The sequence below is a fragment of the Nocardia sp. JCM 38205 genome, assembly GCF_058222935.1.
Window position 1 is genome coordinate 112,638 of record NZ_JBYHFL010000007.1, and the last position, 115,343, is coordinate 227,980.

The window sequence follows — 115,343 nt, forward strand, 5'->3', positions numbered from 1 at the left end:
TCCGGCATCGGGTGGATGAACTCGTGGTCGAGGCAGACACGGTCACCGGCGTACGCGGCAGCGTGCTCGAACCGACCGACCTCGAGCGCGGCAAGGCTTCCTCGCGAACCGCTGTGGGCGACTTCGATTTCCGTGCGAAGGCGGTGGTCGTGACCTCCGGCGGTATCGGCCACAACCATGATCTGATCCGCAAGAACTGGCCCGCCGACCGGCTCGGACCGTGCCCGAAGACGATGATCTCCGGAGTGCCCGCGCATGTGGACGGCCGCATGCTCGGCATCAGCGAGGCCGCGGGCGGCGCCATCGTCAACCGCGACCGGATGTGGCATTACACCGAGGGCATCATCAACTGGGATCCCATCTGGCCCGATCACGCCATCCGGATCATCCCCGGCCCGTCCTCGCTGTGGTTCGATGCCAATGGAAAACGCCTGCCCGCACCGTGTTTCCCCGGTTTCGACACCAACACCACCATGAAGGCGATCCTGGCCACCGGACACGACTACTCCTGGTTCGTGCTCACCCAGTCGATCATCGAAAAGGAGTTCGCGCTCTCCGGTTCGGAGCAGAATCCCGATATCACCGGCAAGGACATGAAGCTCACGCTCAAGAGCCGGGTCGCGAAGGGCGCGCCCGGCCCGGTGGAGGCCTTCAAGCAGCATGGGGTCGATTTCGTCGTCGCGGATACCCTCCGCGAACTCGTCGATGGCATGAACAAGATCGCGCGTGGCCCGCAACTCGACCACGACGATCTCGAACGCCAGATCGTGGCCCGCGACCGCGAAGTCGCCAACAAATACTCCAAAGACGCTCAGATGATGGCGATCACCAACGCCCGCCAGTACTTCGGTGACAAGGCGGGCCGGGTCGCCAAACCGCATCGCATCCTCGACCCGGCGGCGGGTCCGCTCATCGCGGTCCGCCTGAACATCCTCACCCGCAAGACCCTCGGCGGCTTGCAGACCGACCTGAAATCGCGGGTCATGCGGCCCGACGGCAACCCGCTACCCGGCCTCTACGCCGCCGGTGAGGTCGCCGGGTTCGGCGGCGGCGGGGTGCACGGCTACAACGCGCTCGAAGGCACATTCCTGGGCGGCTGCATCTTCTCCGGGCGAGCGGCGGGGCGGGCGATCGCTTCCACGTTAGGCTGATCGATGCTGGGCCGCCGACGGTTCGCGTCAGCTGATGATCGGCGGGGCACCGGATGCGGCGTTCCGACGGGTGCTGCCGTGGTTTGCCGGTGCGCACCCAGTCGCTACTGCCTGCGAGCGGGATCGTCAGCGGCTACGCCCGAGGACGTGGCGCAACGCCGATTCGAGATCGGGCGTCCGGAAGGGATGCTCGGCGTGCAGCAAGCGCTGCGGCGCGACACGCTGACTCGCCGTGGCCAGTTCGTGTGCGCCCTCGCGGCCGAGCAATAGGGCAGGCCCGAACTCGGGGGCCGGTATCGGCGTGGGCCTGCGCATTACCCGGCCCAGTGTGCGGGTGAACTCCGCATTGCGCACCGGATGCGGGGCGACCGCGTTCACCGGTCCGCGCAGTTCACCATCCCAGAGCGCGCGGTGATAGATGTCGAGGAGATCGTCGATGCCGATCCACGACATCCATTGGCGCCCATCGCCGATCCGCCCGCCGAGGCCGCTGGCGAATAGCGGCCGCAGCAACCGGAGGGTGCCGCCGCGCGGGGACAGCACGATGCCGGTGCGCACGTGCACGACGCGCGTTGTCGCGGTGGCAGCCGCGGCGGCGGCCGCTTCCCAGTCGGTGACGACGTCGGCCAGGAAACCGTCGCCGCGCGAGCTGTTTTCGGTCAGGTCCTCGTCGCCGCGGTCATTGCCGTAGTAGCCGATCGCGGAGGCGCAGATGAACGCGGGCACGCCGCTGTCGGCGCTGAGTTCGGCCAGCGCGCGGGTGGGCCCGATTCGGCTGTCCCGGATCGAGCGTTTGTGCTCCTCAGTGAATCGCCCCGCAATCGATGCACCCGCCAGATGGATGACGGCGTCCACTCCGGTGAGCAGGTCCTTGTCCGGGCGATCCGGGTCCCACCGGCGTTCACCAGGGTGGCGCGGTTCGCGGCGCACCAGCCGGACGACCGTGTGCCCGCCCGAGCTGAGAAAAGCCGTCAGCGCGGAACCGATCAGCCCCGAGGAACCGGTCACCGCGATCGTCGACGGACCGAGCCCGTTGGCCTCCGCCCGTTCGTGCGCGGCCAGATCATGGGTCAGCTGGCGGTATCTGTAGGCGAACATGGGCCGCAGCGCAGCGGCGGGCAGCCGGGTGTCGACGCGGTCGATCACGCGGGTGTGGGTGGCATCGACTTCCTCGAATTCATGGACATGCCGCCAGGTCAACGCCGTGGCCAGGGGAACCGAGGCCAGTCCGGCGCGCGAGAGCCGGTCGGCGAACCGACACGGCGGATCGTAGGCCTCGGGTTCGTGCTCGGCCACCCATCGAAGCCCGCCCGGCAGGGCGAGCACCGCGCGTCCGTCGGCGAGCGAGCCCGCTTCCTGAACCAGGGTCACCGGCTGCCACGGCGGAGCCAGCCGGGCAAACGCGCCCGGCCGCCCGAACCAGGCGAAAACGTCGGATCGAGGGACCGCGACCACAGCCGAACACTCGATGCTCATACCTCGAATCTACGCACCCGATCCGAGTAATGCATCGTTCATGCATCGAATCGGTGTGTCCTGCGCTTGGCGCCGATCAAACCCATGTCGATCACCTCGGCATCAGTGCACACCGAATCATTCGATTCCGGTGGTGCGAAGCAGGCCCAAGTGCCGAGGCAGACGTGGCAGGGAAGGTGGAGTAGACGACAGCGGTCTGGTCGGCCTCAGGCGCTAGCAGGGCATCGCAGTCGAGTTCCAGGGCGCCGAGGTCGGGGTGCGCGAGCGTGACGGTGCGGCTGCGCAGTTGCCCGGCGCGTGCGGCCCGCCACAGTTCATCGAAGCGCGAACTGCCCGTGCGCGGTTCGGTGAGCAGCCGGGCCAGACCGGGATCGTCCGGGTATGTCGCGTGCACAGTGCGCAGGCAACCCACGCAGTCGACCGCATCGGCGGCCTCGGCGTCGGCTCGTCTCCTGCCAGCTGCCCGCCGACCCCGACGTGGCTATGACGACACTGCGAGAGTGCTTGTCGCAGGGGTTATTCCGGGTCGCGATGATCGGTGCGAGGGTGCGCATGTCGCCTGAACACACTCTGCTGTTCGAGCGCCTGTGAACGCGCTCATCGAGAGCTCGCCCGACATCCGGTTGTGTTTCGACACCTCTCCGGAGACCACTGTCGATGCTCTGCGTCGCTGGATCCAACCGCGCTGCGCGCACCCGGCAGTGTCGCCGAAAGCTGGGGCGCCGGATGGCTGTGCCGATCTACTCCGCATCGATCGGTTCGGTCACGAGTCCGGTGAGCCTGCGTAGCAGGTCGACGAGCTGGGCCCGCTCGTCCGATGTGAATGTCTCGTAGGCGCGGGCCTGACGCTCCCGCAGCCGTTTTCGCAGTGACGCCACGCGCTCGGCCCCCGCGTCGGTCAGCGAGATCAGGACGCGCCGCTCGTCCTCGGCGGACCGGCGGCGTACCACGATCCCCTTGGCCTCCAATTGCTGCAGCATTCGGGTCGCGGTGGGAACGCTGACATCCGCGCTGGTCGCGAGTCGCCCGACCGGGAGATCGGGCTCGTCCATCAGCGGCTCGAGCAGTGCCACCTGCGGTAAGGAGAGGCCACCGAACTGTTGGGCACCCGCCGACCGTGCGCGGCGTATCGCGACGAACAGAGCGTCGACCGTCTGCGCGATCTGCTCCGCATCCACTTCGCCGACGGTTGGCGTCGGCGGGGTATTGCGTCCTTGTGCCATGCGGATTAGCCTAACAGCACAATATTTAGCAACCTAAATGTTAGTAGGCTCAAGGATGACAGTCCCCGCTCGGATCGATGTCCACCAGCACCTCATCCCGCCGTCGTACCGGGAGGTGATGGACCGGCGCGGGGCGTCCGCCGGCGGCTGGCCCACACCGGCCTGGAACGCGGACCGCGCGATCGCGATGATGGACCGCCGGTCCATCGCGACAGGGATGCTGTCGGTCAGTTCTCCCGGCACTCACTTCGGCGATGACGCCGAAGCCCGTGGCGTCGCCCGCGGCGTCAACGAGTTCGCCGCGGAGCTGACGAAGGACCGGCCCGACCGCTTCGGCCATTTCGCGAGCCTTCCGCTCCCCGATGTCGACGGCGCGATCGCCGAGGCCGCATACGCGCTCGACGAGTTGCATGCCGACGGGGTGGTGCTGATGTCGAATGCCCATGGCCGCTACCTCGGCGACAAGCAGTTCGAGCCACTCTGGGCCGAACTCGACGCGCGTGCCGCTGTGGTTTTCATCCATCCGACCACGCCCCCGATTCCCTTGCTGGACGGTATGCCCGGACCGCTGCTCGACTTCCCGTTCGACACCACCCGCACCGCGGTGCATATGACGCTCAACGGCGTGATGAGCCGTCATACCCGGATCAAGGTGATCCTGTCCCACGCGGGCGGCTTCCTCCCGTTCGCGGCATGGCGCTTCACCGGTGGCGCGCAGTTCAACGCCGGAACCACGCCCGCGGGTATCCTCGCCGATCTGCAGCGTTTCTACTTCGACACCGCGTTGTCCACCACGCCGACGGCCCTGCCGTCACTGCTGGCCTTCGCGGCTCCAGGACACATCCTGTACGGCAGCGATTTCCCCTTCGCCCCAGAGGAATCCGGCGGAATGCTCGACGCGATGCTCGACAGCTATGCCGGCTTCGGTCCCGGACAGCTCGACGCGATCAATCGCGGCAGCGCCGAAGTCCTCTTTTCACGCCTGGCGGGATCGTGACCACCTGGCCGGACCGCCTTCTGAAGCGTCACCGGCGGCGGTCACCCATGCGCTGAACCTCAGGCGCCGAGCTCGAGGGTGATGGCGGTGAAACCGGTGTCCTCCTCGGGATGCCGGCCGATCTCGCGGAAGCCGAGATGGGCGTAGAAGGCGCGGGCGGAGGAATTGAGCTCGAAGACGTCGAGGGTCACCTTGCCGTGCAGGTGTAGCGCGTGCTCGACCAGGCGCCTTCCGATGCCCAGTTTCTGGACCTCTGGGTCGACGAAGAGGCCGCCGATCTCGGAGCCGAGCATGCCGAGCAGTCCGACGACGCCGTGGGGCGGGACTTCGGCGACCCAGTTATCGGCGTGGACGAGATAGATCTCCCGAAGCTTGCGCTCGCGCTCGCCGGTTCCTTCGCCCTCGATGAAGGGGTGAGCGATTCGGCTGGCTCGGCTCCAGAGACTCACCACGGTGTCCTCGTCTTCGGGACGGTAGGGGCGGATCGTCACCGGAGTCGGTGCGGAAGGGCGAGCGGCGGGATCGGTATCGGGAGTCGTCACGAGTGTCAACCGTGCGTCACGGGCTGCTGTCTTGGCAATCGATTTTCGCCGCCGCGCGGACGGTGGCCGGGCAGGTGCCGCGCTCCTTCGGGGGTCGGCTGGGTGTGGACGGGCCATCGATGTCGCCGCATGCTGCGAGCGGAGCACTTGCGTGTCACCGTGAGTATCACCTACCGTAGCGGCGTCAGGGGTTCATGAAAACACGAGCACATGGGGGCAATAGCCGAATGGTCGTGAACAGCCTTTCGGGGCAGAGGCCTTCGCTCGGCGGGCTGGGGTTATCGGCGGCGTGCCGGCGCGAATGCCACCACTCCGAACGACATCGGCCGTCGACGGCGGCATTCAGCCGGTACTGAGCGGCGACCAACTCACACACCATCCACCGGCATCCGATTCGGTGGCCATCCCGCGCGAACGCGTATCCGTTGCGTTCGCGGCAGCCGGCCCGACGGCTCGCGGCCGATGCGCGCGATGGCTCGAGGGCGTTTCATCGACGTCCGAGTAAGCGCCACTCTCGTAGACAGGGGCACCCATAGGTCGGCCGAATGTCAACCGCTCTCGCCCATGGGCGCCGCTCTTCGCGTACCGATCGGCAGTGATGCAGCGCATATCGTCTCGGACGGACGACCAGTTCGAGCATCCGTGCGGCCATTGTTCGGGTGTTCCGTAACACGTTGAACAGCAAGGTAACTCGACCTATTGCCAAGGGGTTCAGGGCGCCGGCCGGCGCCGGATGATAATGCGCATCCGCTATCGCAGTGGGTCCGATTACATCGCGATCCCGAGCCTGGGAATTGTCTCGGCTCCTATGCAACTCTGGTACGGCAGTACCAATAATTCGCTGCGGGTGCTTCGGGCCGACGACGATTCGAATGCGCTGCGTGCGTGATGCTTTCGGGAGGAAATTCGTGGTTGAGTTGTCCGTGAAGCGCGGTGCGGTACGCGAAGTGGGGCGCCTCGCCCGATGGTTGCCGTACTACGGGACCCGTGGTTACCGGGACTTCCGCCGTACCGGGTCGAAGCAGCAGGTCGCGGTTAATCTGCGGGATTTCCTGCTTCGCATGGGGCCCATGTACACCAAGGCGGGCCAGATCCTGGGGACCCAGACCGGGCTCTTCGACGCCGACGCCATCGCCGAGTTCCGGGACCTGTTCGCCGATATGCCCGCGATGCCGGCCTGGGAATCGGAACAGGTGCTGCACGACAAGGCGCACCCCGATCTGCTGACCCGCCTGACGTCGTTCGAGCCGGTCGCCCCTCGCGGCCGGCACAGTGGCGCAGGTTCATCAGGGCCGACTCGACACCGGCGAGAAGGTCGCCCTCAAGATCGTGAAAACCGGTGTGCGGGAGCGTCTTGCCGCGAGCACCGCGGCGACCTCGGCGATGCTCACGACATTGCAGAAGCTGGTTCCGGCCGCACGCTCCTACGATGCGCTGAGTCACTTCGCCGAACTGCGCCCGTTCCTGGTCGATCAGTGCGATATGCGCCTGGAAGCGCAGCGACAGGAGCAGGTGGGGCAGAACTTCGCCGCGCATCCGTTCGTCCGGGTGCCCCGGGTGTACCCGCAGCTGTGCTCGGAAGACGTTCTGGTGATGGAGTTCATCGACGCCGTACCCGGCACCGAGTTCGCCACCTGCGAATTCCCCAAGGGTGAGCTCGCCCGCCGGATGCAGGACACCTTCTACACCATGGCCTTCTTCCACGGCCTGTTCCACGTCGACCCGCATCCGGGCAACATGATGCTCACCCACGACGGCGAGATCATCATGCTCGACTACGGGTTGGTCGGAACGCTGTCCGAGGACGGTAAGTGGGCGCTGGCCTCCTTCTACTACGGCTGCATCCAGAAGCAATGGGATCGCGCCGTCGACCGGTTCATCGAAGCGTTCACGGTGGCACCGGAATCCGGCTCCACCTTCCCCGCCCGCAAGCGGCAGGACCTGATCGGGGTGCTGAGGTACCACTTCGAGGAGAAGGCCGAAGCCTGGTCGACGATGGGCTTCTTCGACGACGCCACCAAGGTACTTCGTGCCGCGGGCTGGCGTCTGACCACTGATTTCACTCTGCTCGGGCTGGTGTTCCTCACCGGAGAAGGATTGGTCAGCGCCGTCGATCCGGAGATCGACATCTGGTCCAACGCCCGCCGGTTCACCGACCGCTTCTCCCCGTTCATGAGCGAGGACCTCGAGGAGCTGTTCGATACCCGGATCGCGGGGCATATGCCCAAGTCGATGGCGATCAAGAACGATGCCGACCGCGCGTTGATCGCGCAGACGCATATGGACCGCTACGTACTGCCCAGCGAGTACCCGCTGATCGTGGAATCCGCCGAGGGCGCCACCATCACCGACATCGACGGCAACACCTACATCGACCTGGCCAGCGGCTTCGGCCCGCACATCCTCGGATACCGGCCGAAGGTGGTCGTCGAGGCCGTCACCGCCGCGATGGAGAAGGGCGCCGTCAACGCGATCGGCAACACCGCCGAAGTGGATCTCGCCCAATTGATCAGCGCGGCGTTCGGCGGCGACAAGGGGGTGGTGTTCACCAACTCCGGTACCGAATCGGTGCTGACCGCGTCCCGGATCGCCCGCGCCGCCACCCGCAAGGACCGGATCGCCAAGTTCGAGGGCCACTACCACGGCTGGTCCGACCAGGGCATGGTGTCGTCGTGGTTCCGCTACAGCGGCACCGCGACCGAACCACAGCCGATCAGCAATTCGGCAGGCGCGCAACGTCAGGTCGTGGAGAACACCCTGGTCTTGCAGTACGGCTCGCCGATCTCGATCGAGCGGATCCGCCGCAACGCCGATTCCCTTGCCGCCGTGCTGATCGAACCGATGCCGTCGATGGCCGTCGACTACGACATCGAATTCCTCCAGGCTCTGCGACAGGTGTGCGACGAGTGCGGCGTCATGTTGATCTTCGATGAAGTGGTCAGCGGATTCCGGGTGACCTATGGCGGCGTGCAGACGCTGACCGGCGTCGAACCGGACCTCACCTGCCTCGGCAAGATCGTCGGCGGTGGTTTGCCCGGCGGCGCCGTCGTCGGGCATCCGCGGGCGATATGGTCGGCCCGGACCACGAATGATCCGTTCGAGGACTGGGCGACGCGCGCCTTCTGCGGCGGCACCACCAGCGGCAACTCGGTCTCCTCGGCGGCCGGTGCCGCGGTGCTGCGGCACCTGCGGGACAACCCGGCCATCTACACCGAGCTCGACGCCCGCACCGACTACCTGCGCAACGGACTCCAGGAGGTCGCCGAGCGCGAAGGCGTTCCTGCCCGGGTGAGCGGAAAGCACACCCTGTTCAGCATCGGCTTCGACTATTCCAAGCCCGCGCTACCGCGCGACCAGACGGCGGGCAGCCATGTGAAGGCCACGCTGGCGCTGGCGTACTACATGCGGTTGAACAACGTGTACCTACCGGAGTTGCACACGATCCTGCTCAACAACGCGCACACCTACAGCGATCTCGACACCGTCGTTGACGCCTTCGGCACCAGCATCGGTGAGATGAAGCGACACAACTTCTTCGTGTACTGACGATCGCCAGATCCCGCCGTGGTGCGGGCCGGGCAGACATGACCTCCGCTGCTCGGGCCCGCACCACGACGCATCCCCGCACCAGACAGACGAAGGCGATACAACGATGAGAACCGGTCTCGACGATCAGGCCGCCGCCACGGTCGATCCAGGCGCTCACCAGCGCGGCACAGCGGCCGCATGGGCACGGATGTGCTATCGATTCCGATGGCCGCTGGCGGCCGTGTGGTTGTTGATCGCCGTGGTGGGCGGGATCCAGTTCGATCGCATGGACGAACATCTCCGGTTACCCGACTATTCGATCACCGGTTCGGAATCCTCCCGCACCGCGGAGGTGCTCGGCGAACGATTCCCGCGCCTCGGCGCCGAACAGGCCGCGATCGTCGTCACCGCTGCCGACGCAGGTTCAACGGTCACGGCGGTGCGCGCGATCACCACCGCCTTACAGGACATCGACGGCCTCGGCGAAATCGTCGATCCCACAACACCACAGGCCGGCCAGGAGCTCATCGCCGACGACCGGCGGACCGCGATGATCCTGATCCCGTTGCGCGGCACGGTGGCCGCGCGCGATGACACCACCGACCGGATCGAAGCCGCGCTGCAACACATCGAGATGAGCGAGGGGACCTCCGCCGAGCTGACCGGCGAGACTCCGCTGAACAAGGCACTCGCCGATGTGGAACGGCGTGACCAAGTCCGCGCCGAGATCGTCGGAATGACGCTGGCCCTGATACTTCTGCTGTGGGGGCTGAAATCGGTCCTCGGCACTGTGGTGGCGATCGCCTCGGCGGCGCTCGGGGTGGCCGCGAGCAGTATCGGTATCGCGGGAATCTCGGGGATAGCCGAAACCTCCCAATTCGCGCTCGTCGTGGCCACCATCATCGGCCTGGCGGTGGGGGTGGACTACGCGCTGTTCATGATCAGCCGTTTCCGCGAACACCTTCCCGGGCCGGGGGACGGGAAACCGAGCCGGGAGCAGGTGATCGCCGCGTTGAGCGTCTGCATGAAGACCTCGGGGCATACGGTGATCGTCTCCGGCGTCATCGTCATGGTGTCGTTGTGTTCGATCCTGATCATCGACGGCCCGGTGTTCCGCGATATCGCCGTCGCCGCGGCGCTGGTGGTGCTGTGCTCGCTGCTCGCCGCGATCACGGGATTGCCTGCTCTGCTGGCGCTGTCGGCGTCGCGGCTGCGGATCGCCACCCCGCGCGATGGTGGTGAACGCGACGGCCGGTGGTACCGGTGGGTGGCTTTCGTCCAGCGACGGCCGGTGCTGCTCGGCATCCCGGCGGCGATCCTGCTCGTCGTATCGGCGATCCCGGCCGCGGGCATGCGGCTCGGGCTCGACCTCGGCATCCCGACCCTGGCCGATACCCCCGCCGGCGCGGGCTATGCCGCGGCAGCGCAGGCCTTCGGCGGCTCCGCGGTGGCTCCGATCTACGTCACGGCCTGTGCCGATGGCGGCCGTCCGCTGCACGCCGATCAGGTGGCCGCGATTCGCACCCACTTCGCGGATGTGCGGCACACCGCCGGGGTGTCTTCTGCCGCATCGGTATTCGATGCTCCCATCGGCTCGGCGGCCGACGCCGGGCTCGGGGGCCTGGCGGGTACTCCGGTGGGCGCTGCCGTCAACGGGGTGCTCGTCGACAACGTGGCATCGCCGAACTGCCTGCTCGGTGTGGTGCAGTCCGCGCATGCGGTGGATGCACCGGAGACGATCGAACTCGTGGAGACCCTGCGCACGGACGGCGGCCGGCTGTCGCGGCTCGGCGTCACGGTGGGTGTCGGTGGGATGGCTGCCCTGTACCACGACATCGCCGCCGAAACGGGCCGGATGTTTCCCGCCGTCGTCCTGCTGGTGCTCGCCGTCTCCCTGATCTATCTGGTCGTGACGCTGCGCAGCGTGGTGATCCCGATCAAGGCGATCATCCTGAACGCCCTGGCCACGGCGGCCTCGCTCGGTGCCACGGTCGCGGTGTTCCAGTACGGGTACGGAGAAACCCTGCTCGGATTCGACAGCGTCGGCACGATCCAGGCGTTCCTGCCCGTGGCCATGTTCGCGGTGCTGTTCGGGTTGTCCATGGATTACGAGGTCTTCATGGTGCAGCGGGTCCGCGAGGAGTACCTGAGCTGCGGTGACAACCGGGAAGCCGTCCGGCGCGCGATGGCGGCCACCGCACCCCAGATCACCGCCGCCGGCCTGATCATGATCGCCGTCTTCGGCTCGCTCACCGTGGCGGATGTGCTGGAGCTCAAGCAGATCGGCTTCGGCCTGGCCATCGCCATCGACATCACCGTCATGCGGCTGATCCTCGTGCCCGTTCTGATGTCGGTCGCCGATTCGTGGAACTGGTGGCTGCCGTTCCAGAAACGATCGCCCGAGAATTCCGAAAACCCCCAGCCGTTACCGAAAGTCACAGATAGTGTTGCGGTGTAACCAGTCGATGTGAGGGGAGCTTCCGGTGCGGGTCATGGTGTTGGGCGGGGCGGGCGAAGTCGGGCGGGCAGCGGCACGAGTCCTCGCCACCGAGCCGGAGGTCGAACAGCTGGTGGTGGCGGACCTGTCGGAGGAGCGGGCCCACCTGGTGGCCGCCGAACTGGGTGACCGCTGTGCCGCGCGATCCATCGACGTCACCGACCACCCTGGTCTGGTCGCCGCGATCCGCGACTGCGACATCGTGGTGAACACGGTCGGGCCCTACTTCCGGTTCGGTCCCGGTGTGCTGCGCGCCGCCATCGAAGCGCGGCGCGACTACATCGACGTCTGCGACGACCCCGCGCCGACCATGACCATGCTGGAGATGAACGCCGAGGCCGAGGCCGCCGGAATCACCGCGGTTCTCGGCGTGGGCGCCAGCCCCGGGCTGGCGAATCTGCTTGCCGTGCAGAGTATCCGCGGCCTGGATCGGGCCGAATCGGTGGTGACCGGCTGGAATCTGGCCATGGCGCAGCCGCAGACGCGGTCCTGGCGGCCCAGCGCCGCGATCACCCACGGGATCGAACAGATCAGCAACACCATCCCGGTGATCCGTGCGGGCCGGCAGGTGTGGGAGAAACCGCTGCACAAGACCGGCATCGATTACCCGGGGCTCGGGGCGGCAGCGGGGTGGACCTTCGGGCATCCGGAGCCGGTGACGCTCGCCCGCACCTACCCCGGTCTGCGCGAGAGCGTCAACGTCGCGCTTGCGCCCCGTCACGTGGTCGCTGTGCTGCATCTGCTGGGCAGGGGAGTGACCCGAAAGGTCCTGCAACGGTCCCACGCGGCCGCCATCGCGGCCGTCGCCGAGAATCTGATGCCTTCGGGCTCGGTCGGCGCGCTCGCCGATTCCGATCTGCCGCCCTTGTTCGCCCTTGCCCGCGGCTACAAGAACGGCGAACCGGCGACGGTCGCCTGCGCGCTGGGGCAGGTACCCGGGCTGACGATGGCCGAAGTGACCGGAATCCCGCTGGCCGTTGGCGCCTTGATGCGCCCGCACCGGCCCGGCGTCCATCCACCGGAAGCGGTGTTCACCCCCGGCGAGTTCTTCACCCGGCTCGCCCCGCACTGCCTCGGCCGGCCCAACCCGGACTCGCTCACCGTCACCACCGCCAGCTACGCCTCCGACGAAGCCAACTCTGTTGCACTGCACCGCGGATCGCTGATCACAGCGTTGCTCGCCGCGGGCCGCTAGCCGGTCGCTTTCGGTCGCCCAGGCCCTGCCGACCGGCCACGCTCATCGGCCGAGTGCGGCCGCAGCAGCCCGCCCCGGCCGCGCGCCCGGGAGAAGAGGTTCCGCCGGGAGCCCGCACGCTGCGGGCGCACCAGGCGCAGCGGATGGCTTCGAGCGGCACGGCTGGGTCGGCCGGGAAGTCCTGCCGCCTATACCTCGCGGCGCGGTCGCGGATCCGGCGACGGTGGGGGTGCATCGCTCCCGGCGCTCGACGGCTGGATTCACCGAGGTGTCGCCACGTGGACCGCTCGAAGAGCGGTAGCCAGATGTGTACCGATCGACCGGCGCGTCCATGATTCCCAACGCTGAGAACGTGTCATCGCTGGTCGTTGCGGGATCTGCGTAGCCTGAAACGAGTGCGGACCGCCCGATGGGTGCGGCCCGGATTCCTGTGGTGCGCGAGGGGGGACTTGAACCCCCACGTCCGTGGACACCAGAACCTAAATCTGGCGCGTCTGCCAATTTCGCCACTCGCGCTGATGGTACGACCGTGCAAACTCTACCGGTCTCGGGGCGGATCGCGAAGCGTTGGATGGGTGTGGCGTACTCGTGAGTAACCCGACCAGCGATTATAACGATTGGATAACGGGCAATATGAGGGGGACTCATGTTTCGTCAACGGAAACAGTGGGGGGACCTGCGGGTTCAAACATGAGGAGGGGTCATGTTTCTGAAAGTTCTGGTACTTCCGTGCCGAAATACTGAATGGTAGCCGGGTGGCGGCGGAGCAAACGTGAGGGTTCCCTCATGATTTTGTGCGATCCTCGCCTTATCAGGGCCAGTTGGGTGAGGAGTGCGCGCACGAGGACGTGCGGCATCCCCGGACGGCACGTCGCCACGAGAAGGAAGTCGAAGCGTCTTGACGATCAACGAGAGCACCACGGCCGGGACCGGATTTCGCGCACACACGAGTAGGGGCGAAGCCGACGGAACGCGATCGCCCTTGCTGGATCGTCTGCTGAACGGGGCGCCGTACGCGCTGGCGTTCGGCGGTCAGGGGGCCCGGTGGCTGGGCGAGCTCGAGGAGATCGGCCGCGACGCGGCGCTGGAACCGGAGCTCACCGCGCTGGTGAACGAGGCCGCGGCGCTGCTAGAGCCCGTTGCCGCGCAGTTGCTGGTGGTCCGGCCGATGGGCTTCGACCCGATCGGCTGGATGCTGGAAGACGAGCTGGTAGACGCCGATCAGGGCGAGACCTCCGCGGCGCCGTCGGAGCGGGTACTGCGTTCGGCGACGGTGTCGATGCCGGGTGTGATGCTGAGCCAGCTGGCCGCGCTGCGCGCGCTCCGGTTGCAGGGGCTCGACCCGGCCGAGCACGCGCCGGTCGCGATCGTCGGGCATTCGCAGGGCAGACTGGCCGCCTCGGCGGTGGAAGCCGGCGGCGCCCGCGACGCCGAACTGCTCGCCATCGCCCAATTGATCGGCGCCGCAGCCGGACTGGTGGCCCGCCGGCGCGGGCTGATGCCGGTGGGGCAGCGTTCGCCGATGGTGGCGGTATCCAATGTCGATCCCGATGAGCTGCGCGCGGTCGTGGCCGAGGTGTCCGAGGGCGTGGATCCCGCGGCCGCCGCGGTGGTCTCGATCCGCAACGGTCGCAGGCGCGCGGTGCTGTCGGGCACGCCGGCGCAGCTGAAGCGGGTGCGGCTGCGGTGCGAGCAGATCCACGCCGAGCAGACCCGCGAGCGCGAGGCGAAGGTGCGTGGCGGTGCGGTGTTCGCGCCGGTCTTCGAGGACGTCGACGTCGACGTCGCATTCCACCACCCGGCGCTGGCCGACACCGTCGACCTGGTCGCCGGCTGGGCGGGTCAGTGCGGTCTCGACACCGAACTGGCCGGCTCGCTGGCCAAGGAGATCCTCGTCGACCCGATCGACTGGGTCGCGACCGTGGACGCCGTGGTCGCCGATGGCGCGGAATGGATTCTGGACCTCGGCCCCGGCGATCTGCTGTCCCGGGTGACCGGCGGTTCGTTGAAGGGCACCGGCGTCGGCATCGTCGCCGTTGCGACTCGCGCGGGCCAGCGCAGCCTGCTGACTCCGGGCGCGGCTCCCGAGGTGGCGCAGCCGTGGTCGGCGTACGCGCCGAAGCCGGTGCGGCTGCCCAATGGCCGGATCGTGGTCGAGACCGCGTTCACCCGGTTGACCGGCCGTTCGCCGATCCTGCTCGCGGGCATGACGCCGACCACGGTGGACGCCAAGATCGTCGCCGCCGCCGCCAATGCCGGACACTGGGCCGAGCTGGCCGGTGGTGGTCAGGTCACCGAGCAGATCTTCACCGACCGGGTCGCCGAGCTGAAGACGCTGCTGCACCCGGGCCGCTCGGTGCAGTTCAACTCGCTGTTCCTGGATCCGTACCTGTGGAAGCTCCAGCTCGGTGGAAAGCGGCTGGTGCAGAAGGCTCGCGCGGCGGGCGCTCCGTTCGACGGCGTGGTGGTCACCGCCGGCATCCCGGAGCTCGAGGAAGCCGTCGCGCTGGTCGAGGAACTGACCGAGGCCGGGATCACCCACGTGGCGTTCAAGCCGGGCACCGTGGCGCAGATTCGCGCGGTGCTCCGGATCGCCGACGAGATCCCCGGCTACCCGGTGATCATGCACATCGAGGGCGGTCGCGCGGGCGGGCACCACTCCTGGGAAGACCTGGACGACCTGCTGCTCGAGACCTACGCCGAACTGCGTGCCCGGGACAACGTGGTGGTCTGCGTCGGCGGCGGCATCGGCACCCCGGAGCGGGCCACCGAATACCTCACCGGCACCTGGTCGCAGCCGCACGGCTACCCGGTGATGCCGCTGGACGGCGTGCTCGTCGGCACCGCGGCCATGGCGACCCTGGAGGCCACCACGGCCCCCGAGGTCAAGCAGATGCTGGTCGACACCCCCGGCACCCCGGACTGGGTGGGCGCGGGCACCGCCAGCGGCGGCATGGCCTCCGGCCGCAGCCAGCTCGGCGCCGACATCCATGAGATCGACAATGCCGCCTCACGCACCGGCCGCCTGCTCGACGAGGTCGCCGGTGACGCCGAGGCCGTGGCCGCGCGCCGCGAGGAGATCATCGCCGCGCTCGACGCCACCGCCAAGCCGTACTTCGGCGACCTGGCCACCATGACCTACGCCGAATGGCTGGAGCGCTACGTCGAACTCGCCGTCGGCCTGGACCGGCGCAAGGACTTCGACTGCGGCAGCGACCTCGGCGAGGCCATCCTCGACGCCACCCGCTCGGTCTGGCTGGACATCACCTGGCGCGACCGTTTCGCGGAAATGCTGCGCCGCACCGAATCCCGGCTCAACCCCGCCGACCGCGGCGAGATCCCGACGCTGTTCACCGACGAGGATCTGGAGCGCCCGGTCGCGGCCCTGTGCGAGCTGCGCAAGCAGTACCCGGCCGTCGCCGAGACCCTGCTGCACCCGGCCGACGTGCCGTTCTTCATCTCGCTGTGCAAGACCCCCGGCAAGCCGGTGAACTTCGTGCCCGTCGTCGACGCCGACGTGCGGCGCTGGTGGCGGTCGGATTCGCTGTGGCAGGCCCATGATCCGCGCTACTCCGCCGATCAGGTGTGCATCATCCCCGGCACGGTGGCCGTCGCGGGCATCACCCGGGTCGACGAGCCGGTGGGCGAACTGCTCGACCGCTTCGAACAGGACACCGCGTATTCGCTGGTCCGCGCCGGCGTCGTCCCGGCCCCGGTGGACGCGCGCCGCACCGCGTCGGTGACCTCCGGCCCGATCGACGTGGTGCTGGCCGCCCCGGACGTCGAATGGTCCGGGCGCACCACCGTCAACCCGGTACACCGGCTCGGCGATCTCGGTGACTGGACCGTCGACGGACAAGGCGCGGTGCACCCGCCGACCGGCGCCACGCTGGTCGAGACCACCGGTCCGGTGGCCGAGAACAGCTACGTCGAGCTCACCGTCCCGCTGTACGCGGGCAATGTGGTGCGCATCCGGATCACCGTGCCGGTCTCGGTGTACAACGGCGGCGCGCCGGTCGTCACCGCCGATGACGCCGACGCCGCCATGTCCGCGCTGCTCGCGGTCGCCGCGGGCCAGGCGCTGCCCGAGGTGAAGGGCCGCGTCGCCCACGTCAACCTGGCCTGGACCCCCGATCTCATCGCCGACCACGCCGGCGTCACCGGATCCGGGCTGCCGGCCGATCTCAGCACGCTCGGCCGCACCGTGCCCGATGTCCTGGTCGGCGCCTGCTGGCCCGCGGTCTTCGCGGTGCTCGGCGCGACCCGCACCGATACCGCGGACTCGGTGATCGAGGGCATGCTCGACCTGGTGCACCTCGATCACCAGATCGAGCTGCTGCGCGAACTGCCAGGCGACACCAGCATTCTGGTGGTGCGCGCGGAATCGACGTCGGTGCTCGACACCGATATGGGCCGCGTGGTCGAGGTGCGGGTCACCGTCGGCGAGATGCGCGATCAGGGCCTCGACGTGGTGCCGCTGGCCGAGCTGACCGAGCGGTTCGCCATCCGGGGCCGCAACGGCTCCGGCGAGCTGTCGGATCCGCCGCGCGCGGCGGGCACGCTGTCCGAACAGGCCACCGACACCCCGCGGCGCCGCCGCCGTGACGTCACCATCGTCGCGCCGCGCACCATGGCCGCGTTCGCCGCAGTCTCCGGCGATCACAACCCCATCCACACCAGCGAGGCCGCCGCCAAACTGGCCGGCCTCGGCAGCCCGATCGTGCACGGGATGTGGCTGTCGGCCGCCGCCCAGCACGCGGTGTCGGCAGTCGATCCGCAGAGTTCGGTGCCCGCACGCACGCTGACCGCCTGGACCACCCGGTTCCTGGGCATGGTTCGCCCCGGCGCGGAGATCGACGTGCGCGTCGAGCGGGTGGCGGTGGATCAGGGCAGCGAGATCGTCGAGGTGTCCTGCCGCACCGGCGGCGACCTGGTGATGACGGCGACCGGCCGCACCGCCGCCCCCAAGACCGTCTACGCCTTCCCCGGCCAGGGCATCCAGCGCAAGGGCATGGGCCTGGACGCGCGCTCGCGGTCCAAGGCCGCCAAGGAGATCTGGGATCGGGCCGACAAGCACACCCGCGCCGCGCTCGGCTTCTCCATCCTGGCCGTGGTGCGGGACAACCCGACCTACCTGAAGGCACGCGGCGTCGAGCACCGGCACCCCGACGGCGTGCTGCACCTGACCCAGTTCACCCAGGTCGCGATGGCCACCCTCGGGGTGGCGCAGGTGGCCGAGCTGCGTGAGGCCGGCGCCTTCGTCGAGGGCGCCTACCTGGCCGGGCATTCGGTCGGTGAGTACAACGCGCTCGCCGCGGTGGCCGGAGTGCTGCCGTTGGAGGCCGTGCTCGAGGTGGTGTTCCAGCGCGGTTCGGCCATGCACGAGCTGGTGCCGCGTGATGCCAAGGGCCGCAGCGATTACCGGATGGCCGCGATCCGGCCCTCGCAGTTCGGGCTGCCGGACGACGAGGTCGTCGGGTTCGTCTCGGACATGTCCGAGCAGACGGGTGAGTTCCTCGAGGTCGTCAACCTGAACCTGCGTGGCTCGCAGTACGCGATCGCGGGCACGGTGGCCGGGCTCGAGCACCTCGAGGCCGAAATCGACCGTCGCCGCGCCGAATTCGGCGGCAAGCGCGCGTTCATCCTGGTGCCTGGCATCGACGTCCCGTTCCACTCCACGGTGCTGCGCGAGGGTGTGCCCGAGTTCCGGCACAAGCTCGAACAGCTGCTGCCGGAGAACCTGCATCCGGAGGTGCTGGTCGGGCGCTACATCCCGAACCTGGTGCCCAAGCCGTTCTCGCTGGAGCGCGAATTCATCGCCGAGATCGCCGATCTGGTGCCCTCGGAGCCGCTGGCCGCGGTGCTGGCCGACTTCGACTCCTGGTCGCAGCGGCCGACCGAACTGTGCCGCGTGGTGCTGATCGAGCTGCTGGCCTGGCAGTTCGCCAGCCCGGTGCGCTGGATCGAGACCCAGGACCTGCTGTTCACCGATACCGCGCACGGCGGGCTCGGAGTGGAGCGGTTCGTGGAGATCGGCCTCGGCGCGACGCCGACGGTGGCGAACCTGGCGAGCCAGACCCTGAAGCTGCCGGCCTTCGGTACCACCACCGTCGAGGTGCTCAATATCGAGCGCGAGGCCGGCATCGTGTACTCCACCGACACCGATCCGGCACCGGTCGACGAGCCCGAAGAGGCACCGGCCGAAACCGCCTCCGCCGCACCGGCACCCGCCGCGGCGCCGACTCCGGCCGCCGCACCGGCCGCCTCGGGTGGACCGCGCCCGGACGACATCGCCTTCACCGCCGCCGACGCCACCCGCGTGCTGATCGCACTGTGGACCAAGCTGCGCATCGACCAGATCGGTCCGGTCGACACCATCGAAGGCCTGTGCGACGGCGTGTCCTCCCGGCGCAACCAGCTGCTGGTCGACCTCGGCGCTGAGCTCTCGCTCGGTGCCATCGACGGTGCCGCGGACGCCGATATGGGCGCACTGTCGGCCACCGTCGACCGGCTCGCCCGCACCTACAAGCCGTTCGGCTCGGTGCTGTCGGACGCCATCGGCGATCACCTGCGCAAGGTGTTCGGCCCCTCCGGTAAGCGGCCGGCGGCCATCGCCGAACGGGTCAAGAAGGTCTGGGAACTCGGTGACGGGTGGGCCAGCCACGTCACCGCCGAGGTCTCGCTCGGCACCCGCGAGGGCGCCAGCGTGCGCGGCGGCGATCTCGGCGGATTGGTCTCCGGCGCGCTGTCCGACGCCGCCTCGGTGGACGCCGCCATCGACGCCGCCGTGCAGGCCGTCGCCGCGCGCCGCGGCATCTCGGTGGCGCTCCCCGCGACCGGCGGTGGCGGCGGCGCGACGGTGGACGCCGCCGCGCTCGGCGAGTTCACCGAGCAGATCACCGGCCGCGACGGTGTGCTGGCCTCGGCCGCGCGCCTGGTGCTCGAGCAGCTCGGCCTCAGCGAGGAGATCTCCGCGCCGGAGGCCACCGAGGACGGCCTTGTCGATCTGGTGTCGGCCGAGCTGGGTTCGGATTGGCCGCGCCTGGTCGCCCCCGCGTTCGATGCCCGCAAGGCGGTGCTGATCGACGACCGCTGGGCCACCGCGCGCGAGGATCTGGCCCGGCTGTGGCTGGCCGAGGACTCCGAGACCGCCAAGCAGCCGGTGGACGGTTTCGCCGGCGCCGGGGAAGCCGTTGCCGCCCAGGCGAAGTGGTGGCGTCAGCGGGCCATGCACGAAGCGCGTTCGGTGCTGGCCGGCCACTACGAGCGGATCGCGACGGCCGCGCTGAGCACGGAGGAGCCGGGCCTGTGGTCGGCCGACGTCGCCGTGGTCACCGGTGCGAGCAAGGGCTCCATCGCCGCCGCGGTCACCGGGCGCCTGCTCGGTGGCGGCGCGACGGTCGTGGTCACCACCTCCGGCCTGGACGACAACCGGCTCGCCTTCTACCGCGAGCTCTACCGCGCCAACGCCCGCAACGGCGCCGCCCTGTGGGTGGTGCCTGCGAACATGGCCTCCTACACCGATATCGACGCGCTGATCGAATGGGTCGGCACCGAGCAGGTGCAGACCGCGGGCGGCGCCAAGATCAAGGTGAAGGACGCGCTCACCCCGACGCTGCTGTTCCCGTTCGCGGCCCCGCGCGTGGCGGGCGATCTCTCCGATGCCGGCGCCCGCGCCGAAATGGAGATGCGGGTGCTGCTGTGGTCGGTGGAGCGGTTGATCGGCGGGCTGTCCAAGCTCGGCGCCGACCACGATGTGGACGCGAAACTGCATGTGGTGCTTCCGGGTTCGCCCAACCGCGGTCTGTTCGGCGGCGACGGCGCCTATGGCGAGGCCAAGGCCGCGCTGGACGCGGTGGTCGCCAAGTGGCGGGCGGAGAAGTCGTGGTCGAGCCGGGTCACCCTGGTGCACGCGCTGATCGGCTGGGTCCGCGGCACCGGCCTGATGGGCCACAACGACCCGATGGTCGAGGCGGTCGAGAAGGCGGGCGTGCAGACCTGGTCTACCGCCGAGATGGCCGACGAGCTGCTCAAATGGGCCACGTCCCGGGCGCGCGCGGTCACCGCGGACGGTCCGCAGCAGATCGACCTGACCGGCGGTCTCGCCCGCGCCAAGCTCGACCTGCCCGCGCTGGCCAAGCAGGCCGCGGAAGCCGAGCAGGCCGTCGCGGACGACGCGGAAGCCGAGCAGGCGCAGCTGATTCCGGCGCTGCCCGCACCGCCGACGCTGACCTCCGCGCTTCCGGTGCCCGAATGGGGACAGGTGACGGCTGATCTCACCGATATGGTCGTGATCGTCGGCGCCGGTGAGCTCGGACCGTACGGTTCCGCGCGCACCCGCTTCGAGATGGAGGTCTCCGACGAGCTGTCGGCGGCGGGCGTGCTGGAGCTGGCCTGGACCACCGGCATGGTGACCTGGGAGAACGAGCCCAAGCCCGGCTGGTACGACACCGAAACCGGTGACTACGTGCCCGAATCCGAGCTGGCCGAGAAGTATCACGACGCCGTGGTCGAGCGCTGCGGCATCCGCCGCTACGAAGACGACGGCGCCATGATCGACAACACCAGCCCGCTGATGACCTCGGTGTTCCTCGATCAGGACCTGTCGTTCACCGTCGGCAGCGAGGCCGAGGCCCGAGCCTTCCACGCCGCCGACCCCGAGCACACGGTGATCACCCCCGTCGCCGAATCGGGCGACTGGACGGTGACCCGCAAGGCGGGCACCGAGATCCGGGTGCCGCGCAAGGCCAAGCTCTCGCGCACCGTCGGCGGCCAGATCCCCACCGGCTGGGATCCGACCGTCTGGGGCATCTCCGCCGATATGGCGTCCTCGGTGGACCGGGTGGCGCTGTGGAACATCGCCTGCACCGTCGATGCGTTCGTCGGCTCCGGGTTCAGCCCGGCCGAGCTGATGAGCTGGGTGCACCCGAGCCTGGTGGCCAACACCCAGGGCACCGGCATGGGTGGCATGTCCTCGATGCGCTCGCTCTACGTCGACAACCTGCTCGGCGAGCCGCGCCCGAACGACATCCTGCAAGAGGCGCTGCCGAACGTGGCGCTGGCACATGTGGTGCAGTCCTACGTCGGCAGCTATGGCGCGATGGTGCACCCGGTGGCGGCGTGCGCGACCGCGGCGGTGTCGGTGGAGGAAGGCGTCGACAAGATCAAGCTCGGTAAGGCCGAGGTGGTCGTGGCCGGCGGCTTCGACGATCTCGGTATCGAGGGCATCGTCGGCTTCGGCGACATGTCGGCCACCGCGGATTCGGCGGCCATGAGCGCCAAGGGCATCAGCGACCGCTACTTCTCCCGCGCCAACGACCGCCGCCGCGGCGGCTTCGTGGAATCGCAGGGCGGTGGCACGGTGCTGCTGGCGCGCGGCGACATCGCGGTCGAACTCGGCCTTCCGGTGCTCGGCGTGGTGGCCTACGCGCAGTCCTTCGCCGACGGCGTGCACACCTCCATCCCGGCGCCGGGACTCGGTGCGCTCGGCGCGGGCCGGGGCGGGCGGGAATCCCGGTTCGCCGCCGAACTGCGCAAGCTCGGCGTCGGCGCGGACGACATCGCGGTGATCTCCAAGCACGACACCTCCACCGCGGCCAACGATCCGAACGAATCGGAACTGCACGAACGCCTCGCCGAGGCGATCGGCCGCTCCGACGGCGCACCGCTGTTCGTCATCTCGCAGAAGAGCCTGACCGGGCACGCCAAGGGCGGCGCGGCCGCGTTCCAGCTGATCGGCCTGTGCCAGGTGCTGGAAAACGGTGTGGTGCCGCCGAACCGGAGCCTGGACTGCGTCGACGAGAAGATGCGCGAATACCCGCACCTGGTGTGGGTGCGCGAGGCGCTGCGCTTCGGCGAGCGTTTCCCGCTGAAGGCGGGTCTGGTGACCTCGCTCGGCTTCGGGCACGTGTCCGGGCTGCTCGCGGTGGTGCATCCGGAGGCGTTCATCCAGGCGATCGACCCGGACCAGCGCGAGGACTACCAGCGCCGGGCACAGCAGCGTCAGCTCGCCGGACGTCAGCGCTTCGTGGAGGCCATGTGCGGTGGCGCCCCGCTCTACGAGCGGCCGGCCGACCGTCGGCTCGGCGGCGACGGCACTCCCGCGACGCAGGTGCGCGGGCTCGAAGCGGGCGTGCTGCTCTCGGGTGAGGCCAGGCTCGGCGCGGACGGTGTGTACCGGATCGGTGGACGTGGTTGTGAGACCGGGCAACTCGTCGACGGTTCCGGCACCGCGGGGCGCGCCACGCCGTAGGCTGCGCCACTGTGACCATCCTCGGAATCGGCTTGGACCTGGTAACCATCTCCGAGTTCGCCGAACAGCTGCAACGGTCCGGGACGACCATGCTCAGGGAGAGCTTCACCGCCGGTGAGCGGCGCTACTGCCAGAGCAAAGGCACCGACCCGGCCCGCAGCTACGCGGCGCGATGGGCGGCGAAGGAGGCGGTGCTCAAAGCCTGGGCATCGTCTCGCTTCGCGCGCCGCCCGCAGATCGGGGACAACCCGTATCCGCTGATCGAGGTGGTCAACGACGCCTGGGGCAGGCCGAGCATCAAGCTGCACGGCCTGGCCGCGGAATTCCTGCCCCGGGCGCGGGTGCACCTGTCGCTGACCCATGACGGCGATACCGCCGCGGCGATGGTGGTGCTGGAGGATCCGGGTGAACTGGCCGACCTGATCGAGGGCCGGGTGCCCGAGAGCTGATCGCTACGAGGCGATCGACGACGCTGGTGCGCGGTCGCCGGGCTCAGGTCTTGCTGGCCGTGCGCGATTCCTTCTCGGCGACCAGCAGATAGGCCACCATCAGCCGCTTGAGTTCGGCGACGGCGTCGGCGTGGCTCTGCTCGTCCTGCACCGAGAAATTCAGCATCGAATACACCACGTGCACCAGGACCTCGGCCATCATCGTGCGCCGGGCTCGCGGCGTGCGCGGGGTCAGCGGGCGCAGCATCTGCGAGACGACCTCGGCGAACTCCTTCTCGTGGATCGCGCCGGTGGCCCGGGTGGACGGCGTGGACTGCATCGCCAGCCACACCTCGCGCCGCGACGGGTCGGTCATCCACAGCCTGGCCATGTGATCGACGAACTGGTTCATATGGCGCAACCAGTCCAGTGACGGCACCTCGCCGTGGAAGTCGGCCAGCTCCTGGGAAACCGCGACCAGGTCTTGCCGATTCAACTCGCAGACGATGACGTACTTGTTGGCGAAGAACTGATACAGCGTGCCGATCGGCACCTCGGCCCGCGCCGCCACCTCTTCGCAGGTGAACGATTCGAACCCGACCTCGACCAGCAGTTCGCGCGAGGCCTGCAACAGCGCGTCGAACTTGCGTTTGCTGCGTTCCTGGGTGGGCCGCTTGCGCGGCATCAGCTCCTGCGGATCGTCCTGGAGATCCAACGCAGGGTCCAGGCGTCGTTTCGACCTGGTCTCCGTGCGCGTTTCCACACGTCCAGGCTAGCGGTAGCGCGCGGTCCGCGGCACACGGCCGCTACTCCCGGTACCTGAAACTGTCATTTATCACCACCCATCCGCATCGGCCGTGGTATCGAACACATACCAAGGGCACGTGCCTTCGGCGGGTGTTCAGGGCAGGGATCCAGGGGAAATGCAGGGAAATCTCTCCAGGCTCATGGGTTTCGATGCGTCCGTGAGCCGGTAGCGGCACAGGGAAGGCGTGAACTGTGGTAGCTCGGTCCGAACAGGCTCGATCCGTGATCACTCTCGGCGTGTCCACCGAACGTGGTGCGGTACACGCGGTGGCCCTCGGCGCGGAGGGTGCGAAATTGTCCGAACGGGTGCTGCTGCACCGGGTGGCCACCACCGAGGGTGACGGGAAGGCCGAGCTGGCCGAGACGGTGGCACGCGCGCTGGACCGGATCGCGGCCGAGATCGGCGCCACCGGTGAGATCGACGGGGTGGCGGTGGCCTACCGGGACGCCGCCGAGCGTCGCGCGATCGTCACCAGGCTGGCCTCGGGGCCGTGGCGCAGCGCCTCGCTGGTATCCACCAAGTCGGCGCATCTTAGCGTCGCGGGGGCGATGACCTGGCTCAACGAATTCGACAACGTGCTGATCTGCGAGGTGGTGCCCGGCTATCAGGCCTTCACCCTTGTCGATCCCGGCCGCAGCCGGGTACTGGCGGCCACCGGCCATTCGGGTGCCGCGGTCACCATGGAGACCATGCGGTCGGCGGTCACGGTGGCCCGCGATCAGCTCGATGCCGCCGAGGTCCGCCCCGACGCGGTGGTGCTGATCGGTTCGAGCGCCGACCAGCCCGCCGTCACCGGTGCCGTCGCCGGATTCGGTGCGCCCGTGCTCCCGTCCATGATCGCCGCTTCCGCGCCCGCCATCGGCGCCGCGCTGTTCGCCATGGACGATCTGATCGACACGGTGGTTCCGATCGAACAGGTGCGCCGCCAGCGCGGTGGCGGGGTCGCGCTGGTGGCCGCCGCCGGTGTGCTGGCCAGTGGCCTCGCCGGCGGCGGGGTGTATCTGCTGGCCCAGCAGAGCCGGCACTCCGGGCCCTCCGCCACCGACGCGATGTCAGCGGCGAACTCGCATACCGTCGACGCCGACAGCAGCGAATCCGGCCGCCCCGGCACCGGGGCGCACCCGCCGCACGCACCGGCCCGTGCGCCGGAACCCATGGGATTCCAGCCGGGTTCGGCGACGTCGGTCCCGGAAACCGAGAGTCTGCACACCACTCCGCGCCCGCAGTACGCTGCCGGCCACCGGAATTCGTGGCCCGGCGTCGATCGGGGCATCCCGCTGGTGCCAGCGGAACCGGAAACCGCGCCCGCCGCGTGGGATCCGAGCCGCAATTCGGTGGTGCCGGCGCCGCAGGTGAAGGTCGGCGAACCGCACGGTTTCCTGTTTCCCGGCGAGTCGCCGCCACCGCCTGCCTTCACCGCCGAGTCCTACGCCTGGTGGACCGAGCATGTGCGCATGCTGGCCCAGTGGGCCGCCGAGCAGGTGCTGCCGAGCTGATCGGCGGCCGCGTGGATCAGTTCATGGTGCGGCGCCGCAACAGCACGCGCGCCGCGAGATAGCCGGCCAGCGCGATCGCCGCGCACCAGCCGATCGCCAGCACCGCGCTATCGCCGATCGGGGTGCCCATGAGCAGCCCACGCATCGTCTCGATCACCGGCGTCACCGGCTGATGTTCGGCGAACGGATGCAGCCAGGTCGGCATCGACTCGGTCGGCACGAAAGCGCTGCTCACGTACGGCAGGAACATGAACACGAAGGTGAAACCATTGGCGGCCTCGGGGTTGCGGGCCAGCAAGCCGAGCGCCGCCGCGACCCAGGACAGGGCGAGGACGAACATCGCGATCACCGCGATGGCGCCCAGCCAGCGCAGCGGATCGGTGGTGGGCCGGAAGCCCAGCGCCACCGCGACACCGATAACGATGCCCGTGGTGATCAGATTGCGGATCACGCTCTCGGCGACATGCCCGGTGAGCACCGCCGACCGGGCGATGTCCATCGTGCGGAACCGGTCGATGATGCCGTTGTGCATATCGGTGGCCAGCGCCGGCGCCGTCATCGCGGCGCCGAAACCGGCGCACAGCAAGATGATCCCGGGGACCACGTAGTCGATGTAGGCGCCCGGACCCACATCCATCGCGCCACCGAAGACGTAGACGAACATCAGCAGGATCATCACCGGCAGCGCGATCGTCATGATCATGGTGTCGGGACTGCGCAGGGTGTGGCGGATATTGCGGTCCAGCATGGTGCCGGAATCGACGGCGGCGCGCGCGGTGCGCGCGGCGGGGGACAGGGTGGTCATCGTCATCTCGTTTCGGGGTGCGGTGTCAGGCTGCGGTGTCGGCGGAGGTGGGGTGGCCGGTCAGGGCGAAGAACACGTCGTCGAGATCCGGCAGGTGCACGGTCAGCTGGTCGACGGCGATATCGAGCTCGTCGAAGCGGTTCAACAGCCGCTTCACATCGCCGGCATTGCCGTCGGAGGGCACCTGCAAGGTGAGTTGCTCGGTATCGGCGAGGACGCGATCGCCCGCGGGCACCACTCGTGTATCGATCGCCCGGGCGGCGGCCGACAGCAGAGCACTGTCGGCGAAGCGCAGCCTGATGTGGCCGCCGGGGGCCAGCTGCTTGAGTTCCTCGGGCGTCCCGTCGGCGACCAGCTTGCCACCGTCGAGCACGGCCACCCGGTCGGCGAGCTGGTTGGCTTCCTCTAGGTATTGCGTGGTCAGGAAGACCGTGGTGCCGTCGTTGGCCAGCTCCTGGATCACCTGCCACAGATCGCGCCGGCTGCGCGGGTCGAGACCGGTGGTCGGTTCATCGAGGAACAGGATGCGTGGTCTGCTCATCAGGCTCATGGCCAGATCGAGGCGGCGGCGCATACCGCCGGAGTAGGTGCCCGCCCGACGGCTCGCGGCCTCGGTCAGATCGAACCGCTCGAGCAATTCGGCGGTGCGGCGGCGTGTTTCGGCACGGCCCAGGTGCAGCAGTTTGCCGGTGAGGTGCAGGTTCTCCACCCCGGTCAGCACCTCGTCCACGGCCGAGTACTGGCCGGTGACGCCGATGAGCCTGCGCACGATCGCGGGCTCGTCGACGACGTCGTGGCCGAACACCAGGGCCCGGCCCTGGTCCGGCGTGCTCAGCGTGGCGAGGATGCGCACCATCGTCGTCTTGCCCGCACCGTTGGGTCCGAGCAGCGAGAAAACTGTTCCGGCAGCGATGTTCAGGTCGATGCCGTCGAGCACCACGCGCTCTCCGAATGACTTGCCCAAGTGGGCGAGGGTGAGCGCGGGTGGGCGAGAGGAACTCATCAGGATCTCCGATCCAAAACTGTTTATAACCTATACTGCGTTTATAGAGTAAACAGTTTATGGGCGCAAGGGAAGGCGGTCGCGGACACGGATAGAGTCGACGCGAGCAAAGGAGGATGGCAGACGATGACGTCCGGTACCGGCGAGCTACCGAAGGCGGTAGCGCTGATGTGGGGGCTCGAACAGCCGGGCGGTCGCGGCCCCAAACGCGGGCTCAGCCTCGAGCAGATCATCGAGGCCGCCATCGCGATCGGTGATGCCGAGGGATTCGCGGCGCTGTCGATGAACCGCGTCGCCCGCGAACTCGGGTTCACGGCGATGTCGCTGTACCGCTATGTGGACAGCAAGGCGACCCTGATGGAGATGATGCTCGATCACGTCATCGGGCTGCCGCCGGAGATCGAGCCCGGCACCTCCTGGCGCGCCGGCCTGGCGCAGTGGGCGCGCAGCGAATACGAGGTGCTGGGCAGGCATCCCTGGGCGCTGGACATTTCGTTCGGCGGCTCACCGCCGCTCGGCCCGAACAATATGGCCTGGCTCGAGGCCGGACTCGGCACCTTGCGCGAGGTGCCGGTGCCCGACGCGGTCAAGCTCCAGCTCGTGATGAACCTGTCGCTGTATGTGATCGGGCGCCGCCGCGCGGCCCGCGATATCGCCCCGAGCCTCGAGTCCGAGGCCGACTTCACCGAACCGCTGCGGCAGCTACTCGATCCGCAGCAGTTCCCGGCGCTGCTGTCCGCGCTGAGCAACCGCGCCTTCGACGACGACGACATCGATTGGGAGCAAGGCGATTTCGAGTTCGGCATGGAGCGGCTGCTCGACGGCTACGAATGCTTCCTCAACGCCTACGGCAGCTGATCACACCGACAGCTCACCTCACACCGACAGATCGCGGCGCAGCTTCGCCACATGGCCGGTGGCGCGCACGTTGTACTGGGCCACCTCGATCTTGCCTTCCTCGTCGACGAGGAAGGTCGAGCGGATCACGCCGGTGACCTTCTTGCCGTACATCGTCTTCTCGCCGAAGGCGCCCCATGCGGTGAGCACACTGCGCTCGGGATCCGACAGCAGCGGGAAGTTCAGGCCCTCGTTGTCGCGGAACTTCGCCAGCTTGGCCGGCTTGTCGGGGGAGATGCCGATGACATCTATGCCGGCACCGGACAGCTCGCCGAGGTTGTCGCGGAAATCGCAGGCCTGCTTGGTGCAGCCGGGGGTGCTCGCGGCCGGGTAGAAGTACACGATCACCTTGCGGCCGCGGTAGTCGGCGAGGGAGACGTCCTTGCCGTCGGCGTCGGGCAGGGTGAAATCGGGGGCGGGATCGCCGGGGGAGAGACGGTTGTCGGTCATCACCGAACCGTAACCGAAGGCGCCGACAGCGAGCGCGGATACACTCGTCGGCGAGCCCTGGACCGGCCCGCGCACGACGGCCGGGCCCGGGAGCCCGCGAACCCGGCAATTGTCTACAGGAGGCGCCAAGTGGCAAGGGATACCGAGCGGATCGAGCAGGAGATCGAGGCCGCGCGGACGCGACTGGCCAGCACGCTGGACGAGATCGCGGTGCGGGCCGATCCGCAGCGGATCGCCGACGACACCAAGCAGCTGGTGGTGGCCAAGGTCAACGAGCCCAAGGTGAAGTACACCCTCATCGGTGCCGGGGTGCTGCTCGCCGGACTGGTGCTGGTCAAGATCTTCCGCTGAGCGCGGGGCCCGCGAACAGACGAACACCCGGTCGGCAGCAGCCGCACCGGGTGTTCGTCTGTGTGGAGAGTGTCAGACCGTCGGGCACGCGAATCCGTCACCATCCGGATCCAGGTGCGGGCCGAAACCGGGTTCGCCACGGAAGATCGGCGCCCGGCCCGCGGCCTTGACGTCCTCGCAGTTGGCGAAGGCGCCACCGGCCGAGCCGGTCTGCGAGGTTCCGGCCGAGCCGGTGGCTGCCGAACCGGTGTCGACGGCGGACGAACCGGTGCCTGCGGAACCGGAGGGGGCGGGGACGGCCAGCGCGGTGGGCGCCGCGAGGAGGGTCAGTCCCGCGGCGGCGACGCTGACGGTGAGCCGGCGAACGTTCATGTATTCCTCTATGTTCTGCTGCGGTGGAATTGGCGCTCTGAGTCCGAACGCCGCATCCACTGTTGTGACGACCCACGCACTTGTCAACCGGATGACTCCCGGATGCCGGTGGCGAGCGGGGGATCCGCGGCGCGGACCAGGGGCGGGACACGCGCGCGGGGGTGTTCGGTGAATTCCGGTGAAACGGCCGGTTGTGATAGGGATTCAGCTGTGTCCGTTGTATGCCTACCGCCGCGCGCGATCATCGCGCGCCCGGTGTGCGGGCGATTGAGCTAAACCGGGAGAGAGCAGTTGGTGCGGATCAGCGAGGGCTCGGCGGTCGCTACGGCGGCCGCCGATTCGGTGCCGGAGGCCGCGAAACCGGCCGACTACCGCCTGGATCTGGACGGCCTGCGCGGGGTGGCGATCGCTCTGGTGGTCGCGTTCCACGTCTGGTTCGGCAAGGTCTCCGGCGGCGTCGACGTCTTCCTGGTGCTGTCGGGCTTCTTCTTCACCGGCATGCTGCTGCGCCGCGCCGAGGCCGACGGCGGGATCGGCCTGTGGCAGACCTTCCGCCGGACCGCCCGCCGCCTGCTGCCCGCGCTGTTCGTGGTGCTCGCGCTGGTCGTGGTGATGACGGTGGCCGAGCATCCCTACACCCAGTGGGCGGATATGTCGGGCCAGACGGTGGCCTCGGCGCTGTATTACCAGAACTGGTACCTGGCCAATGCCGCCGCCGACTATCTGGCGGCCGATCCGTCGGTGAGCCCGCTGCAGCATCTGTGGTCGATGGCGGTGCAGGGGCAGTTCTATATCGCGATCACCCTGTTGCTGGCCGCGGTGGCGTGGGGGTGCCGTCGGGCCGGGCGCCGCGAAGCGATCCGTCCGGCGGTAGCGGCGCTTGCGGTGGTGCTCGGTATCGCCTCGTTCGTCTACGCGGCGCTGCGTTCGACCACGTATCAGGAATGGATCTACTACGACAGCGCCGCCCGGGCCTGGGAGCTGCTGGTCGGCGCCCTGCTCGCGGTGGTCGTGCCGTTTCTACGGGTGCCGGCGCGGTGGTGGGCGAAGGCGGGGTTGTCGGTGCTCGCGGCGGCGGGCCTGCTGGCAGTGCTGACCTGCGGAATCCTTTTCGACGGTGCGCGCCAGTTCCCCGGGCCCGCTGCCCTGTTCCCGGTGGGTGCGGCGGTCGCGTTGATCCTCGCGGGTGTGCGCACCGAAGCGGGCTGGACGCCAGCGGTGTCCCGGTTGCTGGCCACCCGCCCGATGGTCGAGCTCGGAGCCGTGGCCTATGCCCTGTACCTGTGGCACTGGCCGCTGCTCATCTACTACTTGATCCGCGCCGACACCACCGAGGTCACCCTGGGCGCCGGGGTGCTGATCATCGGTTTGTCGCTGGTGCTCGCGGTGCTGACGAATCGGTTGATCGAGGAACCGCTGCGGCTGCGTTCGGGCGCTGCGATCACCTCGCCGGTGTGGTTGCGCCGCGGTGCCGCGGTCGCGGTCACCGTCGTCGCCGCGCTGGTGCTCGGGGTCTCGGGGTTCTGGCAGGGCGTGCTGATCACCAATCCGGCACGGCCGATCGGCGCGCTCGATCCGGTGGTGTACCCGGGTGCTGAGGCCCTGCTGGCCGGCGCCACGGTCCCGCCCGCCCGGGTGCGGCCCTCGGTCCTGGAAGCGCCGGGCGATGTGCCCGCCTCCACCATCGACGGCTGTATCTCGGACTGGTTCACCACCGAGATCACCACCTGCACCTACGGTGATCCGGCCGGAACGCGCACCATGGCCGTCGTCGGCAACTCCCATGCCGAACATTGGCTGCCCGCGCTGGACGCGCTGGGGCACGCGCACGGGGTGAAGGTGGTCGTGCTGCTCAAGATGGGCTGCCCGCTCAATATCCGCGAGGACGCCAAATATCGGGGCCTCGATATCCCGGACTGCCGCGATTGGTCGCGCGCGGTGATCGACCGGCTCGGCGCCGAGCGCCCGGATTGGGTGTTCACCACCGCGACCGAACCGCAGTGGCCGATCGGCGGGGATCGCACGCCGGACGAGTTCGTCGAGGTGTGGTCGGCGATGGCCGAGCGACAGTTGAATGTGCTCGCCATCCGTGACACGCCGTGGTTGCGCAATGAGAAGGGCACCCGGTACCGCGCGGTCGATTGCCTTGCCGCCGGCGGTAACGCCGAGAGCTGCGGTATCGCGCGCAGTGAGGCGCTCTCACCGGTGAACCCCGCCGTCGAGCCCGCCGCCGCGTTCCCGAACGTCCACCTGCTCGATCTGAGCGATGCGGTGTGCGGTCCCGAGGTGTGCCGGGTGGTCATCGGGAATGTGCTCGTCTATCACGACGAGCACCACATGACGGCCAGCTACGTCCGCACCATCGCCCCGGAGCTGGAACGCCAGATCGGCGCGACCACCGGCTGGTGGTGAGCCCCTCGCGGCCGCGGTTGGTGTCTATGTCAACCATCTGTGGCTAGCATCGTGGGGTGGTGCGATGGCTGAGCGACGAGGAACAGGCCACCTGGCAGGCCTACATCCTGCTGCGTCAGCGGATGGACGCGGCGATCACCGCGGGCTTGGCGGCCGACGGGCTCTCGATGCCCGATTACGAGCTGCTGGTCCCGCTCTCGGCGGCGCCGGACGGCTGTCTGCGCGCCAAGGAGCTGGCGGCACGCGTGTGCTGGGAGAAGAGCAGGCTGTCCAAGCATCTGGCGCGCATGGCCGCGCGTGGGCTGGTCGATCGTGAGCCGGTGGCCGGGGACGCCCGTGGTGTGCTGATCCGGTTGACGCCGCAGGGGCGTGCGCTGCTCGAGCGCGCCGCGCCGCGCCATGTGGCGCTCGTGCGGGAGATGTTCATCGACGGCATCACCGAGGCGGAGGCGCGAGCGCTGCGGACGTTGTCGGCGCGGGTCGTCGAGCGATCCGAACGAGGGGGCGCGGAACCTGCGGTGGACGGCGAGGCCGAAGCCGTCTGAGCTCACGACCAGGGCGTGATCGGCGGTTTGACCCAGAGCAGTTTCTCGTCCAGATGTGCGCGGGCGGCGGCCGGATGGTCCGGATTGCGCGCGGCCCAGGCGTCTTTCTCGTCGAGCAACCGCGCTACCGATTCCCAGGTCTCGCCGGTGCTGGGCGGATTGGTCTGTGCGGCGCGGGCCAGTTTGCGCCGGAGCGCTGCGGGCATCGCCAGTAATTCGGTGCCGGAGATACCGCGTTCCCAGATGAATCCGGCCAGGCGCCGCGCCTTCTCGGCGCGGCTCCTGGCCGCTGCGTCGGAGTGGGCGTAATCGGCCATGGCGCAGTGTACGTCGGGCCGGTAGACGCCGGATTCGGGTCAGTACGCGCTGTTGACGTTGTCCATCGAGCCGTAGCGGTGCGCCGCGTAGTTGCAGGCGGCCACGATGTTGGACACCGGGTTCCAGATGTCGAACGGGGTGCCTTCGACGTGGTAGGCGGCGAAGGTGGGGTCGATCACCTGGAGCAGGCCCTTGGACGGGATGCCCGCAGCGGCGTTGGAGTCCCACAGGTTGATCGCCTGCGGGTTACCGGTGGATTCGCGCATGATGTTGCGCATGATGCCGTCGTAGGAGCCGGGGATGCCCTTGGCCGCCATGATGTCGAGCGCCTGGCGGATCCAGCCGTCGAGGTTGTCCGGGTAGACCGGCGGCGCGGGGGCGGGAGCGGGAGCGGGAATCGGCTCAGGGGCGGGCGCAGGCGCGGGGGCGGGAGCCGGGGCGGGAATGGCCTCGGCGACGGGCTGATCGGCAGGCTTGTCGGCGACCGGCTCGGCCTGTGCCGGCTGCTGCTCGGAGACCATCGCGATGCGCTCCGGAACGCTGTCATCGGCGACCGAGACCGCGGAGGATGCGGCGACGGCGACGATTCCGGCCGCGGCTACGGCGAAGGCGAAACCCTCGCGCAGCGAGCGGCGGGGAATGGTGGGAAGGCGTCGGTCAGGCATGCGAAATCGGTTCCTTGATCGTGTCAGGTGTCGATCCGGCCGCGTCTGGGCAGCACGGATCCACGGCGGCGGCTCTCTGCGCGCACGCCGGAACAGGGCTGTGTGCTGTTGTGGGGTTTGGTTGTGTGACGAGAACACTCAGCGGTTCCCGATCACCGACGCGTGGCTCTCATGCGGTCCCGGGACCTCGTGTCCCGATCCGCCGCGTCGCGCGGAACTCCACTCGGGTGGAGCGTCGGCCCTTGCTTCGACCTGATTGCAGAATGGTCACGGAAGGTTAACGGAAGGTGAACGAATCGCTAATCGGAGGCGATGTTGACCTTGAAACCCTCGAGTGAACTGCCTCGATCCCTGAGCTGTGCAGGGGGTTTGCTGTTAAACCTCTTGTGCTTCAGTTCACAGAAGTTTTCAACTTCTGGTCTGTTTTTCGGCCCGGAAAGTGACATTTCCGTGACCTTCCCGGTGTATTAGTGCGTGAGCGCGGACACTTCCCGGAAACGAGAAAGGCCCCGGCGTCGTGTGCCGCCGGGGCCTTCTTGTTACTGTGCGCCATCAGGGACTCGAACCCCGAACCCGCTGATTAAGAGTCAGCTGCTCTGCCAATTGAGCTAATGGCGCGTGCTCCGTGTTTCGGTGCGGGACAGACATTAACAGGCCATGGCGCAGAAAGTGAAATCGATACCTCGCGTGCGGGTGTGGCCTTCGTCGCGTCGCCCGTAACGGCCGCGCGTTCGAGGCGTATCTAACCCTGGAGACTCGCCGCGACGAGCCGGTCGTCACGTTGGGAACCGCCTGCCGGACTGGCAGAATGGCAGAACGTGGTCTCGACCGGTCCCGCCCGGCGCGGTGGGTTGAGCTCGGTGGGTAGTCGGTGGGATCCGAAGCCGTCGGTGCGGGCTGTTGCACCGGGACTTGAAACGGGGTTGAGATGCGCATTGGTCGAGGTCGACATCGGTCGACGTGGAAACTCGCAGGACCGCTGGTCCTGCTCGCTGTCGTGGCGTTGGCATTGCCGTCGTGCTCGTCGTCGAAGGCGACGGACGCGTCGGTCCCGATCGATCGCAACCCCATCACCGAGTTGATCAAGCCGAAACTACTGGCGCCGGTCAAGGATGGCGATGTGGGTGTGTCGCCGGCCGCGCCGATGACGTTCCAGGTCGAGGACGGCAAGTTCACGAACGTGTCGTTGCTCACGCCAGAGCGGGAGCCGGTCAGCGGCACGCTCGCCGCCGACGGCCGTTCGTGGGCCACCACCGAGCCGCTCGGTTACGGGCGGACCTACCAGCTCGTCGCGGAGGCGGTCGGGCTCGGTGGCGCGACCACCAGCACGATGAGCTTCACCACCACCTCGCCCGATAACAAGACCAAGCCCTACCTCATCCCGGGCGAGGGTGAGGTCGTCGGCATCGGCCAGCCGGTGGCGATCCAGTTCGACGAGAACATCCCGAACCGCAAGGCCGCCCAGGAGGCCATCAAGATCACCACCGAGCCCGCGGTCGAGGGCGCGTTCTACTGGGTGAACAATCGCGAAGTCCGTTGGCGGCCGGAGCATTTCTGGGCGCCGGGCACCAAGGTCACCATCGACGTCAACGTCTACGGCAAGGATCTCGGCGACGGTCTCTACGGCGCCGATGACATCCACTCCTACTTCACCATCGGCGATGCGGTGATCTTCACCGCCGACGACGCCACCAAGCAGGTGACGGTCGAGAAGAACGGTGAGGTGATCCGGACCATGCCGACGTCGATGGGTAAGGACAGCACGCCCACCGATAACGGCATCTACATCGTGGCCGACAAGCATCGCGAGATCATCATGGACTCCTCGACCTACGGTGTGTCGGTGAACTCGCCCGACGGGTACCGCACCCCGGTCGATTTCGCGACCCGGATCTCCTACAGCGGCATCTTCTTCCATTCGGCGCCGTGGTCGGTGGGGCAGCAGGGCTATTCGAACACCAGCCACGGCTGCCTGAATCTGAGCCCGGAGAATGCCCGCTGGGTGTTCGAGAACGCCAAGCGCGGCGATATCACCATCGTCAAGAACACCGTCGGCGGCACGCTGTCGGGGGTGGACGGCCTCGGTGACTGGAACATCCCGTGGTCGGAGTGGAAGGCGGGCAACGCCGACGTCGGCTGATCCGACCAGAGAACGCACGAGCGGGCGCCGGTGATCCGGCGCCCGCTCGTTTCGTTTGAGGGTGCGATCAGGGCAGCATGTCGCAGCCCAGGTGGGCGTTGCCCGCCATCGCGGCGGCGCTGCCGGTGGCCGCGCACAGCAGTTTCTCGCCGCCGAGCAGCAGCCGGTCGAGGTTGGGCAGCCCGGCCGAGCCGGTGCCCGAGGATCCGGTGGTGGCCAGGCCACCCGCCGAGCCGCTGCTGGCCGAACCGGAATCGGGCATGTCCGGCAGGCCGACCGCCGCCGCGGCGGTTCCGGCGGATCCGGTGACGAGGGTGGCGCCGATGAAGGCTGCGATTACCGCGGAACGCATCAGGAGAGGTTGTCTTTCTCGTCGAACGGGCGCGCCACGGTGGCTGCCCTCAGCGCAGTCTACGGACCGGCAACGAGATCCACCACACATTCGGATCATGATCGTTTCACACGTCACATCCGCAGGTCGGCGCATGCGTCGGCCCCCGGCTCGCGGGCGAACCGGGGGCCTGCGAGGCCGGCTAGGGCACCGGCGTCAGGGTCTTCTCCTCGGCTGCGGATTGCCGGCCCAGCAACGAGTGGGAGCGGCTGTAGGCGAAGTAGACGACCGTGCCGAGGCCCATCCAGATCACGAACCGCAACCAGGTCTCGATGGACAGATTCAGCATCAGCCACAGGCAGGCCAGCGCTGCCAGGATCGGCAGCACCGGCACGAACGGCACCCGGAACCCGCGCGGCAGATCCGGTCGGGTGCGCCGCAGGATCAGCACACCCACCGACACCAGCACGAACGCGACGAGGGTGCCGATATTGACCATCTCCTCGAGGGTGCCGAAGTCGACGAACCCGGCCAGCAGCGCGCAGACCACGCCGACGAGGACGGTCAGCCGCACCGGGGTGCCCTTGCTGCCGGTCTGGGCGAGGCCGCGCGGGAGCAGGCCGTCGCGCGACATCGCGAACAACACCCTGGTCTGGCCCAGATACATCACCATGACCACCGTCGAGAGCCCGGCGAGCGCGCCGATGGCGATGATGTTCTTCACCCAGGTGGCGCCATTGAGGGCGAAAGCCGTTGCCAGGGTGGCGTTCCCGTCGGCGAGCTGGGTGTAGGAGACCATGCCGGTGAGCACCAGCGACACCGCGACGTAGAGCACGGTCACGATGGCCAGCGAGCCGAAGATGCCACGGGGGACGTCGCGTTGCGGGTTGCGGGTTTCCTCGGCGGTGGTGGCGACGACGTCGAACCCGATGAAGGCGAAGAACACCAGGCTCGCCGCGGCCAGGAGGCCGTACCAGCCGTAGCTGGTGCCGCCGGAACCGGTGAGGAAGGCGAACAGCGACTGGCGCACACCCTCGGCCTTCTCCGAGGGCTCCGACGGCGGCACGTAGGGCGTCAGGTTGGACGGCTTGAAGTAGGTCGCGCCGACCACCAGGACCAGGGCGATCACGCCGAGCTTGATCGCGACGGCGATCGCCGAGACCCGCGACGACAATTTCGTGCCGGTGGCCAGCAATACGCCGACGATCGCGATGATCACCACCGCGCCCCAGTCGAAGTTCACCGATCCGATCTGGACGACCGGTGCGCTGGAACCGAGCACTTCGCCGAGATACTGCGACCAGCCCTTCGCCACCACCGATACCGCAAGGGCGAATTCCAGGATCAGATCCCAGCCGATGATCCACGCGATGACCTCGCCGAAGGTCGCGTAGGCGTAGGTGTAGGCGCTGCCTGCCACCGGCACCGTCGAGGCGAATTCGGCGTAGCACAGTGCGGTCAGCCCGCACGCGATCGCCGCGAAGACGAACGCCAGCGAGACCGAGGGCCCGGCCACCGTGCCCGCCGTGCGTGCGGTGAGGGTGAAGATGCCCGCCCCGATGACGACCGCGACACCGAAGATGGTGAGGTCCTTGGCCGTCAGGTCCTTGCGCAGTTTCGAATCCGGTTCATCGGTATCCCGGATCGACTGTTCCACCGATTTGGTGCGGAACATTCCGCTCGCGATCGCCATTGCAGGTCTCCTCTCTGAAACTCCGCCGGCGCCGTCAGAGTGACCGCGGGATGGCGTCGAGGCGGCGTTCGGCGAACCGATTGGCGGCCTCGCCGGTACCGATGCCGTCGGATTTCGCGGCGGCGATGATGTCGCGGCAGCGGTCGAAGATGCCCGCCACCTCGAATTCGACTTCGGCCGCGGCGGCGGCCCGCAGCTCGCCCGCCACCTGGATGAGCCCGCCGGCGTTGGCGACGAAATCGGGCACCCAGGTGATGCCGCGTTCGGTGAGCAGCCGTTCCACGCCTGGATCGGCCAGCTGGTTGTTGGCGGCGCCGCAGATGAGCTTCGCCTCGATATCGGCGGCGCTGGTGCTGGTCAGGGTGGCGCCGAGGGCGCAGGGCGCGTAGACGTCGACGGGTGCGGTCGATACCGCCCCGAGCAATCGCACCGAGGGGTGCTGTTCGGCCACCCGCTGCATGGCCGCCTCGTTCACGTCCGCCACGCAGACCTCCGCGCCGTCGGCGAGCAGCAGCGCGATGAGTTCGCGCCCGACCTTGCCCGCGCCCTCGACGCCGACCGTGCGGCCAGCGAGGGTCGGTGCGCCCCAGACCGATTCGGCGCCGGCGCGCATCGAGTGGAAGACGCCGAGGGCGGTCAGCCGGGCGCTGTCGCCGGAGCCGCCCGCGGCGACGCTGCGGCCGGTGACGTGCCGGGTGTGCCTGCCGATGACATCGAGATCGTCGGTATCGGTGCCGACATCGCCGGCGGTGATGTAGCGCCCGCCGAGAGTGTCGACGAACCGGGCGTAGGCGGCGAGCAGCTGCTCGCTCTTGTCGGTGGCCGGATCACCGATGATGACGGCTTTGCCGCCGCCCAGATGCACTCCGGCGGCCGCCGCCTTGTAGGTCATGCCCCAGGACAGCCGCAGCACGTCCAGCAATGCCGCGGATTCGTCGGCGTACGGGTAGAAGCGGGTGCCGCCGAGGGCGGGGCCGAGCGCGGTCGAATGGATCGCGATGATGGCTTTCAGGCCCGTCTTGTCGTCCTCGCAGAACACCACCTGTTCATGCCGCCGGGCGCTGAGCTCGTGCGAGCGGCCGAAGACTCCTGCCTCGGTGTGCAGAACTGTCACTGTCGATTCCTTTCCTGGGCGCCGAGCAGCCGTGCCGGTGGGCGGGCGGCTGCCGCGGCTGGATTGTTCGCCGCTGGTGTGCGGCGGATTTCTGTTGTCGCTCTGCGATGTGCGGCGTCGGCTGGCGCACGCGGGCGTGTGTGCCCGAGTCGATGCGTCGGCGCCGCTGCGCCGTCCGGATGGGTCGCCGGTCCGCGTTGTGTGGCAGGCCGGCTCGCGATCAGTGCTCGATGCCGAGTTCGCGCAATCCGGCCCAATACCGCTCGACATTGCCGAGCTTCACGTCCTCGTAGCCCCGCACCACATCGGGCAGTTCGGCGGCTTTCGTGGCGATGTCGTACGACTCGCTGGTGAGCTCGTCGGCCAGGCGGCGCACCATGTCGGTGTAGTGGGCGAGCAGTTCGCGTTCGATCTTGCGGACGTGGGCGTAGCCGAACGGATCGAACCTGGTGCCGCGCAGCACCTTGCCCTTGGCCAGAACCTTCAGCACCCCATGCGATTTCGGGCCGAAGCCGACCTTCTTGCGCCGGCCCATGGCACGCAGCACCGGCGGATGCAGCTGGTAGGTGAGTTTCTCCCCGCCCGGCACCTGCGCCCGCACCTCGGCCAGGAACGCCGGATCCACCAGCAGCCGCGCCACTTCGTACTCGTCCTTGTAAGCGGTGAACTTGTACAGCCCGCGTGCGACGGCCGCGCTGAAATCGGTGCGGTCGGTGACCGCCCGCTCGGCCGACCACACCCGCTGCACGGTGTCGATGTAACGCCGAGCCACCGTGGCGTTCTGATAGCCGATCAGTTCGGCCGCGCGCCGCTCGACCAGCCGCCGCACCTCACCCTCGAAGTCGGTGTGCGCCAGCAGATGCGCAGGCACCGGCGGCGGGGTGCGCCGCGGCTGCCCCTCATCGACAGCCGCGGCGAAGGCCGCCGGATCGGCGATGGCGGCGCGTCCCCAGCGAAAGGCGGCGATGGTGCTGTCCACCGCGACGCCGTTGATCCCGATGGCCTCCTCGATCGCCGCGGCGGGCAACCGCAGCCCACCGCTTTGCACGGCCGCGCCGACGATCAGGAAGTTGGCGGCCGCGGTGTTGCCGAACAGTGTCTGCGCGGCAGCCAGCGCGTCGAAATGCCGCACCGAGCTCGTTGCCGCGGTGAGCCGGTCCAGCAGGAGGCCGGTGTCGGGGTAGGCGACCGACTTGTCGTAGACCATGTCGCCGGTCGGGGTCTGGCTGGTCGAGGCGACCGCCACGGTGCTCGTCGCGTTGCCGTACTGGAGGTAGCGCGGGTCGGTGGCGGTGAGCAGGTCGATCGCCATGAGGCAATCGGCGCTGCCCGGGGTGAGCCGGTTGGACGGTTCGAGGGCGGTCGCGGAGAAGCGCAGGTGCGAGACGACCGGACCGGCCTTCTGGCTCAAACCGATCTGATCGAGGCTTTCCACCTCGTAGCCGGCGCGCAGCGCGGCGGTCGCCAGCACCTGGTTCACGGTGACGATGCCGGTGCCGCCGATACCGGCGATGAGCACATTCTGCGTGCCTTCGGGAGCACCGAGGCCGGGATCCGGCACGACGGGCGGCTGCGCGCCCTTCTTCGGGGTGCGGCCCTTCTTGCGCGGGGTGAGCTCGACGGTCACGAACGACGGGCAGTCGCCGTCCAGGCAGCTGTAGTCGGTGTTGCACGAGGTCTGATCGATGCGGGTCTTGCGACCGAATTCGGTCTCCACCGGCTGCACCGACAGGCAGTTGGACTTGGTGCCGCAGTCGCCGCAGCCCTCGCAGACCGCCTCGTTGATCACCACGCGGGTAGTGCGCGCCGGCAGCGTGCCGCGTTTGCGCTGCCTGCGGGCATCGGCCGCGCAGTGCTGGTCGTAGATCAGCACCGTGACGCCCTTGATCTCGCGCAGCATTCGCTGCGCTTCGTCGAGGCGGTCGCGATGCCACAGCAGCGTGCCCTTGGCCAGGTCCTTTTTCCTGTGCCGCTGCGGCTCGTCGGCGCAGATGATGATCTTCTTGACGCCCTCGATGGTCAGCTTGTGGGTCAGCTGGGCGACGGTCAGGATGCCTTCGACATCCTGGGCGCCGGTCATGGCCACGACCTCGTTGTAGAGCAGTTTGTAGGTGATGTTCACCCCGGCCGCCACGCATGCCTGCACGGCGAGCTGCCCGGAGTGGAAGAAGGTGCCGTCGCCGATGTTCTGGAACAGGTGCGGCACATCGGTGAACGGCGCCTGCCCGATCCACTGGCTGCCCTCGCCGCCCATCTGGGTCAGTCCGGTGACGGCGCTGTCGCTGCGGCCGGACATGGTCACCAGGGTGTGGCAGCCGATTCCGCCGCCGCCGAGGGAGCCCTCGGGCAGCGCGGTGGAGCGGTTGTGCGGGCAGCCGCTACAGAAGTAGGGCGTGCGCTTGGCGGAGAGCACCTCCAGCGAGAGGGGTGGCGGCGCGGTCCTTTTCAGTTCGACCCGCTCACGCAGCACCCGGCGCAGCGGTGCGAGCAACCGGCCGGCGGTCAGTTCGCCGTCCACCGGCATGAGCCGGGCCCCGCGCTCGTCCTGCTTGCCGAGGATGCGCGGAGCGTCCGCGGTGCCGTAGAGGATCTCGCGGATCTGCGTTTCGATGAACGCCGTCTTGTCCTCGACCACCACCAGTTGTTCGAGCCCGCGGGCGAATTCGGTGACGGTGTCCGCGCCGACGGGGTAGGGCATCCCGATCCGCAGCAGCCGGATACCGGCGCGGTGCATGGCGGCCTCATCGACGCCGAGGTCGAGCAGCGCCTGGCGGACCGCGTCGAAGGTGGTGCCGGTGGCGGCGATCCCGATCCTGGCCTCGGCCGGATCGACCTCGATGACGTCGAGATCGTTGGCCGCGCCGTACGCGCGGACCATCGCCAAGCGCGGGCCGTACAGATCGGCCTCGGCGAGCACACTGTCGGTCGGGGCCGCCATCGGACGCTGCCGGTAGACGAAAGGCTTTCCCTCCCAGTGCAGCTCGGGCACCACGATCGGCCGGTCGGCGACCGAGGCGTCGACGGTCCACGCGCCGTCGGCGACGTCGGCGACGATCTTCATCGCCACCACGCAGCCGGAGGCGCGCGAGAGCGCAACGCCCTGCATGCCCATGGTGATGATCTCTTCAGCGTTGCGCGGGAACAGCACCGGCACGCCCAGCGCGGCCAGCGACCGCTCGCTCACCGCGGGTACCGTCGAGGATTTCGAGGCCGGATCGTCCCCGACCAGCAACAGCACGCCACCGCGCGGATTGACCCCGTACATGTTGGCGTGCCGGATGGCATCGGTGGCGCGGTCCACACCCGGCCCCTTGCCGTACCAGACCCCGACGACGCCGTCGTGGGTGGCACGGCCGGCGGGCAGGTCCGCCTGGCTGCCCCACACCGAGGTCGCGGCCAGCTCTTCGTTGAGCCCGGGCACGAAGGTGATGTCGTGTTCGGCGAGCACCTCCGGCATGCCGAACAGCATCTTGTCCACCCCGCCCAGCGGGCTGCCCTGATAGCCGGAGACGAACGTCGCGACCCGGCGGCCTGCCCGGATATCACGCACATGCTGCTCGACGAGCAGTCGTGCGATGGCCTGGACACCGGTGAGCAGGACCGGGCCCGCCCCGGAGCGGTAACGGTCGGCGAGGTCGTACGGCGTGGTCGGCTCGGCCTGGGGCACACAGGTCGGACAGGCAACGGTCGTCATGACACCTCACCACTCTTTCCACAACCCAGATCGTGAGCTGCAAACGAAGGGACTTGCGTTCGGTGCAGCGAAATGTGCCGTGGATGGGTGATCTGTGTCAACAGTCGGCCGAAAGGTTGATCAATCTGCTCAAAAGTGATCTGGAGCACTTCGCGACGTGCGTCAGTTTGCTCGAGCCGGGAGAGATCTGGGTCACATCACGACGGGGGTGGCGCCTTCGTCAGATGCTCGACGATGGGCAGGCAGCGATATTGGATCGGAGTGGCCAGCGCGAGCATGGTCTCGGTGTGCTTGACCCCTGGGATGGCGTGCACGCGCTGAATGATCTCGAGCAGGTCCTGCTGGGTGCGGGCCGCGATGCGCACGAGCAGATCGGCGCGGCCGGTCGTCGCGTGCACCTCGAGCACATGCGGGAAGGTGCGCAACGCTTCGACGATGGCGTCCATCTTGTTCTGATCGAGTTCGATGCCGAGGAAGGCGTGCACGGCGAACCCCACGGCCTGCAGGTCCACATCGGGCGGGTATCCGCGCACCGCGCCCGAGGATTCGAGCCGCTTCATCCTGGCCTGGACGGTGTTGCGGGCGATACCGAGACGCTGAGCGAGTTCGAGGATCGGCGCGCGCGGATCGGCGGCCAGCTCGGCCAGCAGTGCGGCGTCGAGAGCGTCGATCTTGATGGTCATGACGCATTCTCGCACGGTGAAAAAGTTCGGGCCCGGGAGAAAGATCTCCCGGGCCCGAACTCCCTTGGGTGAGTGACGGGACTCGAACCCGCGACAGCCAGGATCACAACCTGGTGCTCTACCAACTGAACTACACTCACCATCGCCGGTGCGACACCGGCGCGGTCGATAGTAGCGCGTCAACCCCCTTCGGAGCTAATCGGTTACCGGCGAGTCGTTGACCTGCGGGTTTTCCGCTTCGCCCATGACCTCGGCGGCCACCGCCGCGATCTCCGCGGTCGACGGGCCCGGTGCGGGCACGAACGCGGTGCGCCGGTAGTACTCCAACTCGCGGATGGATTCCTTGATATCGGCCAGCGCGCGGTGCGTGAGGCCCTTCTCCGGCTGGCCGAAGTAGATCCGCGGATACCAGCGGCGGCACAGCTCCTTGATCGAGCTGACGTCGATCATCCGGTAGTGCAGGTGGCTGTCGAGCGCGGACATATCGCGCGCGATGAAGGCGCGGTCGGTGGCGATCGAATTACCTGCCAGTGGCACCGTGCCCGGAGTCGGGGCGAACTGGCGGATGTAGTCGAGCACCTGCTGCTCGGCCTCTTCCAGGGTCACCGTGGAGCGGCGGACCTCGTCGGTGAGGCCGGAGCGGGCGTGCATGTCGGCGACCACGGGCGGCATGGCGGCCAGCGCCTCGTCATCGGCGTGGATGACGATGTCGACGCCGTCGCCGAGAATATTGAGGTCGCTGTCGGTCACGAGTGCGGCCACCTCGATCAGCTTGTCGCTGTCCAGGCGCAGCCCGGTCATCTCGCAATCCATCCACACCACTAATTTGTCGGACACTCGCCATACCCTAGTCAGCGCGGAACCGGGCGTGTCCGATTACCTCACTTCACCTGTGCGCGTCCGATCCGGCGATACGCTGTTGGCCAGGTACATCGCCGGTGGTGAGGTACCGCTCGGTAGTCCGGTTAGGCGTTCGGCACTGCGGGAAAGCCGCAGGCGAAGTACCCGCCCATTCGGAGCTCCTGGAGCAGCGGCCGTGCGTGTCTCGGCCCTCCGGGTGGCGGGTGTTCGGCTCGACACAGGAGGAGCTGCGATGACCACCCCACAGGAGAAGGCCGCGGCCGCGCGCAAGGCAGCCGAGGAAGCCGCACGCGTCGCCGCCGAGGCGGCGGCTGCGGCCGAAGCCGCCGAAGCGGAGGCGGCTGCGGCCGATTCCGGCGGGGGCGCCGCGTCCGGTGGCGGTGCCGAGGCCGGTGGAGGTGCCGCGGCCGGGGGTGGCGGTTCGGAAGCAGCGCAGCAGATCGCGGCCGGGTACGCGGTCGAGGGGGCAGCGCTCGAACTGGGCACCGTCGTCGTCGACGGCACGGTCGATCCCACTGCGCGGGTGCGGATTCCGCTGCGGACGATGAACCGGCACGGTCTGGTCGCAGGCGCCACCGGTACCGGTAAGACGAAAACGTTGCAGGGCATCGCCGAACAGCTCTCCCGGGCCGGAGTGCCGGTGGTGCTGGCCGATGTGAAGGGCGATCTGTCCGGGCTGTCGCGGCCGGGGGAGCAGAACGAGAAGCTGGCGCAGCGAGCGGTGGAGACCGCGGCCACCGACTGGGCGCCCACCGGGTTCCCCACCGAATTCGTCTCGCTGGGAACCGGCGGTCTCGGGGTGCCGATCCGCGCGACCATCACCTCGTTCGGTCCGATCCTGCTCAGTAAGGTGCTCGGGCTCAACGAAACCCAGGAGTCCACGCTCGGGCTGATCTTCCACTGGGCCGACAAGCAGGGCCTCGGCCTGCTCGATCTGAAGGATCTGCGCGCGGTGATCCAGCATCTCACCAGCCCGGAAGGGAAGGCCGATCTGCAAGGCATCGGCGGAGTTTCGGCATCGACGGCCGGGGTGATCCTGCGCGCGCTGGTGAACCTGGAGGCCGACGGCGGCGATACCTTCTTCGGTGAACCCGAACTCGATCCGGCCGATCTGCTGCGCACCGAGGGTGGGCAGGGCGTGATCACCCTGTTCGAGCTCGGCGCGCAGGCGGCGCGGCCGGCGATGTTCTCCACCTTCCTGATGTGGGTGCTGGCCGATCTGTTCCAGACCCTGCCCGAAGTAGGAGATGTGGACAAGCCCGAGCTGGTCTTCATCTTCGACGAGGCGCATCTGCTGTTCGCCGACGCGTCGAAGGCGTTTCTCGATCAGGTGGAGCAGACCGTCAAGCTGATCCGCTCCAAGGGTGTCGGCGTGTTCTTCTGCACCCAGTTGCCAACCGATATCCCGAACGCGGTGCTCTCGCAGCTCGGCGCGCGGATCCAGCACGCGTTACGCGCGTTCACCCCCGACGATCAGAAGGCACTGTCGAAGACGGTGCGCACCTACCCGAAGACCGACACCTACGATCTGGAACAGGCGCTCACCTCCCTCGGCATCGGCGAGGCGGTCGTCACTGTGCTCTCCGAACGCGGCGCCCCGACGCCGGTGGCGTGGACCAGAATTCAGCCGCCGCGTTCGCTCATGGACACCATCGGCGGCGACGCCATCAAGTCCCGAGCACTGGCCAGTGCGCTGCACGGCAAATACGGGCAGACCGTGGACCGGGAATCGGCCTACGAGATGCTCGCCGCCAACGTCGCTGCGGCCGAACCCGAGGCCGAGCGGGAACCCGTGCCCGGCCGGTCACCGAGCGCGCAGGAGGATTCGGCCGCCGAACGCATCATGAAGAACCCGGCGGTGAAGAGCTTCCTGCGCTCGGCCGCCACGGTCGCGGGCCGCGAGATCACCCGCACCCTCTTCGGGACCCGCAAGCGCCGCTGACGTCGGGCGGAGCGTCGATCCGACCTTCCGTTGAGGCCCGCGCCGGACCCGCCGACCTATTTGCGCGCCGGTAGCTCCTGCGGCAGACTCGACAGCCCGGCACCGATTCGGGAGGACGGCCGTGAGGATGTTCCGCGCGCTCGCGCTCAGTGCCTTGGCGTTCATTTCCGTGATCGGCTGCGGGGCCGATCCGAGCGAGCCGGCCGATCCGGCGGCCCCAGCACCATTCCCGGCGCCGGTGATCCCGGCGCCGCCGCCGGAATTCTGGTCGACGCCGGCGGGTACCCCGCAGCAGCACGCCACCGTCGCGCAGGCGACCAGGCAGATCGACGTGTGCTCGCTGATTCCGCGCGATGTCCTCGACGACCTCGGCGGGGTCGAGAGCGTCACCGTCGGCCTCGACTCGTGCCGGGCGACCCTCGGCACCCAGGGCGCGGACAGCACCCTGACCTGGCATGCCACCCTGCTGCCCGAGCTGCGGCCGGGGCACGGCGTCGGCAAACAGCTCGGCGATGTGAGCGTGCTGCTGGTGCCCGACCGCCCCGACGGGCCGCCCGGCTCCTGTGGCGCGACCGCCCGCTTCCCGGCCGGCGCCGCGTTCTATCTCGGCGCGACCACGCCGGGGCAGGACCCGTGCGCGGTCGCCGACCGGCTGCTGCCCGGCATGATCGAGCGCTGGCGGCAGTCACCGCCGCAGGGCACCTCGCCCGACACCGTGGCGACGGTGCTGCTCGGCGCCGACCCGTGCGCGGTGCGTGCGAAGCTGGCCGGCACCACCGACACCGATCAGCGCAGGCTCACCCAATGCCTGTTCGGCTATCGCAACGAGACCGTCACCGTGAGCTACGAGTACCGCGATCCGGCCCATGTCGCGGCAGGCAGCACCGTGGAGAAGATCGGCGACCGCGACGTGCACCGCTGGGTTTCGCTCTACGACAGCCGCATTCCCATCCTGACCGCGGTGGTCGGCCCCGCACTGCCCTCCGGCAGTACCGAATCCGGCGCGCGCGTGCCGATCGTCGAGGTCTCCGCCGCTACTTACGAGGTGACCAGGGAGGTCATGGAGCAGGTGCTCGCCTTGTTCCCGGCGCGGTGAGACCACGGTGGACCGGTTGCGCGGGGCAGTGCCGGAGATCGGGGCGCCCGACCGTATCGCCGCAGGTCATCGGGCTGCGCTGATCAGCCGCCGAGCTTCCGGTAGAACGCTCCGGCGACCGGCGCGGTGACCGCGCGCGGCCCGTACTGCCCGGCCACACTCATCCCCTTCGAGATCAGCCCGGGCACGATCCGCATCTTGTTGCGGGCCAGGGCGTCGATGGAGACCCTTGCGGTGTACTCGGAGGAGACCCACATGAAATCGGGCACCATCCGGTCGACGATGGAGGCTTCGGCCGGATCCGGCGTCTCGGTGCGGACCGGGCCTGGGGCCAGCAGCGTGACGTGCACGCCGGTGCCCTTCAGCTCGCCGCGCAGCGATTCGGAGAAGGTATTGGCGAAGGCCTTGCTCGCGGCGTAGGTGGCATTGTTCGGGATGGGCATATTGCCCGCTGCCGAGCCGCTGATCAGGATGCCGCCCGCGCGGCGCTCGATCATGCCCGGCAGCACCGCAAGGCTGAGGTCGTGTACGGCGACGGCGTTGAGTTCGAGCTGGTCGCGTTCGTAGGCGGGGTCGAGCTCGGCGACCGGGCCGAAGGTGGCGATGCCGGCGTTGTTGCACAGGATCGCGATATCGCGCGCCGACAGCTCCTCCACCAGCGGCGCCCGCTGCTCCCGGTCGGCCAGGTCGACCGCGCGCACCTCGGCGGTGATGCCGTGCGCGAGGGTCAGTCGCTGCGCCAGTTCCTCGAGGACGTCACCGCGGCGGGCCACCAGGATCAGCGAGTAGCCGCGCATGGCCAGCTCGGCTGCCAGCGCGGTTCCGATCCCGGACGACGCTCCGGTGACGACGGCACGGTTATCGGCGGTGGGGGAAGGCAAGCTCACGCCATGAGCGTAAGCGACTCGCGCCCGTGCGGCTGTGTCAGCTCACCTCCCCTACGCGGGCTCAGAGCCGAGCGGCCAAGCGGGTGCCCTGGTCGATCGCGCGCTTCGCGTCGAGCTCGGCGGCGAGTTCGGCGCCACCGATCAGGTGCGGGTTCACCCCGGCCGCGCGCAACTCGTTTTCCAGATCGCGCACCGATTCCTGGCCTGCGCAGATGACCACGTTGTCGACCGGGATCAACTGCGGACGTTCCCGCTTCTCCCCGAAGCTGATGTGCAGTCCGTTGTCGTCGATGCGTTCGTAGTTGACGCCGCCGATCTGCTCGACGCCCTTGGCCTTCAGCGCCGCCCGATGCACCCAGCCGGTGGTCTTGCCCAGGCTCTTGCCGAAGGCGCCGGACTTGCGTTGCAGTAGCACCACATCGCGGGCCGCGGGGGAGGGGACGGGGGTGGCGAGCTGGCCGCGCACCTGCTCATCGGCCGAATCGACGCCCCACTCCTGCTTCCATTCGTCCAGTTTCAGCGTGGGATGGCCCTCGACGGTGAGGAATTCGCTGACGTCGTAGCCGATGCCGCCCGCGCCGATCACCGCCACTCGCTTGCCGACCGGTTTCTCCTCCCGCACCAGTTCGGCGTAGGTGAGCACCATCGGATGGTCGATGCCGGGGATGTCGGGGATGCGTGGACGCACGCCGGTGGCCAGCACCACCTCGTCGTAGCGGCCTTCGATGAGTTCGGCGGCGGTGGCGCGTTTTCCGAGGTGCACGGTGACGCCGGTGAGTTCGAGTTTGCGGGTGAAGTACCGGATGGACTCGTCGAATTCTTCCTTGCCCGGGATGCGGCGGGCGATGTCGAACTGGCCACCGATCTTGTCATCGGCCTCGAACAGCTCCACTCGATGTCCGCGCTCGGCCAGGTTCACCGCGGCCGAGAGCCCGGCGGGCCCGGCGCCGACCACCGCGATGCGCTTGCTGCGCCGCGTGGGCAGCAGCTTCAGCTCGGTTTCGTGCCCGGCGCGCGGGTTGAGCAGGCAGGACACCGTTTTGTGCTGGAAGGCGTGGTCGAGGCAGGCCTGGTTGCAGGCGATACAGGTGTTGATCTCGTCGACCCGGTTCTGCGCGGCCTTGTTGACCCACTCCGGGTCCGACAGGAACGGGCGCGCCAGCGACACCAGCTGGGCATCGCCGCGGGTGAGGATCTCCTCGGCGATCTCGGGCATATTGATCCGGTTCGACGCGCAGACCGGGATGTTCACCTGCGCGGTGATCTTGGCGGTGAACTCGACGAACGCCGCGCGCGGCACCGAGGTCACGATCGTCGGAACGCGCGCCTCGTGCCAGCCGATATCGGTATTGAGGATGCTGACGCCCGCGGCCTCGAGTTCCTGTGCCAGCGCGACGATCTCGTCGAAGGTCTGGCCCTGCTCCACCAGCTCGGCCATCGACAGCCGGAACACGATGATGAAATCCTCGCCCACCGCGGCCCGGGTGCGGCGCACGATCTCGACGGCCAGCCTGCGCCGGTTCTCCGGCGTTCCGCCCCATTTGTCGGTGCGCTTGTTGGTGCGCGGTGCGAGGAACTGGTTGATGAAATACCCTTCACCACCCATGATTTCGACGCCGTCGTAGCCGGCGAACTTCGCCAGCCGGGCGCAGCGGGCGTAATCGTCGATGGTCTGCTCGATGCCCTTGGCCGAGAGCTTGCGCGGCCGGAACGGGTTGATCGGCGCCTTGATCGAGGAGGCCGACACGCTTCCGGGCATATAGGAGTACCGGCCGGCGTGCAGGATCTGGATGGCGATCTTGGCGCCCTCGGCGTGCACCGCGCGGGTGATGACGCGATGCCGGTAGGCCTCGGTCTTGTTGGTGAGTTTGGCGCCGAAGGGCAGCAGCCAGCCGGTGCGGTTGGGTGCGTAGCCGCCGGTGATGATGAGCCCGACACCGCCGCGTGCGCGTTCGGCGAAGTAGGCCGCGAGCCGGTTGGTGTCCCAGGCCCGATCTTCGAGGCCGGTATGCATCGACCCCATGATCACGCGATTGCGCAAGGTGGTGTGGCCGAGATCGAGGGGCTCGAACAGGTGGGGGTAGCTGGTCGATCGCACGAGCGGGCTCGCTTTCTTACCTCAGTTCGCGCCCGGGGCTGTCGGACGCGAGGGCGGAGTGTCGGGTCGCAGGGCTTGCAGGACCTCGTCGCACCATTCGGCGGACCCGAGCTCCTTGCGGATGCCCGCGCGGAGCACCAGGTACTGGTGCAGCCCGGTTCCGGTGAGCTGATCCGGCGCCGGGAAGTCTCGTTTCTCGATGAGCCGGTACAGCTCGAGTTGCCGCAGGTGTTCATCGCGACGCCGGGCGACCTCGGTGAGCAGGGCGTCCAGATCGCCGTAGGCGGCGGCGCGCACCTTGACGAAGAATTCGCTGCGCTCGCGTTCGGGTTCGGTGGGTTCGGCGATCCAGCGCGCCAATTCCGCGCGACCGGCCTCGCTCACCGAGTAGACCTTCTTGTCCGGCCTGCCCTCCTGGGCCACCGATTCGCTGTGCAGCCAGCCGGATTCCTCCATGCGGCGCAGCACGCGATAGATCTGCTGATGGGTGGCGCTCCAGAAATAGCCGATCGACTTGTCGAACCGCCGCGCCAGCTCGTATCCGGACCCGGCGCGTTCGGTCAGCGATACCAGCAGCGCATGCTCGAGTGCCATGCCACACAGAGTATCCGAGACCGCAAGTACTATGCAACTGGGTGCATATAAATCCTTCAGGTGTGTAGGACCAGCGTAGGCCGGACGCCCCGCGGCTCGGTAGGGGCTGCGCCCGCGCCTGCTCGGCGACTGCGCGATTCGCCCTGACCAGGCGCGCTGCCGAGAACCCGGCTGGGTGGCCCGGTGTCGATTAGGGTGCGCGTATGAGTGAGGTCGACGTGCGCGGTGCGGCCGGGACCGGGCGCGGGCAGGTGGTGGCGTGGGGGCTGTGGGACTGGGGTTCGGCCGCCTTCAATGCCGTCATCTTGACCTTCGTCTTCTCGGTGTATCTGACCGACAGCGTCGGCGATGATCTGCCCGGCGATATCTCGGCGGGCGCCTGGTTGGGCTGGGCGCTCGGCATCGCCGGGCTGGTGGTCGCGCTGACCGCGCCGGTCAGCGGACAGCGCTTCGACGCCACCGCCAACCGTAAACGGTCGCTCGGTGCGCTGACCGCGTTGACTATCGCCGCGATGGCCGCGATGTTCTTCGTGCACGACGATTACCGCGATCTGTGGCTCGGACTGGTCCTGCTCGGTGTCGGCTCGGCCTGCTTCGAACTGGCCAACGTGCCCTACAACGCCATGCTGCGCCAGGTGTCGACCCCGGCCACCGTGGGCCGGGTGTCCGGATTCGGCTGGGCCATGGGCTATTTCGGCGGCATCTTCCTGCTGCTGATCTGCTATCTCGGCTTCATCGCCGGTGACGGCGACCGGCGCGGGCTGTTCGGCATCCCCACCGACGACGGCCTCAATATCCGATTGGTCGCCGTGCTGGCCGCGGTCTGGTTCGCGGCGTTCGCTCTGCCGGTGCTGTTCGCGGTGCCCGAAGTCGTGCGCACCGGAGCCGACCCGGGTGCGGCCAGTGCCGGATTCCTCGGCTCCTACCGGGTGCTGTGGCGCGACCTGCGTGAGCTGTGGATCACCGACCGGCGCACGGTCGGATTCCTGTTGGCCAGCGCCATCTTCCGTGACGGCCTGGCGGGTGTGTTCACCTTTGGTGCGGTGCTCGCGGTCGGTGTGTACGGCATCGCCGACGCCGATGTGCTGCTGTTCGGCATCGCCGCCAATGTGGTCGCGGCACTCGGTGCGATCATCGCGGGCCGCTTCGACGACCGCATCGGCCCGAAGCGGGTGATCGTGGTGTCGCTGGTGTCGATGATCATCTGCGGCACGGTGCTGCTCGTGGTGTCCGGCCCGCTCATGTTCTGGGTGTTCGGCCTGATGCTGACGGTGTTCGTCGGGCCTGCCCAGTCCTCGGCCCGTTCTTTCCTGGCGCGGCTCGCGCCGGCGGGCCGGGAGGGGCAGCTGTTCGGCCTCTACACCACCACCGGGCGGGCGGTCTCGTTCCTGGCTCCGATGCTGTTCGGTTTCTTCGCGTGGGCGTTCGCCACCGATCGCGCGGGCATCGTCGGCCTGCTCGTGGTGCTCGGCCTCGGGCTGCTCGCCCTGCTCACGGTGCCCGGACCGGACCCGGTGCCGGAGCCGGCGTCGTCGGAATGAGCGGTGGCTACGGCTTCCAGACGCCCATGCCCAGCGCGATGAGCCGAACCTGGTACACCGTGCGGTCGATGGTGCTCTGCTGGTCGCGCGGCGCGGCGGCGACATAATCGGCGATGCCGTCGGCCACCGTGGACACGATCAGATCCGCGGCCAGCTCGAGATCGTCCGATGACCAGGAGTCCAGCGCGCTGATCCGGGAGAAATCGACCACCAGCTCGCGCACGATCAACTGCATCTCCATGGCGATCGCCTGACGCAGTGCCGCCGAGCCGCCGCGGCGCTCACGGGTGAGGAATCCGAACAGCTCGCGCTTGTCGGCCACCTGATCGAAGACGAAACGCACGGTCTCCGACAGTTGCGCATCCGGCCTGCGGCGCAATTGCCGCAGCGCCAGCCGGAGGGCCTTGACGCCTTCGTCGACGAGGGTGGCGCCCAGATCGTCCAGTGAGGCGAAATGCCGGTAGAACGCGGTGGGCACGATGCCCGCCGAACGGGCGATCTCGCGCAGGCTGAGCGCGGCGAACCCGCGATCCGCGGCGAGCGCGAGGGTCCCGTCCAGCAGCGCCCGCCGCGTGCGCTCTTTGCGCACGACCCGAGTTTCCGCCTGCTCGCTCATCCCGGTGAGCATACATCCGTTCACCATGCGCTCTTTCTCCAGATGTAGTTCGCGTCACACCAGCTGCTGGTTGACATCCGTCCCCGGTCATCAGTCACACTATTGAGTGTACAGACGTACACTGAAATTTGTCTCGGGCTCGACTGCCGAGTGTGACCAACGACAGCACGGAGAAACCGCATGGTGGATCTCATCAACTTGGTGCAGACCCTGACCACACCGCATCCGCTCGACCGCTATCTGGAGCTGGTGCGCCCGATGCTCACCGCCAGGGAAATGCGGGCGGAAGTGGTGCGGGTGGACCGTTCGGTGCCCGGCACGGTCTCGCTGTCGCTGCGGCCGACGCGCCAGTGGTCCGGCTTGCTCGCCGGCCAGTTCGTGCAGATCGGCGTCGTCATCGATGGCGTGCGCCACACCCGCTGCTACTCACCGGTGAATTCGCAGCACCAGCGCGACCGTCGCATCGACCTGACCATCCGAGTGCATCCGGAAGGCCTGGTCTCGCGGTACCTGCACCGCGCCGCCGAACCGGGCCTCGTCGTCGATCTGGCACCCGCCTCGGGTGTCTTCCATCTACCCGAGCAGCGGCCGGACCGGGTACTGCTGATCAGCGGCGGCAGCGGCATCACGCCGGTACTGTCGATGCTGCGCACCCTCACCGACGAGGGGTACACCGGCCCGGTGGTGTTCCTGCACTACGCCCGCTCGCCGGAATACGTTCCGCACCGCGCGGAACTGGCCGCCATCGCCGCCGCCCATCCCAACGTGTCACTGCAGATGCGTTATCCGGAACTGGATGGCAGCGCCTTCGACTACGACGAACTCGAGCGGACCGCACCGTGGTTCGCCGACGCGCACACCTACCTGTGCGGGCCGGGCCCGCTGATGGATTCGGTGCGCAGAGTGTTCGAGGCCGAACAGCTCGGCGACCGCCTGCACACCGAGGAGTTCACGGTGTCGGTGGCGCCGGTCGACGCCGCCGACGCGCACGGCACGGTGACCTTCTCCGCCAGTGGCGTCAGCGCTGACAACACCGGCGAAAGCCTGCTCGAACAAGCCGAAGCCGCCGGGCTGAACCCGGAATACGGCTGCCGGATGGGTATCTGCTTCTCCTGCACCGCCGTCCGGCGCACCGGCTGTACGCGCAACCTGCGCAACGGTGAGACCGACGCCGATCCCGATCAGCCCATCCAACTCTGTGTCAGCGCCGCCGTCGGCGACGTCGACATCGACATCTGACAACTGAAGGGGAGCAACCGATGACCATTCTGACCGAGACGAAGGACGGCCCACTCGTCCTCACGCCGGAGCAGGTCGAGGAGATCGGCCGCGCGCTCGACGAGCTCCGCGACCGCATCGTCGCCGACCTCGGCGAACGCGACCGTGAATACATCTACTCGATCATCAAGGCGCAGCGCGGTTTCGAAATCGCCGGTCGCGGCCTGATGTACCTGGGGTTCCTGCCGCCGTTCTGGCTGGCCGGCGTCGCCGCGCTCGGGGTGTCCAAGATCCTGGACAACATGGAGATCGGCCACAACGTCATGCACGGCCAGTACGACTGGATGCGTGAACAGGGCCTCAATTCCCGGGTGTTCGAATGGGATACGGTCTGCCCGGCCGACCAGTGGAAGCATTCGCACAACTACATGCACCACACCTACACCAACATCCACGGCCGCGACCGCGACATCGGCTACGGCGTCCTGCGCATCGACGAGGATCAGAAGTGGAATCCGTACTACCTGGGCAATCCGGTGTACGCCTTCCTGCTGATGGTCTTCTTCGAGTGGGGCGTGATGCTGCACGACCTGGAGGCCGACAACATCATCCAGGGCAAGCGCAAGTGGTCGGATCTGAAGCCGCTGATCAAGGGGCAGCTGCGGAAGTCCGGGCGCCAGGTGCTCAAGGACTACCTCATCTTCCCCGCGCTGACCGGGCCGCTGTTCGTCAGCACGCTGGCGGGCAACTTCACCGCGAACCTGGTCCGCAACCTGTGGGCGTACTCGATCATCTTCTGCGGACACTTCCCCTCGGGCGTACAGACGTTCACCGAAGAGGAGACCGAATTCGAGACCCGCGGTGAGTGGTATGTCCGGCAGATGCTCGGCTCGGCCAACATCACCGGCAGCAAACTGTTCCACATCATGTCGGGCAACCTGTCGCATCAGATCGAGCACCATCTGTTCCCCGACCTGCCCGCCAACCGCTACCCGGAGATGGCACCCGAGGTCGAGGCGCTGTGCCGGAAATACGGTCTCCCGTACAACACCGGGCCGTTCAGCAAGCAGATCGCTTCGGTGTGGGTGAAGATTTTCCAGCTGGCGCTGCCGCCGAGTCTGCTCGAATCCCGTTTCGCCGGCCTGCTGCCCGCTGCACTACGGAAGCGAAAGGCCCCCGGTGTTATCGTGATGCGACAGCGGAAGGCTACCGAAGTGGGCGTGTAAATGATCGGGAAATTCGAAGCCAACAAAGATCTGATCCAGGAATTGACGTCCTCCGGCGCCCGGCATGTCGGCAATATCGCCACCATCATCACCGGCACCGTCCAGGAGGTCACCCGGGAGATCGGTGAGTGGATCACCGACGCGATCGAAATGAACGAAGCGGCGGCCGCGGCCAAACGCGACGCCGCCGCGGGCCCGATCGAGGCCGACGCCGACGACCAAGGGCTCGACGCCGAACCCCGGCTCGCCGATCCGGCCGACGATCCTCGATTCGACGCCGCCGCCCCGCCGGCGAGCTATGTCGAGGCCGAGATCGTCGAACCCGAGTCCGACGGCCCGCGGTAGCCGCGGGTCCGCCGACCACCATCGCGGCGAACCCCGTGGATGGCAGCGCCGGCGCCGAGAGGTCCGACTGGGACGGGCAACTCTCGGCGCCGGTGCGATCCGCGCTGTGCCGCTTGCCCGCCCGCACCGCCTGCGGATCGCGTCGATCCGCCCCGGCGCATCCCCGGCAACTGCCAGCGCGTAGTGCCTGCGCACCGCACCTCGATGGGCTAGCCTCGGAGTTTGTGCCCGCCTACGTGTCCTCGCCCGAGTTGACATTCGGCTTCATGTTCGCGCTGGAAGACCCCGAGCGAATCGCCGAGGTCATCCGCGATCTCATGCTGCGCCAGACGGTATCGGTGTTCCGGCTGGCCCGGCTGTCCGACGACGAGGGCCCGCCGCAACGCTACGTCGTGAATTGGTCGTCGATTCCGCAGATCACCATCACCACCAGCGCACCCGAACCCGATGTGCTGCGCGAGGATCGCATCATGCTGGTCAACGCGTTCCTCGGCGAGGACGGCGATATCAGTCTGTACTCCGCGCACGGCGAAGCGCCACACTGAGGCGAATTCCGTTCCGGAAAGCCCGCGACACCAACTTTGTTCGCCCGGCGAATGATTTGTTGGCGTGTCGGTACCGCAACGTTGTCGAAGTCGAAGCTGTTGTGGGACACAATCGCCACATACGGCCATCGTGCCGCCCTGCTCCCCGAGCATCGGTGAAGGAGTGTCGAAACATGCAACCCGACAATCCCGAGAATATCGGCGCCCCCGCGACATCCGGCTATCCCGTCTACGTCCGCGGCGATCTCGATCCCACGCTGTCGCGGTGGATGTGGCTGGTGAAGTGGATTCTCGCTATTCCGCACTACATCGTGTTGTTCTTCTTGCACATCGCCTACGCGATCGTCACGATCATCGCATTCTTCGCGATTCTGTTCACCGGCCGGTACCCGCGGGCGCTGTTCGAATTCAATGTCGGGGTGATGCGCTGGTCGTGGCGGGTCAGCTTCTATGCGTGGGGGGTGCTCGGCACCGACAAATACCCGCCGTTCTCGCTCGATTCGAAGCCGGACTATCCGGCCGACGTCGTCGTCGACTATCCCGAACGCCTGCATCGCGGCCTGGTGCTGGTGAAGTGGTGGTTGCTGGCGATCCCGCACTATCTGCTGGTCGGGGCCATGGTCAGCGGTACCTGGGCGGCGACGGGCTGGGATGAGGAGTGGTCGGGCGCCTATGCGCCGCCGGTGCTCGGCCTGCTGGTGTTGTTCGCGGTCATCGCGTTGCTGTTCACCGCGCGCTACCCCGGAGGCCTGTTCGATTTCGTCCTCGGCATTCAGCGCTGGGCGTTGCGTGTACAGGCGTACGCCTCGCTCATGCGCGACGAGTACCCGCCGTTCCGGCTCGACCAGGGCGCTCGCGAACCCGGCATGCCGGACGGCCCAAGTGCCATGAAGTAAACGCTCGGCGCGGCCGTGGGTGGTGTGCCCGGAATCCCGGTGCACACCACCCACCGGTGTGTCAGCCGACGGGAACCGGCGCGTCCAACCGTCCGGCTCGGGCGAGCAGGGCCAGCCCGCCCGCCGAGACCACGCCGATCGCGATCAAGCCGGCCCACGCCAGCGAACTGACTCCGGCCGCGCGCGCCGCGTCCAGGATGGTGCCCGTGCCCAGATTGCCGAGCAGGATGCCGACGCCGACGATGGTGTTGTACAGCCCGTAATGGGTGGCCACCAGCCGATCACCGCACAGCGCGACCACGGTATCCATCTCGAACGGGAACACCGCCGCCGCACCGACACCGAGCACCGCCGCCGTCGACAGCATGGCCCCGATCGCGACCGGGGTGCCGAGCCCGGTGCCGGGTACCAGCAACAACGGCACGAACGCGGCCGCCAGGATGCCCATGCCGAGAACCAGGCTCTGCGGCCGCCCCCAGCGTGCGGCGAACCAGCGGGTGATCCGCAGCTGGCCCGCGATGGCGATCAGCCCCGACACCACGAACACCGCCGTCATCAGCGTGGCGGCGGCCTCGGCTCCCACGACCCTGGTCGCCTGCATCGGCAGGGCCAGATACACCTGGAACGACAGCACGTAACAGCCGATCATGGCCGCGGAGAACAGCAGGAACGGCCGATTGGCCAGGACGACCCGCCAATCGTCGAGCACCGAGGCCGTCTTCTGCTCCGCCTCATGCTGTGGCAGCGCGCGCAACTGGGCGACGGTCAGTAACGCGAAAACGATCGCGGACCCGGCGGCGGTGGCCCGGAAATCGAAGGCCATCAAGGCAAGCCCGACCACCGGTCCGAACAGGATCCCCGCCTGGTAGAAGATATTGAACATGGCGAAGGCCTCGACGCGGCGATCGGCGGAGTCCACCGCGAGATAGGCCCGTACCGCCGGATTGAACAGGGCGCCCGCGAATCCCGTTGCGGCCGAGGCGATGATCAGGGCAGGCAGCGAATCGGCGAAGGCCAGTAGCGCGAAGCCGCCCGTGCGCAGCAGACATCCCGCGACGATCAACGGTTTGTATCCGAGCCGGTCGGCCAGCGTGCCACCCACCAGGAACATGCCTTGCTGGCTGAAATTGCGGATGCCGAGCACCAGCCCGACCGCCCAGGCCGCCAGACCCAACGGGCCTGCCATGTACCCGGCCAGATACGGCATCAGCATGAAGAAGCCGGTGTTGATGGCGAACTGATTGATCATCAGCATCCGGCTCGGCTTGCTGAAACTGCGATAGGTGGCGAGGAACTCGGTCACCGGCTGCTCTCCTGAGTGATGTCGTGGCGCGGGTCGATACTCGACGCGATGGCACCATGCGGGGTGGACGTCTGGTCGGCGCGGCCGCGACCCCGCGGATCGATCACAGTGGTGCACCGGGTCCAGCTGGTGACGACGGCATCGTCCGGGTGGCCGATGGTGGCGGGCTCGTCCGGAATCGCGGCGTCGAGCAAGCCGTGCGCGCGGCAGTAGTCGTCGTTGTAGACGGTGTCGAAGTATCGCAGCGGACCGTCCGGGAACACGGCGGCGATGCGCACGTGGGGTTCGGTGGTACGGGCCAGCCATCCGGCCACCAGCGCGACGGCGCCGACACTCCAGCCGCCGCTGGCATGGTGGGTCGCGGTCAGCGCCCGGCAGGCCCACACCGCTTCCTCCGGTGCGACCCAATGGATTTCGTCGAAGGCGTCGTAGTCGACGTTCTCGGGATGGATGCTGGAGCCGAGCCCGCGCATCAGTCGCGGGCCCGCAGGCTGGCCGAAGATGGTGGAGGCCACCGTGTCGACCCCGACGAGCCGCAGATCCGGGAAGTACTCGCGCAGTACCCGGGCCACCCCGGAGGAGTGGCCGCCGGTGCCCACCGAACAGACCAGCACGTCGATCCGGCCCAGCTGCGCCACCAGCTCCAGCGCCAGTGAACGGTAGGCCTCCCGGTTGTCGGGATTGCGGTACTGATCCGGGCACCAGGCCTTCGGGTCCTCGGCCATTAGCTGCGCGACCCGATCGCGGCGGGCCTGCTGCCAGCCGCCGACCGGATGCGATTCCTCGACGAGCTCTACGCGGGCGCCGTAGGCGGCGAGCATGTGGCGCATCAACGGTTCCAGGCCGGGATCGGTGACGAGGGTGACGGGGTGGCCGTGCACCATCCCGGCCAGCGCGAGACCGAGGCCGAGCGTGCCGCTGGTCGATTCGATGATCTGGGCGCCAGGAGCCAGCGCGCCACGTGCGGTGGCACGTTCGACCATGTGCAAGGCGGTGCGGTCTTTCATACCGCCCGGATTGGCGCCCTCGAGTTTCGCCCAGAACCCGCGGCCGGCCGGCGCGAGCGGTTCGGTGATCCACAGCACAGGGGTGTTGCCGACCATCGTGGCTGGTCGGGGGCACCGATTCGCCGTGGTCAGCAGGGCGGCGGGACTGACGGTATCGGTACGGGGAGCGGTGGGGTGCGAGGCCACCGCGCCGGCGAGCGCGGTCGGGGAGAGGGCAGCACTGTGCAGTGCAGAAGACATGGTGAACAGTCGATTCTGTGCGGTCGCTGATCGCAGCGAACAGGTGTGAGTGCGGAATGCACGAACACCGGCCGGCCCGGCAGCATCGGCCTGACGCTGCCCGATCAGTTCCTGGCGATACAGAATCGAGTCAGCAATTCCCGGCCGCTGACGGCCGGTGCGCCGCTGGACGGTGGCGCCCGCACGCCGTGGGCGAGCGTTGCCGTCAGCGCGAGCGCGACGATCAGCAGCGCGGCGAGGACCAGCAGGTCGAACAGGCTGGCGCCGCTGCGCGGCAGCGTCGCGAGCACCGCTTCGGTGGGCAGATGCCGATCCGGTTCACCGGCGTGCGGATGCGGGATCGCCAGCGCACGTACCGCCTCCGGGGTCGCGATGCCGGGGTCGGTCGATTCGATATGGGGATGCACGACGGCCGAGGGGTGCGCCGGGAACACGTGGCATTCCGGCAGCGACATCGCGATCGACCACACCGCGAACAGGAACGCGACAACGACCCGCATACCCGGGGTACGTATCGCGCGGATGGTCACGTCTGCCGATAGTACAACCGTCGTCGGCGCTGGGGAGTCGGGCTCGTCAGCGCCGGCTGGAACCGGAGCGGCTGCCCGACCCGGAACGTCCCGAGCCGGTGCCCGAGCGGTTGCGGCTGTCGGAATCCCCACTGGAGGTGTGTTCGGGCGCCCGGGTGGTGCCGGGGGAGGCGGAACCGCCCGGATCCGGCTTCGGCGCCGGTGCGCCCGTCGGCGTCGGCGGGCTCTGCGTGGCCGCTCCCGGTATCACGCGTTTGGTGGTCGACGTGGCGGCCGGACGGTCGGCGCAGGCGAGGCCGTCGTTCTTACTGTCGAGCTGATCGAGCTGGGTCGTGTAGCCGGCACTGCCGCGCCGCAGCGGAGCCTTCCCGGCATCCCACACCTGCTTGCAGTTCTGGAATGCCTGCGTGCTGGTGGCCGCCGCGCCGTGTGAGGAACTCGACGAGCGGCGTTTCTTACTCGAACCGCACCCGGTCATCGACAGCACCAGGACGGCGGCGAGCAACGCGCCGAGTATGACGAGCACAGGCCGGGACTTGACCATGATCGGCTCCCCCCAAAGGTTTTCGGATCAGGCGAACGTCAGCCAGTATCGACGACGCGATCGTCTACGGCAATATCTGCCCCGCAGGCTTCCGGCCCGATGTTCATCGCGGGCGGTGTGGATCCCGAGTGCTGTGCCGATCAGCAACGCGAGCATCATCGCCGCGAGCAGCGCTATCGTCGTCATCGTTCACCTTCATGACCGGACGGGCTCGACCATCCGGCGCCGAGTCGCTCCGGATTACGTCGGACAGGTCCGAGCTGCGGCGCGGTGGGTGCCGCGCCGGTAGACTTTCCTCGCGCGAGAGGTGCTCGCGTTCACCCCTTCATCCACCCGGCTACCTGTGGTGTTACGTGTCCGCCCGCGTGTCGCGCACCTGCGTGTGGCGCCGTGCGAGCGCGCCGGTTGGTCAGCGGGCGGACTGGTAGATCCGGCGCACGATGTCCTCGATCTCCGGCTCCTCGATGGACAGATCACGTACCTCTGCTCGCTCCGAGACCGCCGCCAGAAGCGAAGCAGCGGTGGTGTTTTCGGCATCGAAGGCCAGCCGTTGCCGCACCCCGCCGCCTTCGCTGGACACCAAGGTCGCACCCGGCAGATCGTTCAGATCCGGTGTCGCTTCGGCCAGATCCACCACCAGGACCCGCCGTGCGCCGACGGTCGCGCCGAGCCCGGCCAGCGTTCCGTCGTAGACCAAGCGGCCGTGATCGACCACCAGCACGCGATCGCAGAGCCGCTCGATATCGCCCATATCGTGGGTGGTCAGCAGCAAGGTGGTGCCGCGCTGGGTGCGCTCATCGCGCAGGAATTCGCGCAATCGCTGCTTGGACAGCACATCGAGTCCGATGGTCGGCTCGTCCAGGATGACGAGGTCGGGGGAGTGCAGCAACGCCGCCGCCACCTCGGCGCGCATGCGCTGGCCCAGCGATAGCTGGCGCACCGGGGTATCGAGGGTGTCGCTCATCTCCAGCTGCTCGACCAGCTCGTGCGTGCGTTTGCGGGCGATCTCCGGGTCCAGCCGATGGATCGCGGAGAGAATCGAAAACGATTCGCGCAGCGGCAGATCCCACCACAGCTGGGACCGCTGACCGAAGACCACACCGATGCGGCTCGCCAGCTGCCTGCGCTGACGCACCGGCTCGAGGCCACAGGTCCGCACCTGCCCGGAGGTCGGCACCAGAATGCCGGTCAGCATCTTGATGGTGGTGGATTTGCCCGCACCGTTGGCGCCGATATAGCCCACCGCCGCGCCGCGTTCGATCCGGAAGCTCATCCGGTCGACGGCGGTGAGCACTTCCCGACGCTTGCGCCAGCGGTCGCCGTGCTTGCGACGCAGAACGAATTGCCTGGTCAGATTCTCGATCTCGATGATCGGCCCGTCGTTCATCTATCCGCCGCCTCCCTGGTAGTGCCTGGTGCCGAGCCGCCATGCGCCGAGCGCGATCAGCCATACCCACAGCGCGGCCAGCGGCGTCAGCCAGGCAAGCCAGGCCGGCAGAAACGCCGGCCCCGGCACGCCGAGCAGGGCGATGGCGGGCAGGTAGGCAGTGAACGCGACCGGGATGGCGAAGCCGAACAGCAGCCGCAACGGTGGTGGGAACACCGAGGCGGGCTGGGTGGCGGCGAAGACGCCGCCGTAGGTGAAGCTGTTGGTGAGTTCGGAGCCGTCGATCAGATAGAACTGGCAGCCGGCGGCGCAGACGAACAAACCGCCGAACAGCGCGATACCACTCGCCAGCGCCATGACCAGCAGGGCGACCGAGGCGAGCGACCAATCGATATCGTTGCGAGCCAACCCGACGATCAGCACCGTGATCGAGACGATCGCGCGGGCGAATCGGCGCAGCGCGATATCGCCGGTGATCAATTGCAGCAGTAGTGGTTGCGGGCGCAGGTGGTAGATGTCGAGGGTGCCGAGCCGGATCAGCGTCGGCAGCTGGTCGAGGTGCCCGAACAGCACCTGGGCCAGCGCGAACGCGGTATTGCTCAATCCGAACAGCAACAACGCGCCATCCAGATCGAGTCCACCGAGCACCCGCCCGCTGCCGAAGATCACCCATACTTCGCCGAACTCGGCCAGCCCCAGCAACAGCGAGCCGAACAGATCGCTGGCGAAGGAGAGCCGGTAGCTGCGCTGAGCGTCGAGGCGCGAACGCAATACCGCACGATAGGGGGTGAGCCAGGTGCCGGCCGCGGTTCGATCAACCACCCTGCACCTCGAGTTTGCGCCGACCCGCCCGCAGGAGCACCTGACCGAGCGCACCGATCGTCACCACCCAGAACAACTGGACGCCGACGACCTGGAGCGCGTCGACCCCGAGCACCCGGCCCGAGAGCACATCGACCGGCGCCTGCAGGATGGACGGGAACGGCGTGGCGTTCGCGACGGTGCGCAACCAGTCGGGAAACGCGTGGATCGGCACGGCCAGCCCGGCCAGGAACACTCCGCAGGTGCGGTGCAGGATTTCGATTCCGCGTGTCTCCACCACCCAGAAACCGGCGGTGGCCACCGCGAACAGGCACAGAAACGACACCGCGACCGCCAGCGCCACGCTGATCAAGCCGACGACATAGGGCCCCGGCGTCGTGGGCATGGTCAATCCGAACGTGAGTGTCCCGACCAGGATGCTCGGCACACCGCGCGGTAGCAAGGTGCAGGTGGCGCGGCCCAGATCCGCTGCCAGATAGCCGAATTGCACGTCCACCGGGCGCAGGAAGTCGATCGCGATGTCCCCGGTGCGGACCCGTTCACGCAATTCCGAACTCGGCCCCATGAATTGGACCGCGCCGAGCAGACCCTGCGATATCCACACATAGGCGCCGATGCTCGCGGCGTCGTAGTCGCCGAAACTGCCCGCGGCCCCGACCGCGGCCACCATGACCGCCGCGCGGACGAGCCCGAAGACACAGTTGGTGAACAGTCCCGCGAACATGGCCAGTTTGTATTGCCATTGCCGCCGGAAACCGGCCACCGCCAGATACCAATACACCGCAGACGACCTGCGCAGATCCTGCGCAACGGTGAGCATGCCGAACCCCCTCCCGACGCCGAGGCGCAAGGATACGACTCTACATGCCCCGTGGGCGCGCCGGAAGCGAACGGCGGGCCGGGACGGTCAGCCGGGACGTCCGCGCAGCTCGTGCGACCGCGACTCGACCTCACTGCGCAGGGCGGCGAGCACCGCGCGTACCGCGTTGCTGCGCAACGATTCCTCGCGTGCCACCGACCAGTACGAGATCTCTGGATTGAACTCCTCACGCAGCAGGCGGCGAAGTTCCGGTCGCTCGTCGGCCAGATACACCGGGAGGATGCCGATTCCGGCACCCGCGACCGTGGCCTCCACATGCGCGAACACACTGGTCGAACGCAAGCTGGTGGCTGGCTGCGGCAGCAGCTTGGCGGCCAGATCCAATTCGTCGACCTGCAAGGCGGATTCGATGTAGTAGATCAATCGGTGGTCGGCGAGATCGGCCAGCGTCGCGGGGCTCCCATGACGGGACAGGTAGGTCTCGCCGGCATAGAGGCCCAGATAGTAGTTGGTCAGATAGCGGGCGATGGCGCGATGCACGTCCGGCCGACCCGCCACGATTTCCAGATCCACACCCGACCGGTTCTGGCGTACCCGCCGGGTGGCGCTGATCAGCTCGACCGACAGCCGTGGATGGCTTTCCTGCAGCCGGGCAAGGGCCGGCACGGCGAACCGGACCGCGAAGCCGTCCGAGGCCGCGATCCGCACCAGGCCACTCACCCCGTCGCGGGCGGCCTGAGCGGGCGTGGCCAGCTGCTGCAGGGATCGCTCGATCTCCTCGGCCACGACCAGTGCGCCACGACCCAATTCGGTGAGTTCCCACCCGCCCGATCCGCGCACCAGGACGCGTCCGCCCATGGCCTTCTCGAGTGCGGCGATGCGCCGTGACGCCGTGGTCGAGTTCACCCCGAGCGCATCGGCGGCCGCGGAGAATTTGCCGAGCCGCGCTACGGCAAGCATGACCAGCAGATCATCGGGGTTGGGCTGGCCCGCGGCCATGTGTCGTCGCTCTGCGGTCATACCGCGATCTCACCATGGTGGCTGCAAATTTGCAGCACCTTGCTGCAAAAGTAGGTCGCAAACTGCATTGATCTCAATGCGTCGGGTCCCATAGCGTGGCCTGCATCACTCATCTCATGCCAATCGACATCAGGATGGAGCTCGACGATGGCAACAATCGCGTGGATCGGCCTCGGCCATATGGGCCACCCCATGACGACGAATCTGGTGGCCAAAGGGCACACCGTCCACGGCTTCGACCTGAACGCCGACGCGCTCGCCGCGGCGGCCGCGAAAGGTGTGAAGCCCTGTGCGTCGATCGCGGAGGCAGTGCAGGGCGTCGATGCCGTGTTCACCATGCTGCCCAAGGGCGAGAATGTCCGCGCGGTGTACGAGGGCCCCGATGGGGTACTCGCCCGGGCGGATTCGTCGGCGCTGCTGGTGGACAGCTCCACCATCGATATCGACACCGCGGCCGCCCTGCACGAGATGGCCCGCGCCCAAGGATTCCGCTTCGTCGACGCGCCCGTCTCCGGCGGCATCAGCGGCGCCGCCGCCGCGACGCTGACCTTCATGCTCGGCGGCGAACCCGATGCCGTGGACGCCGCGGCCGAACTCGTCGAGCCGATGAGCCGCAACATCATTCGCACCGGCGGCGCCACCTCCGGTCAGGCCGCCAAGATCTGTAACAACATGATGCTGCTGATCAATCTGGCCGGCTGCGCCGAAGGTGCGGTGCTGGCCCAGCGGCTCGGGCTCGACCCGCAGGTGTTCTGGAATGTGGCCTCGGTGTCGTCGGCGGATTCGTGGGCGCTGCGCACCTGGTATCCGGTACCGGGAATCGTCGAAACCTCCGCCGCCAACAACGGTTTCGATCCGACCTTCGCCGCGAGCCTGGCCAACAAGGACATCGGCCTGGCGCTGCAGGCCGGCGAATCCACCGGCACCCCGCTGCCGACGGCGAGCATCGTCGCGGGCCAGCTGCGCGACCTTGTCGACAGCGGCCTCGGCGACCGCGACTGCACGCTGATCATCAAGCACATCGACGACACCATCGCCTGACCTTCCGACCCGAAAGACGCAGACCATGAACCGCATTCCGCATTACCTCAACGGCAAACGCATCGACGCCGGGGTACGCACCGGCCCGGTCTTCGACCCCGCCACCGGCGCACAGACCGCCGAGGTGGTCTTCGCCTCCGCCCCGGAAGTCGCCGACGCCGTCCAGATCGCCAAGAACGCCCTGCCGGGCTGGCGCGCCACCAGCCTCATCAAGCGCTCCGATGTGTTCTTCCGGCTGCGCCACCTGATCGGCGAACGACGCGAGGAACTGGCGCGGATCATCTCCGCCGAGCACGGCAAGACCGTCGCCGACGCGGTGGGGGAGATCGCTCGTGGCGTGGAGAACGTCGAATTCGTGGCCGGGCTCACGCATCTGCTCAAGGGCGACTACTCCGAACAGGTCGCCGGCGGGGTCGACGTCCATCAGGTGAAGCAGCCGGTCGGTGTGGTCGCCTGCATCACCCCGTTCAACTTCCCCGCGATGGTGCCGCTGTGGATGGTGTCCTCGGCCATTGCCTGCGGCAACACCGTCATCCTCAAGCCGAGTGAAAAGGATCCCTCCGCGGCTGTGTTCATCGCCGAACTCTTCAGTGAGGCGGGTCTGCCGGATGGCGTGCTGAATGTGGTGCACGGCGACAAGGAGGCCGTCGACGCACTCATCGACGACAGCGACGTCGCCGCGGTGAGTTTCGTCGGGTCCACACCCATCGCGGAGGCCATCTACCGCCGCGCCTCCGACCAGGGCAAGCGCGTGCAGGCCCTCGGTGGGGCGAAGAACCACATGGTGGTCATGCCCGACGCCGACCTCGACGCCGCGGCCGACGCGGCGGTCTCGGCCGCGTACGGTTCCGCAGGCGAGCGATGCATGGCGGTGTCGGTGCTGGTCGCCGTCGGCGAGGTCGCCGACCCGCTGATCGACAAGATCACCGATCGGGTGCGGGCCCTGCGGATCGGGCCCGGTTCGGATCCGGACTCGGAGATGGGGCCGCTGATCACCCGCGAAGCCAGGGATCGGGTCGCCGGTTATGTGGCAGGCGCGGCCGCCGAGGGTGCGAAGGTCGTGGTCGACGGCCGTCAGCAGGTGTTCGACTCCGATGGATTCTTCATCGGCGTCAGCCTGATCGACGAGGTCCGTCCCGGTATGAAGGTCTACGACGACGAGATCTTCGGGCCGGTCCTCGCCGTCGTCCGCGTCGGCAGCTACCAGGAAGCCGTCGATCTGGTCAATGCCAACTACTACGGCAACGGCGTCGCCATCTTCACCCGCGACGGCAAGTCCGCCCGCCAGTTCGAGTTCGATGTGGAGGTCGGCATGGTCGGCGTCAACGTCCCGATCCCGGTGCCCATCGGCGCCTACTCGTTCGGCGGCTGGAAGAAATCGCTGTTCGGCGACACCCACATCTACGGCCCGGAGAGCATCCACTTCTACACCCGCAGCAAAGTGGTGACCACCCGCTGGCCGGAGCCTTCGGAAAGCCAGGTGAACCTGGGCTTCCCGACGAACTCTTGATCCGGTTGCCTGCCCCGCCGGAGCGTGTTCCCGGGGCAGGCGGCTCGGCCGGACGCATCGGCCGGCCGGCCGTTCGAGCGCGAGTCAGCCCGGCGCCCTGGTCACTCATCCGATTCGAGGGCCAGGTCAGCGGAAGGCGTCGGCGTGGTCCGCCGCCCATTGCCGGAACGTGCGCGGCGCGCGGCCGAGGATCTGTTTCACCGTCGGGCGAACGATGGATTCATCGATGGCCCCGTCGACGTAGAAGTCGAAGAAGGCGTCCACGTATTCGACGGGAGTGGTCTCCAGCATCTGGGCGCGCGCCTCATCGTCGGTGAGTTCGAGGCAGGTGAGATCGCGGCCGGTGGCCTCGGCCAAGATCGCCACCTGCTCGTTCGGGGTGAGCGGTTCCGGCCCGGTGGGCCAGAGGATCTCGCCGTGATGGGAATCGGCTCGCAAGACGGTGGCGGCCACCGTGCCGAGGTCCTGCGGATCCAGCGCAGCCGTGCGCACCCGTGGGAACGACACCTGGATCACATCACCGTCGCGCAGCTGCGGCAGCCAGCGCAGGGCATTCGATGCGAACGCGCAGGGCCGCAGAATGGTCCACGCCATCCCGCTCTCGGTGGTCTCCTGCTCGGCGGCCATCATGTAGCGGGTGATCGCGTTGGCGGTGTCACCGGTGGCCGCGGAAACGCCGGAGAGCTGCACGATGTGTTCGACACCGGCCTGCGCGGCCGTCTTCGCCACACCCGGGTAGCCGGGCAGCAGGAACATCGCGCGCACCCCATCGAAGCTCAGTGCCTCGGGCGCGGTGAGATCGCCGGCCACCACCTCCACGCCATCGGGCGCGTCGGTGCCCGAGGCATCGCGCACCAGCGCTCGCACGGGCTCCCCGGCTGCCGTCAGCGCCTTGACGACTTCCGCGCCGACATTGCCGGTCGCTCCTGTCACGAGAATCATCAGCTTCCTATCGTTTTCTTGTCGGTGGGTTCACAGAGTTCGCTGGAAATGGGCGGCGACGGCGTCGACGGCAATGGTGACCTGCGGTTCCTGGTCGTAGAAATCGAACTGGTTGCCCTCGGTCCAGACGATGTCCTCGGACTCGGCCAGACCGGCGTGGAAGCCGCGCGCCGTCGGGGATGGCGGCGTCCTCGTTGTGGCGGCCACCGCCTCGCTGCCGCCGTAGACCTGCGCACAGATCGTGGCGTCGTGCAGCCACGGCGCTACCAGCGCAAGGGATTTCACGGCGGGGTCGTCGGCGGCGTTGTCGGACATGTACATCGCGGTCGCGCAGATGCCGAGCAGGCGCCGGGCGTAGCGGTCGGCCATCAGCTCCTTGACGCTGGTCCATGTCCCGGCCACCACCACCCCCGATGCCGGCCCGCCGTGCGCGGGCAGGGTACAGATTGCCGATGAGTTCGACACCGGCGCTGTCGAAGTCGACTTTCACGAACGTCACTCCGTATCACAAATGTCGAAGACGGGTTTCATGGCAGAAGGCCGCGATTGCCGTCGCCCCAGGACGCTGTCATCACCACGCCGCTGATCTTCCAGGCGGCGCCGATGCGTGCCAGGTCGAAGCGGTAGCTGCCGCCGAGGGTCCACAGCGAAGCGCCGAATGCGTCGGAGCTGCGGTGGGTGGCCTGGAAGGACGCGGTGCACACCGCACTGTCGCCGTCCACGGTCACCAGGTGATTGCCGAGCAGGTGCTGAGTGGCGTCGAAACCACCCAGGGTTTCGCGCCAGGCGGCCACGATCTGCGCCGGCGTCATCGTGACAGGTTCGCCGCCGTTGAGGCTCGTGTAGTCCAGTCGCACGCTGTCGTGGAAAACGGCTGCGAGCTGGTCCCATTCACGATGGTCGGTGTGCCAGACCATGCGGGTGCAGGTGTCGATGACGTCGAGGCGATCCATATCCCTCATGGTCGCGCCTACGAACCGGCGGGGAAACGGAGATCGCCGCCCGTCGCGAGGCGGCAACCCGCACCCCGCGACATCACTGCCACGGCGATACCCCGGGTCAACGGATGACCTCGGCACGCACGCGCTCGTTCGGGGTTGCGATGTCCCAGAAACGAACGGTGCCTCGCGCACTGCGATACTCGCCGGTGCCGCCCGTGATGGCCATGTCGAGCGGACTCGCACCCCTGGTCCAGGTGGACTGCATGGTCACCGATCCGCGCTCGAGCTCCATCGTGATCACGCACTGCATGAGGACGTGATCGCCGTCGACCCGCAATGTCTGGCACGAGCCGCCGCCCTGTCCTACGGTGCGTCCGTCCTGTATCGCGTTGCCGGAGAAGACATCCATATCGCCGAGACTCGGCCCCGACGGACCGAGATCGAGAGCTTCGTATCCGATGTTCTGTACCTGGAGTTCGATGACGTCGACCTGCTCCCTGGCTGGTCGCTCCGGGTCGTCTGTCGTGCTACAGCCGCCCACGGCGGCGACGATGAGCGCCGCGGCGGCGAGGCGCGTGAGTACCGTTGTGGCGCGAGTGTGCTTGACGCGCATGCGTTTTCTCCATAGTTCTGCTCGTGACAGGTTGGTCATGTTCTTCATCGCTGTTGCTCGTCGACCCAGCCGCGCTCGACGGCCCAATCGCTGGTTATGTCGGCCGTGACGGGCAGCGTCAGCAGCGAGATGGCGGACAAGGCGGCGACGAGCCCGATCGACGCGACCCATTCGCGGGTCCGCGGCCGATGCGCCGGGTCAGGGCCTGCGGCTCGCCGGTCGGCCGGCCGCAGCGCCCACGACGCGAACGCGAACGCGAGGAACATCAGCGGTGGCGCCCACGACACCGGTCCGTCGCCGAGCGCCAGATACGACACCGCGGCGCCCGCCCACAGGAAACAGACACCCGCGTACGCCCACTCCTTGAGCAGCCCGAAACCGGGAACCGCGATCGTGACGGCGGCGGCGAGGTGACACACGCCGAGGATGTAGGCGAAGTAGTCAGGGTATCCGAGGTGGTCCAGCTGGTCTTCCATCCAGTCGATGGTCAATAGGTCCCACGCCGCTCCGGCGAACAGCTCGCAGAGGATGACGAAGGTGGTGGCCCAGTAGGCGATGAGTCGGCGCCGACTACTGCCGGTCGGTACGACGGCGGCCGCCGGCCGGTCGGCCGCGTGTTGTCGGGTTTCGGTGGGAGTGTGCATCGCGGTTTACCTGTCACATCGATTCGTGGTGTGGAGTGGTGAGCCCGGTGCGTGTGTCATCGGCTGCCTGCCCTGCGGTAAGGCCGGGTTCCCGCTGCCGGCTGAGCCGGCGCGGCACGGTCACCGAGAGCAGCTTGTCCGGATTGCGGATGGCATAGATGTTGGTGATCTCGTCGTCGGTGATCTCGAACAGGAACACCCCCTCCAGCCGGTCGCCGCGGTAGGCGACCAGCGCGGGCGCGCCATTGCAATGGGCCGTCTCGATCCGCAGGCTCGGCAGCGCCCGCCCCCTGTGGAAGAGATTCACCAGGCGGGCGGCCACCGTCTGCCCGCCGACCACCGGATGGCGTGCCGCGGCGGCCTTGCCACCGCCGTCGGCGATGAGGGTGGCGTCCTTCGCCAGTAGCGCGAGCAGTCCGTCCATATCGCCGGTCATGGCCGCCGCCATGAACTGCTGGGTGATCCGGGCCGCGGTAGCGGTGTCGGCGGGTTCGAAACGCCTGCGCCTGGCCGGTACGTGCTTGCGGGCACGGTGCACGGCCTGCCGCACCGTCGGCACCGCTTTGCCTACCGCCGAGGCGATGTCGTGGTGCGAGAAGCCGAATACCTCACGCAGTACGAACACCACGCGTTCGTCGGGTGTGAGCGTTTCGAGGATCACGAGCATCGCCATGGACACCGATTCGGCGAGTACCACGTCGGCCGCCGCGTCGTTCTCGTCGAGCAGCACGGGCTCGGGCAGCCAGGGGCCGACGTAGTCCTCGCGCCGTCGCACACTGGCCCGCAAGGCGTTGAGCGATTGACGGGTCACCAGCCGCGCGAGGTAGGACTTGGTGTCTCGTACCGTCGCCAGGTCGACGTCGGCCCATCGCAGATAGCTGTCCTGTAGTACGTCGTCGGCCTCGATCGCCGAGCCGAGCACCTCGTAGGCGATCGTGAACAGCAGCGGCCGCAGCAGGGTGAACCGCTCGGCGTGCTCGTCGGCGGTCACGGCGACGTGACTTCCTGTGCCGCGACCGGACGCTCGGGCCTGGCACCGCCCTTCGGCCACCTCAGCGAACCGGGCTTGCGGGCCTCGCGGCGAACCTTCGACACCCCGAGCCCGGCGGTCAGCTCCTTGATCGCCGCTCCGGGGCGGCCGCCGATGTAAGCCTTCACCGGGGTGTCGTCCTTGCGGGCGAGTTGGCGCACGCCGCTGCGCCGACCCAGACTGACGCATGCCCCGGAAAACGCCACGCTGACCACCTCGGGTTCGGTTCCGGCGAGGCGGCTCAGCACAGTGTCGGCCGCCTGCGCGCCCAGTGGCCCGGCGGCATAGGAACTCATGCGCAGCGGCACTCCCGACGGCGCCGCGGCATCGCCCGCCGCAACCACTCTGTCGTCGTCGAGGCTGGTCAGCGTCTCATCGGTGAGCAGTCGGCCGAGCGAGTCGGTGCGCAGCCCGCTGGCTCGGGCCAGCTCGGGCACGCCGAAGCCGGCTGCCCAGATGGTGATCGCGCTCGACCGCACGGCACCGCTGCCGAGCCCGACCGCGTCCGGTCGGACCTCGGCCACCTCCTCGTTGTCGAGTACACCGACACCGCGCCGGGACAGCCATGCGGCGATGGACCTGCGCCCCGGCGCACCGAACGTCGGTGCCAGGGCCCCGCCGCACACCAGGGTGACCGTGCGGCCGCGTTCGGCCAGTTCGGCAGCGGTCTCGATGCCGGTCAACCCGCCGCCCACCACGGTGATCGGAGCGTCGAGCGGCACCTCGTCGAGCCTCGCGCGCAGCCGCTGGGCGGGCTCGAACTCGGCCAGGGAGAAGGCGAATTCGGCCGCGCCCGGCACGGACGGCATCGTCGCGGTGCTTCCGACCGCGTAGACGAGGTAGTCGTAGTCCAGCGTGCTCCCGGACTCCAGTTCGACCTGGTGGGCAGCGGTATCGATGCGGGTGGCTCGGTCGACGACCAAGCGAACCTCGTCGGCCAGCAGCGTGCCGTAGTCGACCTCGGCCTCGCCGGTACCGGCCACGAACTGGTGGAGCCGGACCCGGTCGACGAATCTCGCGCGCGGGTTGACCTGGGTGATGTCCAGGCCGGGGCGCACCCGCAGCCGGTTGGCGGCCAGCGCCCCGGCGTAGCCACCGCCGACTACGACGACCTTGTTCGATGTGCTGTGTTCAGACATGCCTCCAAGACACCGTGGCCGGTCGAAACGTGACACGTCGAGATGTGACGTGCCGCACATCGCTGCGGTGTTCCACGAGGGGATCGGCATCGCCGGGGACGTCCGCGTCGAAGCTTTCGCCGTTCGGACTGTCCCTTGGTGTTTGCGCCGGAGGAGGTCTGGGTACTACCGCGGTGACCCGCAATCGGCAGGCCACCGCGGACTGGCGCCCCCGGCAGGAATCGAACCTGCGACCTAGGGATTAGAAGGCCCTTGCTCTATCCAACTGAGCTACGGAGGCAGTGGGTTCCACCATGGCCGACTTCGGTCGTGGTGTCCAGCGGAAAAGTATAGCGACCGTCCAGCTCTGGTGAGGGGGTGCGCGGGAGGGGAGTGAGGCGCCGGGCCGGGCACGCCGGGTCGGCGCTGCCGACTACCCTCAGTCGTATGTCGTCACCGCAAGGCCCGTCCACCGACACCGCTGCCGAGGTCTCTCGGCCGGGCACGGGGACGACCTTCGCGGCGCTGGGTGTGCTGGCCGGTGCGATCACCGCGGTCGTCGCCGCGCTGGTGGTCGGGCTGTCGGCGGCCGAGGCGCTGACCTTGCTCGGCATCCCCGACCCCGGGCCCATGACCACCTACGGAATGCCCGCGGTCCGCGCGCTGTCGGACCTGTTCGCGGCGCTGACCGTCGGTTCGCTGCTGTTCGCCGCGTTTCTCATCCCTCCGCAATCGAGCGGCCTGCTCGATGTGGGCGGCTATCGCGCGGTGCGCAGGGCCTCGAATATGGCCGTGGCCTGGGCCTGTTGCGCCGCACTGCTGGTGCCGCTGACGGTGTCCGACACCACCGGCCGCCCCGTCGGTGAGGTACTCGCGCCGACGGAACTGTGGGGCGCGATCGATCAGGTCGCGCTGGCCGGTGCGTGGCGGACGACGGTGATCTTCGCGTTGATCGTCGCGGTTGGCTGCCGTCTGGCGCTGCGCTGGGGCTGGACCCCGGTGCTGTTCGGCGCGGCAATCGCCACCATGATGCCGCTGGCCTTCACCGGCCACTCCTCCTCCGGCGGGTCGCACGACGTCGCCACCAACAGCCTGATCCTGCATCTGATCTCGGCCGCTGTCTGGGTGGGCGGACTCTTCGCGGTGCTGGCGCACGCGCTGCGTGATGGCACCCACACCGAGATCGCCGCGCGCCGATTCTCCGGGATCGCGACGGTGGCGTTCATCGTCATCGCGGCCAGCGGTGTGATCAATTCCTGGGTGCGGGTGCCGCTGGATGAGTTGTTCACCAGCACGTACGGCCGGCTGGTGCTGGCTAAGGCCGCCGCGCTCGTCGTGCTCGGTGTGTTCGGCTTCTTCCAGCGCCGGGCGGCGCTACCCGCCCTGGCCGCCGATCCGAAGGACCGTTCCGCGCTGATCCGCTTCGCGGCGGTCGAGGTGCTGATCTTCGCCGCGACGATCGGCCTGGCCGCCGGGCTCGGCCGCACTCCGCCACCACCGCCGCGCAGCGTGCCGACCCCGGTCGAGGTGGAACTGGGCTACGAACTGGCCGGACCGCCTACCGTGACGCGGCTGCTGTTCGATTGGCGCTTCGACCTGATCTTCGGAACCGCGGCGATCGTGCTCGCCGTGCTGTATCTGCTCGGGGTGCGGCGGCTGCGCGCGCGTGGCGACGCGTGGCCGATCGGGCGAACCATTGCCTGGCTGTCGGGATGTGTGATCTTGCTGTTCACGACCTCCTCGGGGGTCGGCAGGTACATGCCCGCCATGTTCAGCGTGCACATGGGTGCGCATATGGCGTTGTCGATGCTGGTGCCGATCCTGCTGGCGCTCGGCGGCGCGGTGACCCTGGCGCTGCGTGCGCTGCCGCCGGCCGGGCGCGGCGGTGTGCCGGGTCCGCGCGAATGGATTTTGGCGGCGGTGCACAACCCGGTGTCGCGGGCGCTGACCCAGCCGGTGGTGGCCTCGGTGATCTTCGTCGGCGGCTTCTACGCCCTCTACCTGGGTGGCATCTTCGACAACTTCGTCGACTCGCACGCCGCGCACCTCTTGATGAACCTGCACTTCCTGCTCAGCGGCTACCTCTTCTACTGGGTCGTGATCGGCATCGATCCCAAGCCACGGCAGGTACAGCCGCTGACCAAACTGGGCATGGTGTTCGGTTCGCTGCCGTTCCATGCCTTCTTCGGCGTCGCCCTGATGAGCACCACCACGGTGCTCGGCGGCTGGTTCTATCGCAGCCTCGGGCTGGACTGGAATACCGACCTGCTCGGCGATCAGCGCACCGGCGGCAGCCTGGCCTGGGCCAGTGGTGAAGTGCCGCTGGTGGTGGTGATGCTGGCGCTGCTGATCCAGTGGTCGCGCAGTGATCAGCGACTGGCCCAGCGCACCGACCGGGCCGCCGAACGCGATCACGACGCGGACCTCGCGGCGCACAATGCCATGTTCGCCGAACTCGCCCAACGTGACCGGGCGGTACGCAAATGACCGATCAGAAGACGTCCTCGCCACGGCAACGGCCGTTCGCCCGGGTATATCGCTCGGATGTGCGCGCGGCCCGCAGGCGGCTGGCCGGGCGGATCCGCCGCACACCGGTCTTCCACACCACGGTGACCGGCCCGGCCGGACCGGTGCCGGTCACGCTCAAGCTCGAGCACCTGCAGCACGGCGGCACTTTCAAGGCCCGCGGCAGCTTCAACGCGCTGCTGGAATCGGGCGAAGATATCGAGCACGTCGTCATCGCCTCCGGTGGCAACGCGGGGATCGCCGCGGCACTCGCGGCCGCGGCCCTCGGCAAGACGTGCACGGTGGTGGTTCCCGAGTCGGCGCCGCACACGAAGGTGGCTGCCATGTGGTCCTACGGGGCCGAGGTGCTCTGGCACGGCACCACCTACGCCGAGGCGTACGGCTACGCGAGCGAACTGGCGGTCGAACGCGGTGCGCTGCAATTGCATGCCTATGACCTGCCCGCTGTGGTCTCGGGCGCCGGCGTGGTCGGGCTCGAAATCGAGGAGCAGGTCCGTGGCCGTCCGCCGGTGCTGGTGGCCGTTGGCGGCGGCGGCCTGGTCGCCGGTATCGCCGCCGCGCTCGGACGCAGGCAGCGGGTGATCGGCGTGGAGCCGGAAGGGGTGCCGACGCTGCACGCGGCGGTGGCCGCGGGACGCCCGGTCGAGGTCGAGGTGTCCAGCATCGCGGCCGATGCGCTCGGAGCCTCACGGATCGGCGATATCGCCTTCGATATCGCCCGCCGCTACGACGTGGGATCGGTGCTGGTCACCGACGATGCCATCGCGGACGCGCGGGAATACCTGTGGCGGGAGTTCCGCCTGGTGGTGGAGCTGGCCGGGGCGACGGCGCTGGCCGCGATCCGCAGCGGGGTGTATGTGCCGGCGGCGGGGGAGCGGCCGGTGGTGGTGCTGTGCGGGGCCAACACCGATCTGACCACGTTCTAGGCGCATCCGGCAGCGCCGAGCTCGTTGTCGTGAGATTCGGCATCGGGCGGTTGTGCGCGATACGCGCGGCCATGCGGAGCTGCCATCGTGCGGAACACCGGCTGTTCACAGCGGTCCGAGTTATCCACAAGCGCGGATTTCGCTCTGTCGTCGGTGCCGGTTCGGGCGCATGCTGGGGACATTGCTCGCGCAGCTCATCCGCCATCGGGGCGGAGGGCCATCGGGTCTCCCGTCAGGCGAGCGACATGCGACCGGCACAGCGTCGGGCGCCCGGGGAGTCGACGAAGGGGTGGACACATGTACGAGGCGATATCGACGGTGGTGGGGACCGTGGTCACGCAGCCGGTCACCAGGGAACTGCCGGGCGGAGAGCAGGTGCTGACCTTCCGGATGGCGAGCACCTCCCGCAGGCTCGACCGCGGCTCCGGCGAATGGGTGGACAACGGGACGTTGTTCCTGACCGTGAGCTGCTGGCGCAAGCTGGTCGCGGGCGTGGACGCGTCCATCGGCCGCGGCGATCCGATCATCGCCTACGGCCAGCTGCGGACCAACGAATACCGCACCCGGGACGGCGTCGACCGGCGCGATCTGGAGATGCGGGCCAGCGCCGTCGGTCCGGATCTGTCCAGGTGCACGGCGGTGGTGCACCGCTGGCGGCATGCCGCGAATGCCGAGGAGGCCGGGATGGGGAATACTGCTGGGCACTCAGGCGCTGATGGTCGAGAGCACGGGGGCGACGGGCAGCAGGTGGACGCGGAGATCTCCGCGCAGGCACCGCCCCGGACTCCCGACCACGAACCCGTCGACGCCTGACGCACCTGCGCGCCGAGCGTGGGCGCTGGCTCTGCTTCGATCCATCATTCCTCGCACCGATAGGCTTTGCTCATGGCTGAGTTCATTTACCAGATGAAGAAGGTTCGTAAGGCGCACGGCGACAAGGTCGTGCTCGACGATGTCACCTTGAACTTCCTTCCCGGCGCCAAGATCGGTGTCGTCGGCCCCAACGGCGCCGGTAAATCCAGCGTGCTGAAGATCATGGCCGGACTGGACCAGCCGAACAACGGCGATGCGTTCCTCGCCCCCGGCGCGACCGTCGGCATCCTGCAGCAGGAGCCGCCGCTCAACGAGGAGAAGACGGTGCGCGGCAACGTCGAGGAGGGCCTCGGCGAGGTCAAGGTCAAGCTCGACCGTTTCAACGAGATCGCCGAACTCATGGCCACCGACTACTCCGACGAGCTCATGGAAGAGATGGGCAAGCTGCAGGAGTACCTCGACCACGCCGACGCCTGGGATATCGACTCCCAGCTGGAACAGGCCATGGACGCGCTGCGCTGCCCGCCGCCGGACGAGCCGGTCACCAACCTCTCCGGTGGCGAGCGTCGTCGTGTCGCGCTGTGCAAGCTGCTGCTGAGCAAGCCCGATCTGCTGCTGCTCGACGAGCCGACCAACCACCTCGACGCCGAGAGCGTGCTCTGGCTCGAACAGCACCTGGCCTCCTACCAGGGCGCCGTGCTGGCCGTCACCCACGATCGGTACTTCCTCGACAACGTCGCGCAGTGGATCCTCGAGCTCGACCGTGGCCGCGCCTACCCGTACGAGGGCAACTACTCCACCTATCTGGAGAAGAAGGCCCAGCGTCTCGAGGTGCAGGGTAAGAAGGACCAGAAGCTGCAGAAGCGCCTCAAGGACGAACTCGCCTGGGTGCGTTCCGGGGCCAAGGCCCGCCAGGCCAAGAACAAGGCACGTCTGGGTCGCTACGAGGAAATGGCCGCCGAGGCCGAGAAGCACAGGAAGTTGGACTTCGAGGAGATCCAGATTCCGGCCGGCCCGCGTCTGGGCAACGTGGTGGTCGAGGTGGAGCACCTGGACAAGGGCTTCGGCGATCGTCAGCTGATCAAGGATCTGTCGTTCACGCTGCCGCGCAACGGCATCGTCGGCGTCATCGGTCCCAACGGTGTCGGTAAGACCACGCTGTTCAAGACGATCGTGGGGCTCGAGCAGCCCGACAGCGGCGAGGTGAAGGTCGGCGAGACCGTCAAGCTGAGCTACGTCGACCAGAACCGCGCAGGCATCGACCCGAAGAAGAACGTCTGGCAGGTCGTCTCCGACGGGCTCGACTTCATCGAGGTCGGCAATCAGGAGATGCCCTCGCGCGCCTATGTCAGCGCGTTCGGCTTCAAGGGCCCGGACCAGCAGAAGCCGGCGGGTGTGCTCTCCGGTGGTGAGCGCAACCGACTGAACCTGGCGCTCACCCTGAAGCAGGGCGGCAACCTGATCCTGCTCGACGAGCCGACCAACGACCTCGACGTCGAGACGCTGAGCTCGCTGGAGAACGCGCTCGAGCAGTTCCCCGGCTGCGCCGTTGTCATCTCCCACGACCGGTGGTTCCTCGACCGCACCTGCACCCACATCCTGGCCTGGGAAGGCGACGCTGACAACGACGCCAAGTGGTTCTGGTTCGAGGGCAACTTCGAAGCGTACGAGGCGAACAAGATCGAGCGCCTCGGCCCGGAAGCCGCACGGCCGCATCGCGTCACCCACCGGAAGCTGACTCGCGGGTAACCGCAAAGCTTTTGCCCTACCTTCCGGGTGCGGGACTAGTGTCGAGACCGGCGTCACTTTGTTACGGAACCGAATCCGAGGGAGTTGGCGAAAACATGACGGTCTCGTCGGAATTGTCCGGTGCGGCGTGGGTCGCGGGGGTGCCGCAACCGTTGCGCGGCGATCTCGCGGCGCTGGAAGAGGCATACTTCCGTCACGTCGACGCGGGCGATGTGGACTGCGCGATCACCGGGATCACCCAGATCTTCCGCAGGCATCTGGAGCTGGCGATGACGCGCAGTCCGGGCCGGGCCCTCGTCCGGGTGTATCACCCCGACGACGGGTCCGGTCTCGGCGCCGCGGTCCAGGTGGTCACCGATGACATGCCGCTGCTGGTGGAGTCGATCACCTCGTCGCTGAGCCGGATGGGAGTCAGCGTCAGCGAGGTGATCCATCCGATCTTCGAGGCCGAACGCGACACCGACGGCCGCCTGATCGACGCCAAACCGCATGAGGTGGACGCCAACGGCGAACCCGGTCTGCGGGAGAGCTGGATGCATCTGCAACTGCATCCGTCCACCAGCCGGGCGGTCCTCGACCGGGTCGAGGCGTCGATGCCGGTGGTCGTGGACGACGTGCGTCAGGTCATCGGCGATACCGCCGCGATCCGGACGGCGCAGAGCACACTGGCCGACGAGCTCGATCGGGCGGCGACCGCCGCAAAGGCGCCGTTTCCGGCGGTCGACCTGACCGACTGCGCGAATCTGTTGCGCTGGTTGGCCAGTGGTCATTTCACGGTGCTCGGTTACGCCAGGTACCGCGAGGCCGCCGACGATGACGCGCGCCCCGAGGTGGTGCCGGATTCGTGCCTCGGCGTGCTGCGTCCTGGCGTCGGCACCGATTTCGACGTCCCGGCCATCACCGGGGAGCAGCCACTGCTCATGCTCACCCAAGGACTCGTGCCCGCCACCGTGCACCGATCGGTATATCCGTACTTCGTCGGCGTCGCCGATCTCGACGAGAGCGGCGAGGTCGTCGGGCAGCATTTGTTCATCGGGGTGTTCACGGTGACCGCCGTGCACGAGAACGTGCTCGACATCCCGGTGATCTCGCGGCGGGTGCGGTCGGCGATCGAGGACAGCGGCTTCGATCTGGATTCGTTCTCCGGGCAGGGGATGCTCGAGGTCATCCAATCGTTCCCGCGCACCGAACTGTTCTCCTCCGATACCGAGACACTGCGACGCACCGCGACCGCGGTATTGAACGTCAGGCTGCGCAGGCAGGTGCGGTTGTTCATGCGCGCGGACGGCTTCGGCCGATTCGTCGCGTGCATGGTGTACCTGCCGCGCGACCGCTACACCACCGCGGTGCGGCTGGAGATGCAGGAAATCCTGGTCCGCGAATTGGGCGGGGTGTCGATCGACTACTCCGCGCGGGTGAGCGAAAGTGAGCTCGCCAGCGTGTATTTCACCGTGCGCATGCCCGAGGCCGAGGCCGGCGCGCAGGGGCAGCTGCCCGCGTCGGCGGATACCTCCGAGGAGAACAGGCTGCGCATCCAGCGGTTGCTCGATGCCGCCAGCCACACCTGGGACGATCACCTCGACGATGCGGTCAGCACGTCGACCGTGCTCGACCCTGGCGTGGTCGACCGCTACGCCGACGCCTTCCCCGAGGGCTACAAGCAGGATTTCGCACCCGCCCGGGCACTGGCCGACATCGCGCGTCTGGAGCACCTCACCGAGGGCGATATCGACCAGCATCTGTATCGCCAGCCCGACGCGGCGCCGGGCTCGTGGCGATTCAGCCTGTACATCGGTGGCACCGGCGTCTCATTGAGCCAGGTGCTGCCCGTGCTGCAAAGCCTCGGTGTGGAGGTGGTGGACGAACGCCCGTACCAGATCCAGCTCGACACGGCGACCGGCGAGACCGGCGGCGAACGCTGGATCTACGATTTCGGCCTGCTGGCCCGGGCGGAACTGCTGCGCAGCGCGCTCGATGCGGATCTCGACGCCGAACTCATGGAATCGGCCGCTCGCTCCGACGCGCTCGATGCCGAGGCCGGCGGCTTGCGCGCGCGTTTCGTGGAAGCCTTCGCCGCGGTGTGGTACGGCCGTGCCGAAGCGGATGGGTTGAACGAGCTCGTGCTGCGCGCCCGGATGCCGTGGCGCGAGGTGGCCATTCTGCGTACCTACGCCAGGTACCTGCAGCAGGCCGGTTTCCCGTACAGCCAGACCAACATCGCCCGCGTGCTGCTCAACTACCCGGAGGCGGCGCGGCTGTTCACCGATCTGTTCGCGGCGAAATTCGACCCCGACGCCCACTCCACGGAGCGGGCCGCTGAACTGGAGACGCAGGTCCGCACCCAGATCGACCAGGTGGTGAGCCTGGATGCCGACCGCATCCTGCGCGCCATCCTCGGCCTGATCTCGGCGACACTGCGCACCAATTACTACGTCACCGACGACGACGGCCGGGCGCGCGACTACATCTCGATGAAGGTCGAACCGCGGGAAATCGCCGAATTGCCCAAGCCGCGGCCACAATTCGAGATTTTCGTGTATTCGCCGCGGGTGGAGGGTGTGCATCTGCGGTTCGGTGCGGTGGCACGTGGTGGTTTGCGGTGGTCGGATCGGTTGGAGGATTTCCGGACCGAGATTTTGGGTTTGGTGAAGGCCCAGGCGGTGAAGAATGCGGTGATCGTGCCGGTGGGTGCCAAGGGTGGTTTCGTGGTGAAGCAGCCGCCTGCGGCCACCGGGGATGCGGGCGCGGATCGTCAGGCGATGATGGCCGAGGGTGTGTCGTGCTATCGCACGTTCATCTCCGGCCTGCTCGACGTCACCGACAATGTCGACCTGGCGACCGGTGCGGTGTTGCCGCCCGCGCGGGTGGTGCGCCGCGACGGCGACGACACCTACCTCGTCGTCGCGGCCGACAAGGGCACGGCCACCTTCTCCGACGTGGCCAACGAGGTGGCCAAGAGCTACGGTTTCTGGCTGGGTGACGCCTTCGCCTCGGGTGGGTCGGCGGGTTACGACCACAAGGCGATGGGGATTACCGCTCGGGGTGCGTGGGAGAGTGTGAAGCGGCATTTCCAGGAGATGGGGATCGATACGCAGGCCGAGGATTTCACGGTGGTGGGTATCGGTGATATGTCCGGTGATGTGTTCGGTAACGGGATGTTGTTGTCGGAGCACATTCGCCTGGTGGCGGCGTTCGATCATCGGCATATTTTCTTGGATCCGAATCCGGATGCGGCGTCGTCGTTTGCCGAGCGGCGGCGGATGTTCGAATTGCCGCGGTCGTCGTGGGCCGATTACGACACGTCGCTGATCAGCGAAGGCGGCGGCGTCTGGGACCGCACGGTGAAATCGGTGCCGATCAGCCCACAGGCCAGGCAAGCGCTCGGCCTGGCCGACGAGGTGACGGCACTGTCGCCGCCCGAGCTGGTCCGCGCCATCCTGCTCGCACCCGTGCAGCTGCTGTGGAACGGTGGCATCGGCACCTACATCAAGGCCAGTACCGAATCCAATGCCGACGTGGGCGACAAGTCCAACGATGCGGTCCGCGTCGACGGAAACCAGCTGCGGGTCAACGTCATCGGTGAAGGTGGCAACCTCGGCGCCACCGCGCTCGGGCGCATCGAGTTCTGCCGCAACGGCGGCAAGATGAACACCGACGCGCTCGACAATTCCGCGGGTGTGGACTGCTCCGACCATGAGGTCAATATCAAGGTGCTGCTCGATGGCGTGGTGAGCGCCGGGCTGCTGCCGGACTCCGAGCGCAATCCGCTGCTGGCTTCGATGACCGACGAGGTCGCGCAGATGGTGCTGCGCGACAACGTCTCGCAGAACTTCCTGATGGGCCTGTCGCGCTCGGACGCGCCGCGCATGCTGAATGTGCATCGCCGGGTGATCGACGATCTGGAGCAGCGCCGCGGCCTCGACCGTGAGCTCGAGGCACTGCCCTCGGAACCGGAGATGAAGCGCAGGCATGAGGAAGGCACCGGCCTGACCTCCCCGGAGCTGGCCAACCTGCTGGCGCACGTGAAGCTCGCGCTCAAGGGCGATCTGCTCGAGTCGGATCTGCCCGACATGGCCTACTTCGCCACCCGGCTGCCCGAATACTTCCCGTCCCCGTTGCGCGGACGCTTCGGCACGGCGATCAAGAAGCATCGGCTGCGCCGGGAAATCCTCACCACCATGATCGTCAACGAGGTGGTCGACTACGGCGGAATCACCTACGCCCATCGGCTGAACGAAGAGGTCGGCGCCACCGCGAGCGATTCGGTGCGTGCGTTCACCGCCGTTACCGAGATCTTCGGGCTGCACGATATCTGGGCCAGGATCCGCACCGCCGACACCTCTGTCGCGATCCGGGACGAACTCGAGCTGGAAACCAAACGCACGCTGGACCGGGCCTCGCGCTGGCTGCTCACCAACCGGCCGCAGCCGATCGCGGTCGGCGCCGAGGTCAACCGCTACAGCCGCGGTGTTCGCGAGCTCGCCCCCAAGGTCCCCGGCTGGCTGCGCGGCCACCACGTGACGTCGCTGACCGATCGGAGCGCCGAACTGATCGCCCACGGGGCACCCACCGACCTCGCGACCGAGGTCTACGGGCTGCTGAATCTGTTCCCGTTGCTCGATGTGATCGATATCGCCGATATCACCGATCGCACCGGCGATGAGGTGGGTTCGCTCTACTACGCGCTCAACGAGCACCTGAAGATCGATTGGCTGCTCGAGGCCGTCAGCCACCTGGAACGCGGCGATCGCTGGCACGCTCTTGCCCGGCTGGCGTTGCGCGACGACATGTACAGCTCGCTGCGCTCACTCACCCTCGATGTGCTCTCCGGCGGCGACCCGGAAGAGACCGCGGACGAAAAGATTGCATACTGGGAGTCGAAGAACCAGTCTCGGCTCGGGCGTGCCCGGGCCGCGCTGTCGGAGTTGTTCGAGTCCGGCACCCACGACCTGGCCACGCTGTCGGTCGCCGCGCGGCAGGTGCGCAGCATGGTCAGTGGGGCGGGAACCCAGTCGGAGGTATCACGGTGACGAGTGTCGGATCGCTGAACGGCAATCCGCAGGCGAGGGACACGGTCGTCCTACCCAAGCGCTTTCATGCCAAGGTCGATATCCGGTGGTCGGATATGGATGCGTTCCAGCACGTCAACCACGCGCGGATGGTGACGCTGCTGGAAGAGGCGCGCATCCCGTGGCTGTTCGAAGACGATCGCCCCACCGCGGCCCTGCGGCAGGGCTGCGTCCTGGCCGACCTGCATGTCCGCTATCGCGGGCAGCTCCGGCACGAGGACACTCCGCTCGATATCGCGATGTGGATCGAGCAGCTGCGCGCGGTCGACTTCACGGTGGCCTATGAGGTGCGCGCCGCGGGTGCCGCTCCCGACTCGCCGCCCGCGGTGGTCGCATCGACCCAGCTCGCCGCTTTCGATATGGACACCCAGCGGTTGCGCAGGCTGACCACCGATGAGCGCGACTATCTCGCGCAGTGGATGAGTGAGTGACCGGCGCACGGTGATCGTCGGTCTGTGATGTCCGAACAACGGGTCTTGTACGTCGGCGATCCGGCCGAACGGGAGAACCTCGCGACCTTCCTCGGCCGTGCCCTCCGGCTGGATCCGGCCGTTGTCGTGCGGCTGCGTCGCCGGGGGGAGCGGTGGGTGTCGGCATGGGTGGCGACGGGCTTCGAGGCGCTCGCGGTGCGGACGGTGGTGGCCGAACTGGGCGTCGACGATGTCACCGTCGGTGCCGATGCGGTGCTGGCCGGGCTTTCTTCCGGTAGCCCGATCGACCTCGGCTACTCGATGGATTCGGCCTGGCGTGGCGCCCTCCCGCCGGCCAGCGGCTTCGCCCATGTCGACGATGTGCCCGCCCGCACCCTCGTCGAACTCGCCGAACAGGGCGCCGACCTCGCCAAGGAGCACGGCTCCGGGCACGGACCGCCCGCTGCCCTGCTGGACCAGACGGTGCTCACGGTGTCGGGCGGCGCGGTGCAGGTGCAGGTGCCGATGCGCGTCGTCTTCGCCCTCACCGCCATGGACTTCATCCCGCATTCGGGTGATCGCGCCGAGTCGCGCCGGATCCCGCCCGACGAGATCGTGCGGGTGCGCTCCAGCACGACGTGGCTGCGCCTGGACGCCCGCTATGGCTCGGTCGCCCGCCGCCTCGGTGGCGGTCTGCCACTCACCCCGCGCTAGCCGGGCCGCCGCGGCTGTCCGCACGCGATGGCCGGCGGGTGGGACAAGTGCCGGCCACCCGCGAGATCACCGAACTCGGGGTGGGGTTCGGCCGGGCGGCGATAGGCACAGCGCACTCGACCGCCGCGGCTTGGATGGTCGGATCGGCGCCGCATCGAGAGGCGCCCCCGCTCAGGCGATGCCGACCGCCCGCAACACCGCCGTGGTCCCCGCGGCGGCGGCGATGACCACCAGCAAGGGGCAGCGCCGCCAGGCGAGTATCCCTCCCACCAGCACGCCCGCCGGTAAGGCCCACCCGAATTCGCTCCCGAACGGCAGCGCCGTGGTAGCCACCAACGCCGCCAGCAGGATCACGGCACCGATCTCGAGCAGCCGGGCCGCTCGCGGCGGAAAGCGGATCCGGTTGCGCAGCGCGGGCCCCGCCCAGCGGAGCAGATAGGTGCCGACGGCCATGGTGAGCATGGCGGGAACCAGGAGCGGCGAACCCATCACAACGCTCCCACCGCGACGATCAGCCCGGCCAGCGCGATCAGCACCGGCAGGCCGGCCGGGACGAACGGCGTTGTGAGAACGGCCAATCCGGCGCCGACGCCGGCCGCCCGCAGGGTCACCCGATCGCGCAGGGCGGGCAGGATCAGGGCGAGCAGGACCGCCGGAAAGACCGCATCCAGGCCGAACGCCGCGGTGTCGGGCACGATGCTGCCGATGACTGCTCCGGCCAGCGCACCGAGCGGCCAGCACACCGCGATGCCGAGGCCGCACAGCCAGTAGGCCGACCGCCGCCGTTCCAGATCGCCCGGAGCCAGCGCGAACGCGACGCTCTCATCGACCATCAGATGCACGCCGAGCAGCCGTCGTGCGCCGGAGCCGAAGACGTCCGGCATCGATAACCCGTACGGTAGGTGCCTCGCGTTCACCAGCAGACCGGCCGACGCCGCAGCGAGCGGGCCCGCCCCCGCGGTGAGAATCCCGAAGAACAGGAACTCCGAGCCGCCTGCCAGCACCGTCGAGGCGAGAACCACCGGCATCCACATCGGGAATCCGGCGCCGACCACGGCCGCACCGTAGGAAATGCCGATCATCGCGGCGGCCACGGAGGTCGCCGCGATACTGGTCCGGAGATCCCGGTCCAGTGTTCGCCATATCGAACGCATGTCGTTTATATTGAACGCCGCGGACCGGATCCGTCAACGGGCGGACGAGTACCGACAACGGGAGCATTGGATGGCGGCAGAAGATCCGGCGGTGGCGCCGAAAGCGGTGATCGCCGCGTCGCTACGCAGGGAGCGCACCCGTGCGGGGTTGTCGCTCACCGAGGTCGCCAACCGGGCGGGCATCGCGAAATCGACGCTGTCGCAACTGGAGTCGGGGACCGGGAACCCCAGTCTGGAAACGTTGTGGGCCTTGTGTGTCGCCCTCGATATGCCGTTCTCGCGGCTGCTCGACCCGCCCCGACCGAGTGTGCGGGTGATCCGGGCAGGCGAGGGGCCCGTGGTCGCCGCCGCGGAGTCGGAGTATCGGGCCACTCTGCTCTGGGCCGGCCCGGCCGACACGCGCAGCGATCTGTACCGGATCACCGCCGAACCCGGCGAGCCGCGCCGGTCGGAAGCGCACATGCGGGAATCGGTCGAGCACATCCTGCTCGGTGCCGGACGCGCTCTCGTCGGACCGGCGGATGCGCCCGCGGAACTCCGGCCCGGCGATTACATCAGTTATCCGGGCGACGTTCCGCATCTGTTCGAGGCGCTGGAACCGGGCACCTGGGCGACCCTGGTGGTCGAATGCCACTGACCGTTACGCGGCGCCTTCGCCCAGATACTGCAACCACACCGGATCCAGCTCGGTGACGGTCGACAGCAGCCGCCAGTGCGGCCCCTTCGGCGACACCAGCGGGGCGCGCAAGGTCCACCCCAGCTCGCTGAGCAGTTTGTCGGCTTTGCGGTGATTGCAGGGCGCGCAGCTGGCCACGCAGTTCTCCCAGCTGTGCTCGCCGCCGCGGCTGCGGGGGACGACGTGGTCGATGGTCTCGGCTTTACCGCCGCAGTAGCCGCAGCGGTAACGGTCGCGCTGCATGAGAGCGGCGCGGGTCATCGGGACGCGGGCCCGGTAGGGGACGCGGACGTAGGTGCGCAGGCGGATCACCGACGGAATGGTGAGCGAGGATCCGGCCGAATGCACGATCGGGCCCTCGGGGTCGTGGTGAACGGTGTCGGCCTTATCGCAGATGAGCAGCACCACGGCGCGACGCGCGGACAGCGCGGTCAGCGGCTCGTAGGTGGCGTTGAGGAGCAGGACGCGGCGTTTGAGCCAGTTGTTGGTGGGTGTGGGCAGTGGGGTCGGCGCGGTGTCGGCGCGATGATGATCGCGGTGCGCCCCGGAATGATGATCGGACAACAAGTGCAGCGGAGTAGCCCCCGACCCACGGTTGTGGACGTCGGCGGGCTGGAGTTGTCGGTGCGCCCTCGCCTCCTGTGATCGGGCGTGTCGCTGCTTCATGTCGACCCCAATTTCTGCGTTCCAAGATCATGTGGTATCTCGCCGGAGACTGCCACCAAGTTGACCACGGAATGCGGGCCGGTGCACGGTGATTTAACACAATGTCGGGTTAACTGTGGCTGAAGAGCCATCGGGCCGCGATGTGCGCGAGCAGGCCGGTGCGCGGGCACAATGGAGCGCGGCGCATCCAGCGAATCGAGAGGGTCTATGACTTCGGGCGAGCACACAGCGACGTCGTTCTACGAGGCGGTCGGCGGTGAGGAGACCTTCCGCCGGATCGTGGCCGCGTTCTACCGCGAGGTAGCCGCCGACGAGGTGCTGCGCCCGCTGTACCCCGAGGAGGACCTCGGGCCCGCCGAGCGGCGGTTGCGGATGTTCCTGGAGCAGTACTGGGGCGGGCCGCGCACCTACAGCGACGAGCGCGGGCATCCCCGCCTGCGGATGCGGCACATGCCGTTCACGATCGGTCCGGTGGAGCGCGACGCCTGGTTGCGCTGCATGCGGATCGGGGTGGCCGAGATCGAGCCGGAGGTGCTCGACGACGAACACCGCAAGGCGCTGCTCGACTACCTGGAGATGGCCGCGAATTCGCTGATGAACGCGACCTGGTAAGCGCGGCGGGGTGGACATGAGCACTGCGTCGGGCCCGTGGTGGGAGGCCGCGGTCTTCTACCAGGTCTATCCGCGTTCTTTCGCCGATTCCGATGGCGACGGTGTCGGTGATCTCGGCGGGGTGCGGGCCCGGCTGGATTATCTGGAACGCCTCGGCGTGGACGCGCTGTGGATCTGCCCGGTGATGCGTTCGCCGATGGCCGACGGCGGTTACGACGTGTCCGACCCGCGCGATATCGACCCGCTCTTCGGCGGTATGCCTGCCCTCGATGCGCTGATCGCGGCCGCGCACGCCCGCGATATCAAGGTCACGATGGATCTGGTGCCCAATCACACCAGTGACGCGCACCCCTGGTTCCGCGCCGCGCTCGCCGCCGCGCCCGGTAGCCGGGAGCGCGCCCGCTACATCTTCCGCGACGGTCGCGGCCCGGACGGCGAGCTGCCCCCCAACAACTGGCCGAGCATCTTCGGCGGCCCGGCCTGGACCAGGATCGTCGAGGCCGACGGCAGGCCAGGCCAGTGGTATCTGCATCTGTTCGCCGCCGAGCAACCCGACCTGAACTGGGACAACCCCGAGGTGATCGCCGATTTCGAGCAGACCCTGCGGTTCTGGCTCGACCGCGGCGTCGACGGTTTCCGCATCGACGTGGCACATGGCATGGCCAAACCGGACGGCCTGCCCGATATGGAACGCGTCGATACCAGGATGTTGATCCACGACGACTCCGATCCGCGATTCAACAACCCCGGCGTGCACGACATCCACCGCCGCATCCGCCGCGTACTCGACGACTATCCGCGCGCGGTGTCCATCGGCGAGGTGTGGGTCGACGACAACGTGCGCTTCGGCGAATACGTGCGCCCCGACGAACTGCACCTCGCCTTCAACTTCCGGCTGGCCGAGACCCCGTTCGACGCCGACGCCATCCGCCACGCCGTCGAGAACTCCCTGCTCGCCGTGGTCCCGGTCGGGGCAACGCCCACCTGGACGTTGTCCAACCACGACATCGAGCGAGAGGTCACCCGCTACGGCGGCGGCGAACTCGGGGTCGCCAGGGCACGGGCGATGATCCTGCTCGAACTCGCGCTGCCGGGCGCGGTGTTCATCTACAACGGCGCCGAACTGGGCCTGCCCAATGTCGATGATCTGCCCGACGAGGTGCTGCAGGATCCGGTCTGGGAACGCACCGGGCACACCGAGCGCGGGCGGGACGGGTGCCGGGTGCCGATTCCCTGGGAAGGGTCCGCCCCGCCGTTCGGGTTCACCGCGGCGGCGCGATCATGGCTGCCGATACCGGCCGACTGGGCCGAGCTGACCGTGGCCGCCCAGCTCGATCGCAGCGGGTCGACCGTCGAGCTGTACCGCGACGCCATCGAGCTGCGGCACAAGCGTCCGGAGTTCGACGGCGCCGGACTGGAGTGGATGCCCGCCGCACCCGGAGTGCTGATGTTCCGTCGCCCGGGCGGACTCGTCTGCGTGCTCAACAGTTCCGCAGCCGCGATCGAGCTGCCCGACCGAGAGGCGATCCTGCTCAGCGCACCCCTCGTCGACGGGTTGCTCGCCCCGAACTCCGCCGCCTGGCTGATCTGAGTCCTGGCCACCGGACAACCAGGCAACAGTGCAGCTCAGTGCCGGTCGTCGGGCGCTGAGCCGGCGCCGGCCGACGTCGCCGCGAATGCCGCGGAAATGCCTGGTCGAGGCGCAAAAGGCTGACCGATCGATAAACTACTACAGAGCATCGTCTACCTTTGAGCTGTGAGCATTCTCGAGACAGTGCTGATCTTCGTCGGCATCCCGCTGGTGATCTACGGCGTGATCGCCGGATTGTCGTTTCTCGGTAAGCCGCTGCCCGGCGAGAAGCCGGTCCACTACGACCTGAGCAAGAAGTGGACCTCCGAGCCGGTGCTGTGGAGTGCGACCGACGAGGTGACCGTGTACGGGCACCACATTGCTGATTCGCATGGTCACCATGCGGCTATCGAAACCGCGGACGCGGAGCTGATCGGAGGCAGGGCAAGTGGCAGGTTCTAAGTGGCCCGCGGTGGTCGAATCCGAACTACCGCACGGATACGCCCTGATGAGCAGTGGCCGGGTCTCCGGCGTGCACGAGGCGGGCGACGTCTTCAAGGAAGCTCCCTTCAGCAATGAAGAGCGCCTGCTCATGGACAACGTGCTGACCGAGGCGACGCGCGCCACCAAGGTGCGGTTCAACGTCTTCATCGGTGATCTGGGCGCCGACCCGACCGCCGGCGCCGACGCGATCTTCCCGGTGACGCCGGAGGCGAACCGGTCGGTGCTCATCGCCGTCTCGCCCAACGATCGCGCCGTCGAGGTGCGTTCGGGCAAGGACGTCGCCGACCGCGCCAACGACCGCGTCTGCCAGCTCGGCGTCACCGCCGCATTGAGCTCGATGCGTCAGGGCCAGCTCATCGACGGCCTGGTCTCGGCCGTTCGGGTGATGGCCGCCGCCATCGGCCGCTGACTCGACACCTCCCGCACCCCTGCCTTCCTGGCGCGTTTTTGCGCCGGGATCGGCAGGGGTGCGGTGCGTCGAGGGCCGGGAGTTGTCCGCCCAGAGCGTAATTCGTCGGCCCGGCGCGCGGGCGGCGGTACGCTCCGGCTATGAGCGAGCATCCGAGGCTGCATGCCATTCCCGGAGGACGCGACCAGCGCCACGCCCCGCCGCCGGAGCGATCCGAGGGTGAACCGCTGTGGCGTGAGGTGCTCGGCACCCGGTTGCGCGCGCTGCGGCAGGAACAGCAGGAGACCCTGGCCGAGACCGCGGGCCGCGCGGGTGTCTCGCCGCAATATCTGTCCGAAATCGAACGCGGCCGCAAGGAGCCATCGAGCGAGATGATCGCCGCCCTGGCCGGAGCGCTCGGCACCTCGCTGGCCGAGTTGGCCGGTGAGGTCGCGGAGACGCTGGGCCGTCGCCGGATACTGCGCCCGGCCGGGGAGCTCGGTCGCCGCCAGGTCGGGCACGAGCCCGCCGCCCCGACCGCGATGGTTTCCACTACGCCCCGGGTCCTGCTGCTCGCCGCCTGAGCGCGCAGCCGATAGACGTCTCTCACGCCGTCCGAGCGCGCCCGCGGCCGGCTCGAGTGTTTCGGCCGGAGGCCCGCACACTCGGCTGAATGCCGGTCGCCCCGACGTGCCGGCCGTGCCTCGTCGGCGGCATCGAACAGCACCGCGGCCACCACCGGCACTCGCCGCTGCCGGCGTCCCGGCGAGCGCAGGCTGGTAGCCGGGGCACCGTCGCAGCGAGCCCGCTCGGCCCACCGACTCACCTGGCCCGCAGCACCTGATCCACCAGCCCGTAGTCCACCGCGGCCGCCGCCGTGAACACTCGGTCGCGATCGGTATCGCGACGCAACGTCTCGGCCGGCCTGCCGGTGTGGTCGGACAGGATCGACTCGATCTCGGCGCGCATGCGCACCAGCTCATCGGCTTGCAGGATCAGATCGGGGATCGCGCCCTGGCCCCGGGCGGCCGGCTGATGCAGCACCACCCGCGCGTGCGGCAGCATCGAACGCCTGCCCGCCTCGCCCGCGGCCAGCAGCACCGCCCCGACCGCGATGGCCTGCCCGACGCACGTGGTCGCGACCGGCGCCTTGATGAACCGCATGGTGTCGTAGACCGCGAGCATCGCGGGCAGCTCGCCGCCCTCGCAATTGATGTAGAGGTTGATCTCCTGTTCCGGGTTCTCCGACTCGAGGTGCAGCAACTGCGCGATGAGCGCGTTGGCCACCCCCGAATCGATCGGCGTGCCGAGGTAGACGATGCGTTCGGCCAGCAGATGCGAGTAGACGTCCATGATCCGCTCGCCCCCCGGCTGGCGGGCGATCACATTGGGAATGGTGTAGGTGGTCATGAGATTCCGATCTTCTGGCGCTGCGGAACCACCTGGCCGAACGAGTCGACGATGTGGTCGATGAACCCGTACTCCTTGGCCTGCGCGGCGGTGAACCAGCGGTCGTGCAATGAGTCCTCGTAGATCCGCTCATAGGGCTGGCCGGTGTCGGCGGCGATGAGCCCGAGCACGGTCTCCACGGTGTGGCGCAGGTCGTCGGCCTGCACTTCGACCTCGACGGCGCTGCCGCCGATCCCGGCCGAACCCTGATGCATCAGGATCCGGGCATGCGGGAGCGCGAACCGCCGTCCCGGATCGCCGGCCGAGAGCAGGAACTGCCCGGCGCTGCACGCCAGCCCGAGGGCGAGGGTGGAGATCTCGCAGGGCACCAGCCGCATGACGTCGCGGATGGCGAGCATCGCGGGCACCGAGCCGCCGGGGGAGTGGATCCACAGCGAGATCCCGGCGTCCGGATCCTCGGCCGCGAGGGTGAGCATCTGCGTCATCAGCAGCGTGCCGTTGTCGTCGTCGAGGCCACCGTCGAGAACGAGGATGCGCCTGCCGAAAAGTTGTTCGCGGGCCCGCCAGCTGAACAGCGGAGCCTTCTCATCGTGTGCCATGGCTCCACGGTGCCGCGCGGCGGGCCGGAAATCTCGCGACGCTGCTGTAGGCAGATCTGCTCACAGCAGCGAGCGCAGGTGAACGCGGAAAAGGCCCGGACCCAACGGGATCCGGGCCTGGCCCAGCGCTGCGTCGGCCGGCGGGTGGCAGCGAGCCGACCATGCGTCGGCCCCTCGCGACCCGACCGGGTACGCGGAGTGTTTACTGCGCGTCGAACGCGCGGGCACGCAGTGAACGTTCGATGCCCGCCTTGCCCTCACTCACCAACCGCGCCAGCGCGGGCGGACGGTTCTCGGCGAGGAACTTGTCGGCCCTGGCCACCGCGGCCTCGCTGATCTCCCAGGACGGATAGAGCCCGATGACGACGGTCTGCGCGACCTCGCTGGAGCGGCGTTCCCAGACATCGGGGATCTCGGCGAAGTAGCGTTCGACGAAGTCCGACAGCAGCTCACCCTGGCCTGCGGGGGCGAACCCGTTGACGATCGAGCGTGCGGTGATGTTGGGCACCGAATCGTCGCCCATCACCGTCTCCCACGCCTGCTGCTTCACCTCGGCGATGGGCCGGGCGGTCGCGGCGGCGGCGGCCTGGCGCTTGCCCGCCGCGGTCTGGTCGTTGGCCAGTTCCGCGTCGATGGTCGGGGTCTCCACGCCGTCGGCGTCGATCTCGCCGGACGCTGCCAGCGCCGTCACGATGCGCCAGCGCAGATCGGTGTCGACGACCAGCCCGGACAGCCCGACCGAGGCCGGGTCGCCGTCGAGCAGCTCACGCAGCACCTCGGTGTGCCAAGCCGACAGTTTCGCGCCGGTCAGCGCGTTGACGAAGGCCAGCTGATGATCCGAACCCGGCTCGGCCTCGCGGGCCAGCTCCAGCAGCCGGTTGGCGAAGTCGGGCCAGCCGGTCTCGGCCGCCCAGGTGGGGTCGGCGTAGCTGCTGAGGGTGGTGTTGGCCTGCATGAGCAGCCGCTGCACCACGCCGATCTCCGATTCCGCACCCACACCACGCTGGACGAGGGCAACGAAATCGCGGGCCCGCAGCTCGGCCTGGCGGGTCATCTCCCAGGCCGCCGACCAGGCCAGCGTGCGCGGCAGCGGTTCGGCGATATCGGCGATGCGGTTGATCAGCACATCGAGCGAATCGGAGTCCAAGCGGATCGAGCAGTAGGTGAGGTCGTCATCGTTGACCAGTACGAACTTGCCACGCGGCACACCGACCAGCTCGGGCACCTCGGTGCGTTCGGTGGCGTCGAGGTCCAGCTCGACGCGGTGGGTGCGTACCAGTTTGCCGTCGGCGTCGTCGTCGTAGATACCGACCGCGAGCCGATGCACCCGCTGTTCACCGGCGCCCGGGGCGGCACCTTCCTGGATGACGGTGAAGGAGCTGAACTTTCCGTCGGCGTCGACCTCGAAGTCGGGCCGCAGGATGTTCAGGCCGGTGGTCTTGAGCCACTGCGCGCCCCAGGTGGACAGATCGCGCCCCGAGGATTTCTCCAGCGCGGCCAGCAGATCGTCGAAGGTCGCGTTGCCGTAGGCGTGCTCGGCGAAGTAATCGCGCAGACCGGCCAGGAACGGCTCGAGGCCGACGTAGGCCACCAGCTGCTTGAGCACGCTCGCGCCCTTGGCGTAGGTGATGCCGTCGAAGTTCACCTCCACCGCGGCCAGATCCGGGATGTCGGCGGCGATGGGATGGGTGGAGGGCAGCTGGTCCTGACGGTAGGCCCAGGACTTCTCCACATTCGCGAAAGTGGTCCAGGCACTGGTGTATTCGGTGGCCTCGGCCTGGCACAGCACCGAGGCGAAGGTGGCGAACGATTCGTTGAGCCACAGATCGTCCCACCACTTCATGGTGACCAGATCGCCGAACCACATGTGCGCCATCTCGTGCAGCACGGTCTCGGCGCGACGCTCATAGGAGGCGCGGGTGACCTTGGACCGGAAGACGTAGTCCTCGAGGAACGTCACCGCGCCCGCGTTCTCCATCGCGCCGGCGTTGAACTCGGGTACGAACAGCTGGTCGTACTTGCCGAAGGCGTAGGGCACGCCGAAGTTGCGGTGATAGAAGCCGAAGCCCTGCTTGGTTTCGGTGAACAGCCGGTCGGCGTCCATGTGTTCGGCCAGTGAAGCCCGGCAGTAGATGCCCAGCGGGATGCTGCCGTGCTCGTCGGTGTAGACGTCGGTCCACTGCGCGTACGGGCCAGCGATCAGCGCCACCAGGTACGTGCTCATCTTCGGGGTGGTGCGGAACAGGTGGTGGGCCGGATCGGCGGCGATGGTGTCGACCGGCTCACCGTTGGAGATGACCTTCCAGCCGGTCGGGGCCGTCACGCTGAGGGTGAAGGTGGCCTTGAGGTCGGGCTGGTCGAAGCAGGCGAACATACGCTTGGCGTCGGCGGTCTCGAACTGCGAGTAGAGGTACACCGCGTCGTCGGCCGGGTCCACGAACCGGTGCAGGCCCTCGCCGGTATGCGAATACTCGCAGTCGGCCTCCACCACGAGCTCATTGGTGGCCGCGAGATCGGTCAGCGTGATGCCGGTGGACTCGTCGTAGCCGGAGACGTCGATCGGGTTGCCGTTCAGAACCGCCGAGCGGACACCGCGCGCCACGATATCGATGAAGGTGGACGCTCCCGGCGTCGCGGTGAAAGCGACCGTGCTGCGGGAGAAGAACGTCTGCTCGCCCGGGTTACCCGACCCGTCGGTGAGATCGAGTTCGATGCGGTAGTTCTCGACCGAGACGGTCGCGGCGCGCTCGATCGCCTGTTCGCGGGTGAGGTTCGGTGCGGACATCGGACTCCTTCATGGTCGAAGAACTACATATGGGCACGGCGTTCCCCACAATGCCACGTCGGTAAGGTTGCCCGCGCGGTAGTAATTCCGCATCGACAACCATCGACCACGATCGGAGCTACGTCGTGAAGCATGTGCACGCCGGGAAGGTGCGCGACCTGTACGAGGACGGCGACACTCTGCTGCTCGTCGCCTCCGACCGGGTGTCGGTCTACGACGTGGTGCTTCCGACGCCGATCCCGGACAAGGGTGCGCTGCTGACCCAGCTGTCGAACTGGTGGTTCGAGTTCTTCGCCGACGTGCCCAACCATGTGCTGTCCACCAGCGACGTGCCCGCCGAGTTCGGCGCCCGTGCGATCCGGGTGAAGCCGCTGCGGATGATCCAGGTCGAATGCATCGCCCGCGGCTACCTCACCGGATCCGGATTGAAGGAGTACCAGCAGAGCGGGACGGTGTCCGGCATCGCCCTGCCGCCGGGCCTGCGAGACGGTGACCGGCTGCCCGAACCGATTTTCACTCCGTCCACCAAGGCCGCCGAGGGCCACGACATGGCGATCTCCTTCGCCGACGTGGTCGACAAGGAAGGTCGCGAGGTTGCCGAAAAGCTGCGCGATCTGACCCTCGGCATCTACGCGCGCGGGGCCGCGCATGCCGCCGAACGCGGTGTGATCGTGGCCGACACCAAGCTCGAGTTCGGCTGGGACGGTGCCACCCTCACCCTCGGCGACGAGGTCCTCACCTCCGACTCCTCGCGCTTCTGGCCCGCCGACGAATGGGAGCCCGGCCGACCGCAACGCTCCTTCGACAAGCAGTTCGTCCGCGACTGGTCCACCTCCACCGGCTGGGACAAGGAACCGCCGGGGCCGGAGATCCCCGCCGACATCGTCGAGGCGACCCGTAAGAAATACATGGAGGCCTACGAGCTCATCACCGGCAAGACCTGGACGGGATCACCCGCCTGAGCGGGACTCGATCAGTTCCGGTATCGAGCTCGAGCTACGCACCGGGGGTGTGCCTCGCCCTGTTGATCACTGACCGGTGCCGGGCGCACCTGATGGGGTGCGCGTGGCCTCCGTGCGTAGGCGCGCGGCACGGATCGTCAGGTAATCGCGTTCGGCGGTATTCGTGGTGCATCGCGCGGCAGCCGTGTAGTAGGTGATCGCGGCGCCGATATCGCCCGCCATCTCGTGCAGGTGTCCGCGCACAGCGGCCAGCCGGTGGTTGTCGGCGAGCGCGCCGGCGACGGTGTCGGTGACCTCGAGGCCGACGGCGGGGCCGTCCACCATGGCGGTGGCGACCGCACGATTCAACGTCACCATCGGGTTCGGCGCGACACGCTCGAGCAGCCGATACAGCGCCAGCACCCGCTGCCAGTCGGTGGTCTCGGTGGAATCGGCCTGCGCGTGCAGCACCGCGATCGCCGCCTGGATCTGATACGGGCCGCGCAGCCCGTGGTCCAGAGTTGCCGTCGTCAGCCGGACCCCTTCGGCGATCGCCGCGCGGTCCCAGCGGCGGCGATCCTGTTCGGGTAGCGGAATCAGCTCGCCGTGCGGGCCGGTCCTCGCGTCGCGGCGGGCATCGGTGAGCAGCATCAGGGCGAGCAGCCCGCCGACCTCGGGATCGTCGGGCAGGATCCGGTACACCGCGCGGGTCAGCCGGATCGCCTCGGTGGCCAGGTCCGCGCGGCGCAGCCGGTCGCCGGTCATGGCGGTGTGACCCTCGGTGAAGATCAGGTACAGCACATGCAGCACCGCATCGAGGCGCTCGCGCCATTCGTCGTCCGCGGGTGGGGCGAACGGGCGGTCCAGGGCGGCCAGCCGCTTCTTGGCGCGGGTGATCCGCTGCGCCATCGTCGCCTCCGGCAGCAGGAAGGCCCGCGCGATCTCGGCGGTGGTGAGGCCGCCGACGGCCCGCAAGGTCAGCGCGATCGCGCTCGCCGGCGGCAGCGCCGGATGGCAGCACAGGAACAACAGCATCAAGGAGTCGTCCTGAGCGGGAACGGTCTCGGCGGGTTCGGGTTCGCGCAGGGCGACCGTGGTCTCCCGGTTGCGCCGGGCGACCTCCGCGCGCACGGCGTCGGCCATCCGCCGCTGCGCCACCTGGATCAGCCAGCCCCGCGGATTGTCCGGCCTGCCCTCGACCGGCCACTGGGTAGCGGCGGCCAGCAGTGCCTCCTGTAAGGCATCCTCGGCAGTCGGGAAATCGCCGAATCGGCGCACCAGTGCGGCGAGGACCTGCGGCGCCAGCTCACGCAGCAGGTCCTCGGTCGCGCGATCGGAAGCGATCACCGATCGGCAGCAGGTGCGCTCATCACCGCGCGCACCTCGATGTACTCGCCGATGGGCACACCACCGGGGCCGGGTGCGGCCGAGGCTTCGGCGGCGATTTCCAGCGCGCGTTCCGCACTGTCGACGTCGACGAGCCAGTACCCGGCCAGGAACTCCTTGGTCTCCGGGAACGGGCCGTCGGTGACCACCGGCGCCGTGCGGCCGTCATAGCTGACGATCCGTGCCTCCTCGGGCCCGGCCAGGCCCTTGGCATCCACCAGCTCGCCGGCCGCGGCCAGCTTCTCGCCGAGCTTGCGCTGGAAATCGATATGCGCCGCGATGTCCTCCGGCGCCCACTCGTTGATCGGAATATCGCAGTTGGCTGCGCGACCGTAGGTCTTGACCAGCATGTATTTCATATCGGGCTCCTCATTCTCGATGCGTCCGGCGACGTTGTCGTGAACAGGTCGGAGCCGGGCCGGCGGATTCGACACAATGCGACGCGCAGTCGCCCGAGCGCGGCAGCACAGCCCTCAGAAGGGGATCGAGGCATCGGCCAGCCGGTCGGGATCCGCCGGTTCACCGCCGAGGATCAACTGCTTGATGCGGTCGGTGACATCCCAGACGTTCACGTTCATCCCCGCGAGCACCCGGTTGCCCCCATCGAGCCAGAACGCGACGAACTCCCTGGCCGCCAGGTCCCCGCGCACCACGACCCGCTCGTACTCGCCCGGTGCCGTATAGCCGGTGTACTCCATGCCGAGGTCGTATTGATCGGTGAAGAAGTACGGCAGCCGGTCATAGACCGCGTCCTTGCCGAGCATGGTCGCCGCGGCGACCGCGGGCTGATTCAGCGCATTGGCCCAGTGCTCCACCCGAATCCGGCGGCCGAGCAGCGGATGATCCTGTTCGGCGATATCGCCCACCGCGACGATATCGGGGTCGCTGGTCGCCAGATGCGCGTCCACGAGGACACCGGAGTCGACCGCGAGGCCCGCCTCGGCGGCGAGTTCGACGTTCGGCCGGGCACCCACCGCGATCAGGACCGCGTCCGCCTCGACGACAGAGCCGTCACCGAGCCGCACCCCGGTGGCCACCGCGTCACGGGTGACGATCTCGGCCACCTGCGCACCCAACCGCAGGTCCACGCCGTGCGCCCGATGCAGATCGGCGAACACCGCACCCATCTCCGCACCCAGCGCGTTGAGCAGCGGCGCCTCGGCGGCTTCGATGATCGTCACCTCGACCTCGGCCTCGCGCGCGGCGGCGGCCACCTCGAGCCCGATCCAGCCCGCACCGATGATGGCCAGGCGCCGCGCGCTGCGCAGCAACTCGATCAGGGTGTTCGAATCGTCGAGGGTGCGCAGGGTGTACACCTTCTCGGCGTCCGCACCGGGTATGGGCAGGCGGCGCGGGGTGGCGCCGGTGGCAAGGGCCAGCTTGTCGTAGGGCAGGGTGGAACCATCCGGCAGCGCGATCGTCTTGGCGGCCCGGTCGATCGCGGTGACTGCGGTGCCGAGACGCAGATCCACGTTGTGGTCGCGATACCAGGGCTTGTCCTCGACGGTGAATTCGTCGAACGCCTTCTTGCCCGCCAGGTACTCCTTCGACAACGGCGGCCGCTCGTAGGGTAGATGCTCCTCATCGGTCAGCACGGTGATCGTTCCGTCGAAATCGTTGTCGCGCAACGCCTGTGCGACCTTGGCGCCGGCGAGACCGCCACCGACGACGACGAAATGCTGCGCAGAGGTCATACGTGGACTCCTAAACGCCGGGCGAATCGAGCTCCTCGACCTCAGCTTAGGTGCGCGCGGCGCGCCGAAACGCCGAATGCGGGAACGAATCGGGCCGGCCGTTGGTTGTCGGTACGAGAGCGGCCCGGCCGCCGGACAAGTCTGCGATCGAGAGGAATCGACGTGAGCAACACCGCCGTAGATCACCAGGGCAAGGATGTCGCCGACTTCTGGTTCGACCCGCTGTGTCCCTGGTGCTGGATCACCTCACGGTGGATCCTCGAGGTGGAGAAGGTGCGCGATATCGAGACCCGCTTCCACGTCATGAGCCTGGCCGTACTCAACGAAGGCCGCGACCTCCCGCCGGAGTACCAAGAGCTGATGAACAGCGGCTGGGGCCCGGTCCGGGTGGCCATCGCGGCCGCGCGCGAACACGGCGACAAGGTACTCGCCCCGCTCTACACCGCCATGGGAACCAGGATTCACGACCGCAGGGCCGAATACGAGCGCGCCACCACCGCGGAGACACTGGCCGCGGTCATCGCCGACGCGCTCGCCGAAACCGGCCTGCCCGCCGAGCTGGCCGAGGCCGCGCACAGCACCGACTACGACGCGGAGCTGCGCGAAAGCCACCACGCCGGAATGGACAAGGTCGGCAAGGACGTCGGCACCCCGACCATCCACGTCAACGGCGTGGCCTTCTTCGGCCCCGTGCTCTCCCGCATCCCGCGCGGCGAGGACGCGGGCAAGGTCTGGGACGGCGTCGTCGCCCTGGCGTCCTACCCGCACTTCTTCGAGCTGAAGCGCACCCGCACGGAAGACCCTGTGTTCGACTGATCAGGCGACGGGCTTCGGGGGCAGGCTCGGAACCTCTCCGTACGGGCCGTGCGGATGCCGGCCTGGCGGGAATTGTGGGGGAGGGCTCGGGCGCCAGAAGAGGCGGCCGTGCCTACTGCGGTCGCGCAGCGCCCACATCCGCCAGGTCAGCACCGGGTGCGTGGACAGCGCGTTGACGATCCAGACGAAGAAGCCCTTCTCCTGCGCGGCGCGGTCGGCCATCTCGTCGAAACCGACCATGGTGTTCATGTACTTGCCCGCGGCGAGGGTGCCCATGGCCGCGCGGGCGCCCTCGTGCCGGTTGCAGAACCCGTGATTGTCGGCGGTGTATTCCTGCGAGCGGATCAGTGAGCTGCCGATGATCGGCAGGAACGGCACCAGGAACATGCCGAGCTGACGCCAATACGAGGTATGCCCGGCCGCGATATGCCCGACCTCGTGGCCGATGATGAACGCCAGCGCGTCCGGTTCGCGAGCGGCGCCGCCGATTTCGAACAGGTCGCTGTAGACCACCACGAACCGGCGGAATCCGTGGCCGGACGCGAAGGCGTTGATCTGGCCGTTGCCGAGCACCACATAGGCATCGGGTGCCTTGGCCATGCCGAAACGCGCCGCCGCCTCCTGCACCAACCGGTAGCCCTCCGGGAATTGGGTCGGCGACATCTTCACCCCGTTGACCCGCTGGGTCGCGTAGTTCACGCCACGGCCGAACCAGATCAGGATCGGCGCGAACACCAGGGCGAGGATGTATTCGTTCACGTTGCCGAACACCAGCAGCAGCGCCGCGAACAGGTACGCCAGCGCCGTCAATGCCACCACCACGATGAGCAGCGGGATCTCCCACAGATGCCGCGCGGGCATACCGAACGGCGAGAGCCCCCGCGGCAGGCTGCCCGGCGGAACGGCGGGCGGCACCGGCGCGGACCCGTAGGCCGGATACCCGGCGCCGGGATAGCCGGATGGCATCCCCGGGTAGGGCGCCGACGGATACGCCGTCGGTGGGGCGGTCTGCGGAGGCTGCGGCACCTCGCTCGATTCGGACCCGGACGAGGAACCCTGCGGCGCGTTCTTGCGCAACCACTCTGGCTGCCCCCCGGATTGATCGGCCTGCGGACGCTGCGGCGGCTGAGGATCGATCGGTTGCATGGACGCCCACTCTATTCAGATCGAGCCCGTCGAGTCGGGTCGCCGACGCCCTCGAAGCCCGGTGTGGCCACCGCCACAGCCCATCCTCGCCGCACTGGATGGCGGGCAGGCACAACCCCGCCAACACCCTCGACGGAGCCGCATCGCAGCGCGGATAGGATTCCACCCATGCGCGTATACCTTGGTGCCGACCATGCCGGTTTCGAACTGAAGAATCACGTCAAGGCCCATCTCGAGCAGGCGGGCCACGAGGTCGTCGACTGCGGCGCCCTCGAATACGACGCGCTCGACGACTACCCGGCCTTCTGCATCGAAGCCGCGCGGCGCACCGTCGCCGACCCCGGCAGCCTCGGGCTGGTCTTCGGTGGCAGCGGCAACGGCGAGCAGATCGCCGCCAACAAGGTGCCCGGTGCGCGCTGTGCGCTGGCCTGGAGCGTCGAGACCGCCAAGCTCGCCCGCGAGCACAACAACGCTCAGCTGATCGGTATCGGCGGCCGCATGCACTCCACCGAGGAAGCTCTGGCCATCGTCGACGCGTTCATCAGCACCCCGTGGTCGGAGGAAGCGCGCCACCAGCGCCGCATCGACATCCTCGCCGAATACGAGAAGACCGGCGTCGCGCCCGCGCTGCCCGGCCAGTAGACCGAACGTATTCGACAGTGCCCGAGGGTCATACGCTGCACCGCCTGGCGAAGCTGCATCAGCGGCGGCTGGCAGGCGGTGTGGTGCGGGTGTCGAGCCCGCAGGGCAAGTTCGCCGACGGCGCCGCGCGGGTGGACCGGCAGGTCATGGTCCGGTCCGAGGCCTGGGGTAAACATCTGCTGCACCACTATGAATCCGGGCTGGTCGTGCACGTGCACCTCGGTTTGTACGGCAGCTTCACCGAATCGGCGATGCCGATGGGGGAGCCGGTCGGGCAGGTCCGGATGCGGCTGGCCGGCGCCGATTTCGGCACCGACCTGCGCGGGCCCACCGCCTGCGAGGTGCTGACCGCCCCCGAGGTCGGCGCGCTCGTCGACCGGCTCGGTCCCGATCCGCTGCGCCGCTGCGCCGATCCGGAGCGGGCCTGGCGCCGGATTCATCGCTCCCGCAGGCCGATCGGCTCGCTGCTGATGGACCAGCAGGTCATCGCGGGCGTCGGCAACGTCTACCGTGCCGAGGTCCTCTACCGGCACGGCATCGCACCGCAGCGGCCGGGCACCGCGCTGTCCCGCGATGAATGGGACGCGATGTGGGCGGATCTGGTGCAGCTGATGCGGGTGGGGGTGCGCCGCGGGAAGATGCATGTGGTGCGGCCGGAACACGATCACGGTGAACCGTCCTACGCGCCGGATCGGCCGCGCACCTACGTCTATCGCCGCGCCGGTGCACCCTGCCGGATCTGCGGTACGCCGGTAGCTCATTCGGTGCTGGAGGGGCGAAACCTCTTCTGGTGCCCGGCATGTCAGCCCGGCTGAGCGGCCGGTAGCCTAGTCGCCCGACTGCCGTCGGCTCCACCGATTCGCTCCGCGTGTCGCATGATCCGCGGGTGTCGTGTCGGCTTTTCAACCGGCGACGGCCGCTCCCATCTCCGCTTCGTCGGCATCGGCCAGCGCGAAACGACGCCCGCCCGCCGTCTTGGCCGAATACATCGCCCGGTCGGCGCGCCGCAGCAGATCGGTGAAATCGCATGGGCTGCCGGGCGGTGAGTACGCCGTGCCGACGCTCGCCGACACCGGCACCGGACCCGCGGACGACCACACCGGATCGCGCAGTGCGGCCACGATGCGATGTGCGAGATCGCCGAGGTTGTTGCGCGGCGGATTGGTGGCGAGCACGAATTCGTCACCGCCGTAGCGGCAGATGACGGTATCGGGCGGGCACACCTCACGCAGCCGGTTCGCCAGGTCGACCAGCACCTCGTCGCCCACGGCGTGTCCGTAACCGTCGTTGATCTGTTTGAAGCGGTCCAGATCGATCAGCAGCAGCCCGATTCCGCGCGTGGGATCCGCGGCCATCAATCGCACCCGATCTTGCAGCAGCGTGCGATTGGCGAGGTCGGTCAGCGCATCGTGGGTCGCCTCGTGGCGCAGCCGGTGCTGCAGGGCGGCGATCTCCTGCACCCGCACCGAGACCGCCGCCGAGATGTGCTGTTCCTGCTGGGCCAGCGCACGCTCCTGCAAGGCCTGGGCATAGCTGTCGATGGCCTGGCTGGCCACGAAGGGCCACCTGGTCGCCGTCAGCGAGCCGGGCGGGCCCGCGCGGAAGCCGAGCAGCGTGCGAGTCGCCTGGGCGAGCATGCGAATTCGTTCCAACGGCGCCTCGGCCAGCCGCGCACCGAGCATTCGGGCTTCGAGCACCGGAAACGGTTCGGATCCGGCCAGTTCGAGCAGGCGCTCGATGATCTCGATCAGAACAGGTTCCAGCTGTTGTGGGGCCGCCTCGACTCCGGGCTCGGCGCAGACCGTGCGCGCCCATGCCCGTGCGGTCGCGGCGACCGGTGGTCGGTCCTCAGCCGGCATGGCGCTCACCGGACACAGGTGACGACTCCGCGCGGGCTCCCCGATCCGAGCCCGACACCGGCGTCGCACCGGTCGTTCTCACTGCTACGCGGATGGTCCACCTCGTCGGGTGCACGCTCACCGCCCCCTTTCCAGATACCCCCGTCCGGCAAAAAGGATCCTAGCAAGCCGATCGGCCTCGAAAAACGGCGTTCTGCAACGAGTTCTCGGTGCGTAGCCACGGGCGATCGGGTATGTGATCGCTGTGCGGCCGCGAGTGTTACACAACACTTCCGGTTAGCTCGAAAATCGCCGGAAGGCAGTCGCGGCGGGACCCGTGTGCCGGAGCGGGGGGCTGATTGGCGTTACCGGAGGCGGGTTCGGTACAGTCGCTCATGCACACGACATCGTGGCGATCCCATCGATGTCGTATGCCTGCGGGTGTAGTTCAATGGTAGAACCTCAGCCTTCCAAGCTGATGGTGCGGGTTCGATTCCCGTCACCCGCTCACACGCAATATGCTCGCCCCTGGCGAGGCCTCGGGGTGTAGCGCAGCTTGGTAGCGCATCCGCTTTGGGAGCGGAGGGTCGCAGGTTCAAATCCTGTCACCCCGACCATCGAAATAAGCCCCTGACCAGTGTGGCCAGGGGCTTTCTGCGGTCGAGGTCAGACGCCGTCGGTGGCCATCGGCGCCGGCAGTTCCGCATGCCGGGCAAACGCCTGATCGATCAGCTCGGAGGCGGCTCGGGTGGCGATCAGGCGGGCGATGGCGAGATCGGTTTCGAGCTTGGTCCGGTCCTTGGGGGTGCGGTCCGACTGTTCGTAGCTCTGGCCTGCCAGCAGGTAGAAGACCTCCGAGGCGTACCGGTCGGCGATGCGGTCGCAATCGGCGCGCAGCCGCTCGACGAACTGGAAGGTCGCGTCCACCGCGAGCCCGGCGTCGCTGAGCCGGGTCGCCAGATCGCAGCAACGTGGATTGGTCACCCGGTAGGCGTCGAGTGGGTCGTCGCTGGCGGCCAGCGCCTGTTTCACGTAATCCGGTAGCTCGGGTTGCGGCTCGCGTTCCTTCGGCTCGTCGGCCGGTCGGGGGCCGGGCGCCGGCTCGGCGGCCGGCTGATCGGCGACCCCGAGTACGTCGGCGAGTCCGTCGCCGCGATCCCAGGCATCGAGCAGTTCGCGGATGCCGTTGAGCTTCATGCCGCGCCCGAGTAGGCGGCTGATCGTTTGCAGCCGGTTCAAGTGGTCGGACCCGTAGTAGCCGATCCGTCCCCGAACATCGGGCGACGGCAAGAGCCCCCGTTCGTGGTACACGCGCACGCTGCGCACGGTGGTATCGGCTACCCGCGCCAGTTCGTCGATCGTGTACTCCGCCTCTGCTGCCATGCCTACTAGGAAACCACAATCGTGCCCGTAGAAAAACGGACCGTGGCGAAATGTGCCGTTACATGCCGGTACGGAAGGTAACTAGTTGATCAATGTCCCGTTACCTGACGGCAGATTCGCTTGCCCCGAGACGAACCGTCGGTTAACGTGCGTTGACCGGCTCTCGAGCTGGTTTCCGGAGACTGTCGAGCAGCTCCGATGACTCCCCAGCGCTCTCGCGCGACCACGGACACGCGGATATCGGCGTGCCCTCGGCTTCCCGGAGATTTCCATGACAACTGCTCGGACGAATCTGCTCGACCGCGATGATCTCGCGGCACCGCGGATCACCACCATTCCCGCCAGGTCCACCACTCGCCCACCATGCGCGGACACTCCCGACAACTGGGATCTGGACGCGGGCACGCCCGAAGCGTGGCGGACCGCGGTGAGCACCTGTAGTGGGTGCCCGGTGCTGGCGCAATGCCGGCAATTGGCGGAAATGCTCATCGCCCGTGGCGATTACCCGCGTTCGATGATCTGGGCCGGAACCGCGTACGACGCTTCCGGTCATGTGGTAGACGACTTGGACAAACACCGTGTCGCGGCGCTGGACAACAAGCGTCCGATGCGGATCATCCGAAATGGTCCACGTCCGAGCCGGATCGAATCAGCGACCGGCGCGCCGCGTCGGCACCTGGTTCTCGGGCGACCACTTCGGCCGACCGGGACCGGCGCACACTGATCATCCGGCCTCGTTGTCAGGGCCGGACATGTTGTAGGAGAACGTAGTTCATGACCTTTGTGGCATTGGAAATCGGCACGTCCAGGTTCGCGGCCACCCGCGTGGATCCGGACGAGGGACTGATGGAGATCCATGAGATCCCGGTGCCTGCTCGTGCCGCATGGGATCGTTGCGCTGAACTACTCGCCGAGGTCGTCGCCGGTGGCGACGTTGTCGGCGTCGGCATCGCCTCCACCGGGCCGATCGATATGGCCGCGGGTGTCGTTGCGCCGAGCGACGTTTCGGACTGGCAGTCGGGGTTCGGCATCCTCGGCGCGGTGGAGGAGATGTTTCCCGGAGCGGGAATTCAGCTCGCTCTGGACGGGGTTTGCCTGGCGTTGGCCGAACGGTACCTCGGCGCCACCGCCGAGGTACCGGACGCGCTCTCGATCTCGGTCTCGGATCGGATCGCGGGTGGCGTGCAGGTCGGCGGTTTGACCGTGGTCGGACGTACCGGCAACGGCGGGCACATCGGTCACGTTCTCGTGCCCGGCTTCGACGACGTCTGCGACTGCGGCGGCAGGGGCTGCCTCGAGGCTGTCGCCGGTGGTAAATCGGCTGCTCGCTGGGCGCGGGCGAACGGCTGGAGCGGTGAGGGTACCGCGCAGTTGGTCGCGGACGCCGCCGCGGGTCAGGAGGTCGCGGTGGCTGCTCTCAACCGTGCCGGAACCGCGCTGGGCCAGGCCATTTCCTCGGTGACGGCACTGCTGGACATCGATCTCGTGGTGTTGAGCGGGAGCCTCGCCGAACCCGGCTCGGCGCTGTGGAAACCCATGAACGCCGCCGTGGCGACGCATGCCCGGCTCAGCTTCCTGCCCGGCTTGCGGGTGGTGGCCTCGGACCTGGGGGACAACGCCATTCTGTGCGGTGCCGGGGTCCTGGCGCTGTCGGCGCAGGGCTGATCCCCGAGAGGTCGTAACTCTCCGTCACGTGACACGGAATTCGCATGGCGTAGTTCGCTGTTGACTTCGCCATGGCCGGCAGTCGAACACGCGGTTCCCTCGAAGTGAATCACTCGTTTGGCAACGCTCACGTCCAGTTGTGCGGCACACTGGGTGAACAGGCTTGCGAAAGCCCATTGAACGGCCCGCTATATAACGGTACATTGTGCAGTGTGACAACGGTGCGTTCGGGAAGTCCATCCGAGGTGCGCACGTGGTACTGGCGAGTCGGATGAGGGAAGTAGCGCAGTGATCCCGTGGGTGACGGTCGAAACATTGGCGCCGGACGTTCAGACGGTGGCATCGGTGGGGGACGAAGCTCGGGGGTTCGCGGGGTGGAGACGCGTCTTGCAGCGCATTCTGTCGAAAACGCCTGCGCTCTATGACAGTCTGTCCACCCGTGGCATCGGTGAGGCGCTCGACGCGGCACAGAAGCTGGCCGAGGACGTCGACCTGACGATCCCCACTGCCTCCGGGCCGCATCGGCTGTTGATCCGGCCGGTCTTCGGTCCGGCCCGGCAGGTGCACGCGCTGCGGATCTGGCTCGGCCCCGGTGCCGAAAAGGTGCCGGAGCTGCGCCGGGCGGTCGGCGTGACCTGGGATCTGGACGCGCAGATGATCTGCCAGCCCAACAGCATCTCGGGCCTACCGGGAATGGTGGCCGAAGAGTACGTCCCGCGGATCTCGCTGGCCGAGGTGTTTCATCGTTTCACCGGCTTCGACCTGCACGCTGAGGTGCTCTCGCTGCTCTACGGGCCGCGAGCGGGCGACAAACTCCAATTCGAGACCGCCGTCCGGACCGGTACCGGCGCTCCGGCGAAACTGCTGATCACCATCCGTGCCAGGGACGATGCGCAGGCCCGTGGCGCGTGGTTGCTGATCGAGGACATCACCTCCGAGACCACGACGGTGAGCGCGCCGACGCTAGAGCATGTCGGTTTGCGGGAGGCGCACCGCCGGGCGGGCACGCATCTGGCGGTCATCCAGATCTCGCACGCCAGCATCGCGCATTGGCTCACCGATCCGGCGCCATGGATCCGATGGGACTACCTGTTCCGGCCGGTCGATGTGTTCCACCCGGACGATCGCGCCCGGTTGCCGATGATCGCCGACCGGCTGCTCGCGGGCGAATCCGCCGGCTTGACGATGCGCACACTCGACTACGGCGGCGAGTACCAGTCGACCTCGCTGCTGCTGCACCCGTATCCGGGTACCAAACACCGTGATCTTGCCATCGGACAGCTCGTGCGGGCCGCCGGTGAGCGGCCCATGCTCGACGATTCTCGCTACGGTCTGCCGATGCACCGGGTGCGGACCCCGATCGGCTATGACCATCAACTGCGGCACTGGCTGGCGGGTCGGCAGAATCACAGTCCTGCATTCTGACCGACTCCCCAAGCGTGGGAATGGGTGGCGGGTCGGAATCGGCGATGCTCTCTACGATTTCGACTGTGCGCACACTGGCCGGTAGCTCGGTGGATTCGGGCGAAGCGTTGCTTCGCCGGATGGCCGCGCGCCGCCGCCGCGACAATGCGGTCATCGCCGTGCTCGCCGTCTTGGCGGTGCTCGGCGGTGGTCATGCGATCTTCAGTTTCCTGTTCAGCAAACCCGTTCCGGACACCAGCGGTCAGGAAGCGGTCACCATTGTCGGCCGGGCACAGCTCGCCGGCACCTTCGCCCAAGAATTCGTGGTCACCTACTTGAGTTCGAACGACAGCCAGAAGGAGCGGCTGGCCGAGTTCGTCGCAGACAGCTCACGGCTGCGACTACCGAAAACCGGACGCCAGGTGACCGATTCATCGGTCGTGTTCGTCCGGCGCACCGATGTGCAGGGTGGCCTCGATATCTGGACCGTCACGGTGTCGGTGCGCCTCGGCGGTTCCGGGAACACCGCGGGCGCCAGGCAGTTCTATCGCGTCGCGGTCTCGCTGACCGACGGCAGGCTGCGGGCGCTCGGATTGCCTGCGGCGGTGACCCCGCCGGGACGCGGCCTCGATCTGGCCACCACCTACAAGACCACCTGCCCGGTCGATGCGCCGGTCTCCACGGTGGCCTCCGGTTTCCTCGGTGCGTTCCTCACCGGTTCGGGCGACATCACCCGATACATCGCGCAGGGTTCTGGCATCACCGCGCTGGCCCCGCCGCCGTACACGAAGGCCGATCTGGTCTCCGTCGATGCCGACGATTCGAGTTGCGGTAAAAGCGGTTCGAAGATCCGGGTGCTGGCTTCGGTGGCCCCCTCGGCCTCGGGAGCAGAGGTGGCCGTCCTGGAATATCCGCTGACCATGATCAACAACGGCGGCCAATGGCAGGTCCAGACGATGGACCAGGTCCCCGCGCTCGCCACGCCCTTTGCCGTGATCGCCGAAGGCTCGAAGGAGCAGGCGGCCGGCCCCACCACGTCAGCGCCGCCCTCCACGGCGGCGATCCCACCAGCGACGCACAAGTGATCGGCGAAATGAGTGCACAATGGGTAGCAATCTGACCGGCGTTTTGCTGGTAATCCTGCAGTTCGTCCGCGCCGCCGGACTCATCCTGATCGCCATCATCGGCATCGGCACCCTCATCAGCGAGGGCGCCAAATCCAAACTGTCACCCGCCAAGGTGCTGACGGTGGCAGGCTCGGCCATCCTGGCCGGCGTGCTGATCTGGCTGCTCCCCACCCTGATCAATCACGCGCGCTGGGAAGTGAACACGGTGGTCCCCGATTCCCCGGTGGGCGCGTACTGATGGCTCAGGTCATCAAGGTATTCACGCCGATCAAGCGTGTGCCGGTGGTGGTCGGCAAGGCCCAGAACGGACAGAAGCTCCCCTTCGGCCCGTACACGTTGCCGCAGGTCGGGGCTGGTGTGGTGGTGATGACGGTGACGGGAACGTTCGCCATGAGTCTGCCGGTCAATCCGGCGGTGACCTTCTTCGCGGGCACGGCTGTCGCGATTCTCGCGGTGTTCTTGTTCGGGTTGATCCCCTACACCGGCGTCCGACTGACATCGCGGGCCCTGTGGTTCGCCCGGCTCATCTTCATCCGCAAGCCGGTATCGGCGTCGGGGATGCCGGTGACGGAGGAGTCGTCACGGAATACGGTGTTCGTATCGGAGACGGTGGTGGTGGTGTTTCCCGATCGACCCGCGCGTGAGATGCGGCCGCAACCAGCGCTTCCGTCCGGCGGCTGGCTGCGTGAACTGGTGGATGGCAATCGGAAGCTGGTCTCGGGCAATGGTGCAGGAGCGGTCTGATGGGGCTGGGACAAGATCTACAGCCGACCGCAGCGATCCGGGGGAACCTACAGTTCACCACCATGGGTTTGGTCACGGCGACCTACTTCATCAGCCCACTGGGATACGGCTTACGCAAAGCCAGTGACAAGCACGACGTCAAGATGGCCCATCATGCGTTGATCAACAACCTCCCTGATGGTTCGTTGCTGCTGGGTATCCAGGCGCAACTCAACACTCGCGATGTGCTGAGCAAGATGGTCGAGGGTGTGGACCTCGATGAATGCGAGGACTACGCGATCGAATCCGTCGCGGCCTATGAGCGCATCCGCGCCATCCGGCCCCGGACCCGGATTCATATGCTCTCGATACCGGTGGGCACGGTCGGCACACCGATGTCGGCGCTCTCACGGATGTGGAGCAGCGGTGCGACGGTGGATCCGTCCGCGATCTCGCGGGCCGACATGGACTCCTACGATTCCACCGCGTCCGACATCCTGTCCCGCATCGGCGACGATTTCGACCCGGTCCCGGTCCCGGCGGCGTTGTTCCAATGGCTGTGGGAGCACTATCTTTCGCGCGGAGCGCTGAGCGAACCGGTCGCACCCACCAGGATCGGGGCACTCGAAGACGCGACCGCCGCTGTGTTCCGTTCGGCAGCTCTCGACGAGGGTGCACAGGCCGACAGCAGCCGTCGGCTGCGCCCATCGTTCAGTCCGGTGATCAAGGTCGTCCAACCCGACGAAGCGGCATGGCCGTCGTATCAGACGATCTTGACGCCGCTGTCGTTTCCCTACGGCGGCATGACCTTTCCCGGTGGCAGCGAATTCCTGAACCTGCTCGAAGGAATCGACGAGGTCACCGTCGACTGGGCCATTCGGGTATCGACCAGGCCCGCGGATCAGGTGTTGAAGAGCAATGAACTGAATCTGCGCCGTCTCGGTGAGCAGATGGACCAGCGGGATCAGGAGGTCTCGTTCGCGCAGAACACGCTGATGGCCAAGGCGCAGTTGCTCAGCGAGTACAACAATCATTTCGAGGTCAACGGCGGCGAATCGGAGGTCTCGTTCACCACGGTGATCGCGGTGGGCAGCGGTTCGCGCGACACCACGCTCAATGCCGTCAATCAGATCAAGCGTCGCTACAAGCGGTTTCAGGTAGACCTGACCGCGCCGGTCGGCGCGCAGGTCGATCTCTGGTCGATGATGATCCCCGGCAGCCCGGCCCGGCGGGCCTACGACGATTTCGCCCACATCGTCCCCTCGGATATGTGGGCCGGTTTCGTGCCGTTCACCACGAACCAGATCGGTGACGACAGCGGTCCGGTCATCGGTGTCAACTTGCTGTCCGGCAATTTCGAACCGATCCATTTCGGGATCATGGAAGCAGCGCTGCACGACCTCTCGGCCTCGTTCGCGGTGACCGGCGAATTGGGCTCGGGCAAATCGTACTTCCTGAAGCTCATGGCGGTCCTGGTGCACGATATGGGCGGGCAGTTCCTGGCTCTGGATCGCAGCCAGGTCGGGGAGTGGGAGTACTTCGCGTCGACGATCGACGATGCGGTGATCGTCGACCTGACCAGTCCCACGGTGTCGCTGGATCCGCTGCGCTTGTTCGAACCCTCGGTGGCGGGCGAGCGGACGCTGGATTCGATCCTGCCGCTCCTGGATCTCTCGCCGACCAGCGGCGCCGGTGCCGCGGTGAGCAGCCTGCTCACCCCGAAAGGCATTGTCGAGCACAATATCCGCAGTCTGCTCGACCTGTTCATGGTCGCTCGACGGCTGCGCGAGGATCCCGGCCTCGGCGACGAGTACGCGGATCTGGCCGCCCGGCTTGCGACGATCGTCGATCGCGTGCCGGTCCTGTTCGATCCCGATCTGCCGCCGCTGCGCCTGGACGCCGCTGCAACCGTGGTGCGCAGCCATAAACTGGCACTGCCGACCGCGGAAGAGCTCACCACACCGCATCTGTACAACCGATTGCCGTTGACCAAGCGTCTGGGCACGGCGCTCTACGAACTCGTCGGCGTCGCGGCTCGGGAGGCGTTCCTTTCCGACAACGGCCGCTTCGGGCTGCTCGTCGGAGACGAAGCCCACCACTTCACCCAAACCCAGGTCGGTGCGGCGGTGACCTCGGACTTCAGCCGCGACGGACGTAAGCACCTCGCAGCGATCGGTCTCGCTTCCCATGATCCGGCGACCGACTTCCAAGGTGCGGCACATAATCTCATCCCGAACCGATTCGTCTTCCGGCAGCGCGACGAAACCTTGGCACGCAACAGCCTGGAGTGGGTCGGGGTCGATCTGAAGGAAGCGCCGTTCATGCTTCAGGTGCTGCGTGAAGATACTTCACCTCCGGTCGGACAGGGACGACAGGTTCCCGAGGAACGGCGCGGTGAGATGTTCATGCGTGATGCGCTGAACCGGATCGGACGCGGGAAGGTCCTCGGGCCCGCGCGGCCGGATCGCGCTGCGGCGATTACCAGCACGCCGACGGCGGCGAGCTCGAAGCAGATGGCCGCGCTGGAACGTCAGGTCGTGCCATGATCGGATGGGACCTTGTGGCCTGGGATGCCGGCCGCTGGCGTCCCAGCACTGTCGCTGCCAGGGGCCGGAAATGGGTCGTCGCTACGCGGCGTAGACGGTGGACGGTCTCGCTGCTGGGTTCGCTGTTCCTGCTGTTCGTGTTTCCCGGGCTGGTCGGCGCCGTGGCCACGGCGGGAACCAGCAACCTGGCCGCCAGCTCGTCTGCCAACAGCGCGCTGAGTTCGTTGGGTGTGCGCGATTCTTCGGGCGTCGAACTGGCCGACTACATGTTCGTCGTCAATATCGGCAACAGCCTGTTCAACCCAGCGAAGGCCGCGATCGGTCTGGTGATCGGCCTGATCTTCGCCGGGTGGCTCGTCATCGTCGGCGCTGTGCTGTGGCTGATCGGCTGGGTGTTGAGCTTCGTCTGGCTGGACCTGATCGGCAACGTGATGAAGGGTGTCGCCAACAGTTTCACCAATCAGATCGCGACATCGATCATGCTGGTCACGGCGGTCACGATCGGTGCGGTCATCGTGGGTGTGTTCCTGGCCCGTGGATTGCACGCCAAGGCCACCTCCCAGGTCGTGACAATGGTCGGCGTTGCGATGCTGGGTCCGATCTTCTTGGCTGATCCGCTTGCCGACATCCTGTCCTCGCACGGAGTGCTGATACAGGGGCGGGATCTCGGACTATCGATAGCTGCCGGCCTGCACGGCAACGCGACAAACGATCCGGACCAGCTGCTCGCGAGTATGAACGCCGACGCAGTCGACAATTTCGCCAGGAAACCGTTGCAGGTGTGGAACTTCAGCTATGTGCTCGACACGATTCCCGGCTGCAAGCAGGCATGGTCCGACGGGATCAGGTCGGGCAGTGGCAACACCACGCGCGATCTGCTGGAGAACTGCGGTGACGGCGGCTACGCCTACGCGATGTCGTCCGAGCCGACCGTCGGGCAGGTGGGAGCGGGAATCCTCATCTTGCTGTCCGCACTCATCATGATGTATTTCGCGGCGTACATGGCGGTCCGCATCATCTGGGCCGCCCTCGATGCGATCTATCACGGATTCATGATGATCTTCGGACTTGCCGCCGGTGGGTTCATCTATGGTCCGACCCAAACCTTCATGGCGCGCAACGCCGCCGACGCGCTGATAGCGGGCGCGCGAATGGCGATCAACACGGTGTTCCTGAGCCTGTACCTGCTGATCATCGGGAAAGTGTTCGAGCAGGCAGGGGGCCAGGTGGTCACCGTCCTGGTCGTTGGATCAATCGTTATGATCGTCGGCGTCGCGCAACTGGGCAGGTTGAACAACAGCCTGTCTCGCGGCAACGAATGGATCGCCGAGCGTTTCTCGGGGGTCATGCAGGGCGGGCGCGGCGGCGCCGGTGCAGGCGGTGGCGGCGGCTCCGGCGGATCGGGAATGGGGGTCGCCGGTGCCACCAACTCGATGAGCCCCGGCGCTGCCATGCTTGCGGGCATGGGCGCAATATCCACGATCAACAGCTCACCGGTCTCCGCCTGGCTGCTCGGGGCTGTCGGTCCGCTGAACCCGGCGGCCCGCCGAGCGGAGCGCATGCGAAGGACACAGATCGCCGGGTGGACCGAATCTCACATGGCCGGAGCGTATCCCGCCAGCTTCCTCAACCGGGTTCAGTTCGCCGAAGCGGCTCGGGAAGGCTTGGAGCGGCATGAGGCCGAACGAATCCGCGGCTGGAACACGACGGCGAATACTCGGACGCCGGATCGGTACAACATCCCCAGCGGAGTCGACACCGCTCGCGGTGCCGCCATCGCAGTCCAATGGGCGGTAGAGAAGGGGGGTGCCGGAGAGGGCGATCTGCTCGCGGCCCTCCAGATGGCAGGATTTACCGATCGACAAATAATGATGGATGCCATCGGCGCCCATACCTACGGCGAACGACGCACCGTGGATGAGCCGGCGAAGGCGAAGCCGCTCGCCAAGGTGGAAGCCTTGAGCCGCCAATTCGAGAGCAATCCGACAGAGGCCAACCTGTACGCACTCGAAATGGCCGCCGTGAACCTGCGAACCCAGCGCAGCGGCGGCGTCGCCCTGACAGATAGCGAAAGAACAATCGCCGAGCAATATTTGGCGGATCCCGTCAGGTGGCGGATCCAGGAATTGCAGCGCAGGAGAGACGGCCTGATGTTGAACAACAATGGTGAGGTCGAAGACAATCCGCACAGCACGCCAGAAGGTCGTATCAGTGCAGGCCGAATATTGTCCTGGATCGAAAATGGTTACGCGATGAATATCTTGGACTCGGTGGACCGGATCAACGAGACCCCTCTCGCGGATATTCAACACGGAGCCGCCCGACGGCAGGCGCACGACAGCGTCCGTGAGCTTCGCCGGCAGGTCAGTAGTGCCAGGCATCTCGAGCGCCAAACCCATGGTGAAGGGGCGACCGGCGCGGACATCGCACCGCCGCGTGCATGAGTGCCGTAGCCAAGACCAGGCCGAACTGTTCTCCGAGCGCACAATGAGACAGGATCGAGCGATCATATGAAAGTTCTGTTGTCAGCCGTCGCGGCAGTGATCGCGGTTTTCGGGGGGTTTCTGTTCGTCGTGGTCGCCTCCTTCACCGGGATCAGCACCTCGTCCGGCGAACAGTTCTTCAATTGCCAATGTGACAGCGCGATCGGGCCTGATCCTTCGGCGACGCAGACCTCGTCTCAGAGCCCGACCCCCGGTGCCACTCCCTGTGACTCCGAGGGTGAGTGGGAGAGCTCCGGCGTACCGACGACGAATCCGTACGCCGAAATGACAGTGGCACCCGGCGACACCGAGGTTTCGGATTGGCACCGTGACTGCCTCTCGGCGATGTCGTCGGCTCCGTTGCAGACCCCCGCCACCGACAAGACCAATTCCGGCTTCGCTGTCGAGTGTGCTCGGGAGCTGGCGCTTGCGCGGACCGGCGAACCCGCGAGCGCAGTGAGTTCCGCTGCGGCGGAGATGGTTCGAGAGGTGATCTACGAGGCATCGGTCGCGTTGACCACGGGCCGCTGCGCGG

97 protein-coding genes, 6 tRNA genes and 1 pseudogene (2 of these 104 cut by a window edge) are annotated in these 115,343 nt (G+C 67.9%); 51 read left to right on the top strand and 53 right to left on the bottom strand.

What is annotated here, in order from left to right:
- Window positions 1–1,151, top strand: the 3' portion of a protein-coding gene (locus AC4HOU_RS24410) for an FAD-binding dehydrogenase (protein WP_490725344.1). The gene continues 535 nt to the left of window position 1, outside the view; 1,151 of the gene's 1,686 nt are visible here — the last part of the coding sequence; the start codon falls outside the window, past its left edge; the stop codon is at window positions 1,149–1,151.
- 126 nt (window positions 1,152–1,277) lie between these two features.
- Here AC4HOU_RS24410 and AC4HOU_RS24415 read toward each other — a convergent pair whose 3' ends face one another.
- The 3 genes and pseudogenes from AC4HOU_RS24415 to AC4HOU_RS24425 all read right to left on the bottom strand — a co-directional run bounded on the left by AC4HOU_RS24415 (window position 1,278) and on the right by AC4HOU_RS24425 (window position 3,850).
- On the bottom strand, window positions 1,278–2,627 hold the full coding sequence (locus tag AC4HOU_RS24415; RefSeq protein WP_490725345.1) for a TIGR01777 family oxidoreductase: 1,350 nt from the start codon (window positions 2,625–2,627) through the stop codon (window positions 1,278–1,280).
- Between the two features lie 91 nt (window positions 2,628–2,718).
- Window positions 2,719–3,072, bottom strand: a pseudogene (locus tag AC4HOU_RS24420) (MmyB family transcriptional regulator); the annotation flags it as partial.
- Window positions 3,073–3,367: 295 nt separating this feature from the next.
- Window positions 3,368–3,850, bottom strand: a complete 483-nt coding sequence (locus AC4HOU_RS24425) for a MarR family winged helix-turn-helix transcriptional regulator (RefSeq protein ID WP_490725346.1) — start codon at window positions 3,848–3,850, stop codon at window positions 3,368–3,370.
- A gap of 55 nt (window positions 3,851–3,905) precedes the next feature.
- Between AC4HOU_RS24425 and AC4HOU_RS24430 the strand changes: the two genes are divergently transcribed.
- The gene (locus AC4HOU_RS24430) at window positions 3,906–4,847 is read left to right on the top strand and encodes an amidohydrolase family protein (protein ID WP_490725348.1); all 942 of its coding nucleotides are present in this window, start codon (window positions 3,906–3,908) and stop codon (window positions 4,845–4,847) included.
- A gap of 59 nt (window positions 4,848–4,906) precedes the next feature.
- On the opposite strand, the gene AC4HOU_RS24435 is transcribed toward AC4HOU_RS24430, so the two are convergent.
- The gene (locus AC4HOU_RS24435; protein ID WP_280498754.1) at window positions 4,907–5,389 is read right to left on the bottom strand and encodes a GNAT family N-acetyltransferase; all 483 of its coding nucleotides are present in this window, start codon (window positions 5,387–5,389) and stop codon (window positions 4,907–4,909) included.
- A gap of 1,272 nt (window positions 5,390–6,661) precedes the next feature.
- Here AC4HOU_RS24435 and AC4HOU_RS24440 point away from each other — a divergent pair.
- The 3 genes from AC4HOU_RS24440 to AC4HOU_RS24450 all read left to right on the top strand — a co-directional run bounded on the left by AC4HOU_RS24440 (window position 6,662) and on the right by AC4HOU_RS24450 (window position 12,609).
- Window positions 6,662–8,935: an aminotransferase class III-fold pyridoxal phosphate-dependent enzyme gene (locus AC4HOU_RS24440; protein WP_490725350.1), complete on the top strand. Its 2,274-nt coding sequence runs from the start codon at window positions 6,662–6,664 to the stop codon at window positions 8,933–8,935.
- A gap of 106 nt (window positions 8,936–9,041) precedes the next feature.
- Window positions 9,042–11,375 (top strand): MMPL family transporter, encoded by a 2,334-nt coding sequence (locus AC4HOU_RS24445; RefSeq protein WP_490725352.1) that lies wholly within the window; start codon window positions 9,042–9,044, stop codon window positions 11,373–11,375.
- A gap of 34 nt (window positions 11,376–11,409) precedes the next feature.
- Complete coding sequence (locus tag AC4HOU_RS24450; protein WP_490725422.1) at window positions 11,410–12,609, top strand: saccharopine dehydrogenase family protein; 1,200 nt, start codon at window positions 11,410–11,412, stop codon at window positions 12,607–12,609.
- Between the two features lie 431 nt (window positions 12,610–13,040).
- Here AC4HOU_RS24450 and AC4HOU_RS24455 read toward each other — a convergent pair.
- Window positions 13,041–13,125: transfer RNA gene (locus AC4HOU_RS24455), tRNA-Leu, on the bottom strand.
- A 382-nt stretch (window positions 13,126–13,507) separates the two neighbouring features.
- On the opposite strand from AC4HOU_RS24455, the gene AC4HOU_RS24460 reads away from it, so the two are divergent.
- Complete coding sequence (locus AC4HOU_RS24460) at window positions 13,508–22,861, top strand: fatty acid synthase subunit beta domain-containing protein (protein ID WP_490725354.1); 9,354 nt, start codon at window positions 13,508–13,510, stop codon at window positions 22,859–22,861.
- A gap of 11 nt (window positions 22,862–22,872) precedes the next feature.
- Window positions 22,873–23,310 carry a holo-ACP synthase AcpS gene (gene acpS, locus AC4HOU_RS24465; RefSeq protein ID WP_014349534.1) on the top strand — a complete coding sequence of 146 codons (438 nt, stop codon included), beginning with the start codon at window positions 22,873–22,875 and terminating at the stop codon, window positions 23,308–23,310.
- Window positions 23,311–23,353: 43 nt separating this feature from the next.
- Here acpS and AC4HOU_RS24470 read toward each other — a convergent pair whose 3' ends face one another.
- A complete protein-coding gene (locus tag AC4HOU_RS24470) occupies window positions 23,354–23,974 on the bottom strand; it encodes a TetR/AcrR family transcriptional regulator (protein WP_370012378.1) in 621 nt (206 codons plus the stop codon).
- A 344-nt stretch (window positions 23,975–24,318) separates the two neighbouring features.
- On the opposite strand from AC4HOU_RS24470, the gene AC4HOU_RS24475 reads away from it, so the two are divergent.
- Window positions 24,319–25,593 (top strand): DUF7159 family protein, encoded by a 1,275-nt coding sequence (locus tag AC4HOU_RS24475; RefSeq protein ID WP_195021438.1) that lies wholly within the window; start codon window positions 24,319–24,321, stop codon window positions 25,591–25,593.
- Between the two features lie 16 nt (window positions 25,594–25,609).
- Here AC4HOU_RS24475 and AC4HOU_RS24480 read toward each other — a convergent pair whose 3' ends face one another.
- Together AC4HOU_RS24480 and AC4HOU_RS24485 are read right to left on the bottom strand one after the other, a co-directional pair.
- Window positions 25,610–26,398, bottom strand: coding sequence for an ABC transporter permease (locus tag AC4HOU_RS24480; protein ID WP_195021437.1), 789 nt, complete (start codon window positions 26,396–26,398; stop codon window positions 25,610–25,612).
- Window positions 26,399–26,423: 25 nt separating this feature from the next.
- Window positions 26,424–27,401 (bottom strand): ATP-binding cassette domain-containing protein, encoded by a 978-nt coding sequence (locus AC4HOU_RS24485; protein ID WP_194990397.1) that lies wholly within the window; start codon window positions 27,399–27,401, stop codon window positions 26,424–26,426.
- A gap of 126 nt (window positions 27,402–27,527) precedes the next feature.
- On the opposite strand from AC4HOU_RS24485, the gene AC4HOU_RS24490 reads away from it, so the two are divergent.
- Entirely contained in the window at window positions 27,528–28,259 is a 732-nt protein-coding gene (locus tag AC4HOU_RS24490) for a TetR/AcrR family transcriptional regulator (RefSeq protein WP_163816354.1), read from the top strand.
- An 18-nt stretch (window positions 28,260–28,277) separates the two neighbouring features.
- Here the strand turns inward: AC4HOU_RS24490 and bcp are convergent, their stop codons facing one another.
- The gene (gene bcp / locus AC4HOU_RS24495) at window positions 28,278–28,748 is read right to left on the bottom strand and encodes a thioredoxin-dependent thiol peroxidase (protein ID WP_163816356.1); all 471 of its coding nucleotides are present in this window, start codon (window positions 28,746–28,748) and stop codon (window positions 28,278–28,280) included.
- A gap of 129 nt (window positions 28,749–28,877) precedes the next feature.
- Between bcp and AC4HOU_RS24500 the strand changes: the two genes are divergently transcribed.
- Entirely contained in the window at window positions 28,878–29,099 is a 222-nt protein-coding gene (locus tag AC4HOU_RS24500; RefSeq protein WP_014349541.1) for a DUF3618 domain-containing protein, read from the top strand.
- A 72-nt stretch (window positions 29,100–29,171) separates the two neighbouring features.
- Here AC4HOU_RS24500 and AC4HOU_RS24505 read toward each other — a convergent pair whose 3' ends face one another.
- Window positions 29,172–29,471 (bottom strand): excalibur calcium-binding domain-containing protein, encoded by a 300-nt coding sequence (locus AC4HOU_RS24505; protein ID WP_014349542.1) that lies wholly within the window; start codon window positions 29,469–29,471, stop codon window positions 29,172–29,174.
- A 291-nt stretch (window positions 29,472–29,762) separates the two neighbouring features.
- Between AC4HOU_RS24505 and AC4HOU_RS24510 the strand changes: the two genes are divergently transcribed.
- Entirely contained in the window at window positions 29,763–31,883 is a 2,121-nt protein-coding gene (locus tag AC4HOU_RS24510) for an acyltransferase family protein (RefSeq protein ID WP_490725359.1), read from the top strand.
- 56 nt (window positions 31,884–31,939) lie between these two features.
- A complete protein-coding gene (locus AC4HOU_RS24515; protein ID WP_194990394.1) occupies window positions 31,940–32,428 on the top strand; it encodes a MarR family winged helix-turn-helix transcriptional regulator in 489 nt (162 codons plus the stop codon).
- Between the two features lie 2 nt (window positions 32,429–32,430).
- Here the strand turns inward: AC4HOU_RS24515 and AC4HOU_RS24520 are convergent, their stop codons facing one another.
- From AC4HOU_RS24520 to AC4HOU_RS24530, 3 genes are all read right to left on the bottom strand, one after another.
- Window positions 32,431–32,745: a hypothetical protein gene (locus tag AC4HOU_RS24520; RefSeq protein ID WP_194990393.1), complete on the bottom strand. Its 315-nt coding sequence runs from the start codon at window positions 32,743–32,745 to the stop codon at window positions 32,431–32,433.
- A gap of 39 nt (window positions 32,746–32,784) precedes the next feature.
- On the bottom strand, window positions 32,785–33,411 hold the full coding sequence (locus AC4HOU_RS24525; protein ID WP_280210599.1) for a transglycosylase SLT domain-containing protein: 627 nt from the start codon (window positions 33,409–33,411) through the stop codon (window positions 32,785–32,787).
- 545 nt (window positions 33,412–33,956) lie between these two features.
- A tRNA-Lys gene (locus AC4HOU_RS24530) sits at window positions 33,957–34,029 on the bottom strand.
- Between the two features lie 310 nt (window positions 34,030–34,339).
- Between AC4HOU_RS24530 and AC4HOU_RS24535 the strand changes: the two genes are divergently transcribed.
- Window positions 34,340–35,551, top strand: a complete 1,212-nt coding sequence (locus AC4HOU_RS24535; protein WP_194991032.1) for a L,D-transpeptidase — start codon at window positions 34,340–34,342, stop codon at window positions 35,549–35,551.
- Window positions 35,552–35,618: 67 nt separating this feature from the next.
- Here AC4HOU_RS24535 and AC4HOU_RS24540 read toward each other — a convergent pair whose 3' ends face one another.
- The 7 genes from AC4HOU_RS24540 to orn form a co-directional block, all read right to left on the bottom strand.
- Entirely contained in the window at window positions 35,619–35,903 is a 285-nt protein-coding gene (locus tag AC4HOU_RS24540) for a hypothetical protein (protein WP_163814843.1), read from the bottom strand.
- Window positions 35,904–36,084: 181 nt separating this feature from the next.
- Window positions 36,085–37,575 carry an amino acid permease gene (locus AC4HOU_RS24545; RefSeq protein WP_163814842.1) on the bottom strand — a complete coding sequence of 497 codons (1,491 nt, stop codon included), beginning with the start codon at window positions 37,573–37,575 and terminating at the stop codon, window positions 36,085–36,087.
- A 34-nt stretch (window positions 37,576–37,609) separates the two neighbouring features.
- Window positions 37,610–38,689 (bottom strand): Glu/Leu/Phe/Val family dehydrogenase, encoded by a 1,080-nt coding sequence (locus AC4HOU_RS24550; protein WP_490725363.1) that lies wholly within the window; start codon window positions 38,687–38,689, stop codon window positions 37,610–37,612.
- Between the two features lie 220 nt (window positions 38,690–38,909).
- Window positions 38,910–42,383 (bottom strand): indolepyruvate ferredoxin oxidoreductase family protein, encoded by a 3,474-nt coding sequence (locus AC4HOU_RS24555; RefSeq protein ID WP_490725364.1) that lies wholly within the window; start codon window positions 42,381–42,383, stop codon window positions 38,910–38,912.
- A 197-nt stretch (window positions 42,384–42,580) separates the two neighbouring features.
- Entirely contained in the window at window positions 42,581–43,066 is a 486-nt protein-coding gene (locus AC4HOU_RS24560) for an Lrp/AsnC family transcriptional regulator (RefSeq protein ID WP_490725365.1), read from the bottom strand.
- Window positions 43,067–43,133: 67 nt separating this feature from the next.
- Window positions 43,134–43,206 (bottom strand) — tRNA-His (locus tag AC4HOU_RS24565).
- Window positions 43,207–43,261: 55 nt separating this feature from the next.
- Window positions 43,262–43,903: an oligoribonuclease gene (orn, locus tag AC4HOU_RS24570; RefSeq protein WP_163814838.1), complete on the bottom strand. Its 642-nt coding sequence runs from the start codon at window positions 43,901–43,903 to the stop codon at window positions 43,262–43,264.
- 256 nt (window positions 43,904–44,159) lie between these two features.
- Between orn and AC4HOU_RS24575 the strand changes: the two genes are divergently transcribed.
- Entirely contained in the window at window positions 44,160–45,869 is a 1,710-nt protein-coding gene (locus AC4HOU_RS24575) for a helicase HerA-like domain-containing protein (protein WP_194991028.1), read from the top strand.
- A 127-nt stretch (window positions 45,870–45,996) separates the two neighbouring features.
- On the top strand, window positions 45,997–46,965 hold the full coding sequence (locus tag AC4HOU_RS24580) for a peptidase (RefSeq protein ID WP_163814850.1): 969 nt from the start codon (window positions 45,997–45,999) through the stop codon (window positions 46,963–46,965).
- Between the two features lie 83 nt (window positions 46,966–47,048).
- Here the strand turns inward: AC4HOU_RS24580 and cmrA are convergent, their stop codons facing one another.
- The 3 genes from cmrA to AC4HOU_RS24595 all read right to left on the bottom strand — a co-directional run bounded on the left by cmrA (window position 47,049) and on the right by AC4HOU_RS24595 (window position 50,544).
- Window positions 47,049–47,852: a mycolate reductase gene (gene cmrA, locus AC4HOU_RS24585; protein ID WP_163814836.1), complete on the bottom strand. Its 804-nt coding sequence runs from the start codon at window positions 47,850–47,852 to the stop codon at window positions 47,049–47,051.
- Window positions 47,853–47,913: 61 nt separating this feature from the next.
- A complete protein-coding gene (locus AC4HOU_RS24590) occupies window positions 47,914–49,950 on the bottom strand; it encodes an FAD-dependent oxidoreductase (protein WP_163814835.1) in 2,037 nt (678 codons plus the stop codon).
- Between the two features lie 21 nt (window positions 49,951–49,971).
- The gene (locus AC4HOU_RS24595; RefSeq protein ID WP_163814834.1) at window positions 49,972–50,544 is read right to left on the bottom strand and encodes a PadR family transcriptional regulator; all 573 of its coding nucleotides are present in this window, start codon (window positions 50,542–50,544) and stop codon (window positions 49,972–49,974) included.
- 203 nt (window positions 50,545–50,747) lie between these two features.
- On the opposite strand from AC4HOU_RS24595, the gene AC4HOU_RS24600 reads away from it, so the two are divergent.
- Entirely contained in the window at window positions 50,748–52,085 is a 1,338-nt protein-coding gene (locus AC4HOU_RS24600; RefSeq protein ID WP_194991023.1) for an MFS transporter, read from the top strand.
- A gap of 7 nt (window positions 52,086–52,092) precedes the next feature.
- Here the strand turns inward: AC4HOU_RS24600 and AC4HOU_RS24605 are convergent, their stop codons facing one another.
- Window positions 52,093–52,701, bottom strand: a complete 609-nt coding sequence (locus AC4HOU_RS24605) for a TetR family transcriptional regulator (protein ID WP_228806570.1) — start codon at window positions 52,699–52,701, stop codon at window positions 52,093–52,095.
- A 180-nt stretch (window positions 52,702–52,881) separates the two neighbouring features.
- On the opposite strand from AC4HOU_RS24605, the gene AC4HOU_RS24610 reads away from it, so the two are divergent.
- The 5 genes from AC4HOU_RS24610 to AC4HOU_RS24630 all read left to right on the top strand — a co-directional run bounded on the left by AC4HOU_RS24610 (window position 52,882) and on the right by AC4HOU_RS24630 (window position 56,931).
- Entirely contained in the window at window positions 52,882–53,940 is a 1,059-nt protein-coding gene (locus AC4HOU_RS24610) for a ferredoxin reductase (protein WP_194991024.1), read from the top strand.
- Between the two features lie 20 nt (window positions 53,941–53,960).
- The gene (locus AC4HOU_RS24615) at window positions 53,961–55,145 is read left to right on the top strand and encodes a fatty acid desaturase family protein (protein WP_194991025.1); all 1,185 of its coding nucleotides are present in this window, start codon (window positions 53,961–53,963) and stop codon (window positions 55,143–55,145) included.
- The gene (locus AC4HOU_RS24620) at window positions 55,146–55,490 is read left to right on the top strand and encodes a hypothetical protein (protein ID WP_163814829.1); all 345 of its coding nucleotides are present in this window, start codon (window positions 55,146–55,148) and stop codon (window positions 55,488–55,490) included.
- A 224-nt stretch (window positions 55,491–55,714) separates the two neighbouring features.
- Window positions 55,715–56,035, top strand: coding sequence for a hypothetical protein (locus tag AC4HOU_RS24625; protein ID WP_163814828.1), 321 nt, complete (start codon window positions 55,715–55,717; stop codon window positions 56,033–56,035).
- A gap of 173 nt (window positions 56,036–56,208) precedes the next feature.
- A complete protein-coding gene (locus tag AC4HOU_RS24630) occupies window positions 56,209–56,931 on the top strand; it encodes a DUF4389 domain-containing protein (protein WP_194991026.1) in 723 nt (240 codons plus the stop codon).
- 61 nt (window positions 56,932–56,992) lie between these two features.
- Here the strand turns inward: AC4HOU_RS24630 and AC4HOU_RS24635 are convergent, their stop codons facing one another.
- The 9 genes from AC4HOU_RS24635 to AC4HOU_RS24675 all read right to left on the bottom strand — a co-directional run bounded on the left by AC4HOU_RS24635 (window position 56,993) and on the right by AC4HOU_RS24675 (window position 64,604).
- The gene (locus AC4HOU_RS24635) at window positions 56,993–58,234 is read right to left on the bottom strand and encodes an MFS transporter (protein WP_280499234.1); all 1,242 of its coding nucleotides are present in this window, start codon (window positions 58,232–58,234) and stop codon (window positions 56,993–56,995) included.
- Window positions 58,231–59,337, bottom strand: coding sequence for a PLP-dependent cysteine synthase family protein (locus tag AC4HOU_RS24640; RefSeq protein ID WP_324191424.1), 1,107 nt, complete (start codon window positions 59,335–59,337; stop codon window positions 58,231–58,233). Before AC4HOU_RS24640 ends, AC4HOU_RS24635 begins: the two co-directional genes overlap by 4 nt.
- A gap of 248 nt (window positions 59,338–59,585) precedes the next feature.
- A complete protein-coding gene (lpqS, locus tag AC4HOU_RS24645; RefSeq protein ID WP_163814826.1) occupies window positions 59,586–60,011 on the bottom strand; it encodes a putative copper homeostasis (lipo)protein LpqS in 426 nt (141 codons plus the stop codon).
- 46 nt (window positions 60,012–60,057) lie between these two features.
- Complete coding sequence (locus AC4HOU_RS24650) at window positions 60,058–60,555, bottom strand: excalibur calcium-binding domain-containing protein (protein WP_194991233.1); 498 nt, start codon at window positions 60,553–60,555, stop codon at window positions 60,058–60,060.
- Between the two features lie 27 nt (window positions 60,556–60,582).
- The gene (locus tag AC4HOU_RS24655; protein ID WP_194991234.1) at window positions 60,583–60,741 is read right to left on the bottom strand and encodes a hypothetical protein; all 159 of its coding nucleotides are present in this window, start codon (window positions 60,739–60,741) and stop codon (window positions 60,583–60,585) included.
- A 223-nt stretch (window positions 60,742–60,964) separates the two neighbouring features.
- The gene (locus AC4HOU_RS24660) at window positions 60,965–61,942 is read right to left on the bottom strand and encodes an ABC transporter ATP-binding protein (RefSeq protein WP_194991235.1); all 978 of its coding nucleotides are present in this window, start codon (window positions 61,940–61,942) and stop codon (window positions 60,965–60,967) included.
- Window positions 61,943–62,764, bottom strand: coding sequence for an ABC transporter permease (locus tag AC4HOU_RS24665; RefSeq protein WP_163814823.1), 822 nt, complete (start codon window positions 62,762–62,764; stop codon window positions 61,943–61,945).
- Window positions 62,757–63,584: an ABC transporter permease gene (locus AC4HOU_RS24670; RefSeq protein WP_194991236.1), complete on the bottom strand. Its 828-nt coding sequence runs from the start codon at window positions 63,582–63,584 to the stop codon at window positions 62,757–62,759. Before AC4HOU_RS24670 ends, AC4HOU_RS24665 begins: the two co-directional genes overlap by 8 nt.
- An 87-nt stretch (window positions 63,585–63,671) precedes the next feature.
- Window positions 63,672–64,604, bottom strand: a complete 933-nt coding sequence (locus tag AC4HOU_RS24675; RefSeq protein WP_375139407.1) for a LysR family transcriptional regulator — start codon at window positions 64,602–64,604, stop codon at window positions 63,672–63,674.
- A 147-nt stretch (window positions 64,605–64,751) separates the two neighbouring features.
- On the opposite strand from AC4HOU_RS24675, the gene mmsB reads away from it, so the two are divergent.
- Window positions 64,752–65,645 (top strand): 3-hydroxyisobutyrate dehydrogenase, encoded by an 894-nt coding sequence (gene mmsB / locus AC4HOU_RS24680; RefSeq protein ID WP_195021430.1) that lies wholly within the window; start codon window positions 64,752–64,754, stop codon window positions 65,643–65,645.
- Window positions 65,646–65,670: 25 nt separating this feature from the next.
- The gene (locus tag AC4HOU_RS24685) at window positions 65,671–67,155 is read left to right on the top strand and encodes a CoA-acylating methylmalonate-semialdehyde dehydrogenase (protein ID WP_194991238.1); all 1,485 of its coding nucleotides are present in this window, start codon (window positions 65,671–65,673) and stop codon (window positions 67,153–67,155) included.
- Window positions 67,156–67,281: 126 nt separating this feature from the next.
- Here AC4HOU_RS24685 and AC4HOU_RS24690 read toward each other — a convergent pair whose 3' ends face one another.
- From AC4HOU_RS24690 to AC4HOU_RS24725, 8 genes are all read right to left on the bottom strand, one after another.
- Complete coding sequence (locus AC4HOU_RS24690; protein ID WP_490725373.1) at window positions 67,282–68,097, bottom strand: NAD(P)H-binding protein; 816 nt, start codon at window positions 68,095–68,097, stop codon at window positions 67,282–67,284.
- 30 nt (window positions 68,098–68,127) lie between these two features.
- A complete protein-coding gene (locus AC4HOU_RS24695) occupies window positions 68,128–68,499 on the bottom strand; it encodes a hypothetical protein (RefSeq protein WP_490725375.1) in 372 nt (123 codons plus the stop codon).
- Window positions 68,500–68,624: 125 nt separating this feature from the next.
- On the bottom strand, window positions 68,625–69,050 hold the full coding sequence (locus AC4HOU_RS24700; protein WP_490725377.1) for a nuclear transport factor 2 family protein: 426 nt from the start codon (window positions 69,048–69,050) through the stop codon (window positions 68,625–68,627).
- Between the two features lie 106 nt (window positions 69,051–69,156).
- The gene (locus AC4HOU_RS24705; protein ID WP_490725379.1) at window positions 69,157–69,651 is read right to left on the bottom strand and encodes an allene oxide cyclase barrel-like domain-containing protein; all 495 of its coding nucleotides are present in this window, start codon (window positions 69,649–69,651) and stop codon (window positions 69,157–69,159) included.
- A gap of 44 nt (window positions 69,652–69,695) precedes the next feature.
- Window positions 69,696–70,295: a DoxX family protein gene (locus tag AC4HOU_RS24710; protein ID WP_195021425.1), complete on the bottom strand. Its 600-nt coding sequence runs from the start codon at window positions 70,293–70,295 to the stop codon at window positions 69,696–69,698.
- 13 nt (window positions 70,296–70,308) lie between these two features.
- On the bottom strand, window positions 70,309–71,286 hold the full coding sequence (locus AC4HOU_RS24715) for an RNA polymerase sigma-70 factor (RefSeq protein ID WP_490725381.1): 978 nt from the start codon (window positions 71,284–71,286) through the stop codon (window positions 70,309–70,311).
- On the bottom strand, window positions 71,283–72,464 hold the full coding sequence (locus AC4HOU_RS24720; protein WP_228816063.1) for an NAD(P)/FAD-dependent oxidoreductase: 1,182 nt from the start codon (window positions 72,462–72,464) through the stop codon (window positions 71,283–71,285). The genes AC4HOU_RS24715 and AC4HOU_RS24720 overlap by 4 nt, the downstream gene beginning before the upstream one ends.
- A 203-nt stretch (window positions 72,465–72,667) precedes the next feature.
- A tRNA-Arg gene (locus tag AC4HOU_RS24725) sits at window positions 72,668–72,744 on the bottom strand.
- A 146-nt stretch (window positions 72,745–72,890) separates the two neighbouring features.
- On the opposite strand from AC4HOU_RS24725, the gene AC4HOU_RS24730 reads away from it, so the two are divergent.
- The 7 genes from AC4HOU_RS24730 to AC4HOU_RS24760 all read left to right on the top strand — a co-directional run bounded on the left by AC4HOU_RS24730 (window position 72,891) and on the right by AC4HOU_RS24760 (window position 84,650).
- Entirely contained in the window at window positions 72,891–74,930 is a 2,040-nt protein-coding gene (locus AC4HOU_RS24730; RefSeq protein WP_163814815.1) for a bifunctional copper resistance protein CopD/cytochrome c oxidase assembly protein, read from the top strand.
- A complete protein-coding gene (locus AC4HOU_RS24735) occupies window positions 74,927–75,895 on the top strand; it encodes a threonine/serine dehydratase (RefSeq protein ID WP_163814814.1) in 969 nt (322 codons plus the stop codon). Before AC4HOU_RS24730 ends, AC4HOU_RS24735 begins: the two co-directional genes overlap by 4 nt.
- Window positions 75,896–76,192: 297 nt before the next feature.
- Window positions 76,193–76,708, top strand: coding sequence for a single-stranded DNA-binding protein (locus AC4HOU_RS24740; RefSeq protein WP_163814813.1), 516 nt, complete (start codon window positions 76,193–76,195; stop codon window positions 76,706–76,708).
- A gap of 72 nt (window positions 76,709–76,780) precedes the next feature.
- Window positions 76,781–78,457 (top strand): energy-dependent translational throttle protein EttA, encoded by a 1,677-nt coding sequence (ettA, locus tag AC4HOU_RS24745; protein ID WP_036534346.1) that lies wholly within the window; start codon window positions 76,781–76,783, stop codon window positions 78,455–78,457.
- 95 nt (window positions 78,458–78,552) lie between these two features.
- Window positions 78,553–83,487: an NAD-glutamate dehydrogenase gene (locus AC4HOU_RS24750; protein ID WP_195021423.1), complete on the top strand. Its 4,935-nt coding sequence runs from the start codon at window positions 78,553–78,555 to the stop codon at window positions 83,485–83,487.
- Window positions 83,488–83,501: 14 nt separating this feature from the next.
- Window positions 83,502–83,957, top strand: a complete 456-nt coding sequence (locus tag AC4HOU_RS24755; RefSeq protein WP_163814846.1) for an acyl-CoA thioesterase — start codon at window positions 83,502–83,504, stop codon at window positions 83,955–83,957.
- 27 nt (window positions 83,958–83,984) lie between these two features.
- Window positions 83,985–84,650, top strand: a complete 666-nt coding sequence (locus tag AC4HOU_RS24760) for a DUF8185 domain-containing protein (RefSeq protein WP_163814811.1) — start codon at window positions 83,985–83,987, stop codon at window positions 84,648–84,650.
- Between the two features lie 171 nt (window positions 84,651–84,821).
- Here the strand turns inward: AC4HOU_RS24760 and AC4HOU_RS24765 are convergent, their stop codons facing one another.
- Both AC4HOU_RS24765 and AC4HOU_RS24770 read right to left on the bottom strand, forming a co-directional pair.
- Entirely contained in the window at window positions 84,822–85,139 is a 318-nt protein-coding gene (locus AC4HOU_RS24765; protein ID WP_195021422.1) for an AzlD domain-containing protein, read from the bottom strand.
- A complete protein-coding gene (locus AC4HOU_RS24770; protein WP_195021421.1) occupies window positions 85,139–85,804 on the bottom strand; it encodes an AzlC family ABC transporter permease in 666 nt (221 codons plus the stop codon). The genes AC4HOU_RS24765 and AC4HOU_RS24770 overlap by 1 nt, the downstream gene beginning before the upstream one ends.
- 70 nt (window positions 85,805–85,874) lie before the next feature.
- On the opposite strand from AC4HOU_RS24770, the gene AC4HOU_RS24775 reads away from it, so the two are divergent.
- Window positions 85,875–86,441, top strand: a complete 567-nt coding sequence (locus AC4HOU_RS24775) for a helix-turn-helix domain-containing protein (RefSeq protein WP_490725386.1) — start codon at window positions 85,875–85,877, stop codon at window positions 86,439–86,441.
- A gap of 3 nt (window positions 86,442–86,444) precedes the next feature.
- Here AC4HOU_RS24775 and AC4HOU_RS24780 read toward each other — a convergent pair whose 3' ends face one another.
- Complete coding sequence (locus AC4HOU_RS24780; RefSeq protein ID WP_175585949.1) at window positions 86,445–87,146, bottom strand: HNH endonuclease; 702 nt, start codon at window positions 87,144–87,146, stop codon at window positions 86,445–86,447.
- 207 nt (window positions 87,147–87,353) lie between these two features.
- Between AC4HOU_RS24780 and AC4HOU_RS24785 the strand changes: the two genes are divergently transcribed.
- The 5 genes from AC4HOU_RS24785 (at window position 87,354) to AC4HOU_RS24805 (ending at window position 90,804) form a co-directional block, all read left to right on the top strand.
- Window positions 87,354–87,758 (top strand): globin, encoded by a 405-nt coding sequence (locus tag AC4HOU_RS24785; protein WP_138452949.1) that lies wholly within the window; start codon window positions 87,354–87,356, stop codon window positions 87,756–87,758.
- 16 nt (window positions 87,759–87,774) lie between these two features.
- A complete protein-coding gene (locus AC4HOU_RS24790; protein ID WP_490725389.1) occupies window positions 87,775–89,349 on the top strand; it encodes a glycoside hydrolase family 13 protein in 1,575 nt (524 codons plus the stop codon).
- Window positions 89,350–89,514: 165 nt separating this feature from the next.
- A complete protein-coding gene (ctaJ, locus tag AC4HOU_RS24795; protein WP_036534362.1) occupies window positions 89,515–89,790 on the top strand; it encodes an aa3-type cytochrome oxidase subunit CtaJ in 276 nt (91 codons plus the stop codon).
- The gene (locus AC4HOU_RS24800; RefSeq protein ID WP_163814806.1) at window positions 89,777–90,241 is read left to right on the top strand and encodes a DUF5130 domain-containing protein; all 465 of its coding nucleotides are present in this window, start codon (window positions 89,777–89,779) and stop codon (window positions 90,239–90,241) included. Before ctaJ ends, AC4HOU_RS24800 begins: the two co-directional genes overlap by 14 nt.
- A 140-nt stretch (window positions 90,242–90,381) precedes the next feature.
- Window positions 90,382–90,804: a helix-turn-helix domain-containing protein gene (locus tag AC4HOU_RS24805; RefSeq protein WP_163814805.1), complete on the top strand. Its 423-nt coding sequence runs from the start codon at window positions 90,382–90,384 to the stop codon at window positions 90,802–90,804.
- Window positions 90,805–91,042: 238 nt separating this feature from the next.
- Here the strand turns inward: AC4HOU_RS24805 and AC4HOU_RS24810 are convergent, their stop codons facing one another.
- From AC4HOU_RS24810 to pepN, 3 genes are all read right to left on the bottom strand, one after another.
- A complete protein-coding gene (locus AC4HOU_RS24810; protein ID WP_163814804.1) occupies window positions 91,043–91,630 on the bottom strand; it encodes a ClpP family protease in 588 nt (195 codons plus the stop codon).
- Complete coding sequence (locus AC4HOU_RS24815; RefSeq protein ID WP_163814803.1) at window positions 91,627–92,229, bottom strand: ClpP family protease; 603 nt, start codon at window positions 92,227–92,229, stop codon at window positions 91,627–91,629. The genes AC4HOU_RS24810 and AC4HOU_RS24815 overlap by 4 nt, the downstream gene beginning before the upstream one ends.
- A gap of 202 nt (window positions 92,230–92,431) precedes the next feature.
- A complete protein-coding gene (gene pepN / locus AC4HOU_RS24820; RefSeq protein WP_194989404.1) occupies window positions 92,432–95,014 on the bottom strand; it encodes an aminopeptidase N in 2,583 nt (860 codons plus the stop codon).
- A gap of 125 nt (window positions 95,015–95,139) precedes the next feature.
- Between pepN and AC4HOU_RS24825 the strand changes: the two genes are divergently transcribed.
- On the top strand, window positions 95,140–95,976 hold the full coding sequence (locus AC4HOU_RS24825) for a phosphoribosylaminoimidazolesuccinocarboxamide synthase (protein WP_194989405.1): 837 nt from the start codon (window positions 95,140–95,142) through the stop codon (window positions 95,974–95,976).
- Between the two features lie 66 nt (window positions 95,977–96,042).
- On the opposite strand, the gene AC4HOU_RS24830 is transcribed toward AC4HOU_RS24825, so the two are convergent.
- The 3 genes from AC4HOU_RS24830 to AC4HOU_RS24840 form a co-directional block, all read right to left on the bottom strand.
- The gene (locus AC4HOU_RS24830) at window positions 96,043–97,302 is read right to left on the bottom strand and encodes an RNA polymerase sigma factor (protein ID WP_194989406.1); all 1,260 of its coding nucleotides are present in this window, start codon (window positions 97,300–97,302) and stop codon (window positions 96,043–96,045) included.
- The gene (locus AC4HOU_RS24835; protein WP_163814799.1) at window positions 97,299–97,700 is read right to left on the bottom strand and encodes a YciI family protein; all 402 of its coding nucleotides are present in this window, start codon (window positions 97,698–97,700) and stop codon (window positions 97,299–97,301) included. The genes AC4HOU_RS24830 and AC4HOU_RS24835 overlap by 4 nt, the downstream gene beginning before the upstream one ends.
- A gap of 114 nt (window positions 97,701–97,814) precedes the next feature.
- Window positions 97,815–99,035 (bottom strand): NAD(P)/FAD-dependent oxidoreductase, encoded by a 1,221-nt coding sequence (locus AC4HOU_RS24840; protein ID WP_490725391.1) that lies wholly within the window; start codon window positions 99,033–99,035, stop codon window positions 97,815–97,817.
- 162 nt (window positions 99,036–99,197) lie between these two features.
- On the opposite strand from AC4HOU_RS24840, the gene AC4HOU_RS24845 reads away from it, so the two are divergent.
- A complete protein-coding gene (locus AC4HOU_RS24845) occupies window positions 99,198–99,851 on the top strand; it encodes a mycothiol-dependent nitroreductase Rv2466c family protein (RefSeq protein WP_163814797.1) in 654 nt (217 codons plus the stop codon).
- On the opposite strand, the gene AC4HOU_RS24850 is transcribed toward AC4HOU_RS24845, so the two are convergent.
- Window positions 99,852–100,817 (bottom strand): M48 family metallopeptidase, encoded by a 966-nt coding sequence (locus AC4HOU_RS24850; RefSeq protein WP_490725426.1) that lies wholly within the window; start codon window positions 100,815–100,817, stop codon window positions 99,852–99,854.
- Window positions 100,818–101,165: 348 nt separating this feature from the next.
- On the opposite strand from AC4HOU_RS24850, the gene AC4HOU_RS24855 reads away from it, so the two are divergent.
- Both AC4HOU_RS24855 and AC4HOU_RS24860 read left to right on the top strand, forming a co-directional pair.
- Window positions 101,166–101,639 (top strand): ribose-5-phosphate isomerase, encoded by a 474-nt coding sequence (locus AC4HOU_RS24855; RefSeq protein WP_014349601.1) that lies wholly within the window; start codon window positions 101,166–101,168, stop codon window positions 101,637–101,639.
- 17 nt (window positions 101,640–101,656) lie between these two features.
- Window positions 101,657–102,454, top strand: a complete 798-nt coding sequence (locus AC4HOU_RS24860; protein ID WP_490725392.1) for an Fpg/Nei family DNA glycosylase — start codon at window positions 101,657–101,659, stop codon at window positions 102,452–102,454.
- Window positions 102,455–102,541: 87 nt separating this feature from the next.
- On the opposite strand, the gene AC4HOU_RS24865 is transcribed toward AC4HOU_RS24860, so the two are convergent.
- Window positions 102,542–103,498, bottom strand: a complete 957-nt coding sequence (locus AC4HOU_RS24865) for a GGDEF domain-containing protein (protein ID WP_036534474.1) — start codon at window positions 103,496–103,498, stop codon at window positions 102,542–102,544.
- A 416-nt stretch (window positions 103,499–103,914) separates the two neighbouring features.
- Between AC4HOU_RS24865 and AC4HOU_RS24870 the strand changes: the two genes are divergently transcribed.
- A tRNA-Gly gene (locus AC4HOU_RS24870) sits at window positions 103,915–103,985 on the top strand.
- 32 nt (window positions 103,986–104,017) lie between these two features.
- A tRNA-Pro gene (locus tag AC4HOU_RS24875) sits at window positions 104,018–104,094 on the top strand.
- A gap of 49 nt (window positions 104,095–104,143) precedes the next feature.
- Here AC4HOU_RS24875 and AC4HOU_RS24880 read toward each other — a convergent pair.
- Window positions 104,144–104,860: a MerR family transcriptional regulator gene (locus tag AC4HOU_RS24880; RefSeq protein ID WP_163814794.1), complete on the bottom strand. Its 717-nt coding sequence runs from the start codon at window positions 104,858–104,860 to the stop codon at window positions 104,144–104,146.
- Window positions 104,861–105,131: 271 nt separating this feature from the next.
- On the opposite strand from AC4HOU_RS24880, the gene AC4HOU_RS24885 reads away from it, so the two are divergent.
- The 9 genes from AC4HOU_RS24885 to AC4HOU_RS24925 all read left to right on the top strand — a co-directional run.
- On the top strand, window positions 105,132–105,584 hold the full coding sequence (locus AC4HOU_RS24885) for a hypothetical protein (RefSeq protein ID WP_163814793.1): 453 nt from the start codon (window positions 105,132–105,134) through the stop codon (window positions 105,582–105,584).
- A gap of 50 nt (window positions 105,585–105,634) precedes the next feature.
- Window positions 105,635–106,525, top strand: a complete 891-nt coding sequence (locus AC4HOU_RS24890; protein ID WP_195007225.1) for an ROK family protein — start codon at window positions 105,635–105,637, stop codon at window positions 106,523–106,525.
- 300 nt (window positions 106,526–106,825) lie between these two features.
- Window positions 106,826–107,950 carry a GAF domain-containing protein gene (locus tag AC4HOU_RS24895; RefSeq protein WP_280212642.1) on the top strand — a complete coding sequence of 375 codons (1,125 nt, stop codon included), beginning with the start codon at window positions 106,826–106,828 and terminating at the stop codon, window positions 107,948–107,950.
- A 65-nt stretch (window positions 107,951–108,015) separates the two neighbouring features.
- The gene (locus AC4HOU_RS24900) at window positions 108,016–109,014 is read left to right on the top strand and encodes a conjugal transfer protein (RefSeq protein ID WP_280499237.1); all 999 of its coding nucleotides are present in this window, start codon (window positions 108,016–108,018) and stop codon (window positions 109,012–109,014) included.
- A 19-nt stretch (window positions 109,015–109,033) separates the two neighbouring features.
- Complete coding sequence (locus AC4HOU_RS24905) at window positions 109,034–109,294, top strand: hypothetical protein (protein ID WP_014349609.1); 261 nt, start codon at window positions 109,034–109,036, stop codon at window positions 109,292–109,294.
- Window positions 109,294–109,800, top strand: coding sequence for a hypothetical protein (locus AC4HOU_RS24910; protein ID WP_194990374.1), 507 nt, complete (start codon window positions 109,294–109,296; stop codon window positions 109,798–109,800). The genes AC4HOU_RS24905 and AC4HOU_RS24910 overlap by 1 nt, the downstream gene beginning before the upstream one ends.
- A gap of 62 nt (window positions 109,801–109,862) precedes the next feature.
- Window positions 109,863–112,325, top strand: coding sequence for an ATP-binding protein (locus AC4HOU_RS24915; RefSeq protein ID WP_228806368.1), 2,463 nt, complete (start codon window positions 109,863–109,865; stop codon window positions 112,323–112,325).
- Complete coding sequence (locus AC4HOU_RS24920) at window positions 112,322–114,769, top strand: hypothetical protein (protein WP_194990376.1); 2,448 nt, start codon at window positions 112,322–112,324, stop codon at window positions 114,767–114,769. Before AC4HOU_RS24915 ends, AC4HOU_RS24920 begins: the two co-directional genes overlap by 4 nt.
- A gap of 78 nt (window positions 114,770–114,847) precedes the next feature.
- On the top strand, window positions 114,848–115,343 hold the 5' portion of the coding sequence (locus AC4HOU_RS24925; protein ID WP_195007226.1) for an NlpC/P60 family protein. Its footprint extends 341 nt past the window's final position; 496 of the gene's 837 nt are visible here — the first part of the coding sequence; its start codon is at window positions 114,848–114,850; the stop codon falls past the right edge of the window.

What these genes read in the sequence shown, in the direction of transcription:
- AC4HOU_RS24415 (WP_490725345.1), bottom strand. Translation starts at nt 2,627, where the DNA reads ATGAGCATCGAGTGTTCGGCTGTGGTCGCGGTCCCTCGATCCGACGTT.
- AC4HOU_RS24425 (WP_490725346.1), bottom strand. Translation starts at nt 3,850, where the DNA reads ATGGCACAAGGACGCAATACCCCGCCGACGCCAACCGTCGGCGAAGTG.
- AC4HOU_RS24430 (WP_490725348.1), top strand. Translation starts at nt 3,906, where the DNA reads ATGACAGTCCCCGCTCGGATCGATGTCCACCAGCACCTCATCCCGCCG.
- AC4HOU_RS24445 (WP_490725352.1), top strand. Translation starts at nt 9,042, where the DNA reads ATGAGAACCGGTCTCGACGATCAGGCCGCCGCCACGGTCGATCCAGGC.
- AC4HOU_RS24450 (WP_490725422.1), top strand. Translation starts at nt 11,410, where the DNA reads ATGGTGTTGGGCGGGGCGGGCGAAGTCGGGCGGGCAGCGGCACGAGTC.
- AC4HOU_RS24470 (WP_370012378.1), bottom strand. Translation starts at nt 23,974, where the DNA reads ATGCCGCGCAAGCGGCCCACCCAGGAACGCAGCAAACGCAAGTTCGAC.
- AC4HOU_RS24480 (WP_195021437.1), bottom strand. Translation starts at nt 26,398, where the DNA reads ATGACCACCCTGTCCCCCGCCGCGCGCACCGCGCGCGCCGCCGTCGAT.
- AC4HOU_RS24485 (WP_194990397.1), bottom strand. Translation starts at nt 27,401, where the DNA reads ATGAGTTCCTCTCGCCCACCCGCGCTCACCCTCGCCCACTTGGGCAAG.
- AC4HOU_RS24490 (WP_163816354.1), top strand. Translation starts at nt 27,528, where the DNA reads ATGACGTCCGGTACCGGCGAGCTACCGAAGGCGGTAGCGCTGATGTGG.
- bcp (WP_163816356.1), bottom strand. Translation starts at nt 28,748, where the DNA reads ATGACCGACAACCGTCTCTCCCCCGGCGATCCCGCCCCCGATTTCACC.
- AC4HOU_RS24505 (WP_014349542.1), bottom strand. Translation starts at nt 29,471, where the DNA reads ATGAACGTTCGCCGGCTCACCGTCAGCGTCGCCGCCGCGGGACTGACC.
- AC4HOU_RS24520 (WP_194990393.1), bottom strand. Translation starts at nt 32,745, where the DNA reads ATGGCCGATTACGCCCACTCCGACGCAGCGGCCAGGAGCCGCGCCGAG.
- AC4HOU_RS24525 (WP_280210599.1), bottom strand. Translation starts at nt 33,411, where the DNA reads ATGCCTGACCGACGCCTTCCCACCATTCCCCGCCGCTCGCTGCGCGAG.
- AC4HOU_RS24535 (WP_194991032.1), top strand. Translation starts at nt 34,340, where the DNA reads ATGCGCATTGGTCGAGGTCGACATCGGTCGACGTGGAAACTCGCAGGA.
- AC4HOU_RS24540 (WP_163814843.1), bottom strand. Translation starts at nt 35,903, where the DNA reads ATGCGTTCCGCGGTAATCGCAGCCTTCATCGGCGCCACCCTCGTCACC.
- AC4HOU_RS24545 (WP_163814842.1), bottom strand. Translation starts at nt 37,575, where the DNA reads ATGGCGATCGCGAGCGGAATGTTCCGCACCAAATCGGTGGAACAGTCG.
- AC4HOU_RS24555 (WP_490725364.1), bottom strand. Translation starts at nt 42,383, where the DNA reads ATGACGACCGTTGCCTGTCCGACCTGTGTGCCCCAGGCCGAGCCGACC.
- AC4HOU_RS24560 (WP_490725365.1), bottom strand. Translation starts at nt 43,066, where the DNA reads ATGACCATCAAGATCGACGCTCTCGACGCCGCACTGCTGGCCGAGCTG.
- AC4HOU_RS24575 (WP_194991028.1), top strand. Translation starts at nt 44,160, where the DNA reads ATGACCACCCCACAGGAGAAGGCCGCGGCCGCGCGCAAGGCAGCCGAG.
- AC4HOU_RS24580 (WP_163814850.1), top strand. Translation starts at nt 45,997, where the DNA reads ATGTTCCGCGCGCTCGCGCTCAGTGCCTTGGCGTTCATTTCCGTGATC.
- AC4HOU_RS24595 (WP_163814834.1), bottom strand. Translation starts at nt 50,544, where the DNA reads ATGGCACTCGAGCATGCGCTGCTGGTATCGCTGACCGAACGCGCCGGG.
- AC4HOU_RS24600 (WP_194991023.1), top strand. Translation starts at nt 50,748, where the DNA reads ATGAGTGAGGTCGACGTGCGCGGTGCGGCCGGGACCGGGCGCGGGCAG.
- AC4HOU_RS24605 (WP_228806570.1), bottom strand. Translation starts at nt 52,701, where the DNA reads ATGAGCGAGCAGGCGGAAACTCGGGTCGTGCGCAAAGAGCGCACGCGG.
- AC4HOU_RS24610 (WP_194991024.1), top strand. Translation starts at nt 52,882, where the DNA reads ATGGTGGATCTCATCAACTTGGTGCAGACCCTGACCACACCGCATCCG.
- AC4HOU_RS24615 (WP_194991025.1), top strand. Translation starts at nt 53,961, where the DNA reads ATGACCATTCTGACCGAGACGAAGGACGGCCCACTCGTCCTCACGCCG.
- AC4HOU_RS24620 (WP_163814829.1), top strand. Translation starts at nt 55,146, where the DNA reads ATGATCGGGAAATTCGAAGCCAACAAAGATCTGATCCAGGAATTGACG.
- AC4HOU_RS24630 (WP_194991026.1), top strand. Translation starts at nt 56,209, where the DNA reads ATGCAACCCGACAATCCCGAGAATATCGGCGCCCCCGCGACATCCGGC.
- AC4HOU_RS24640 (WP_324191424.1), bottom strand. Translation starts at nt 59,337, where the DNA reads ATGGTCGGCAACACCCCTGTGCTGTGGATCACCGAACCGCTCGCGCCG.
- AC4HOU_RS24650 (WP_194991233.1), bottom strand. Translation starts at nt 60,555, where the DNA reads ATGGTCAAGTCCCGGCCTGTGCTCGTCATACTCGGCGCGTTGCTCGCC.
- AC4HOU_RS24655 (WP_194991234.1), bottom strand. Translation starts at nt 60,741, where the DNA reads ATGACGACGATAGCGCTGCTCGCGGCGATGATGCTCGCGTTGCTGATC.
- AC4HOU_RS24660 (WP_194991235.1), bottom strand. Translation starts at nt 61,942, where the DNA reads ATGAACGACGGGCCGATCATCGAGATCGAGAATCTGACCAGGCAATTC.
- AC4HOU_RS24670 (WP_194991236.1), bottom strand. Translation starts at nt 63,584, where the DNA reads ATGCTCACCGTTGCGCAGGATCTGCGCAGGTCGTCTGCGGTGTATTGG.
- AC4HOU_RS24675 (WP_375139407.1), bottom strand. Translation starts at nt 64,604, where the DNA reads ATGACCGCAGAGCGACGACACATGGCCGCGGGCCAGCCCAACCCCGAT.
- mmsB (WP_195021430.1), top strand. Translation starts at nt 64,752, where the DNA reads ATGGCAACAATCGCGTGGATCGGCCTCGGCCATATGGGCCACCCCATG.
- AC4HOU_RS24685 (WP_194991238.1), top strand. Translation starts at nt 65,671, where the DNA reads ATGAACCGCATTCCGCATTACCTCAACGGCAAACGCATCGACGCCGGG.
- AC4HOU_RS24690 (WP_490725373.1), bottom strand. Translation starts at nt 68,097, where the DNA reads ATGATTCTCGTGACAGGAGCGACCGGCAATGTCGGCGCGGAAGTCGTC.
- AC4HOU_RS24700 (WP_490725377.1), bottom strand. Translation starts at nt 69,050, where the DNA reads ATGGATCGCCTCGACGTCATCGACACCTGCACCCGCATGGTCTGGCAC.
- AC4HOU_RS24705 (WP_490725379.1), bottom strand. Translation starts at nt 69,651, where the DNA reads ATGCGCGTCAAGCACACTCGCGCCACAACGGTACTCACGCGCCTCGCC.
- AC4HOU_RS24710 (WP_195021425.1), bottom strand. Translation starts at nt 70,295, where the DNA reads ATGCACACTCCCACCGAAACCCGACAACACGCGGCCGACCGGCCGGCG.
- AC4HOU_RS24720 (WP_228816063.1), bottom strand. Translation starts at nt 72,464, where the DNA reads ATGTCTGAACACAGCACATCGAACAAGGTCGTCGTAGTCGGCGGTGGC.
- AC4HOU_RS24730 (WP_163814815.1), top strand. Translation starts at nt 72,891, where the DNA reads ATGTCGTCACCGCAAGGCCCGTCCACCGACACCGCTGCCGAGGTCTCT.
- AC4HOU_RS24735 (WP_163814814.1), top strand. Translation starts at nt 74,927, where the DNA reads ATGACCGATCAGAAGACGTCCTCGCCACGGCAACGGCCGTTCGCCCGG.
- AC4HOU_RS24740 (WP_163814813.1), top strand. Translation starts at nt 76,193, where the DNA reads ATGTACGAGGCGATATCGACGGTGGTGGGGACCGTGGTCACGCAGCCG.
- ettA (WP_036534346.1), top strand. Translation starts at nt 76,781, where the DNA reads ATGGCTGAGTTCATTTACCAGATGAAGAAGGTTCGTAAGGCGCACGGC.
- AC4HOU_RS24750 (WP_195021423.1), top strand. Translation starts at nt 78,553, where the DNA reads ATGACGGTCTCGTCGGAATTGTCCGGTGCGGCGTGGGTCGCGGGGGTG.
- AC4HOU_RS24760 (WP_163814811.1), top strand. Translation starts at nt 83,985, where the DNA reads ATGTCCGAACAACGGGTCTTGTACGTCGGCGATCCGGCCGAACGGGAG.
- AC4HOU_RS24765 (WP_195021422.1), bottom strand. Translation starts at nt 85,139, where the DNA reads ATGGGTTCGCCGCTCCTGGTTCCCGCCATGCTCACCATGGCCGTCGGC.
- AC4HOU_RS24770 (WP_195021421.1), bottom strand. Translation starts at nt 85,804, where the DNA reads ATGCGTTCGATATGGCGAACACTGGACCGGGATCTCCGGACCAGTATC.
- AC4HOU_RS24775 (WP_490725386.1), top strand. Translation starts at nt 85,875, where the DNA reads ATGGCGGCAGAAGATCCGGCGGTGGCGCCGAAAGCGGTGATCGCCGCG.
- AC4HOU_RS24780 (WP_175585949.1), bottom strand. Translation starts at nt 87,146, where the DNA reads ATGAAGCAGCGACACGCCCGATCACAGGAGGCGAGGGCGCACCGACAA.
- AC4HOU_RS24785 (WP_138452949.1), top strand. Translation starts at nt 87,354, where the DNA reads ATGACTTCGGGCGAGCACACAGCGACGTCGTTCTACGAGGCGGTCGGC.
- AC4HOU_RS24790 (WP_490725389.1), top strand. Translation starts at nt 87,775, where the DNA reads ATGAGCACTGCGTCGGGCCCGTGGTGGGAGGCCGCGGTCTTCTACCAG.
- AC4HOU_RS24805 (WP_163814805.1), top strand. Translation starts at nt 90,382, where the DNA reads ATGAGCGAGCATCCGAGGCTGCATGCCATTCCCGGAGGACGCGACCAG.
- AC4HOU_RS24810 (WP_163814804.1), bottom strand. Translation starts at nt 91,630, where the DNA reads ATGACCACCTACACCATTCCCAATGTGATCGCCCGCCAGCCGGGGGGC.
- AC4HOU_RS24815 (WP_163814803.1), bottom strand. Translation starts at nt 92,229, where the DNA reads ATGGCACACGATGAGAAGGCTCCGCTGTTCAGCTGGCGGGCCCGCGAA.
- pepN (WP_194989404.1), bottom strand. Translation starts at nt 95,014, where the DNA reads ATGTCCGCACCGAACCTCACCCGCGAACAGGCGATCGAGCGCGCCGCG.
- AC4HOU_RS24835 (WP_163814799.1), bottom strand. Translation starts at nt 97,700, where the DNA reads ATGAAATACATGCTGGTCAAGACCTACGGTCGCGCAGCCAACTGCGAT.
- AC4HOU_RS24840 (WP_490725391.1), bottom strand. Translation starts at nt 99,035, where the DNA reads ATGACCTCTGCGCAGCATTTCGTCGTCGTCGGTGGCGGTCTCGCCGGC.
- AC4HOU_RS24850 (WP_490725426.1), bottom strand. Translation starts at nt 100,817, where the DNA reads ATGCCATCCGGCTATCCCGGCGCCGGGTATCCGGCCTACGGGTCCGCG.
- AC4HOU_RS24855 (WP_014349601.1), top strand. Translation starts at nt 101,166, where the DNA reads ATGCGCGTATACCTTGGTGCCGACCATGCCGGTTTCGAACTGAAGAAT.
- AC4HOU_RS24865 (WP_036534474.1), bottom strand. Translation starts at nt 103,498, where the DNA reads ATGCCGGCTGAGGACCGACCACCGGTCGCCGCGACCGCACGGGCATGG.
- AC4HOU_RS24880 (WP_163814794.1), bottom strand. Translation starts at nt 104,860, where the DNA reads ATGGCAGCAGAGGCGGAGTACACGATCGACGAACTGGCGCGGGTAGCC.
- AC4HOU_RS24885 (WP_163814793.1), top strand. Translation starts at nt 105,132, where the DNA reads ATGACAACTGCTCGGACGAATCTGCTCGACCGCGATGATCTCGCGGCA.
- AC4HOU_RS24890 (WP_195007225.1), top strand. Translation starts at nt 105,635, where the DNA reads ATGACCTTTGTGGCATTGGAAATCGGCACGTCCAGGTTCGCGGCCACC.
- AC4HOU_RS24905 (WP_014349609.1), top strand. Translation starts at nt 109,034, where the DNA reads ATGGGTAGCAATCTGACCGGCGTTTTGCTGGTAATCCTGCAGTTCGTC.
- AC4HOU_RS24910 (WP_194990374.1), top strand. Translation starts at nt 109,294, where the DNA reads ATGGCTCAGGTCATCAAGGTATTCACGCCGATCAAGCGTGTGCCGGTG.
- AC4HOU_RS24915 (WP_228806368.1), top strand. Translation starts at nt 109,863, where the DNA reads ATGGGTTTGGTCACGGCGACCTACTTCATCAGCCCACTGGGATACGGC.
- AC4HOU_RS24920 (WP_194990376.1), top strand. Translation starts at nt 112,322, where the DNA reads ATGATCGGATGGGACCTTGTGGCCTGGGATGCCGGCCGCTGGCGTCCC.